Origin of the sequence: Roseibium sp. HPY-6, assembly GCF_040530035.1 — a bacterium.
Lineage (GTDB): Bacteria > Pseudomonadota > Alphaproteobacteria > Rhizobiales > Stappiaceae > Roseibium.
Genome location: NZ_JBEWCD010000001.1, coordinates 2,339,652 through 2,454,994 on the forward strand (window position 1 = coordinate 2,339,652; position 115,343 = coordinate 2,454,994).

The 115,343-nt window shown below is 57.2% G+C and carries 105 protein-coding genes and 1 tRNA gene (2 of these 106 cut by a window edge); 39 read left to right on the plus strand and 67 right to left on the minus strand.

The window, feature by feature from the left end; genetic code table 11:
- Window positions 1–655: the 3' end of a pyruvate kinase gene (gene pyk / locus ABVF61_RS10860; protein ID WP_353993527.1), read on the plus strand. Its footprint begins 782 nt before the window's first position; the window shows 655 of its 1,437 coding nt (coding positions 783–1,437); its start codon lies off the left edge, out of view; the stop codon is at window positions 653–655.
- 48 nt (window positions 656–703) lie between these two features.
- On the opposite strand, the gene ABVF61_RS10865 is transcribed toward pyk, so the two are convergent.
- The 5 genes from ABVF61_RS10865 to cpdR all read right to left on the minus strand — a co-directional run bounded on the left by ABVF61_RS10865 (window position 704) and on the right by cpdR (window position 3,445).
- Window positions 704–1,708 (minus strand): alpha/beta fold hydrolase, encoded by a 1,005-nt coding sequence (locus ABVF61_RS10865; RefSeq protein WP_353993528.1) that lies wholly within the window; start codon window positions 1,706–1,708, stop codon window positions 704–706.
- Window positions 1,709–1,770: 62 nt separating this feature from the next.
- Complete coding sequence (locus ABVF61_RS10870) at window positions 1,771–2,421, minus strand: tetratricopeptide repeat protein (RefSeq protein ID WP_353993529.1); 651 nt, start codon at window positions 2,419–2,421, stop codon at window positions 1,771–1,773.
- 173 nt (window positions 2,422–2,594) lie between these two features.
- Window positions 2,595–2,720: a type B 50S ribosomal protein L36 gene (gene ykgO, locus ABVF61_RS10875; protein WP_006932207.1), complete on the minus strand. Its 126-nt coding sequence runs from the start codon at window positions 2,718–2,720 to the stop codon at window positions 2,595–2,597.
- 154 nt (window positions 2,721–2,874) lie between these two features.
- Window positions 2,875–2,949 (minus strand) — tRNA-Val (locus ABVF61_RS10880).
- Between the two features lie 136 nt (window positions 2,950–3,085).
- Window positions 3,086–3,445, minus strand: a complete 360-nt coding sequence (gene cpdR / locus ABVF61_RS10885) for a cell cycle two-component system response regulator CpdR (protein ID WP_299482788.1) — start codon at window positions 3,443–3,445, stop codon at window positions 3,086–3,088.
- A gap of 294 nt (window positions 3,446–3,739) precedes the next feature.
- Here cpdR and ABVF61_RS10890 point away from each other — a divergent pair, with 294 nt between their 5' ends.
- Together ABVF61_RS10890 and hisN are read left to right on the plus strand one after the other, a co-directional pair.
- Window positions 3,740–4,585, plus strand: coding sequence for an N-formylglutamate amidohydrolase (locus tag ABVF61_RS10890; RefSeq protein ID WP_353993700.1), 846 nt, complete (start codon window positions 3,740–3,742; stop codon window positions 4,583–4,585).
- Window positions 4,586–4,856: 271 nt separating this feature from the next.
- Complete coding sequence (hisN, locus tag ABVF61_RS10895) at window positions 4,857–5,657, plus strand: histidinol-phosphatase (RefSeq protein ID WP_353993530.1); 801 nt, start codon at window positions 4,857–4,859, stop codon at window positions 5,655–5,657.
- Between the two features lie 16 nt (window positions 5,658–5,673).
- On the opposite strand, the gene ABVF61_RS10900 is transcribed toward hisN, so the two are convergent.
- Together ABVF61_RS10900 and ABVF61_RS10905 are read right to left on the minus strand one after the other, a co-directional pair.
- Window positions 5,674–6,783 (minus strand): alpha/beta fold hydrolase, encoded by a 1,110-nt coding sequence (locus ABVF61_RS10900; protein WP_353993531.1) that lies wholly within the window; start codon window positions 6,781–6,783, stop codon window positions 5,674–5,676.
- Between the two features lie 98 nt (window positions 6,784–6,881).
- Window positions 6,882–7,349, minus strand: coding sequence for a hypothetical protein (locus ABVF61_RS10905; protein ID WP_353993532.1), 468 nt, complete (start codon window positions 7,347–7,349; stop codon window positions 6,882–6,884).
- A gap of 271 nt (window positions 7,350–7,620) precedes the next feature.
- Between ABVF61_RS10905 and ABVF61_RS10910 the strand changes: the two genes are divergently transcribed.
- On the plus strand, window positions 7,621–8,067 hold the full coding sequence (locus ABVF61_RS10910; protein WP_353993533.1) for an Hsp20 family protein: 447 nt from the start codon (window positions 7,621–7,623) through the stop codon (window positions 8,065–8,067).
- Between the two features lie 227 nt (window positions 8,068–8,294).
- On the opposite strand, the gene ABVF61_RS10915 is transcribed toward ABVF61_RS10910, so the two are convergent.
- The 6 genes from ABVF61_RS10915 to ABVF61_RS10940 form a co-directional block, all read right to left on the minus strand.
- Complete coding sequence (locus ABVF61_RS10915) at window positions 8,295–8,714, minus strand: RidA family protein (protein WP_353993534.1); 420 nt, start codon at window positions 8,712–8,714, stop codon at window positions 8,295–8,297.
- A gap of 159 nt (window positions 8,715–8,873) precedes the next feature.
- Complete coding sequence (locus tag ABVF61_RS10920; RefSeq protein ID WP_353993535.1) at window positions 8,874–9,932, minus strand: threonine aldolase family protein; 1,059 nt, start codon at window positions 9,930–9,932, stop codon at window positions 8,874–8,876.
- A 45-nt stretch (window positions 9,933–9,977) separates the two neighbouring features.
- The gene (locus tag ABVF61_RS10925) at window positions 9,978–10,571 is read right to left on the minus strand and encodes a DoxX family protein (RefSeq protein ID WP_353993536.1); all 594 of its coding nucleotides are present in this window, start codon (window positions 10,569–10,571) and stop codon (window positions 9,978–9,980) included.
- A 47-nt stretch (window positions 10,572–10,618) separates the two neighbouring features.
- The gene (locus ABVF61_RS10930; protein ID WP_353993537.1) at window positions 10,619–11,395 is read right to left on the minus strand and encodes an HvfC/BufC N-terminal domain-containing protein; all 777 of its coding nucleotides are present in this window, start codon (window positions 11,393–11,395) and stop codon (window positions 10,619–10,621) included.
- A gap of 7 nt (window positions 11,396–11,402) precedes the next feature.
- Window positions 11,403–12,293, minus strand: coding sequence for an MNIO family bufferin maturase (gene bufB / locus ABVF61_RS10935; RefSeq protein WP_353993538.1), 891 nt, complete (start codon window positions 12,291–12,293; stop codon window positions 11,403–11,405).
- Between the two features lie 95 nt (window positions 12,294–12,388).
- Window positions 12,389–12,688, minus strand: a complete 300-nt coding sequence (locus ABVF61_RS10940) for a BufA1 family periplasmic bufferin-type metallophore (RefSeq protein ID WP_353993539.1) — start codon at window positions 12,686–12,688, stop codon at window positions 12,389–12,391.
- A gap of 606 nt (window positions 12,689–13,294) precedes the next feature.
- Between ABVF61_RS10940 and gltB the strand changes: the two genes are divergently transcribed.
- A complete protein-coding gene (gltB, locus tag ABVF61_RS10945) occupies window positions 13,295–18,031 on the plus strand; it encodes a glutamate synthase large subunit (RefSeq protein WP_353993540.1) in 4,737 nt (1,578 codons plus the stop codon).
- A gap of 87 nt (window positions 18,032–18,118) precedes the next feature.
- Window positions 18,119–19,549: a glutamate synthase subunit beta gene (locus tag ABVF61_RS10950; RefSeq protein WP_353993541.1), complete on the plus strand. Its 1,431-nt coding sequence runs from the start codon at window positions 18,119–18,121 to the stop codon at window positions 19,547–19,549.
- Between the two features lie 75 nt (window positions 19,550–19,624).
- On the opposite strand, the gene ABVF61_RS10955 is transcribed toward ABVF61_RS10950, so the two are convergent.
- From ABVF61_RS10955 to ABVF61_RS10965, 3 genes are all read right to left on the minus strand, one after another.
- A complete protein-coding gene (locus tag ABVF61_RS10955; RefSeq protein WP_353993542.1) occupies window positions 19,625–20,812 on the minus strand; it encodes an SGNH/GDSL hydrolase family protein in 1,188 nt (395 codons plus the stop codon).
- Window positions 20,813–20,907: 95 nt separating this feature from the next.
- Window positions 20,908–22,179 (minus strand): lytic murein transglycosylase, encoded by a 1,272-nt coding sequence (locus ABVF61_RS10960; protein WP_353993543.1) that lies wholly within the window; start codon window positions 22,177–22,179, stop codon window positions 20,908–20,910.
- A gap of 77 nt (window positions 22,180–22,256) precedes the next feature.
- Window positions 22,257–23,669, minus strand: a complete 1,413-nt coding sequence (locus ABVF61_RS10965) for an outer membrane beta-barrel protein (RefSeq protein ID WP_353993544.1) — start codon at window positions 23,667–23,669, stop codon at window positions 22,257–22,259.
- A 417-nt stretch (window positions 23,670–24,086) separates the two neighbouring features.
- On the opposite strand from ABVF61_RS10965, the gene ABVF61_RS10970 reads away from it, so the two are divergent.
- The 3 genes from ABVF61_RS10970 to ABVF61_RS10980 all read left to right on the plus strand — a co-directional run bounded on the left by ABVF61_RS10970 (window position 24,087) and on the right by ABVF61_RS10980 (window position 26,917).
- On the plus strand, window positions 24,087–25,100 hold the full coding sequence (locus ABVF61_RS10970; protein WP_353993545.1) for a KpsF/GutQ family sugar-phosphate isomerase: 1,014 nt from the start codon (window positions 24,087–24,089) through the stop codon (window positions 25,098–25,100).
- A gap of 170 nt (window positions 25,101–25,270) precedes the next feature.
- Window positions 25,271–26,038: a motility protein A gene (locus ABVF61_RS10975; protein WP_353993546.1), complete on the plus strand. Its 768-nt coding sequence runs from the start codon at window positions 25,271–25,273 to the stop codon at window positions 26,036–26,038.
- Between the two features lie 24 nt (window positions 26,039–26,062).
- Window positions 26,063–26,917 carry a flagellar motor protein MotB gene (locus ABVF61_RS10980; protein WP_353993547.1) on the plus strand — a complete coding sequence of 285 codons (855 nt, stop codon included), beginning with the start codon at window positions 26,063–26,065 and terminating at the stop codon, window positions 26,915–26,917.
- A gap of 19 nt (window positions 26,918–26,936) precedes the next feature.
- Here ABVF61_RS10980 and ABVF61_RS10985 read toward each other — a convergent pair whose 3' ends face one another.
- The 19 genes from ABVF61_RS10985 to ABVF61_RS11075 all read right to left on the minus strand — a co-directional run bounded on the left by ABVF61_RS10985 (window position 26,937) and on the right by ABVF61_RS11075 (window position 46,124).
- Entirely contained in the window at window positions 26,937–27,392 is a 456-nt protein-coding gene (locus ABVF61_RS10985) for an NfeD family protein (protein ID WP_353993548.1), read from the minus strand.
- Window positions 27,389–28,366: an SPFH domain-containing protein gene (locus tag ABVF61_RS10990; protein WP_353993701.1), complete on the minus strand. Its 978-nt coding sequence runs from the start codon at window positions 28,364–28,366 to the stop codon at window positions 27,389–27,391. The genes ABVF61_RS10985 and ABVF61_RS10990 overlap by 4 nt, the downstream gene beginning before the upstream one ends.
- A 308-nt stretch (window positions 28,367–28,674) precedes the next feature.
- A complete protein-coding gene (gene hemH, locus ABVF61_RS10995) occupies window positions 28,675–29,766 on the minus strand; it encodes a ferrochelatase (RefSeq protein WP_353993549.1) in 1,092 nt (363 codons plus the stop codon).
- 524 nt (window positions 29,767–30,290) lie between these two features.
- Entirely contained in the window at window positions 30,291–31,529 is a 1,239-nt protein-coding gene (locus ABVF61_RS11000) for a phenylacetate--CoA ligase family protein (RefSeq protein ID WP_353993550.1), read from the minus strand.
- 38 nt (window positions 31,530–31,567) lie between these two features.
- A complete protein-coding gene (locus ABVF61_RS11005) occupies window positions 31,568–32,422 on the minus strand; it encodes an ABC transporter ATP-binding protein (protein ID WP_353993551.1) in 855 nt (284 codons plus the stop codon).
- Window positions 32,423–32,480: 58 nt separating this feature from the next.
- Entirely contained in the window at window positions 32,481–33,812 is a 1,332-nt protein-coding gene (locus ABVF61_RS11010; RefSeq protein ID WP_353993552.1) for an ABC transporter substrate-binding protein, read from the minus strand.
- Window positions 33,813–33,918: 106 nt separating this feature from the next.
- Window positions 33,919–34,995 (minus strand): branched-chain amino acid ABC transporter permease, encoded by a 1,077-nt coding sequence (locus tag ABVF61_RS11015; RefSeq protein ID WP_353993553.1) that lies wholly within the window; start codon window positions 34,993–34,995, stop codon window positions 33,919–33,921.
- Window positions 34,996–34,997: 2 nt separating this feature from the next.
- On the minus strand, window positions 34,998–35,951 hold the full coding sequence (locus tag ABVF61_RS11020) for a branched-chain amino acid ABC transporter permease (protein ID WP_353993554.1): 954 nt from the start codon (window positions 35,949–35,951) through the stop codon (window positions 34,998–35,000).
- Between the two features lie 13 nt (window positions 35,952–35,964).
- Complete coding sequence (locus ABVF61_RS11025; RefSeq protein WP_353993702.1) at window positions 35,965–36,771, minus strand: ABC transporter ATP-binding protein; 807 nt, start codon at window positions 36,769–36,771, stop codon at window positions 35,965–35,967.
- 17 nt (window positions 36,772–36,788) lie between these two features.
- On the minus strand, window positions 36,789–38,774 hold the full coding sequence (locus ABVF61_RS11030) for an AMP-dependent synthetase/ligase (protein ID WP_353993555.1): 1,986 nt from the start codon (window positions 38,772–38,774) through the stop codon (window positions 36,789–36,791).
- Window positions 38,775–39,134: 360 nt separating this feature from the next.
- Complete coding sequence (locus tag ABVF61_RS11035) at window positions 39,135–40,163, minus strand: LacI family DNA-binding transcriptional regulator (protein WP_353993556.1); 1,029 nt, start codon at window positions 40,161–40,163, stop codon at window positions 39,135–39,137.
- A gap of 120 nt (window positions 40,164–40,283) precedes the next feature.
- Window positions 40,284–40,973: a GntR family transcriptional regulator gene (locus tag ABVF61_RS11040; RefSeq protein ID WP_353993557.1), complete on the minus strand. Its 690-nt coding sequence runs from the start codon at window positions 40,971–40,973 to the stop codon at window positions 40,284–40,286.
- A gap of 62 nt (window positions 40,974–41,035) precedes the next feature.
- Window positions 41,036–41,944, minus strand: coding sequence for an aminotransferase class IV (locus ABVF61_RS11045; RefSeq protein ID WP_353993558.1), 909 nt, complete (start codon window positions 41,942–41,944; stop codon window positions 41,036–41,038).
- Between the two features lie 23 nt (window positions 41,945–41,967).
- The gene (locus ABVF61_RS11050) at window positions 41,968–42,741 is read right to left on the minus strand and encodes an amino acid ABC transporter ATP-binding protein (RefSeq protein WP_353993559.1); all 774 of its coding nucleotides are present in this window, start codon (window positions 42,739–42,741) and stop codon (window positions 41,968–41,970) included.
- Between the two features lie 2 nt (window positions 42,742–42,743).
- Window positions 42,744–43,409: an amino acid ABC transporter permease gene (locus ABVF61_RS11055; protein WP_353993560.1), complete on the minus strand. Its 666-nt coding sequence runs from the start codon at window positions 43,407–43,409 to the stop codon at window positions 42,744–42,746.
- On the minus strand, window positions 43,406–44,080 hold the full coding sequence (locus tag ABVF61_RS11060) for an amino acid ABC transporter permease (protein WP_353993561.1): 675 nt from the start codon (window positions 44,078–44,080) through the stop codon (window positions 43,406–43,408). Before ABVF61_RS11060 ends, ABVF61_RS11055 begins: the two co-directional genes overlap by 4 nt.
- Window positions 44,081–44,096: 16 nt before the next feature.
- Window positions 44,097–44,927, minus strand: a complete 831-nt coding sequence (locus ABVF61_RS11065) for a transporter substrate-binding domain-containing protein (protein WP_353993562.1) — start codon at window positions 44,925–44,927, stop codon at window positions 44,097–44,099.
- Window positions 44,928–45,222: 295 nt separating this feature from the next.
- Window positions 45,223–45,606 (minus strand): antibiotic biosynthesis monooxygenase family protein, encoded by a 384-nt coding sequence (locus tag ABVF61_RS11070; RefSeq protein ID WP_353993563.1) that lies wholly within the window; start codon window positions 45,604–45,606, stop codon window positions 45,223–45,225.
- A gap of 134 nt (window positions 45,607–45,740) precedes the next feature.
- On the minus strand, window positions 45,741–46,124 hold the full coding sequence (locus ABVF61_RS11075) for an iron chaperone (protein ID WP_353993564.1): 384 nt from the start codon (window positions 46,122–46,124) through the stop codon (window positions 45,741–45,743).
- 154 nt (window positions 46,125–46,278) lie between these two features.
- Here ABVF61_RS11075 and ABVF61_RS11080 point away from each other — a divergent pair, with 154 nt between their 5' ends.
- Together ABVF61_RS11080 and ABVF61_RS11085 are read left to right on the plus strand one after the other, a co-directional pair.
- Window positions 46,279–47,307, plus strand: a complete 1,029-nt coding sequence (locus ABVF61_RS11080) for a hypothetical protein (RefSeq protein WP_353993565.1) — start codon at window positions 46,279–46,281, stop codon at window positions 47,305–47,307.
- Window positions 47,308–47,344: 37 nt separating this feature from the next.
- Complete coding sequence (locus ABVF61_RS11085; protein ID WP_353993566.1) at window positions 47,345–48,061, plus strand: HAD family hydrolase; 717 nt, start codon at window positions 47,345–47,347, stop codon at window positions 48,059–48,061.
- 55 nt (window positions 48,062–48,116) lie between these two features.
- Here ABVF61_RS11085 and ABVF61_RS11090 read toward each other — a convergent pair whose 3' ends face one another.
- Window positions 48,117–51,821 carry an ATP-binding protein gene (locus tag ABVF61_RS11090; protein WP_353993567.1) on the minus strand — a complete coding sequence of 1,235 codons (3,705 nt, stop codon included), beginning with the start codon at window positions 51,819–51,821 and terminating at the stop codon, window positions 48,117–48,119.
- Between the two features lie 23 nt (window positions 51,822–51,844).
- On the minus strand, window positions 51,845–52,240 hold the full coding sequence (locus tag ABVF61_RS11095; RefSeq protein WP_353993568.1) for a hypothetical protein: 396 nt from the start codon (window positions 52,238–52,240) through the stop codon (window positions 51,845–51,847).
- A gap of 283 nt (window positions 52,241–52,523) precedes the next feature.
- Here ABVF61_RS11095 and ABVF61_RS11100 point away from each other — a divergent pair, with 283 nt between their 5' ends.
- From ABVF61_RS11100 to ABVF61_RS11130, 7 genes are all read left to right on the plus strand, one after another.
- Window positions 52,524–52,994 carry a DcrB-related protein gene (locus tag ABVF61_RS11100; RefSeq protein ID WP_353993569.1) on the plus strand — a complete coding sequence of 157 codons (471 nt, stop codon included), beginning with the start codon at window positions 52,524–52,526 and terminating at the stop codon, window positions 52,992–52,994.
- Between the two features lie 4 nt (window positions 52,995–52,998).
- Complete coding sequence (locus tag ABVF61_RS11105) at window positions 52,999–54,258, plus strand: PAAR domain-containing protein (RefSeq protein ID WP_353993570.1); 1,260 nt, start codon at window positions 52,999–53,001, stop codon at window positions 54,256–54,258.
- Window positions 54,255–54,884, plus strand: coding sequence for a hypothetical protein (locus ABVF61_RS11110; RefSeq protein ID WP_353993571.1), 630 nt, complete (start codon window positions 54,255–54,257; stop codon window positions 54,882–54,884). Before ABVF61_RS11105 ends, ABVF61_RS11110 begins: the two co-directional genes overlap by 4 nt.
- Before the next feature lie 40 nt (window positions 54,885–54,924).
- Window positions 54,925–55,944, plus strand: coding sequence for an NlpC/P60 family protein (locus ABVF61_RS11115; protein ID WP_353993572.1), 1,020 nt, complete (start codon window positions 54,925–54,927; stop codon window positions 55,942–55,944).
- Between the two features lie 180 nt (window positions 55,945–56,124).
- Window positions 56,125–56,784, plus strand: coding sequence for a hypothetical protein (locus tag ABVF61_RS11120; RefSeq protein ID WP_353993573.1), 660 nt, complete (start codon window positions 56,125–56,127; stop codon window positions 56,782–56,784).
- Window positions 56,785–56,986: 202 nt separating this feature from the next.
- Window positions 56,987–58,969, plus strand: coding sequence for a PAS-domain containing protein (locus ABVF61_RS11125; RefSeq protein ID WP_353993574.1), 1,983 nt, complete (start codon window positions 56,987–56,989; stop codon window positions 58,967–58,969).
- The gene (locus ABVF61_RS11130) at window positions 58,962–59,696 is read left to right on the plus strand and encodes a response regulator transcription factor (protein WP_353993575.1); all 735 of its coding nucleotides are present in this window, start codon (window positions 58,962–58,964) and stop codon (window positions 59,694–59,696) included. The genes ABVF61_RS11125 and ABVF61_RS11130 overlap by 8 nt, the downstream gene beginning before the upstream one ends.
- A 36-nt stretch (window positions 59,697–59,732) precedes the next feature.
- Here the strand turns inward: ABVF61_RS11130 and ABVF61_RS11135 are convergent, their stop codons facing one another.
- From ABVF61_RS11135 to ABVF61_RS11150, 4 genes are all read right to left on the minus strand, one after another.
- Complete coding sequence (locus ABVF61_RS11135) at window positions 59,733–60,131, minus strand: GFA family protein (protein ID WP_353993576.1); 399 nt, start codon at window positions 60,129–60,131, stop codon at window positions 59,733–59,735.
- Window positions 60,132–60,256: 125 nt separating this feature from the next.
- Window positions 60,257–62,923 carry a TRAP transporter large permease gene (locus tag ABVF61_RS11140; RefSeq protein ID WP_353993577.1) on the minus strand — a complete coding sequence of 889 codons (2,667 nt, stop codon included), beginning with the start codon at window positions 62,921–62,923 and terminating at the stop codon, window positions 60,257–60,259.
- Window positions 62,924–62,944: 21 nt separating this feature from the next.
- Window positions 62,945–63,982 (minus strand): TRAP transporter small permease subunit, encoded by a 1,038-nt coding sequence (locus ABVF61_RS11145; protein ID WP_353993578.1) that lies wholly within the window; start codon window positions 63,980–63,982, stop codon window positions 62,945–62,947.
- Between the two features lie 83 nt (window positions 63,983–64,065).
- The gene (locus ABVF61_RS11150; RefSeq protein WP_353993579.1) at window positions 64,066–65,166 is read right to left on the minus strand and encodes a TRAP transporter substrate-binding protein; all 1,101 of its coding nucleotides are present in this window, start codon (window positions 65,164–65,166) and stop codon (window positions 64,066–64,068) included.
- 191 nt (window positions 65,167–65,357) lie between these two features.
- On the opposite strand from ABVF61_RS11150, the gene ABVF61_RS11155 reads away from it, so the two are divergent.
- From ABVF61_RS11155 to ABVF61_RS11165, 3 genes are all read left to right on the plus strand, one after another.
- Complete coding sequence (locus tag ABVF61_RS11155; protein WP_353993580.1) at window positions 65,358–66,719, plus strand: cache domain-containing protein; 1,362 nt, start codon at window positions 65,358–65,360, stop codon at window positions 66,717–66,719.
- Window positions 66,720–66,726: 7 nt separating this feature from the next.
- Window positions 66,727–67,395: a response regulator gene (locus ABVF61_RS11160; RefSeq protein ID WP_353993581.1), complete on the plus strand. Its 669-nt coding sequence runs from the start codon at window positions 66,727–66,729 to the stop codon at window positions 67,393–67,395.
- A 66-nt stretch (window positions 67,396–67,461) separates the two neighbouring features.
- Window positions 67,462–68,220 (plus strand): gamma-glutamyl-gamma-aminobutyrate hydrolase family protein, encoded by a 759-nt coding sequence (locus ABVF61_RS11165; RefSeq protein WP_353993582.1) that lies wholly within the window; start codon window positions 67,462–67,464, stop codon window positions 68,218–68,220.
- 94 nt (window positions 68,221–68,314) lie between these two features.
- Here the strand turns inward: ABVF61_RS11165 and ABVF61_RS11170 are convergent, their stop codons facing one another.
- Window positions 68,315–70,222 (minus strand): HoxN/HupN/NixA family nickel/cobalt transporter, encoded by a 1,908-nt coding sequence (locus ABVF61_RS11170; RefSeq protein WP_353993583.1) that lies wholly within the window; start codon window positions 70,220–70,222, stop codon window positions 68,315–68,317.
- A gap of 251 nt (window positions 70,223–70,473) precedes the next feature.
- Between ABVF61_RS11170 and ABVF61_RS11175 the strand changes: the two genes are divergently transcribed.
- A complete protein-coding gene (locus ABVF61_RS11175) occupies window positions 70,474–71,550 on the plus strand; it encodes a Glu/Leu/Phe/Val dehydrogenase dimerization domain-containing protein (RefSeq protein WP_353993584.1) in 1,077 nt (358 codons plus the stop codon).
- 73 nt (window positions 71,551–71,623) lie between these two features.
- Here ABVF61_RS11175 and ABVF61_RS11180 read toward each other — a convergent pair whose 3' ends face one another.
- The 5 genes from ABVF61_RS11180 to ABVF61_RS11200 form a co-directional block, all read right to left on the minus strand.
- Window positions 71,624–72,163, minus strand: coding sequence for a TetR/AcrR family transcriptional regulator (locus ABVF61_RS11180; RefSeq protein WP_353993585.1), 540 nt, complete (start codon window positions 72,161–72,163; stop codon window positions 71,624–71,626).
- Between the two features lie 149 nt (window positions 72,164–72,312).
- On the minus strand, window positions 72,313–73,209 hold the full coding sequence (locus ABVF61_RS11185) for a LysR family transcriptional regulator (RefSeq protein WP_353993586.1): 897 nt from the start codon (window positions 73,207–73,209) through the stop codon (window positions 72,313–72,315).
- A gap of 99 nt (window positions 73,210–73,308) precedes the next feature.
- Window positions 73,309–73,809, minus strand: a complete 501-nt coding sequence (locus ABVF61_RS11190) for a DUF2937 family protein (protein WP_353993587.1) — start codon at window positions 73,807–73,809, stop codon at window positions 73,309–73,311.
- A gap of 31 nt (window positions 73,810–73,840) precedes the next feature.
- The gene (locus ABVF61_RS11195) at window positions 73,841–74,818 is read right to left on the minus strand and encodes a WD40 repeat domain-containing protein (protein ID WP_353993588.1); all 978 of its coding nucleotides are present in this window, start codon (window positions 74,816–74,818) and stop codon (window positions 73,841–73,843) included.
- 13 nt (window positions 74,819–74,831) lie between these two features.
- A complete protein-coding gene (locus ABVF61_RS11200) occupies window positions 74,832–75,881 on the minus strand; it encodes a CobW family GTP-binding protein (protein WP_353993589.1) in 1,050 nt (349 codons plus the stop codon).
- Between the two features lie 234 nt (window positions 75,882–76,115).
- Between ABVF61_RS11200 and ABVF61_RS11205 the strand changes: the two genes are divergently transcribed.
- Window positions 76,116–77,285, plus strand: coding sequence for a pyridoxal phosphate-dependent aminotransferase (locus tag ABVF61_RS11205; RefSeq protein ID WP_353993590.1), 1,170 nt, complete (start codon window positions 76,116–76,118; stop codon window positions 77,283–77,285).
- Window positions 77,286–77,452: 167 nt separating this feature from the next.
- On the plus strand, window positions 77,453–79,615 hold the full coding sequence (locus ABVF61_RS11210) for a sensor domain-containing diguanylate cyclase (RefSeq protein WP_353993591.1): 2,163 nt from the start codon (window positions 77,453–77,455) through the stop codon (window positions 79,613–79,615).
- 89 nt (window positions 79,616–79,704) lie between these two features.
- Here the strand turns inward: ABVF61_RS11210 and ABVF61_RS11215 are convergent, their stop codons facing one another.
- The 4 genes from ABVF61_RS11215 to ABVF61_RS11230 form a co-directional block, all read right to left on the minus strand.
- On the minus strand, window positions 79,705–80,796 hold the full coding sequence (locus tag ABVF61_RS11215; RefSeq protein ID WP_353993592.1) for a LacI family DNA-binding transcriptional regulator: 1,092 nt from the start codon (window positions 80,794–80,796) through the stop codon (window positions 79,705–79,707).
- 78 nt (window positions 80,797–80,874) lie between these two features.
- The gene (locus ABVF61_RS11220) at window positions 80,875–81,408 is read right to left on the minus strand and encodes an OmpA family protein (protein WP_353993593.1); all 534 of its coding nucleotides are present in this window, start codon (window positions 81,406–81,408) and stop codon (window positions 80,875–80,877) included.
- A 42-nt stretch (window positions 81,409–81,450) separates the two neighbouring features.
- Window positions 81,451–82,095, minus strand: a complete 645-nt coding sequence (locus tag ABVF61_RS11225; protein ID WP_353993594.1) for a L,D-transpeptidase — start codon at window positions 82,093–82,095, stop codon at window positions 81,451–81,453.
- Window positions 82,096–82,254: 159 nt separating this feature from the next.
- Complete coding sequence (locus ABVF61_RS11230) at window positions 82,255–83,160, minus strand: DMT family transporter (RefSeq protein ID WP_353993595.1); 906 nt, start codon at window positions 83,158–83,160, stop codon at window positions 82,255–82,257.
- 131 nt (window positions 83,161–83,291) lie between these two features.
- Between ABVF61_RS11230 and ABVF61_RS11235 the strand changes: the two genes are divergently transcribed.
- Together ABVF61_RS11235 and ABVF61_RS11240 are read left to right on the plus strand one after the other, a co-directional pair.
- The gene (locus ABVF61_RS11235; protein WP_353993596.1) at window positions 83,292–83,747 is read left to right on the plus strand and encodes a methylated-DNA--[protein]-cysteine S-methyltransferase; all 456 of its coding nucleotides are present in this window, start codon (window positions 83,292–83,294) and stop codon (window positions 83,745–83,747) included.
- A 224-nt stretch (window positions 83,748–83,971) separates the two neighbouring features.
- Window positions 83,972–84,952 carry a DUF808 domain-containing protein gene (locus ABVF61_RS11240; protein WP_353993597.1) on the plus strand — a complete coding sequence of 327 codons (981 nt, stop codon included), beginning with the start codon at window positions 83,972–83,974 and terminating at the stop codon, window positions 84,950–84,952.
- Window positions 84,953–85,005: 53 nt separating this feature from the next.
- Here the strand turns inward: ABVF61_RS11240 and tmpT are convergent, their stop codons facing one another.
- Window positions 85,006–85,674: a thiopurine S-methyltransferase gene (gene tmpT, locus ABVF61_RS11245; RefSeq protein WP_353993598.1), complete on the minus strand. Its 669-nt coding sequence runs from the start codon at window positions 85,672–85,674 to the stop codon at window positions 85,006–85,008.
- A 56-nt stretch (window positions 85,675–85,730) separates the two neighbouring features.
- Window positions 85,731–86,501 (minus strand): sulfite exporter TauE/SafE family protein, encoded by a 771-nt coding sequence (locus ABVF61_RS11250; protein WP_353993599.1) that lies wholly within the window; start codon window positions 86,499–86,501, stop codon window positions 85,731–85,733.
- A 68-nt stretch (window positions 86,502–86,569) separates the two neighbouring features.
- On the opposite strand from ABVF61_RS11250, the gene ABVF61_RS11255 reads away from it, so the two are divergent.
- A complete protein-coding gene (locus tag ABVF61_RS11255) occupies window positions 86,570–87,442 on the plus strand; it encodes a LysR family transcriptional regulator (RefSeq protein WP_353993600.1) in 873 nt (290 codons plus the stop codon).
- Window positions 87,443–87,481: 39 nt separating this feature from the next.
- On the opposite strand, the gene ABVF61_RS11260 is transcribed toward ABVF61_RS11255, so the two are convergent.
- The gene (locus tag ABVF61_RS11260; protein WP_353993601.1) at window positions 87,482–87,715 is read right to left on the minus strand and encodes a hypothetical protein; all 234 of its coding nucleotides are present in this window, start codon (window positions 87,713–87,715) and stop codon (window positions 87,482–87,484) included.
- A gap of 164 nt (window positions 87,716–87,879) precedes the next feature.
- Between ABVF61_RS11260 and chrA the strand changes: the two genes are divergently transcribed.
- Window positions 87,880–89,211 (plus strand): chromate efflux transporter, encoded by a 1,332-nt coding sequence (gene chrA / locus ABVF61_RS11265; RefSeq protein ID WP_353993602.1) that lies wholly within the window; start codon window positions 87,880–87,882, stop codon window positions 89,209–89,211.
- 84 nt (window positions 89,212–89,295) lie between these two features.
- On the opposite strand, the gene ABVF61_RS11270 is transcribed toward chrA, so the two are convergent.
- The 3 genes from ABVF61_RS11270 to ABVF61_RS11280 all read right to left on the minus strand — a co-directional run bounded on the left by ABVF61_RS11270 (window position 89,296) and on the right by ABVF61_RS11280 (window position 92,276).
- Window positions 89,296–89,829, minus strand: coding sequence for a MarR family winged helix-turn-helix transcriptional regulator (locus ABVF61_RS11270; protein ID WP_353993603.1), 534 nt, complete (start codon window positions 89,827–89,829; stop codon window positions 89,296–89,298).
- A gap of 225 nt (window positions 89,830–90,054) precedes the next feature.
- Window positions 90,055–91,242: an MFS transporter gene (locus ABVF61_RS11275; protein WP_353993604.1), complete on the minus strand. Its 1,188-nt coding sequence runs from the start codon at window positions 91,240–91,242 to the stop codon at window positions 90,055–90,057.
- 104 nt (window positions 91,243–91,346) lie between these two features.
- Window positions 91,347–92,276 carry a putative metalloprotease CJM1_0395 family protein gene (locus ABVF61_RS11280; protein ID WP_353993605.1) on the minus strand — a complete coding sequence of 310 codons (930 nt, stop codon included), beginning with the start codon at window positions 92,274–92,276 and terminating at the stop codon, window positions 91,347–91,349.
- A 185-nt stretch (window positions 92,277–92,461) separates the two neighbouring features.
- On the opposite strand from ABVF61_RS11280, the gene ABVF61_RS11285 reads away from it, so the two are divergent.
- The 4 genes from ABVF61_RS11285 (at window position 92,462) to ABVF61_RS11300 (ending at window position 96,530) form a co-directional block, all read left to right on the plus strand.
- Window positions 92,462–93,274 carry a creatininase family protein gene (locus ABVF61_RS11285; RefSeq protein WP_353993606.1) on the plus strand — a complete coding sequence of 271 codons (813 nt, stop codon included), beginning with the start codon at window positions 92,462–92,464 and terminating at the stop codon, window positions 93,272–93,274.
- A gap of 216 nt (window positions 93,275–93,490) precedes the next feature.
- Window positions 93,491–94,441, plus strand: coding sequence for a LysR substrate-binding domain-containing protein (locus ABVF61_RS11290; protein WP_353993607.1), 951 nt, complete (start codon window positions 93,491–93,493; stop codon window positions 94,439–94,441).
- 134 nt (window positions 94,442–94,575) lie between these two features.
- A complete protein-coding gene (locus tag ABVF61_RS11295; protein ID WP_353993608.1) occupies window positions 94,576–95,421 on the plus strand; it encodes a bifunctional allantoicase/(S)-ureidoglycine aminohydrolase in 846 nt (281 codons plus the stop codon).
- A 125-nt stretch (window positions 95,422–95,546) separates the two neighbouring features.
- A complete protein-coding gene (locus ABVF61_RS11300) occupies window positions 95,547–96,530 on the plus strand; it encodes a type I glyceraldehyde-3-phosphate dehydrogenase (RefSeq protein ID WP_353993609.1) in 984 nt (327 codons plus the stop codon).
- An 82-nt stretch (window positions 96,531–96,612) separates the two neighbouring features.
- Here the strand turns inward: ABVF61_RS11300 and ABVF61_RS11305 are convergent, their stop codons facing one another.
- The 3 genes from ABVF61_RS11305 to ABVF61_RS11315 all read right to left on the minus strand — a co-directional run bounded on the left by ABVF61_RS11305 (window position 96,613) and on the right by ABVF61_RS11315 (window position 99,360).
- Window positions 96,613–97,110: an ureidoglycolate lyase gene (locus ABVF61_RS11305; protein ID WP_353993610.1), complete on the minus strand. Its 498-nt coding sequence runs from the start codon at window positions 97,108–97,110 to the stop codon at window positions 96,613–96,615.
- Window positions 97,107–98,522, minus strand: a complete 1,416-nt coding sequence (gene puuE, locus ABVF61_RS11310) for an allantoinase PuuE (protein WP_353993611.1) — start codon at window positions 98,520–98,522, stop codon at window positions 97,107–97,109. The genes ABVF61_RS11305 and puuE overlap by 4 nt, the downstream gene beginning before the upstream one ends.
- 361 nt (window positions 98,523–98,883) lie before the next feature.
- The gene (locus tag ABVF61_RS11315) at window positions 98,884–99,360 is read right to left on the minus strand and encodes a MarR family winged helix-turn-helix transcriptional regulator (protein WP_353993612.1); all 477 of its coding nucleotides are present in this window, start codon (window positions 99,358–99,360) and stop codon (window positions 98,884–98,886) included.
- A 153-nt stretch (window positions 99,361–99,513) separates the two neighbouring features.
- Here ABVF61_RS11315 and ABVF61_RS11320 point away from each other — a divergent pair, with 153 nt between their 5' ends.
- Window positions 99,514–100,092, plus strand: coding sequence for a YceI family protein (locus tag ABVF61_RS11320; protein WP_353993613.1), 579 nt, complete (start codon window positions 99,514–99,516; stop codon window positions 100,090–100,092).
- A gap of 96 nt (window positions 100,093–100,188) precedes the next feature.
- Here ABVF61_RS11320 and ABVF61_RS11325 read toward each other — a convergent pair whose 3' ends face one another.
- Window positions 100,189–101,106, minus strand: a complete 918-nt coding sequence (locus ABVF61_RS11325; protein ID WP_502949941.1) for a LysR family transcriptional regulator — start codon at window positions 101,104–101,106, stop codon at window positions 100,189–100,191.
- Between the two features lie 103 nt (window positions 101,107–101,209).
- On the opposite strand from ABVF61_RS11325, the gene ABVF61_RS11330 reads away from it, so the two are divergent.
- Together ABVF61_RS11330 and ABVF61_RS11335 are read left to right on the plus strand one after the other, a co-directional pair.
- Entirely contained in the window at window positions 101,210–102,472 is a 1,263-nt protein-coding gene (locus tag ABVF61_RS11330) for a urate hydroxylase PuuD (RefSeq protein WP_353993615.1), read from the plus strand.
- Window positions 102,473–102,699: 227 nt separating this feature from the next.
- A complete protein-coding gene (locus ABVF61_RS11335; protein ID WP_353993616.1) occupies window positions 102,700–104,034 on the plus strand; it encodes an MFS transporter in 1,335 nt (444 codons plus the stop codon).
- An 85-nt stretch (window positions 104,035–104,119) separates the two neighbouring features.
- Here ABVF61_RS11335 and ABVF61_RS11340 read toward each other — a convergent pair whose 3' ends face one another.
- The 6 genes from ABVF61_RS11340 to ABVF61_RS11365 all read right to left on the minus strand — a co-directional run bounded on the left by ABVF61_RS11340 (window position 104,120) and on the right by ABVF61_RS11365 (window position 111,518).
- The gene (locus tag ABVF61_RS11340; RefSeq protein WP_353993617.1) at window positions 104,120–104,527 is read right to left on the minus strand and encodes a hypothetical protein; all 408 of its coding nucleotides are present in this window, start codon (window positions 104,525–104,527) and stop codon (window positions 104,120–104,122) included.
- Between the two features lie 21 nt (window positions 104,528–104,548).
- Complete coding sequence (locus ABVF61_RS11345) at window positions 104,549–106,228, minus strand: hypothetical protein (protein ID WP_353993618.1); 1,680 nt, start codon at window positions 106,226–106,228, stop codon at window positions 104,549–104,551.
- 4 nt (window positions 106,229–106,232) lie between these two features.
- On the minus strand, window positions 106,233–106,841 hold the full coding sequence (locus tag ABVF61_RS11350; RefSeq protein ID WP_353993619.1) for a LemA family protein: 609 nt from the start codon (window positions 106,839–106,841) through the stop codon (window positions 106,233–106,235).
- A 7-nt stretch (window positions 106,842–106,848) separates the two neighbouring features.
- Complete coding sequence (locus ABVF61_RS11355; protein ID WP_353993620.1) at window positions 106,849–107,787, minus strand: hypothetical protein; 939 nt, start codon at window positions 107,785–107,787, stop codon at window positions 106,849–106,851.
- Window positions 107,784–109,157 carry a vWA domain-containing protein gene (locus ABVF61_RS11360; protein WP_353993621.1) on the minus strand — a complete coding sequence of 458 codons (1,374 nt, stop codon included), beginning with the start codon at window positions 109,155–109,157 and terminating at the stop codon, window positions 107,784–107,786. The genes ABVF61_RS11355 and ABVF61_RS11360 overlap by 4 nt, the downstream gene beginning before the upstream one ends.
- A gap of 714 nt (window positions 109,158–109,871) precedes the next feature.
- Window positions 109,872–111,518: a bifunctional helix-turn-helix transcriptional regulator/alpha/beta hydrolase gene (locus ABVF61_RS11365; RefSeq protein ID WP_353993622.1), complete on the minus strand. Its 1,647-nt coding sequence runs from the start codon at window positions 111,516–111,518 to the stop codon at window positions 109,872–109,874.
- A gap of 176 nt (window positions 111,519–111,694) precedes the next feature.
- Between ABVF61_RS11365 and ABVF61_RS11370 the strand changes: the two genes are divergently transcribed.
- The 4 genes from ABVF61_RS11370 to ABVF61_RS11385 form a co-directional block, all read left to right on the plus strand.
- Window positions 111,695–111,964: a LuxR C-terminal-related transcriptional regulator gene (locus ABVF61_RS11370; RefSeq protein WP_353993623.1), complete on the plus strand. Its 270-nt coding sequence runs from the start codon at window positions 111,695–111,697 to the stop codon at window positions 111,962–111,964.
- A gap of 196 nt (window positions 111,965–112,160) precedes the next feature.
- On the plus strand, window positions 112,161–113,162 hold the full coding sequence (locus tag ABVF61_RS11375) for a Gfo/Idh/MocA family protein (RefSeq protein WP_353993624.1): 1,002 nt from the start codon (window positions 112,161–112,163) through the stop codon (window positions 113,160–113,162).
- 3 nt (window positions 113,163–113,165) lie between these two features.
- Window positions 113,166–114,740: an acyl CoA:acetate/3-ketoacid CoA transferase gene (locus tag ABVF61_RS11380; protein ID WP_353993625.1), complete on the plus strand. Its 1,575-nt coding sequence runs from the start codon at window positions 113,166–113,168 to the stop codon at window positions 114,738–114,740.
- Window positions 114,737–115,343, plus strand: partial view of an enoyl-CoA hydratase/isomerase family protein gene (locus tag ABVF61_RS11385; RefSeq protein WP_353993626.1) — the 5' portion only. 161 nt of this gene lie beyond the right edge of the window; only the first 607 of its 768 coding nucleotides appear in the window; its start codon is at window positions 114,737–114,739; its stop codon lies off the right edge, out of view. The genes ABVF61_RS11380 and ABVF61_RS11385 overlap by 4 nt, the downstream gene beginning before the upstream one ends.

A 115,343-nucleotide genomic window follows, 5' to 3' on the forward strand; every position in this document is an offset into this window, starting at 1 on the left:
GCGCGCCTGCAGGCGCGCAGGCAAGCCGGTTGTCATTGCGACGCAGATGCTGGAGTCCATGATTTCCGCGCCAGTGCCCACAAGAGCCGAAGTCTCCGACGTCGCAACAGCGGTGTTCGAGGGTGCTGACGCCGTGATGTTGTCAGCTGAATCGGCCGCTGGCGATTTTCCGATCGAGGCCGTCTCGACGATGGACAAGATCGCCCAGCAGGTCGAACAGGACAACAACTACCGCACAATCATCGATGCGCAACGCGCTGAGCCGGAGGCAACCGGAGCGGATGCTATCTCCGCTGCCGCCCGCCAGATTGCCGAAACGCTCAATCTCGCAGCGGTGGTCTGCTATACGACATCGGGCGCGACCGGACTGCGTGCTTCACGCGAACGCCCCTCCTCGCCCGTCATTGTCCTGTCACCGGTCCTCGCAACGGCGCGGCGCCTCTCGCTTGGCTGGGGCTTGCATTGCGTGGTCAGTGAGGATGCCGCGAACGAAGAGGACATGATCGACCGGGCCTGCCGCATTTCCTTTTCCGAAGAATTTGCAAAACCGGGACAGCGCGTCATCGTGACCGCAGGCGTTCCCTTCGGCACCCCGGGATCAACCAACATGCTGCGCATTGCCTTTGTCGGCAATGACGGTCAGGGCGGCATTTGACCCTCTAATCGGTTGAATAAGGTCTGACCGGCGCTGTCCCGCGCACGGTCAAACCTTATTCAACGGTCTCTCAACCGCCCGACTTTCTGTCGCTCCCGCGTTGGGATCCTGTACCCTTTTCACGAGCTTTTCGATTGCTTCCACGACAGTGTCTGTATGCGTGTGCTGTGGCATGTGCCCGGCCAGATCGAGCATCAGAAGTTCCGCGTTAGGCAGATCCCGCAAGAGGCCTTCGCAATGGATGGAAGGCCAGACGACCGTGTCATGCGTGCCCGTCACGATAAGCGTCGGCTGCATGATCTCGGCGTATCGTTTCGATTGGCGGATAACGGCCTGTTTCAGATAAGCAATCTGACGTGCGTTGGCCCGAAAGGATGCCGGTCTGAACAGTAGCAGCACCTTAGTCTCGCGAACATAGTTTTCAGGCGCACCGTCCGGCAGAAAGACATTCGTCAAAGCTTTTTCAATCTGCCCCTGACCGATGGGCAAAGTCAGCGTCCAGCAGAAAATCGCCCCAAGCGCCGGCCAGGATGCAACGTTATAGTACCAATTGACGCCGCCCGGCCATGCGTGGCTTACCGGCGCAAGAAAAACGAGCCCCCGTACCCGCTCTGGTGCGCACAAAGCGAGCGCTGCGGTTACAGACCCGGCAAGTGAGTGACCAACGACGATTGCGTTGTCAATTTCGAGTTCTTCCAAAAGCAGCGACAGGACCTTTGCCTGACCCTCAGGCAAATCGTGCACGCCGCTCTGTCCGGTAGAAAACCCGAGACCGGGGCGATCGACAAACAGCAGGTCATGCTTGTTCTTGAGTGAGTTCAAAAACGCCAGACGAGCGTCATACGCGTTGCCGCTTGCACCGTGGAGAAATACCAGAACGGGTGCATCAGGATCACGACGGTCTGCAGGGTAATAATGATAGTGTAGTCGCGCTCCGCCGACCTCGGCAAAAGATCCGTCCGGCCTGATCTGCCGGTTGATTTCTCGCACCCGGAAGTAGGTGTACAGAGCCGCGACCAGCAAAGATGTGATAAAAACAAGAATGAAAATCATGAACATAGCGCGGAGATAGCACTCGTGCGCCGATTATCAAGACAAGGCGTGGTCACTATTTTTTATGCAGGAGCGCCTTCAGCCTTCTTTTCAAGATCTTCGATCGCCTCCGTGGCGTTTTCCAGACCCGGGTTGACTTCAAGTGCGCGCTTGAAAGTGTGTAACGCTTCGGTATCGAAGCCCAGGCGCCGCTGAATGATTGCAAGTCCGGACAAGGCGCCCCAGTGCCTCGGTTCGATCGCAAGCGTGCGTTCAATGTCGACAAGCGACTTGCCGAAGTCTTCACGCATGTAATGAACCGTTGCTCTGCGGTTCCACCCTTCCGCGTAGGACGGTTTCAGGACGACGACCACATCAAGAAGATCGAGCGCAAGTGCGTGGTCTTCCGCCTGAATCGCCTGGCCTGCGCGCGACATCAGGATATCGACAGTATCGCTGCCGGACTCCATCCAGATCCTCTGAATTTCGCGCGCCGCCCGCTCTGAGGCTTTTGGTTCTTCGGAATCAGCCAGATCGGCAAAGAGCTGATCCAACCGTGACTGTTCTTCTTCCGGATCCGTCTCTTCAACAACAACCTGACCACCCTCTTCCGGCAGGTCTTCAGGTAACGGGCTGAAGTCTTCGGCAGACGGAGGCTCGACTTCCGGCCCGAGGTCCGGAACAGGCTGCGCAGCTGCAAGTACAGGCGCCATGGAAACGAGGAGGGTAAACACAAAAATCCGCATCCAACGATTATGGGCCGTTGAATGCGGTGGTCAATCCGGGAATTTGACACTTCTTCGTGCGCGGTGCCTTTTCGAAACCCTGGTGCGCTACCGTCTGATAACTAAGCGCTTCGCATTGAAAGGGATTTCAGGCCGATAACACGCACCGTCCACCAGTGGCTTCAGCCCTGGCGTGCCTTGAAGCGCGGGTTTTTCTTGTTGATGATGTAGACACGGCCCTTCCGGCGAACCATGCGGTTGTCCCGGTGGCGGGTCATCAACGCTTTGAGCGAGTTCTTGATCTTCATGTCACTGTCCCCCCGTGAGGGTGATCCTGTTACTTTAAACCAAATGAGCGCCTGAGGCGCTCACATTCCCTTTGGATGCTCCAGAAGCAGCGGCGTTTCTGCGCCAGTCTTCAGATCATCCGGCGCATCATGATTGTCTCAATCAGCGCAAAAATGGTGGGCGTGACAGGGATTGAACCTGTGACCCCTTCGATGTCAACGAAGTGCTCTCCCGCTGAGCTACACGCCCGAATTTCTCGGTAGTTCGGCGCCGCCGCGCCGTGGTGGAGTGCGATATAACGGGGATCGTCAGTCAGTGCAACCCCTGTTCTTCACCGAACTGTCAAAATTTCCCGTTCAAAAAGGTCTTGCTGCCTTGCAGTTATTCAGGCCGCCAGCATGCGCTCCACTTCCTGCACAAGGTCTTTCAAATGAAATGGTTTTGACAATACCTTGGCGTCCTTTGGTGCCTCGGATTCAGGGTTGAGCGCGACCGCTGCAAAGCCAGTAATGAACATGACCTTCAGATCGGGATCCAGTTCTGTTGCCCGCCGTGCCAGCTCAATACCATCCATCTCCGGCATGACAATGTCTGTCAAAAGCAGGGAAAACGGTTCTTCACGCAATCGTTCATAGGCGCTTCTGCCATTGTCGAACGAGACGACATCATGCCCGGCATTTTCCAGGGCCTTCGCCAGGAAGCGGCGCATATCGTTATCATCTTCAGCTAGCAGGATACGCGGCATTGTAAACGACCATTCCTCATTTTTCGTTTTGGCGGCATCGGGCTACACCTTTTGCCGGTTATAGCTCGAATTCCACAGAATGATAGGGAGAATTGGTTCTTCAAAGCTTTTGATCGGGTGACTGTGGACTGCGTGTTGATTCCTTGGCACCATAGCCTAAGGTTTCCATAAGCACTTGGAGAGGCCTGAACCAGAAGTGAAACAAACGGGACAGACAATTTGACGGACGAAACGCAGCCCACATTTAATGCGCCTTTCGAAGCCGACTTTAACGGCTCACCGGCATTTGAGGTCCTGTGCCCCGCCGACCAACGTATTCCCTTCGTTTTCAATTCCCCCCATTCAGGCCGGCAATATTCCAGAACCTTTCTGGCATCGTCTCGGTTGGACGAAAGCTCGATAAGGCGATCGGAAGACGCTTTTGTTGACGATTTGTTTTCGCATGTCGTGCCTCTGGGCGCACCGCTTTTACGGGCTCACTTCCCCCGTGCCTATCTGGATGTAAACCGCGAACCGTATGAACTTGATCCAAAGATGTTCGATGGCCGCTTGCCGTCTTACGCCAATATCCGCTCGATCCGCGTTGCGGGTGGATTGGGAACCGTCGCCCGGATCGTCAGCGAAAACCATGAAATCTACCGCCACCGGCTTCCGGTCGAAGAGGCACTCAATCGCATTGAGGAAATCTACAAGCCCTATCACTCGACCCTGCGGCGCTTGCTTGCGCAAACACATGTCACATTCGGACATGCGGTGCTGATCGACTGTCATTCGATGCCTTCCAGCGTCAAATGCCAGACCACGGATGCCCGACCGGACTTTATTCTTGGAGACCGTTACGGAACCAGCTGCAACGGCGAGTTAACCGAATACGCATGCTCCATACTGCGGGACATGGGCTACAGCGTCAGTAGAAACAAACCCTATGCCGGCGGCTTCATCACCGAACACTATGGGCGGCCAGCCAGCGGCCTGCACGCGCTGCAGATCGAAATCAATCGCGGCCTTTACATGAATGAAGCCACACACGAACGTTCTGCGGGATTCGAAGATCTGTTTCAAAATCTTCGCGAGTTCGCACGGGAACTGGTGGCAATGCCGGACTCCGCCCTGCCTGCGGACTCCATCGCAGCCGAATAAAACCATCCGACAAAAAAAGAGGCCGCACTCAAATGAGGCGGCCCGAGTCTAGGGAGGAAACGCCCAAGGAGGGCGATGCGATACGAGTATCGCACTGCAATAAAATCGCATCGCAGTGCACAAAGGTCAAGTCTGAAAGGGCTGGTGTCCTGTACAAACTATAGGCAATTTATGCTGTTTTGCAGATTCAATTTTTGGCAGAACGGGTTATACAAACGGCAAAACGAGATGTTTGCCTCCTCACGAAAATGTGTTTCACAGGGAAAAACCAATGACCTCGCCCGCGAAAAGCTCGAATCCGCTCGCACCTTTTCTCGACGTTCTGGCGGATGCCGCAACACAGGCAATCATGCCGCATTTTCGTCAGGGGTTTGAAGTCGACAACAAGAAACACACCGGTTTCGACCCTGTCACGATCGCGGACAAGAACGGCGAAACCGCCATGCGGACCCTGATAAACAACACCCATCCCGATCACGGAATTCTGGGAGAGGAACATGGCCCGGAAAACCTCGATGCGGAAAATGTCTGGGTGCTCGACCCGATCGACGGAACGAGGGCTTTCATCACCGGATTGCCGACATGGGGCACGCTTATCGGATTGCGAACCCACAGCATCCCCAGCCTTGGCATGATGGTTCAGCCGTATGTTGGCGAACGCTTTGCAGGCGATGGAGCACGCGCCTGGTATCACGGCCCGCTGGGGACCAAGACGCTCGCTACCCGGACTTGCGACACACTTCAAGACGCCACTCTTTTTACCACGACACCGGCCCTGTTCAGCGAAGGGGAACGCCAGGCGTATGACCGCATTGAAGCAACTGCCCGGCTCGCCCGATACGGGACCGACTGTTATGCCTATTGCATGGTCGCAGCAGGACACGGTGATGCCGTCATTGAATCCGGACTGGCCCCGTATGACATTGTCGCTCTTGTGCCGATTGTTGAGGGCGCCGGCGGCGTCGTGACAACGTGGACCGGTGGTTCACCGGCCGAAGGCGGACAGATCGTTGCCAGCGGCAGTCCGCGGCTTCACGACCTTCTTTTGGCGGAACTTTCAAAAGCGGCGTGATCCTGGCGCCCGTCTTTTAGCGTTTGGCCTTGCTTCCGACCGTGGCCGTTGCCTGCAGGCGGCTGTCCGCCAGTTCCTCTTCGGCTTCAAGACCGGGAATAAAGGCGTCAAATGCCGCCCAGAACTGGTCCCGGTAGATGTCTCGCTCCATCATTATTTCGTGGGCCGAACCGGGTATCTCGACATAGGCGGCCGATCTCGTGCGGGCAACAAAGTCCTCGATCGCTGGTGTTGAGACAATTCGGTCCGCTCCGGCGGCAAGCATGAGACATGGCAGTTTGATGCCCGGACCGGCACCGCGTCTCCGAAGCGGCATCATGGTACGGGCGGCCGCATTCAACCAACCGAAAGTCGCCGAACCGACACCGAGCTCAGGCGCATGCTCCAGAACCTTGTTTGAGCGCTCGAAACGGGTTCTGTCAGACGTTTGCCTGTTTTTTTCAAATGAAACGAACAGCTTTCTGTTGCCACCTGGAACAAAAAGCCATCCAAAGCCGAGCAGACAAAACAGGCGTGCGAGCGGAAACCCGATCTTTTCAACAGCCGCCGATGTCTTCGGACCGCCCGCTTTCAACGGAGCCTTGCCAAAAAGGCCAAACGTCAATGTGCGCAGAATGCGGCGGCGTGCGTCGACCAGACCGAGGGCATGAGCCCCGGACGGCAGGCCAAGTAGCGGCGCGGTAATGACGGCCCGATCCAGCATGGTGCGAAGACGTTCCGTATCGGACAAAAGCACCAGGCCGCCTGTGGAATGGGCGAGCGCAAAATGCGGTCCCGGATAATTTGCAAGCGACACTTCTTTCAAGACGGTGCGCAAATCAAGTCTGTATTTCTTGAAATTTGAAATGTAACCGCGCCTTGGGTTTCGGGTAATGCGCTGCGATCCGCCCTGCCCGCGCCAGTCGAACGCCACAACATCAAAACCCCGCCCGCGCAAGTCCTCTACGACTTCGAAGTATTTCTCAATAAACTCCGCCCGGCCTTGCAACACGGTTACCGTTCCAAGCCGCTGTGTTCCGGTTGCAGCCCAGCAGGCGTAACGGATCTTAATGCCGTCAGGTGTTGAAACAAACCCTGATTCCGCCCCTCTGGGCACAGGATTGTCGGGATGATGAATCAGACTCATGGTCTCACGTGATAAAGGGCTTCAGCCCGCCGGACAACAGACTTCGGGCCGGCTCTCGAAGGAGCCGACCTTGAAGGTATGGTGTTGTACGAAGGAAATTACCAGCGGAACTGCCAGTAGACACCGTGACCGCCATGGCCGCCATGGCCGCCATACCCGCCGTGCCTGCCTTGCCCGATCGGACGGCTGCGGACGATCTGCGCATTGCGCGAATCGACGACCAGTCTGACCGGCCAACCCCTCCAGCCGACGGCTTTGACGATATACATCGGTCCGCGGCGATCAATGATCCGGATCCGGTGAAAACCACGATGACGCAAGCTCCGGCGGATCTGGCGCGGTCCAAGGGAATAATGCCCGCCGCCGTGACCGCCCTGCCAGCCATTCCCATGGCGTTTTCCGCCTTTTTTCTTGTGATGGATCTGAATGACCTGGGCATCTGACGATGCGTGAATTTGCTTTGCACCCGAAAGAGACGTCGCGGACGCAGAAGGTGCGAAGCCGACGGTCGCAAGCAAAATGGCGCCGGCGATAGGGGCTGACAGTTTTGAAGTAATTGTAAACATTGCAATTCTCCTGATCCAGTCGCCAGCGTCGTGCTGACGTTGATCCGAAGATGCATCATTCCGGTTGAACCGAACCGGAAGGCTCTATTCATCTTGTATTCATGTCTTTCGCGCGCCCGGCTGCAGCGCACTTGAAATCAAATTGCGCAATGCCCACCTCATGCATGCAGGCGCCAATACGGGCCTGCGATCATCTCCCGTCCCGCCAGTTTGGGGGTCGGGAACAGACGAAAATCAGTGAAGTATCTGTTGCTCAAAGGAGGACACTTAAATGCGTCACTTGGACTTCTCCCCCCTTTACCGCTCCACGGTCGGCTTTGACCGTCTTTTCTCGATGCTGGATACCGCCGGCACCGATACGCCGAGCTATCCGCCATACAACATCGAGCGGACCGGCGAAAACGCCTACAGGATCACAATGGCTGTTGCAGGCTTTACCGACGCAGAACTCTCGGTCGAAGCCAAGGAACACGTTTTGACGATCAAAGGCGAAAAATCGGAAGAAGACTCCGACAAGGAAATTCTGTACCGCGGCATCGCCTCGCGGACTTTCGAGCGCCGTTTCCAGATCGCCGAACACGTACGTGTTGACGGCGCCAGCCTGGAAAACGGTTTGCTGCATGTCGACCTAGTCCGGGAAATTCCCGAAGCCATGAAGCCGCGAAAGATCGAAATCACATCCAGCGCTTCGAAGCAGATCGAAGCCAAAGCGCACTGACCGCAGTGCGCAAATAATGAAACTGCGGATAATCGGGGCGTCTGGGAAACCAGGCGCCCTTTTTGGGTCTTTCCAACTCTCTGTCCGTCAGAGCAGACTGGAAGCCAGTAGCAAGCCTTCGGGCTGAACCAATGTTGATGCGATACCACGCTCACCGGAACGCTTCGCCCACGCAAAGAGCCGCGCATGAGCTTTGAGCATCCGCCGTCGTCCGAAACGAATGAACCCTAGTCTCGAAGGTGAAAGCGCTCCTTTGGGATAACGGCAATTGGCGTCAATTCGACGAGAAAGTCCTCGTGCCCAAGGCCTGCCACCATAACGGATGTCGAGACAGGTGCTGATCCTTCTCTTAAGAATTCTGAACGCACTTTCTGTATTGTCGGCAACTGTGCACGATCCGTGAAGTAGGTTGTTATCGAGACGATGTCATCCAACCTTCCACCGACCTCAGCGAGCAGCTTTTGAATGTTCTCAAAGCAGCACCTTGTTTGCGCTTCGATGTTGGCGACACCCACGATTTGTTCATTCTTGTCCCAGGCCACTTGCCCGGTCAGATGGACGACGACTCCCTCTGGCTGGACTGCACCCATCTGGAACCCTCGCCCGCGCGCCTTCCAAACGTCTTCGGCTTCAAAACCATTCGGCATCGTTTCACCTCCAACACACTCTTCTTGTTGAAATCCCGCGACAGAGGTGCATCAAACCGACTGCGACTGTTGTAGACAGCAATCGGAAGAGTCGGGATCGCTGAGCTTGATACCGGATAGTCAGCGCTCATGAGCACACCAACGCCATGTTAGCTCATCTCAAACCGTCTGCGCGAGCGCTTCCAGAAAAAGCGCGACGTCGCTGTCAGACGTTGCGAAACTTGTCACCATTCGAAAGCAAACCTCGTCATCGGCCGGGGCGAGATTGTCCGACAGATCGTCTACAGGCCACTCATAGATGTGCGCGCCCGCGGCCTTGAGGTCGTCGAATTGGGTGCGTTTCAGGATCGGAAAGAGTTCGTTTGCCTCAACTGGCCAGGCTGTTCGCCCGCCCTTGGATGCAATTCCATCTGCAAGTTTCGCTGCCATGGCATTGGCATGTGCCGCCGTGGAGCGCCAGCTGCCATCCTCGAAATAGCCTTCAAACTGGGCAGCCACAAAACGGCTCTTGGAAAACAGATGACCGGCTCTTTTCCGGAAGTATCCGAATTCCCTGGCTTTTTCGGCATCGAAAAAGACGACGGCCTCCGCACACCAGCACCCGTTTTTCGTGCCTCCGAACGACAGGACGTCGACGCCCGCCTTCCAGGTCATTTCCGCCGGCGTACAATCGAGCGTGACAAGGGCGTTGGTGAACCTTGCGCCATCCATGTGAAGCGGAACCGAGCGTGAATGAGCCACCTCTGCAATCGCCTCGATCTCGCTGATCTGATAGACCGTTCCACTCTCGGTCGCCTGACTGATCGAGACGGACGCGACCTGTCCATGCATCACGACACCGTCGGGAAAACGGGACATGGCGTCACGCAGGGCCTCGGATGTTATTTTGCAGCCGACTCCCGGAATGCCAACGAGCTTGTTGCCGCCGGTCATGAATTCCGGGCAGTTGCATTCATCGATATTGATGTGGCTGTTGCGATGGCAGAAAACGGCCCCGCCGGGCTTGGCATAAGATGCAAGGGCAAGAGCATTCGCGGCCGTGCCGGTCGCGACGAAATAGACCGCGACGTCATGCTCGAAAATATCATTGAATGCTTTGTTGACGTTGGCTGTCAGAGGGTCTGCGCCGTAGCCGGGTGTGAACCCGGTGCTATGGCGGGCCAGCGCCGACATCACCGCCGGAGCCACGCCCGCCCAATTATCACTTGCGAAGTTCATGCACCGGTTTAAGCAGGTCGCTATTCAACCGGCAACCTGTTTCTCTCAGTAATACATTTCCCGTTTGCGGTACATGCGCCCGAACAACCAGTCGAGGGAAACGACGCCCGGACCCTTAAGGGTCGGAACCAGCAACAGGAAGATCCAAAGCAGGCGGTCGTCGGCAATCTTTGAATATGGATCACCATCGAACATTGCACCGATCGTGGCTGCGTCGACGCCATGTCCATTAATGTCAACGTAGGTCATGACGATGATGAAGACGATCATGCCAAGGCTGGCGGCTCTTGTGAAAAGACCGACAACGACCAGCGCAGGCAGAATGAATTCCGCCCATGTGCCCAGGAGAACAATCAGTCCATAAGGAAAGAAGGCGATGCCGCTGGAGTCGTAGCCCGCAGCCTCGAAAACAGTCGGTAGAATCTGGATATAAGCGCCGTCCGTCGGGACAAACAGGTTGGTGAGGCTCCAGTCATCGCCGCCAATCTTTGTCATAGCGGATTTCCAGAAAAACAGCAGAAGCACAGAGGCAAATGTCAGGCGTGCTGCCAGCCCGAGCAGCCAGCCGTTGGTGATCCGCTCAATGGCGCCGAAAACCGCCGTGTACAATCTTACGAAGAAACCGATCAGAGCGCCCATTAATTGCCCCTTCCCTTTCCGACAGAAGACCTTCGGCTGTTATCCTATCAAGCCGTAACAAGGTCCGAGAAAACACCATTTGCAAGACAGTCCGACAGAACGTCGGACAGCGAAAACTCAGGAACCCGGCCACTCGCCGCTGCAGCAGCATCACCCAGTGTCGCGCCATCCAGGAGCGCGTTGACAAAAACGCCTCCACCAGGGCGGAGCAGCAGCAGTTCAACTTCGAACTCGGGTCGTGTGATCAATACAGATTGTGGTTCCTGAAGATCAATCTCGATCTTTGCCGAAGGATCGAACCTGTTGATACGCACAAGATCCCAGACCGGCCAGCGGGACATGAGAACGGCACTTGCTGGATGCTTTTTGAACCGGACCTGTCCAACTTCGTCCGGACTGACGGCTCCAATCGCAGCAGGGTCCAGCGGCGACGCATCCGCTGCGTGATAAGCGCTCACCCAAGCCCATTCGAGCCGAGCCACATCGGACACGTAAGGGTAGGCCTGTAGCGGTGGAAAGGCCTCGATGAACTCCGCGAACTTGTCTCCGTACCACATCAGGACAGGCGTGCGGGGTGGGTGCTCGGAGACGAACGCCCGTGCCAACGCCCGGAAATAATCTTCGCCGAGCAGATTCAGGACTGCCGGGAATGTTTGGGCCAGTGCGTCACAAAGGCTAACGATCACATTGTTGCGGTAAACACTAAAACGTTTCGGCGCTGTGATACCATCCGGCCCGATCAGCCCCTCCGGTGTTTCTGAATCCGGGTTCCAGAGCGCTGCACCGAAGTCTGCGGTGCTTACCTTGGGTGGAAAATCGGCCACAGGCATCTCAGACGGCATGTTTCAGGTGCGGCTCGCGTGCCAGCTCAAGAATTCTGTCGGCCGACTGGGCTTCGGCAAGCAGAACCGGCCACACCGGCACATCGTTGTCCCATTCAACGAGTGTCGGCAGCGCTCCGTGTTGCAGCACAACGCTTTCATAGAGCTTCCAGACAGCGTCGTCGACTTCCCTGTCATGGGCGTCGATAAGCAATGGACGTCCTTCGTCATCCCGGTCCGGCGCATGCCCGCCAAGATGGATTTCGCCGACATCGGCGATCGGAAACTCCGCGAGATAGTCTTCTGGAGAGCGTTCATGGTTGGTGCATGAGACGAACACATTGTTGACGTCGAGCAGCAGACCGCATCCGGTCCGTTTCGTGATCTGCTTCAAAAACTCGATTTCGCTCATGGTGCTTTGCTGGAAGGCAACATACGTCGACGGGTTTTCCAGCAGCATTTTGCGGCCGACCACTTCCTGGACTTCATCGATGTGGTCACAAACGCGGTCAAGCGTTGCCTGGTCGTAAGGAACCGGCAAAAGGTCGTTGTAGTAGGTCGTATCGTGAGACGACCATGCTAGGTGTTCAGAGAAAAGGCCCGGCTCGTACCTTTGATTGAGAACGGCCAGCCGTTTCAGATGCTCAGCATCGAGCGGTTGTTCTCCGCCAATGGACAGTCCCACCCCATGAAGCGAAAGAGGATATCTTTCCCGGATCGCCTCAAGCTGGCGGTGCGGCATACCGCCGGCGCCCATGTAGTTTTCCGCGTGAACTTCGAAAAAACCGATATCAGCATCGGTATCCAGGATCTCGCGGATATGTTCCGCCTTCAATCCCACACCGGCGCGCGCCGGGATGACGGCATCAACTCGCTCAGATCGGGATGGCTGGACTGGCATGACAGTCTCCTGAAAGGGGAAACAAGTTCAGGCAGGCAGCGGTGGGTCTGCCTGCCCGAAGAGCGGCCGCTTATGCGGCCGGCAGAAATCCTGTATCAGGCTTCCGGCAGGTCGCGGTCGAGTTCGCTCAGGGAACCCTTACGATCGCCCGGCAGCTCCATGGAAACGCAGGTGCCTTTCGGGACAAGAGTCCAGGCGTTGCCCTGGTAGTCAACAGTGGACGTTCCGGCGCAAGTTGTTCCGGCGCCTGCTTTACAATCGTTCTGACCCTTCAGGGACACGCCGTAGCACTTTTCTTTTGCTTGTGCGTGTGCAGGGGCAGTTGCGGACAGTCCAGCAACCGCAGTTGCAACGGCACCGGCAACGATAGCTGCAGACATAGCCTTATGTTTCATTTCGAACTCCTCTGGTCGAACCAAGATCCAATCACGGCCAACGCTCTTCGGCTGCAGCGCAGGCGCAGAACGTAAATGAGCATATTGCCGATCAATAGGAAATCAAACGCCTGTGACCAATTTGAGAGCACTCAATGATGAGATTTTCACAATTGAAATTTTCTTGCGGAAAACCGGGCCTAAATGACCTTTCGAGACAATTGGAACTTTTTGAGCGAAACAATTATAATGCGGTCGCCGAGAAACACTCTTGCTCATGGCAGTGAAATCTGTCATGTTCCGCGCGCCTAGAATAGGACAGGTATGCTGTCCCAATTACACAGGCGTTGGCGGCACGTGTTTGCCATCGCTGATAAGAAAGCGACTAGGCTGACTGTCCGACGGATCCAGGGAGGGTTCGCGGCAACACGAGACCAGGTGTTTCGGCAGCGATGAATTCGCTGCGTCAATGCGACGGTTTGTTTTGACAGGCCGGCGCGGTAATACAACGACAGAGCCGGGGCATAAGGCCAGGGTTCGCCGAGCCGCATTCTTGAAGGAATGCGACCCGAACGGAACCGGACGCTTCAAGTCACGGGACCACTGGGGTTAACAGTGAGGGCGCACATGACGATGAAAGAGCTGACGACCAGCACAGCCATGCAAGCGGGCGACATGGAGGCGAACTCCACTGCCGCCGTCAAAACACTTGCCGAACGACTGGGCACGGCCGCCGACAAAGGGCTCTACAATCCGTCGCGCGAACACGATGCCTGTGGTGTCGGATTTATCGCCCACATGAAAGGCGAGAAGTCCCACAAGATCATTGCCGATGGCCTTCAGGTGCTGGAAAACCTGACGCACCGCGGCGCGGTCGGCGCAGATCCGCTGATGGGTGACGGAGCCGGCATGCTGGTTCAAATTCCGCACGCCTTTTTTGCCGATGAATTGCAAAAGGGTGGAACGTCGCTGCCTGAGTTCGGGCACTACGGCGTCGGCTTCCTGTTCATGCCGCAAGACGATGCGCTTCGCGCGACCTGCGAGGAAATCGTTGAGCGCGTGATCAAAGCCGAGGGCGAGGACCTGATCGGCTGGCGCGATGTGCCTGTCGACAATTCATCCCTGTCCAAGGCGCCCGACATTGCAGCAACGGAACCCGTCTCCCGTCAGGTCTTCATCAAGCGCACCGGCAGCGAAGACCAGGACGCGTTCGAGCGCCGTCTCTATGTTTTGCGTAAAGTGATCTCCAATACCGTGCGCGCCGAGACCGATGCGGTCAAAAAGGGCTTCTACATCGTCTCGCTGTCCAGCCGCACGATTGTCTACAAGGGCATGTTCCTGGCTTATCAGCTCGGCGCGTACTACGCCGACCTGAAGGACGAGCGTTTCACCTCTGCCCTGGCGCTCGTTCACCAGCGCTTTTCAACCAACACCTTCCCTTCCTGGGACTTGTCACATCCCTATCGGATGGTCGCACACAACGGCGAGATCAACACGCTGCGCGGCAACGTCAACTGGATGGCCGCGCGCCAGGCGTCCGTCTCATCGGCGCTGCTCGGCGACGACATTTCCAAGCTCTGGCCAATCTCCTACGAAGGACAGTCGGATACCGCCTGTTTCGACAATGCTCTAGAGTTTCTGGTCATGGGCGGCTACTCGCTTGCACACGCGGCGATGATGCTCATTCCGGAAGCCTGGGCGGGAAATCCGCTTATGGACGACAACCGTCGTGCCTTTTACGAATACCACGCTGCGCTGATGGAGCCCTGGGATGGTCCGGCCGCCGTTGCCTTCACCGATGGCCGTCAGATCGGCGCTACGCTGGACCGCAACGGCCTGCGCCCCGCTCGTTACATCGTCACGGACGACGACTACGTTATCATGTCCTCAGAGGTCGGCGTTCTGCCGGTAGAGGAAGAACGCATCGTTCAAAAGTGGCGACTGCAGCCAGGAAAGATGCTGCTGATCGATCTTGACGAAGGCCGGATCGTTTCCGACGACGAAATCAAACGCGAGCTTTCCACCGCCAATCCTTACAAGGACTGGCTGCACCGGTCCCAGATCGTTCTGGAGGACCTGCCGGGCGTGCGCCAGCGTGCGCCGGTTGCCGGAGAAAGCATGCTCGACCGCCAGCAGGCCTTCGGGTACACGCAGGAAGACATCAAGCTGCTGATGACCCCGATGGCAACGGTTGGCCAGGAAGCCATCGGTTCCATGGGAACCGATACGCCGATCTCAGCGCTCTCCGACAAGTCCAAGCTGCTTTACACCTATTTCAAGCAGAACTTCGCACAGGTGACCAACCCGCCGATCGATCCGATCCGCGAAGAGCTGGTGATGAGCCTCGTCTCGTTCATCGGTCCGCGGCCCAACATTTTTGATCTGAAGGGCCTGTCGTCTTCAAAGCGCCTGGAAGTCCGCCAGCCGATCCTCACCAACGAGGATCTTGAAAAAATCAGGGCGATTGGCGACATCGCGGACAATCAGTTCTCGGCGAAAACGCTCGACATCACTTACAATGCCGAAAAAGGCGCGAGCGGCATGGAAGCGGCTCTCGATGAGTTGTGCCAACGTGCCGAAAAGGCGGTGCGTGACGGGTACAACATCATCATCGTCTCTGACCGTCTGATCAGCCGCTCCCGTATCGCCATCCCGGCGCTGCTGGCAACTGCGGCGGTTCACCATCACCTGATCCGCAAGGGCCTGCGTACCTCGGTCGGCCTTGTCGTGGAGACAGGCGAAGCGCGCGAAGTGCATCACTTCTGCGTCCTGGCAGGTTTTGGCGCGGAAGCAATCAATCCCTACCTCGCCTTCGAAACGCTCCTGTCCATGCACATGGAAATGGACTTCCCGGAAGAGGTCGACCAGTACGAGGTCGTCGAACGCTACATCAAGTCGATCGACAAGGGCATCTTAAAGGTCATGTCCAAGATGGGCATCTCGACCTACCAGTCCTATTGCGGTGCTCAGATTTTCGACGCCGTCGGTCTCGGGTCGGAGTTCATTGAAAAATACTTCTTCGGCACCGCAACCATGATCGAAGGCATTGGTCTGTCGGAAGTCGCCGAAGAAACGGTATTGCGCCATTCTGAAGCTTTCGGAGACGTTGCCATCCTGCGCCGCTCCCTGGAAGTCGGCGGTGAATATGCATACCGGACGCGCGGTGAAAACCACATGTGGACGCCTGAATCCATCGCACAGCTGCAACACGCTGTGCGCGCCAAGCTGCCGGACATGTACCGGGCCTTCGCCGAAGAAGTGAACGGCAAGAGTGGCCGCTATGCCATCAGGGGCCTATTCCGCATCAAGGGAGCGGACGAGATCGGCCGTAACGCGATCGAACTCGACCAGGTGGAGCCAGCGGAAGCGATCGTCAAACGCTTCGTGACCGGAGCGATGTCGTTCGGATCGATCTCCCGCGAGGCCCATACGACGCTTGCCATCGCAATGAACCAGATTGGCGGCAAGTCGAACACGGGCGAAGGCGGCGAGGAACCGGAGCGTTTCAACCCGTTGCCGGACGGCTCGACAAACCCGCGCCGCTCTGCAATCAAGCAGGTCGCGTCCGGACGGTTCGGCGTTACGACGGAATATCTCGTCAACTCCGACATGATCCAGATTAAGGTCGCCCAGGGCGCCAAGCCCGGCGAAGGCGGCCAGTTGCCGGGTCACAAGGTGGATGCCGTGATCGCCAAGGTCCGGCACTCGACGCCGGGCGTTGGTCTGATTTCACCGCCTCCGCATCATGATATCTATTCCATCGAAGATCTGGCACAGCTCATCTACGACCTGAAAAACGTGAACCCGGAAGCCGACATATCGGTCAAACTGGTTTCCGAAGTCGGCGTCGGGACGGTTGCCGCAGGTGTTGCCAAGGCACGCGCGGACCACATCACGATTTCCGGTTATGATGGTGGAACAGGCGCTTCCCCGCTGACATCCATCAAGCACGCAGGCAGCCCCTGGGAAATCGGCTTGGCCGAAACCCAGCAGACGCTGGTACTGAACGGACTGCGCTCGCGCGTTGCGCTTCAGGTGGATGGCGGTTTGCGCACGGGCCGTGACGTGATTGTCGGTGCGCTGCTTGGCGCGGATGAGTTCGGCTTTTCGACGGCACCGCTGATCGCCGCAGGCTGCCTGATGATGCGCAAATGTCATCTCAACACCTGCCCCGTGGGCATTGCGACCCAGGATCCTGTCCTGCGCAAACGCTTCAAGGGCACGCCGGAACACGTGATCAACTACTTCTTCTACGTTGCCGAAGAAGTTCGCGAAATCATGGCCGGGCTGGGCATTGAGAAGCTTGACGACCTGATCGGTCGGTCCGATTTCCTCGACAAGAATGCAGCCATCGAGCACTGGAAAGCCAAAGGCCTCGACTTCTCACGGATCTTCTTCCAGCCGGAAGCGGAACCGGAAGAAACCCGCTGGACGCAAACCCAGGACCACCCGATCGTCGATATCCTTGACCGGAAACTGATAGAAGCGGCCCGCCCGGCTCTGGACAGCAAAGAACCGACGATCGTCAACGAGACCATTTCTTCTGTCGACCGTTCTGTTGGTGCCATGCTCTCCGGCGAGATCGCCAAGCGCTATGGCAACAAGGGCCTGAAGAAGCCGGACACCTTGCATATCAATCTCAAGGGCACCGCCGGACAGGCGTTCGGAGCATTCGTCGCACGCGGCGTGACCATCGATCTTGTCGGTGATGCCAACGACTATGTCGGCAAGGGTCTTGCCGGCGGCAAACTGATCGTCCGGCCACCGGAAAACACACGCATCACTGCCGAAAACTCCATCATCGTCGGCAACACGGTTCTTTATGGCGCGACGGAAGGCGAATGCTATTTCCGGGGTGTTGCCGGTGAGCGTTTCGCGGTTCGCAACTCCGGAGCTGTTGCCGTCGTCGAAGGCGTCGGCGATCATGGCTGCGAATACATGACGGGTGGCGTTGTCGTTGTCATCGGCCAGACCGGACGCAACTTTGCCGCGGGCATGTCCGGCGGCATCGCATACGTTCTCGATGAGGACGGAACATTCGGAACCCGCTGCAATCTCGCCATGGTTGATCTGGAGCCGGTCACGGAAGAAGACGACCTGTTGGAGAAACTCCACCACCACGGCGGTGACATCGAGCACAAGGGTCGCGTTGATCTGTCCTCGGACATGACACGCCATGACGACGAACGCCTGCGCCAGATGCTGACAAAGCATGCGGAGCTTACCGGTTCGACAAAGGCACGCGCGATCCTGGAGGACTGGACAAATTACCGGCCCAAGTTCGTCAAGGTCATGCCGGTCGAGTACCGGCGCGCGCTCCGCGAGATGGAAGAACAGCGCCTCGGAATGGTCGCCGCAGAATAACAAACCGACAATACAACAGGGCTCTCGGCCGTTACGGATGGCCGATTGCAGCCATCCTGGGAAAGACGCAAATTTGAGGAGGTCACCTTGGGCAAGGTAACCGGTTTTTTGGAAATCGATCGTCAGGAGCAGAAGTACCAGCCGGCTTCTGACCGGATCCGGCATTTCCGCGAATTCACGATCCCGCTGAACGATCAGGAAGTGGCCAATCAGGCGGCTCGTTGCATGGATTGCGGCATTCCGTTCTGTCACGGTCCCGACGGGTGCCCGGTCAACAACCAGATTCCGGACTGGAACGATCTGGTGTACCAGGGCGACTGGGACATCGCGCTGCGCAACCTTCACTCTACCAATAATTTCCCGGAATTCACCGGCCGGATCTGCCCGGCTCCGTGCGAGGAAGCGTGCACGCTCAATCTGGAAGACATCCCTGTCAACATCAAAACCGTTGAGCAGGCGCTTGCCGACAAGGGATGGGAGCAGGGCTGGATCGTTCCTGAACCGTCTTCAAGCAAGACAGGCAAAGCCGTTGCCATCATCGGGTCTGGTCCTGCCGGCATGGCTGCGGCCCAGCAGCTCGCGCGCGCCGGTCATACGGTCCATGTTTATGAACGTGAACCGAAGGCAGGTGGTCTGCTGCGCTACGGCATCCCTGACTTCAAGATGGAAAAACACTTTATTGACCGCCGCGTCGAGCAGATGGAAGCCGAAGGCGTCACCTTTCACTACGGTGTCGATGTCGGTGTGAACACCACGCTGGAGGAGCTCTCAGAGCGGCACGATGCCGTCATCCTGTGTGCGGGTGCTGAGCGTCCGCGTGATCCTGGCGTCTCCGGAATGGAGCTGGAAGGCTGCCATTGGGCAATGAAGTATCTCGTTCAGCAGAACCGCCGCGTCGGCGGCGAGCCCGAAGGCGATGAGCTTCCGATCTGGGCCGGTGGCAAGCACGTGGTCGTCATCGGCGGCGGCGACACTGCCTCTGACTGTGTCGGCACCGCGTTCCGTCAGGGTGCCCTGTCGGTCACCCAGCTGGACATCCGCCCGATCCCGCCGCTCAAGGAAGACAAGATGACGGTCTGGCCATATTGGCCGACGAAATTCCGCACATCGTCCTCGCAGGCCGAAGGTGCAGAGCGTGAGTTTTCCGCGGCAACACTTGCCCTTGTCGGCGAAGACGGCATCGTCACAGGTGTCAAATGCGCCCGCGTTGACGAAAAACGCAGACCGATCGAAGGCACGGAATTCATTCTGCGCGCCGATCTGGTTTTGGCGGCGATCGGGTTTTCCGGCCCGTTGCTGGACACCTACATTGCTGAAGCCGGAGATCAGCTCGAGCTGGACGGCCGAACCAATGTGAAGGCCAATACCGACGACTACAAAACCAGCATGAACAACGTCTTTGCGGCAGGCGACGTTCGCAAGGGTCAGTCGCTGGTTGTCTGGGCGATACGAGAGGGACGTCAGGCGGCACGGGCTGTCGATGAATTCCTGACCGGATCCTCGGACCTGCCGCGTTGAAAATACCTTAGACGGTGCAATGGGCCCCTGATGCGGATCTTGATCCGTGTCAGGGGCCTGATCGTTCTGTGCAGTCTACGATCCGCTAGGCGAAATGCCCTCAAGCGCCGAAGTGCCTTCAACGGCGATGCGTGGATCATCGACGCGGCCCGGCATTGGTGGAAGCGGCTCTCCCTTCACGAAGAAGCGGTAGGCCGTGCTGTTGCTGTCTGTTTCGTCTTCATCATCCTCGCCACCCAGCAGCAGCGCTTCGGGTGAGGTGGTCCGGCCAGTCAACACGATGAAGTTCGGATCATCTTCGATCCCTTCAAAGGCAAGCCCGCCATATCCTCCAAGAAGCCTCAAAAGCTCGCGATCCACAAAGAAGGCAACCTTCTGATAGCCCGGCCAGGTAAAGCCAATACGGTCCTTTGTGCGCAATCGCGCGTTCTTGCCGTCTACATCGGGACCAAAAGACGAATAGCTGCCATCCTCGGCAAGAAAGATGTCCCAGATATCGACATAGCGCACACGCCGGTCTTCCGTGAGCGACTGGAAGATTGAATTCAGTTGCGTGAAGTCCGCGTTGACGCTTTCCGTGTTGGTCGGCGGCAGTCCGGCCCAGACAATCGGCTTCTTCTCCTGTCGAACGACCCGTACCAGGCCTTCGACCTTGCTGCGATAGGCGTCGAGCCATTCCTGGGTCATGAATTCGACAGGCGTTTCGCCCGGAAACTCTTTCCCCAGGTCCCGGCGACCGATCATGACGACAACTGCCTTGACGTCCTCACCGCGGATTTTCGCGAGCGTCTTTGCGACCCAATCCGGGGAGGTTTCTCCCGCAAAACCCGACTTGTCTTCGGTAACCCGCTCCACCCGGATCTGCGGTTTTTCCGAAAGGATGAAGTCAAGTCCGTCCGCAACTCCGCGCGCCATCCGGTCCCCGACAACGAGGATCACGCCCGCATTGGCATCCTTTTCAACGGTTTTGTATTTGGGTGGCACCCCGGCTGCGCGCGCCGGTGCGCGCCGCTTTTTGAGCTGTTGCGGTGGTTGCTGACTGCGTCGCCTTTCCTTGTTGTTAAAGAGTTTTTGCAAAGGCGAAAACGGATTGAAACCACGCAGAAGGCCGCTTTGGGCGACGACAATCTCTTTGTCGCTGGCTGCCTGAGCCATGGCTGGCGGCAGGGTCTCTTCGGTCAGACAGAACGACACCGCAAGGGCTGCCACTACTGCCAGCCTTGCCACCGCCTTCCCTTTTCCCGTTTCAGCCTTGACCCGCAAAGTCAGCTCCCATTCGGACTAAATCAGGCAGAGATTATACAAACCATCCGGAATGGGAAGACTTCAAATTGCTTCCCTTTCAGCACAGCCTGGCGTCATCCGCGCAATTTGAGATGGGCAAGCAGCACCACCGACGGATACCCGTCCGGCACTAGCCCGCGCGAACTCTGGTAAGCACGTATCCCGCGACGCGTTGCCGGGCCGATCTTGCCGTCTGCTGCACCAACTGAAAATCCCAGCCGGTTCAGATAGTTCTGCAGCTCCACTCTCTCGGAGCGGCTGAGCGGAAGATGATCTCGTGACCAGTCACCCGCCAGCGGACCTCCACCAATCAATCGATCCGACAGGTGCCCGACCGCAAGCGCATAGGCGGTGGCATTATTGTAGCGTTTAATCACATAGAAGTTCCGCAGCATCAGAAACGCGGGACCGTTCGCACCGGCAGGCAGTACCAGGATTGCCTTGTCGGACGGCCTTGGAAAGCCTTTGCCGTTGGAACGCTGGATACCGTATTTCGACCACTGACCGAGCGTGAGCGTCTTGTCGCCATCTGCCAGATGGTAGTCAAATCCGGTGGGCAGCCTGACTTCATAGCCCCACGTCTTTCCGGTCTGCCAGCCATGCTTTTTCAGGTAATTTGCCGTTGAGGCGAGCGCATCCGGGATTGACGTCCAGATATCGCGGCGTCCGTCGCCGTTATAGTCCGCCGCGTAGGCTTTCCAGCTGGAGGGCATGAATTGCGTGTGGCCCATTGCACCGGCCCACGACCCCTCCATATCCTCAAAGCGAACGTGTCCGGCCTGAACGATGGCAAGCGCGGTGACCAGTTCCTTGTTCCAGAACTTCTTGCGGCGCGGTGCGGCATAGGCAAGCGTTGCCAGTGCCTGGATCACATTGTGCCGGCCCATGTAGCCGCCGTAGTTTGTCTCCATGCCCCAGATAGCCAGGACCGCCTCGCGATCGACGCCATATTTAGCCTCAATCTGCCGCAGCACCACGGAATATTCCTGAAGGAGCTCGCGTCCCTTCTCGACACGCGTCTCGGAGACCGCGCTGTCGAGATAGTCCCAGATCGGCTTGACGAACTCTGACTGCTTGCTCATCAGGCGCAGCGTGTCGTCGTCAGGCGTCATGCCCTTGAAAACTGAATTGTAGGTCTGAGAGGTGATACCGGCCGCTTGGGCTTTCGGCCAGAAGTCTCGCACGAACCGGTCAAATCCAGGATCGGCCTGCACGGGTGTCAGCGTTGCCGACAAACCCAGCGCCAATACCAGGCCACCGGTCAGCCGCCGAAACCTCGACTTTACACTTTCATTTCGAGGCAACCAGGCCATCGCGTTCGCAGTTCGCCGCACAAAGCTCCGCATTCGGGCCTCCTTACGCCCATGTTCGTGTTCGCTTCTGCCCCGCCCCAATGAATGATCTTCCAGTGGTTACTGTATCGTTAATGCCGGAATCGAACACCTGCTTCAATCGCGTTTTCCGTGTAATCGCTGCCATCTTCGGAACTGTCGAACCGGCGATGCGTATAATCCGCAATCAAAGCCACATTGTTCGTCAGCGCAAAGGTCAGACCGCCAAACCCGGTCAGAGTGCTCTCTTCGATCGAAACCCCTTCATACGTACGATAGCTGTAGCCAACGCCCGTCTCTGCAACCAGCCTGTCGCTGAACGCATGGGCGAGCCGTAAATCTCCCGAATAAATGATCGACCCGCTCGCCGTGTCAATATCGGTTGCCTCAAAGCTTGTTCCAAGGCCGGCTGTGACTGTCGTCAGGCGTGTGGGTGACCACACCAGCGATCCATCCACGACAAGGCCCGACAAACTGTCCAGGCGATCGTCTTCAATGTCCTCGATGCGCCAGCCAACGCCAATGTTTCCGGACACTTTTGGGCCTGAAGCGACGCTCAACCCGCCCCGAAGCTGGTAACCGTTTGCATCCCGCTTTTCACAGATACTGTCGCTGCATGTTTCGTCGAACCGGCGCAAAAGCAGCGATCCTTCAACAAATGGTGTGAACACACTGCCTGTTTCGAGATCAAACCTCAGGTTTGCGGAATAGAGCGTGTTGTCGCGGCCGCTTTCAATGTCGTCATCTGACGTATAGACGCTTCTGTCCAGGCCAAGGGATGCTGTTGCAGCGACAAGCCCAACCGCACGTGTTGCGCCCAGATCCGCCGCAAATGTCTGGACGTGATCGGCTCCGGAAGCGGTCGATTCCGCACTCCCGTCTTCTTCGCGGGAATAGGAATAGGAGGCACCGCTGTCGATCTGCGTCGCATCACTGATATCAAGCCGCAGATTTGCCGCCGCCGTGACATTGCCGTCGTTGTCATCCGAGTTTTCCGGATATCCGGTATAAGAGCCGCGCAAGGACGCATCGAACTGATGCCGTGACCAGTTCGACACCAAGGACAAGTCCGGAGAGATACGGTAGAGTCCGCCTGCAGTTCCATTGGCCGACTGGGATGTATTGTCGGACCAACCGGTGGCCAGTGTTACTTGAGGCGTGAATGTGAAGGAACCAAGGCGGATGCCACTTGGCGCATCAAACGTCGTGTCTCCGCCAAAGACACCATCATCGATAAAGTCGTCTGACAGCGGAACCGCCCGGTCGACTGCCGCGATACGGTCCGAAAACGGTCGGATAGGTACGACGCGTCCGTTGGTTCCAAGACCGGTTGAACCCGTTTCCGCTTCCGCGCTGTTCAGCGTTCGCCGCAAGGCGTACACATTCGATTGTGTCGGATTGACATCTTCGCTTTCAACCGCTTCATCGGCCGTGCCCGCTGAAGCAAACCGGTCTCCCGACGCGTCGGACCCTCTCAGGTCGGACAGCGCAGTCTGTGCATGCAAAGGCGCTGCCTGGAAGACAGTAAAACAAACAATCAGGTGGCGGATGCGGCGCATGCGGGTTCGGGACCGGTCGAATTCGTGATCCCGACCAAACTGACGAATGTTGGTTAATCCTTCGTTATTTTTTTGCAAATTGACACTGCACGCCTGTGTATTTCGGGTGCGTTCGCAAGAAGGCTTGTTCAACCTCATCTGTCCGCTGGAATTTGAAGCCTGTTTCCGCCTTGCTCACTGTCCTCAAAATGGTCTTGAACAGCAAACGATGTTCGCAGAAAGACCCTGATTCTCCTTAGATTCGGCACAATTTGAAACGAGACAGAAAACATGGGCAAAATTCTTGCGTTTTGCATTCACAGCTTCTTGAACTGTCCGCCCTCGTGTCATAGTTCTGCGCGATGCTGAACAAAGAAAGAAACAATGGCTAATTCCACTCTCGATTCCCTTCAAGAAGATGGCATGGACGACATGACCCAGAGCCTGGTTTCGGCGGAACGGACCCTCGAGACGGAAATTGCCGGATTGAGTGCCGTCAGAGCGGCATTGAAGAACGGACTGGCCGCCCCCTTCAAACAAACGTTTGAACTGATCCGCAACAGCTCGGGCCGCGTGATTGTGACAGGCGTTGGAAAGAGCGGGCACATCGGCACAAAAATCGCCGCAAGCCTCGCCTCGACCGGTACTCCATCCTTTTTTGTTCATGCAAGCGAGGCCTCGCACGGCGATCTGGGAATGATCACGGCGGACGATGTGGTTCTCGCCCTGTCCTGGTCAGGCGAAACCCAGGAACTTGCAAGTATCGTCACGTACACTCGACGTTTCAAGGTGCCGCTAGTGGCGGTAACGTCGCGCGAGGACAGCGCGCTCGGCAGGGCATCGGACATCGTTCTGAAACTTCCAAGCGTTGCCGAAGCTTGTCCGCATGGTCTTGCACCGACAACATCAGCGCTCATCCAGCTGGCGATCGGTGATGCGCTGGCGGTCGCTCTTCTGGAAGGCCGCGGATTTACGGCTCAGGATTTTCGCGTGCTTCATCCGGGCGGTCGTCTGGGCGCTAGCTTGAAGAGCGCCAAGGACATCATGCATTCCGGCGAAAGGCTGCCACTCGTATCAGTCTCCACGGCAATGAGCGAAGGCATCGTCCTGATGACCCAACGCGGATTTGGCGTGTTAGGGGTCACGGATGAACTGAACCGGCTGATCGGCATCATCACTGATGGTGACCTGAGACGTCATGTTTCCGCAAACCTCCTGGAAAAGACCGCCGGCGACATCATGACGAGATCACCAAAGACCGTACCACCGGATGCCCTGTCCGCGTCGATCCTGGAACTGGTCAACAGCCTCTCGATTACGTCGGTTTTTGTAATTGAAGACGGCCGTCCGGTTGGCATCGTGCATCTTCATGATCTGCTGCGGATCGGAGCCGCCTGAACACCTCGCAGTCCGCCCCGGGCAACGGATCACAAAAGCGTTTGGTGCGGAAAAAAGTTCGCATATTCCGCTTCTTGTCGATCCGCATTAGGATTTGATTAGCCATAATCCACTTAGACTGCACCCAAGTTTCACTGGCTTGATGCCACAGACATTGGTGTGTGAACAGAATGGATCTGGCGACCCTCATCGGTATTCTTGGTGCGTTTGGCATCGTTTTGACCGCTATTTTCCTGGGCGGCAGCTTCACGCAATTTGTCGATGTACCCTCGATGCTGATCGTTATCGGCGGCGGCCTCGCGGCCACACTGGTCAGGTTCCAGCTCGCCGACATTGCAAGCGCATTTGTGACCGGCTTCAAGGTCGCTCTTTCAGGTAAGGGCAACAGCCCCCGCGATCTCATCTCCGAAATCACCAATCTCGGCGAGACCGTGCGTAAATCCGGCCCGCTCGGCCTGGAGAATGTCGACGTCTCGGATCCGGTGCTCGCCAAGGGTGTTCAGTACATTGCCGACGGCTACGAGCTTGAGTTCATCAAGGAGGCGATGGAGCGCGAAAGGGATTTGCAGCTCTCCCGCCTCTCCGAAGGCCGCCGTGTGATGAAAGCTCTCGGCGACTCAGCTCCGGCCTTTGGCATGATCGGGACGCTTGTCGGTCTCGTCCAGATGCTGGCCAACATGGACGATCCGGCAGCAATCGGTCCGTCCATGGCTGTCGCGCTTCTCACCACGCTTTACGGCGCTCTTATCTCGAACATCATCTGTCTTCCCCTTGTGGACAAGCTCGATGCGAAATTCGACGTGGACGAGCTCAACCAGACATTGATCATCGACGGTGTTTGCCAGATCCGCGAATCCAAGAGCCCGGCGCTCATCAAGGAAATGCTGGTGGCGTATCTCCCGGAAAAGGCACGCGCCGACCTGGCCGAAGCAGCCTAGAATAGATCCGAACGGACCAGAGCCATGGCGAGAAAAAAACAGCAAAGCGGCGGAGGGGCACCGGATTGGCTCGTGACCTTTGCCGACCTCATGTCGCTGCTCGTCTGTTTCTTCGTCTTGATTATCTCCTTTTCCATTCAGGACAAGGAGAAACTGCAGGTGGTTGCCGGTTCCATGCGCGAAGCATTTGGCGTGAAGGATACCGCCCGCAAGACCGGCATCATCGAGGTCGAAGGCATTCCGATCCGTGACTATATGAAGGATATCAGCCAGGCCGAGCAGGAAATGGATTCCGACTTTGCCACGGAGCCCCATGAAAAGCGGCGCAAACAGGGACCGGAAGCAAACACGCACGACACGCTGGAGGCCGAGATCGAAAAGCCGCGCCAGTTTGCGACTGCAGCGGCTTCGCTGCGCCAGGCCTGGCAGGAGATGCCGGAGATTACCGAAATCTCCAGCAACATCATTCTTGAAGAGACCGAGGATGGCCTGAACATCATGCTGGTCGACCAGGACGGCCGTTCCATGTTCCGCGAAGGATCCAAATACCCTTATGAGACCACGCGGCGGTTGATTGCGAAGATGGCGCCGGTCCTGGCAAAGATGCCCAACCGCGTCGAAATCACGGGGCATACGACAGCCGGAAGACCAACCGATGATCCAAGTTTTACCGGCTGGGATCTGTCAAGCGAGCGCGCCAATGTTGCCCGTCAGATACTTGCCGAATATGGCGTTCCGGAAGATCAGTTTTTTGCCGTCGTCGGAAAGTCGGACACAGAACCTCTCTTTCCAAACGACCCATATCTCGCTGCCAACAGGCGTATCGGCATTCTGCTGAAGGCAGAGGAACCGCCTATACCGCCCGGGCACTCGCCCTGATCCCGGACGCTTCAGGCAATCAATCAGCCGGACTGACGACCAATCTTACACCGTCGATCGAATCGACCCGCACTTTTGTGCCGGCGGGAAGATCGGGGCCCGTTATGCGCCAGATCGTATCGTCGATGGAAAGGTTTCCGGCGCCCTCGCGCAGGGGTTTTTGCAGGGTGAATTCCCGTCCGATGTAGCGGCTGCCGCGCTGGTTCAGGCCGGGGTCTCCCGTTTCGGAGGCCAGCTTCAGCATCATGCGCCGACCGATCAGGAGACTTACGATCGACAGCACCAGGAACAGACTGACGAGAACCTGCCAGCCAGGGTCAAAAACGAGCGCGATCACACCCACGACAAGCGCGGACAGGCCGAACCACAGCAGTATGCTGCCCGGTGCGACAACTTCCAGACCCAGAAGCAGGAGCCCCATGACAAACCAGGTCCAGGGTCCGAGCGCTCCGATGACGTTTTCTATGAGCGTCACGAGGATTCTCCGCCTGGTCCGGTGTTGGGAATGCGGGACCCCGTGCGGTTGTTCTTTGCCTCATCACCGAAGGCTTCCTTGGCGATTTCCCCGATCCCGCTCAGCGAGCCAAGCAGCGATGTCGCTTCCATCGGCAGGATCAGCGTCTTCTGATTGCGCGAGGTGGCCAGAGCCTGGAAGGCTTCAACATATTTGTTGGCAACGAAATAGTTGATTGCCTGAACGTCGCCCGAAGCAATCGCCGCGCTGACCATCTGCGTTGCCTTGGCCTCGGCTTCTGCTTCGCGCTCACGGGCCTCTGCATCGCGGAACGCGGATTCACGCCGGCCTTCCGCCTCAAGGATCAGCGACTGTTTTTCGCCTTCCGCCTGAAGGATCTCCGATTGCCGCTTGCCCTCCGCTTCCAGAATGGACGCGCGCTTGTCACGCTCGGCCTTCATCTGTCGCGCCATGGCGTCAACCAGATCCCGCGGCGGATTGATATCCTTGATCTCGATACGGGTGATTTTCACACCCCAGGGCTCAGCCGCGGCATCAACGACCCGCAGAACCTTCGCATTGATCTCGTCACGGTTGGACAAAAGGCTGTCGAGATCCATCGAGCCCATGACAGAACGAATGTTTGTCATCGTCAGGTTCAAAATAGCATTCTGGAGACCCAGCACTTCATAAGCAGCGCGGGCTGCATCGAGAACCTGATAAAACGTGACCCCGTCAGCCGTTACGGTAGCATTGTCCCGTGTAATTACTTCCTGTGAAGGAACATCGAGAACCTGCTCCATCATGTTCAGTTTGTGGCCGACCGTGTCGATGAACGGGATAATGAAATTCAGGCCGGGAGACAGTGTCTTCCTGTATTTTCCGAACCGTTCGATCGTGTAGTTGTATCCTTGAGGAACGGTCTTGACCCCGGCGAAAAACACCAGGATGACCAGAACCAAGAGGCCAATCAGAAAAATGCTGAATCCATCAATATCGATCGGCATGAATTTCTCCCGTAAACGTCTGCAATTGCGCGGGCACTATGCTCTCTTTCACTGAGTCGTTCCAGCGCAATTGCCCGAGAAAACGGGGCACTTTCGAATACCGTTAGATTTCTCTTTATATTGCGGTGATGACCGGACGGACGACGTTTATTGACCGACGTTTTCCGGCGCTCGTCATTGGGTCCTAATATGGCTCCAACGACTTTCGCTTTGGAGTACCGCTGATCAAACAGCGAATGATGCCGTCAGTCGAACAAGATCAAATAGGCAAGCCGCCATTGAGCGGCTTATGCCATTCAGAGCCAGCCGCCGAGTTCCCGACGGACAATGTGCTCAATCACGTTCATGCCGAGATCCGTGTCGTTGAGACAGGGGATATGCGTGAAGTGTTCGCCGCCGCCCTCTTCAAAGATTTCGCCTGCCTCGCCCGCGATTTCCTCCAGCGTTTCCAGGCAATCGGAGACGAAGCCGGGATTCATCACGGCAATGTTCTGAACACCGTCATGAGCGAGCTGTTCAACGGTCTTGTCCGTGTACGGCTGCAGCCATTCTTCGGGCCCGAAGCGCGACTGAAACGTTACGCGCAGTTTTTGATCATCCCAGCCGAGCACCTCGCGCATCAGACGCGTGGTTTTCATGCAGTGGCAGTGATAGGGATCGCCGCGTTTGAAATAGGATTGCGGAATGCCGTGATAGGACGTCAATACCACATCCGGCTCGAAGTCCAGCGTCTCCAGATGGTCCTTGACCGACTGCGCCAGCGCGTTCACGTAGACCGGATCGTCATGGTAAGGCGGCACGGTCCTGATGGCCGGTTGCCAGCGCATCTCGAGCAACGTCTTGCAAACGACGTCGTTCACTGTTGCTGTTGTGGTCGCCGAATATTGCGGATAAAGCGGAAATACGAGTATGCGGTCGCAGCCCTCGTCCTTCAGCGCCTTCAGCTTGTCGGGTATCGACGGCTGTCCATAGCGCATCGCCCAATCCACCTTGACGCGCTCGCCTTCTCCGCCAAGCATATCCGTCAGCTTGTCAGACTGGCTGCGAGTGATGGTACGCAGCGGCGACTCGTCTTTCTCGTGGTTCCAGATCTCGTCATACGCCTTGCCGGACTTTCCGGGGCGAGTCATCAGGACGATGCCATAAAGGATCGGATACCAGATCGCACGAGGCCACTCGATGACCCTTTTGTCGGACAAAAACTCACGAAGGTAACGGCGCATCGGCCAATAGTCCGTCGCATCCGGCGTACCCAGATTGACCAGAAGCACACCAACCGTTCCGCTTTTTACCGGCGGGTGGTCCTTCGGCAAATGCAGCTTCTGAAAATCGGCGGTCTTGTCCGCCACCTTGTCAGCGGTCAGCGGGTTGGTTGGTTGAACGTTCATCGGCTCGACATATCCCTCAGCGGCGTGTCCTCTCATGCCATACATAGGCCAACCTTCAGTCAAGGCCAATGCGGCATAGCGCTTACGCTGAACAAAGGCACCGGATCACAGGGCAATGATACTTTGCGTTGGCATGAACCGAAAGCCTGCACCCCACGCGCCAAATCCTTTGAGCCTGAGAACCGGTCAAGGCCCGCCGGACCTTGTGCAGGTGCCTGTCGTATCGTCCTTGACGTGCCTGATCCGGCACGCCATTCGGTGACCTGTCGACTTTGCATGGCTCTTCAAACGGACGATATGGTGGATACCTCAGCCTGGTCGAAACGCTGTTTTCCCGGATTTGTCATCCCGGTTTGCCGTGCAAGCGGCAAGACCGGGACCCAGTAGACTGTGGCAGAGTTGCTTTCGCCGGCGCTGGCATCTGCCGAAGCCCTGACTGCGCAGGGATGACAACGGGAAGTCAGCAAGAAACAGGCATACGACGGAAGCCATCTGACAGAGCGGTTTCCGGGCTGCTGTTGCCCTCAGCCATATTCCCTTTCATCGGCGATGACCTTGCCGTCATTCGGCAGCGCACCTGGCGAGACAATCTGAACGTCGCCTTTCAGACGAGTGATATCTGTCAGGGTCATGGACACACGTTCCGACAGTCCGTCTTCAAGCGCGTCGGTCTCAACGGCAAGCGTCATTGCGTCGGCTTCACCTGCGCGGGTCACGGCTAGGCGTGCCTTGCTGACTTCCGGATGTGCCGCAACGATCTGGGCGATCTGCGATGGATCGACGAACATGCCTTTGACCTTGGTTCTCTGGTCTGCCCGCCCCATCCAGCCGGCAAGGCGCATGTTGGTGCGCCCGCAGGCGGATTGCCCTGGAATGATCTTGGAAAGGTCGCCGGTCGCAAAGCGGATGAGGGGATAAAGGTCGTTGAAGTTGGTCACGACAAGCTCACCGACTTCACCATCAGCGACTGGTTCACCTGTCCCGGGCCGCACGATTTCAACGATATAGTCTTCGTTGACAACCATCCCTTGGCGGGCCGCAGTCTCATAGGCGATCACGCCGAGATCGGCCGTCGCGTAGCATTGTCCGACCGTTATCCCCTGAGCCTCGTATTCCTCCCTGAGCGTTGGAAACAGCGCCCCGCCGGAAACAAGTGCCTTCTTGATGGAGGAGACATCGCGGCCTTGTTCCCGGCCCCGGTCGAGGAGGACCTTGAGATAGTCCGGTGTGCCGACGAAGCCGGCTGGCTTGAGGACTTCGACGGCTTCGACCTGCATATCCGTATTGCCGACGCCAGCGGGGAAAACCGTGCAGCCAAGCGCAACCGCGCCCTGATCCAGGATGAAGCCACCGGGGGTCAGGTGATATGAAAACGCATTCAGGACAATGTCGCCTTTACGGAAGCCCGCGGCAAACAGGCTGCGTGCCCCGTTCCAGGGATCGAGCCCCGGAGCTTGCGGTTCCCAGATCGGACCGGGAGACATGAAGACGCGCGCCGCTTCGGAGAGGTCTCCCGCCAGGTACCCGCCGAAAGGAGGATTGGCGCGTTGCTGTTCCATGAGATCGGATTTACGCAGCACCGGCAGTCCGGACAGCGCCTTCCTGTCGCGAACGCCTTCAAGATCATGGCCCGCAAGCTGTTTTTCCCAGCCGGCTGCGTGATCGCGCGCATGTGCCAGAAGATCCGGCAACCTGGCAAAGAGATCCCGTTCACGCTGAGCGGGATCCTGCCGCTCGCGCGCATCAAACTGTTGATCGCTCATGGTCGTCTCCGCTTGTTCGGCCCTGCGTTGAGAACGCGTCAGGCCAGCCAGCGCTTCCTTCGCTTGTAGTGTTTGACATTCCGGAACGAGCGGCGGCCTTCGCCTCCGACGCCCAGGTAGAATTCCTTGACATCTTCGTTCTCGCGAAGCGCCTTGGCGTCGCCGTCCAGAACGATACGGCCCGATTCCAGGATATAGCCGTAGGTCGCGTATTTCAGCGCAACGTTGGTGTTCTGTTCCGCCAGCAGGAAGGAGACACCCTCCTTTTCATTGAGCTGACGGACAATTTCGAAAATCTCTTCGACCAGCTGCGGTGCGAGACCCATGCTGGGTTCATCAAGCAGGATCATTTTCGGCCGGCTCATCAGCGCACGCCCGATGGCGCACATCTGTTGTTCGCCGCCCGATGTATATCCCGCCTGGCTCTGCCGCCGCTCGCGCAGGCGCGGGAAATAGTTATAGACCATCTCCAGATCGGCTTTCACAGCCGCATGCCCGTCCTTGCGCGTATAGGCGCCGGTGAGCAGATTTTCCTCGATGGACAGGTGGCCGAAACAGTGGCGCCCCTCCATCACCTGAATGCATCCCCGCCGGACCAGCTCGTTGGGCGACAGTGCCTGAACCTCATCGCTGTCGAAAAGGATCGTTCCTTTGGTGACCTCGCCGCGCTCGGCACTCAAGAGGTTCGAAATCGCTTTCAGTGTCGTCGTCTTGCCCGCGCCGTTCGCACCGAGAAGCGCCACGATGCCGCCCTTGGGAACCGTCAGCGACACGCCCTTCAGCACCAGAATAACGTGGTCGTAGATGACCTCGATATTGTTCACCGACAGGATCGTCTCGGCTGCGTCCGTAACACTGTCCGAAGACGATTGATCTACATCCTGCAATGCCATTCCATTTTCTCCCGGAGAGCTCCGCCGCATACAATATGCGGCGGAGCGGACTGCCTGATCAGTTCGGGCAGGGTTCGGTGCGCGCGGGCCACGGCGCATTCTTTTCCGCGTAGTCGGCGGCAGCCGCCTCCAAGAGCGGACGCACGACGTCTGTCATCGGCTCGATCCAGCCTGAGACCTGGCGCCACTGGCTGCCGTCCCACTCCTGGATAAAGACCGGATGGCTTCCCGCATGGTCTTCACAGGTCACCTTCATCGGATGCGCGAAACCGGAAAGCCCCAGTTCTTTCAAGCGGGCTTCGTCCAGATCGAGAGCTTCCAGGCCCATCCGCATGTCTTCACCGGTGATGACCTTCTTGCCGGTCAGCTCCTGTGCAGTGCGGATGCCTTCGGCGATGATGACCGAGTTCAGAACGCCGCGGTTATAGAGTGTTCCGCCAATCGTTTCGGCATCGGTCGAGCTTAGACCGGCATCGACGACGTGTTTCTTGATGTCGTCAAGTGCAGGAAAATCGCTACCGACACCGGAGAAGTTCATGGCCTTGTAGCCCTTCGCTCCGTCTCCACCGGCGGCTGCGTCGTCATCGCCTGCGGACCACCAGACGCCGATGAACTTGTCCATCGGGAAGCGGATTTTCACAGCTTCCTTGATCGCGGTCGGGTTCATTGCTCCCCAGCCCCACATGACCATGTAGTCCGGACGATCACGGCGCACGTTCAGCCATTGCGATGACTGGTTCTGCATTTCCTTCACGCCAACCGGGTATTGCAGCAGCTCAAAGCCGTATTTTTCGGCTAGCTGCTCCAGAAGCGGGATCGGCTCGCGGCCATACCCGGCATCCAGGAAGATGTAGCCGATCTTCTTGCCCTTGAGGTTGTCGAGACCGCCTTCCTGCTCGCCGATATATTTGATCACGACGGACGCGCCATCCCAGTAGGTGTCCGGCACATTGAACACCCACGGGAACACGGACCCGACGGCAGCTGCCGACAGGCCATAGCCCATGGAGAGAACCGGAATCTTGTCAACACTGGCCTTCGGGATCAGCTGCAGGGTAATGCCCGTTGAATACGGATTGTACACCAGTGCGCCCTTGCCCTTGGTTGCCTCGTAGCACTCGACACCCTTTTGAGCGTTATAGCCGGTCTCGCATTCTTCGAGTTCCAGCTTGACGCCACCGATTCCACCGTCGCGCTCGTTCAGCATTTTGAGATAGTCATGCATGCCATTGGCGATATGAATGCCGGAAGCGGCAAACGGACCTGTGCGATAGGTCAGCAGCGGCACATAGTTGCTGTCCTCAGCCTGGGCGGCTGTCGTAGCAAGGCCGGAAAAGGCGACCCCGACGGCAACAGCAGTTCCAAGCGCAAGTTGCTTAATGCTTTTCATGTTTCTCCTCCCATGCGGCTCCGGACCATCCGGCGCCGCCAGACCAGTTGCGCCATTCCTCCCCGGATCGGTCCAAATCCGGATGACGTCGAAATGGTTGGCCATCCTAGTAGGGGAATGGCCAAACCCGGAGTTTCTGTTTCGCGATCTGCCAGAGCCGCGCGAACCCGTGCGGTTCAACGATCAGGAAGAATATGATCAAGGCTCCGACAATCATGAATGTGACGTGCTCGACCGTTTCCGCGGCGAGATCGATACCGATCGTGCCCGGAATGAATTTCAGAAAGACCGGCAGGATCCAGATAAACGCGGCCCCCATGAAAGCGCCTCCCAGACTGCCAAGACCACCCAGGATCACCATGAAGAGGATCTGGAAGGACAGCGCGATCGAGTAGGAGGACGGTTCGGCTGCGTTCAGCCAGAAGAACACCATCATCGCACCGGCAACGCCGCAGATATATGAGGACACCGCGAAGGCCAGAAGCTTGGTTTGAAGCGGGCGGATGCCCATCAGTTCGGCGGCAATGTCCATGTCGCGGATCATCATCCACGAGCGCCCGATCCGGCCACGCAGCACATTCGCCATCAGGAAGGCGATCCCGGCCGTGATGCACAGGACGATGAAGTAGCGTACGATCGGAGTTGCCTCCGCGCCGGATACCACCAGGCCGAATGCCTCGCGATGCGGAATCTCGATCGCGCCGGACGCATTGTAGTTGTAGAGCCAGCCGATACGAATGAAGCACCACTCCAGAAAGAACTGTGCGGCGAGGGTTGTCACGGCCAGGTAGAGCCCCTTGATGCGCAGGCTCGGCAGGCCGAATATGGCGCCGATTGCAGCCGAGAACACGCCGGACAGAAGCACCATCACGATGACATTTGCATCCGGGAAGATCGTGGTCAGCTTATAAGCCGTATACGCCCCGACGCCCATGAACGCGCCGGTACCCAACGAGAGCTGCCCGCAAAAACCGGTGAGCACGTTGAGTCCGATCGCCGCCAGCGAAAACACCAGGAACGGGATCATGATCGACGTCAGGAAAAAGTCGTTGGCAAAGACGGGAATGACCACAAAGGCAATGGCCAGGATGACCAGCAGTCCCACCCGGTCCTGCAGGATCGGCATAAGCGCCTGATCCGCCTTGTAACTCGTCTTGAATTGGCCAGCTTCGCGATAAAACATTCTTATACCCGCTCGATGATGCGTTCGCCGAAGAGGCCCTGGGGCCGGAACAGAAGGAAGATCAGGGCGATGATATAGGCGAGCCAGGATTCGATGCCGCCGCCGACAAGGCCGCCCCAGTAGAGTTCGCCGATCTTCTCGCCGAACCCTATGATAAGCCCGCCGACGATGGCGCCCGGAATGGATGTGAACCCGCCCAGAATAAGCACCGGCAGCGCCTTGAAGGCCACGATTTCCAGCGCGAACGAGACATCCGAACGAGCGCCCCACATGATGCCGGTGGCAAGCGCGACGAGACCGGCCGCGAACCAGACGATCGCCCAGATCTGGTTCAGCGAAATGCCGACGGAAAGAGCTGCCTGGTGATCATCGGCCACCGCCCTCAGCGCCCGGCCGATCCGGGTCTTGTTGAAGAAGATGCCGAGCGCTGCAACCATCAGCACCGCAATCACCGCAGCGGCGATATCGATATGCTGCAGGATAACAAGACCACGCTCGCCAAATTCGATTGCTGTCGACCCGGTCGGCAATCCGAGTTCCTCGGTAATCATCTGTTTCGGCTCGCCGCCGAAGACGAATTCCCCGAACCCGATCAGGAAGTAGGTCAGGCCGATTGTCGCCATCAGCAGAATAATGTCGGGCTGGTTGACGAGCGGCCGCATGACGACCCGCTCCACGCCATAGGCGAGGATGCCCATCGCTCCGATCGTCAGGGCAAGGGCAAGATAGGCGGGGACGCCGTTCTCATTGAGGCCGACAAGTGTCAGCCCGGCGAACACCACCATAATGCCCTGCGCGAAGTTGAAAACGCCCGATGCCTTGAAGATCAGAACGAATCCAAGCGCGATCAGCGCGTAGAGAATACCGGCGACAAAGCCTTCCCACAGCACCTGAAGAAAGAAATCCGGCATATCGTACATCTGCACGAAGGGATCGATGAATATGTCGTAAAGCATGGTTCTTCTCCCCCTAGTGGCTCACGCCGAGATACGCATCGATCACATTCTGGTCTGCCTGCACGTCTTCGGGCGGACCGTCTGCGATTTTCTTGCCGTAGTCCAGAACGACCACCCGGTCGGAGAGGTCCATGACAACGCCCATGTCGTGTTCGATCAGCGCGATTGTCGTACCGAATTCCTGGTTCACATCGATGATGAACCGGCTCATGTCTTCTTTTTCTTCCAGGTTCATGCCGGCCATCGGTTCATCGAGCAAAAGAAGATCCGGTTCCATGGCGAGCGCACGGCCAAGCTCGACGCGCTTTTGCAGACCATAGGGAAGACGCCCGACCGGTGTTTTGCGGATCGCCTGGATTTCGAGGAAATCGATGATCTCCTCCACCTTCTTGCGGTGTTCAATTTCCTCACGCTCCGCCGGACCGCGCCAGATCAGCTGCCAGAAGAAATTGCGGTGCATTTTCAGGGAACGGCCGGACATGATGTTGTCGAGCGTCGTCATGCCTTTGAAAAGTGCAACATTCTGGAACGTGCGCGCGATGCCCTGGCTGGCTGCCTCATAGGGCTTCATCTTGCGCCGCTCCTTGCCTTGCCAGGTGATCGTGCCCTGCTGGGGATGGTAAAACCCGTTGATGACATTCAGCATCGAGGTCTTGCCGGCACCGTTGGGGCCAATGATCGCGCGGATCTCCCCCTTCAGGATGTCGAAGGAAATGTCGGTAATCGCCTTCACGCCGCCGAAGGACAGCGACACGTTGTCGACCCGGAGCAACTCCTCGCGCGGGGCCGCTTCGGCAACGCTGGCGGGTCCAGCACTCATATCCGCTGCAAAGGCATTCATTCGGCGGCCTCCTGAAGTCCCTTGCCGGCGTCGTGGGCTTCCATATCCCGGATCTCGACAGTCGCCTCGATCGCCCCTTTACGGCCGTCTTCGAACGTCACTTCGGTGCGCACATGTTTCGACGTCGATCCGTCGTAAAGTGCCTCGATCAGGGGCGCGTAGCGATCCGCAATGAAGGAACGCCGCACTTTTTGCGTACGCGTCAGTTCGCCGTCGTCGGCATCCAGTTCCTTATGCAGGATCAGGAAACGCTTGATCTGGGCACCGGCCATCATCGGTTCGCTCGAAAGATCCCGGTTGACCTGGTCGACATGGCTTTCGACCATCGCATAGACGTCAGGATGCGCCGCCAGTTCCTGGTAGGACGCGTAATTGACGTTGTTTCGCTCCGCCCAGGAACCGACTGCTGTCAGATCGATATTGAGAAAGACCGCGACCATGTCACGCTCGTGACCGAAAGCGACCGCTTCCTTGATGTTGGGGAAGAACTTCAGCTTGTTTTCGATATATTTCGGCGCAAACAAGGACCCGTCATTCAGTTTGCCGACGTCCTTGGCGCGGTCGATGATCTTCAGGTGGCCGTTGTCGGCGATGATCCCGGCATCGCCCGTATGCACCCAACCGTCGCTGGTCTTGGTCTTTTCCGTTGCTTCGTCGTTCTTGAAGTAACCGACAAAGACGCCCGGCGAGCGATACATGACCTCGCCGCTGTCGGCGATCTTGAGTTCAACATCAGGTGCCGGCTTGCCGACCGTGTCGCCGAAGATCTCGCCGTCCGGCTGAAGCGTGATATAAACGCTGGCTTCGGTCTGACCGTAAAGCTGTTTCAGGTTGAGACCGAGCGCGCGATAGAATCGGAATATTTCCGGGCCGATTGCTTCCCCGGCGGTGTAGCCGACCTTCATGCGGGTCAGGCCCATCCGATTCTTGAGCGGTCCGTAGACCAGGAATTCGCCAAGCCTGTAGAGAACGCGATCCCCGAACGCGACCTCTTCTCCGTTCAGGATCTTTTCACCCACCTTGCGGGCGATATTCATGAAAAAATCGAACATCGCGCGCTTGGTTTTGCCCGCGTCCTCCATGCGCACCATGATCTGGGTGAGCATGTTTTCAAAGACGCGCGGCGGTGCGAAGAAATAGGTCGGTGCGATTTCCCGGCGGTCGACGTCGATCGTGTCCATGCCTTCCGGGCAATTGACGCAGTATCCCGCCGTGAAGGCCTGCGCGAGCGAGAACACATGATCGCCGATCCACGCCATCGGCAGATAGGCAAGCACTTCTTCGGTTTCGTCCAGATGATCGAAAACGTTGGCATTGCGCGCGGAAACAGCAAGATTATCGAAAGACAACATCACGCCTTTCGGACGGCCTGTTGTCCCCGACGTGTAGAGCATCACGGCAATGTCCGAACCCTTGCCACCGGAGAACCCGTCCGACCATTGTGCGGCAAGAGCAGCGTCATTTGCCTGGAGCTGCCGCCCCTTCTCCTGGACCGTTTCATAGCCGTGAAGATGCGTATGATCGTAGTCACGAAGCCCGCGCACCTCGTCGTATATGATGTTGGTAAGGGTCGGCACTTCGTCGGACATCGACAGCAGCTTGTCGACCTGTTCCTGATCCTCAACAACCGCGAACTTCACTTCCGCATGGCCGAGGACATAGGCCATCTCTTCGGCCACGGAGTCCGAATAAACCGGGACCGGCACCGCACCGAGTGCCTGTGCGGCAACCATCGCCCAGTACAGGCGGGGACGGTTCGCCCCAACGATGGCAACCTTGTCACCAGCACCAAGTCCGAGAGATTTCAGTCCGATTGAAAAAGCACGGATTTCCTCACACACCTCGGACCAGGTCCAGCTTTGCCAGATCCCGAAATCCTTTTCCCGGAAGGCTGTCCGGGCCCCGAAAACCTTTGCATTGTGCAAAAGGATCTTCGGAAAGGTGTCTTCACCGTGCGACGAAGCGCTGGCCGACCCTACCATTACTCGTTTCTTCCCCTTGGATCGTCCGCAGCAGCCTTCAGGCTTATCTGGAACGGTCCTTTTTCTGTTTAGCCGAAGCACTCGTAAAAGTAGCACATCGGTCCGGAAGGCGCCCCTTTGCGGGGTCGTTCATTCTCAGGATATGAAACAAGCTGCCGGGCAAAGCTTCAACAGGTAATTTGTCGAACGATGGCCCAAGACTCATTTCAAAATCCGTTGTTTGGGACGTTAGCCACGCCGATTTGCAGCAATATGATCCAATTATTTCGAAATGTTGCATTCGCGCTGCACATGCGAAACGACCGGGAAAGAGGCGCAGAAACCGGGGAGTTTTTCCTCAAAGACGCAACAAAATCATCATCAGAGTTTTGCTGCCGTGCTCTTGCGCACCACCAGCCAGGGCTCCAGTTGCACGCTTTCCTGATCCGGATGGCCGCCTTCAAGAAGTTTGACCAGAAGTTTCGCGGCCTGTTCGCCCACAGCCCTGCGTGGCTGATGAACCGAAGTCAGAGGCGGCACGAAATGTCCGGAAATGTCGATGTCATCGAAGCCGACCAGGGACACTTCATCGGGAACACGAACGCCTGCTTCGTTCAAGGTGGAGATAAAACCGAAAGCGCTTCGATCGCTTGCGCAGAAGACGGCCGTCGGCCGGTCCGCGAGATCGAGCCAGGCCCTGGCGGCCCTTTCGCCTGCATTCAGCGTGTAATCCCCCTGAAAAACCCACGCACTGTCCGGATCAAGTCCGCCTTCAGCCAAAGCCGCCTGAAAGCCCTCAAGCCGGTCTCTCCCCGGTTTGTGGGTCAAGAGCCCGGTGACGTGGCCGATATTGGTGTGCCCGTGCTCCAGGAGATGCGTCACGGCCAGCCGAGCACCCATGAGATTGTCGACTACGGCAATCGGAACAGCGGGATCGTCGCTCCATTCACCACAGGTCACGATCGGGGGCATCTTCGGGTTTATTGATCTGATCTCGGAGATTGAGAGATGCCCATCGAGAATGACGATCCCGTCGCAATTGTTCTTGCTTAGGACATCGCTGATTCTGGGACGCGACATCGACGGCTTACGCGTATCGGCAATAAGAACCTTCAGGTTCTTGCCGGCACAGACGGTTTCAATACCTTGGAGAATATTGGAAAAGTGAGAGTTTCCGATGTCGGGGACCAATGCGACGATCGTGCCCGTGTCCCGGCGCCTCAGATTCCGAGCCGCGTGGTTGAGCACATAGCCGGTTTCTTCAACAGCCCTGCTGACTTTGTCGCGCGTCTTTTTCGAAACCCGCTCAGGTGATGACAACGCCCGGCTGACAGTTGCCGTGGAAACTTTCGCCGCACGCGCGACGTCCTGTACAGTTGGGTTTGTCTTTTTGGGTTCCGATTTGGTCATTATCGGTATTTAGCCGATTACGAACTGAAATCGCTACGTAATCTTCAATTTCGCCTCAGAAATGCACAACCCGCTGATCAGCCACCGGGATCGGCCTTTGGGAAACAATTGCGAACGGTCTCAGTCAATAAAGCCAAGATATTGTTCCATCTGCGTGCAGCCGCGCTGCATATGGGCCTCAATTTCTGTCAGCATCAGATCGAGATCGTCGCCGAGTGCGAGTTGAAGGTAGCGCTGATGAGCGTCCTCGATCGGTGCTTTTCTACCATGCGCGCGCTGATGCTCGGCCAGATAAAGCTGCATGCGGCCAGCGATGCGATGCCAGCTTTCCAGGAGAAGCTTGTGCCCGCACGCCTCATAGACAAGTGAATGAAACCGGACTTCCGCCCCGCTTGATGCCACGTGATCATCAAGGCCCAATGTCTCCATAAGAGCCTTGTGCCTTGCCTCAAGCTCCTTGGTGAACGCCTCGTCCCGGCGCGCCCAGACTTCACGAAATGCAAGTGTTTCGAGCGCCGTTCTCAAGGAATAGATCTCCCGGACATCCTCCGGCGACAGCTTCAGAACGCGAGTGCCGGTGTAGGGTATGGTTTCGATCAGGCCTTCCGCAGCGATCTGTCCCATGGCTTCCCTCAAGGGGCCCCTGCTCACACCGAAGCGGGCCGCAAGGTCGGATTCGGTAATCTGGCTGCCCGATTCGATTTCACCGCTGATGATCGCGCGCCGCAGATTGGCGGCAATCTGGTTGCTGAATGTCTCGCGCTTGATGGGCTTGACCCGGTTTTGCGACATCAGTTGCGGTTCGTTCATGGTCATGTGCACTTGTTCGTTCTGCTAACGCATCTCGTTCAGGAAGAAACTTATAGCCGGTTCTACCGCAAGACCCAGTCCTTGTACGCTTTTTCGGCTTCCAGCGTGACGGCCCCTGGCGCGCCGCTTCCTATGATGCGCCCATCGATGCGCACCACCGGCGTTACTCCGCCAAGTGTTCCTGTAATGAAGGCTTCATCCGCCGAATAGGCCTCCGCGAGGGTGAAATCCTTTTCGTGCACGACGTTGCCGGTGTTGCGCCAGCTGTCAATCACTGCTTTTTGGGTCAAGCCCTTGAAAGAAAAGGATCCAGTCGAGGTCCAAAGCTCACGGCCTTTCACGACAAAGAAATTTGTCGAATTGCAGCTCGCAACAAACCCGCGCGGATCAAGCATCAGCGCTTCGTCTGCGCCGGCATTGATCGCCTGGATCAGCGCCTGGATCAGATTCAGCCGGCTGTGAGAATTCAGCCGAAGATCAAACACGTCCGGTCCGCTTGTCCGGAAGGTTGACGTGAAAAGTGAGAGACCCTTTGACTTGGTATCAGGACGGGGTGCCTTGTATTCGGCAACAATTACAACGGTCGCCTTTCCGATGACAAACCGCGGATCCTGGTTCGGTGTGCTTTTCAGGCCGCGCGAGACCATCAGCCGGATATGCACGCCGTCGTCCATGCCGTTCACTTCCAGCGTTTGGCGGATGGCGTCCTTCAGATCCTCACGGCTCTGGCCGATATCGAGTGCAATGGAATTTGCCCCCTCAAACATGCGATCCAGATGCGCATCCAGTTGCAGAATGCGCCCGTTGACAACGCGCAGGCCCTCCCAAACGCCATCGCCCAGGACAAACCCGCTGTCGAACACCGAAACACTGGCCTCTTGACGCGGCACAAGCCGGCCGTTGACATAGACCAGAACCTGTTCATTCCGCGGATCTGCGACATAGCTTTGCGCACTTGCAGAGTTGTTCATTGTTTTTGATCTCCAAAGGGCCGCTAGAACTGAAAGCGCCGGTGTTCCGCGAGAAACTGTTGAGTGATGGGGCGCTGCGGATTTTTCAGAACTTCATCCGGTGTGCCGCTTTCGTAAATGCCGCCTTCGGCAAGGAAGAGTATCCGCGTCGCGAAATGGTAGGCAAAGCCGATTTCGTGGGTCACGAGCAGCATCGTGCGGCCTTCGTTTGCGAGTTGCTCGATCACCCCGAGCACTTCACCAACCAGCGCCGGATCGAGCGCGGATGTCGGCTCGTCGAACAAGAGGATTTCAGGGTCCATGGCCAGCGCCCGCGCGATAGCGACCCGCTGCTTCTGCCCACCGGATAGGCGCGAGGGAAAGGAATCGGCCTTGTCCGCGAGCCCGACGCGCCTGAGTTCCGCGACGGCCCGTTCATGCGCTTTTTGCGACGGGACGCCGCGAACGGTCTTCAAACCCTCGGCAACATTGCCCGCCACCGTCATGTGCGGAAACAGATTGAATTGCTGAAACACCATGCCGACGCGCTGGCGAAGGGTGCACAGTTCGCGTTCCGAAAACCGCATGTCGCCCGAACGCGACAGCTCGCCGACAGGATCGCCGTCGATCTCGAGCCGTCCCTCGCTCGGCGTTTCAAGCACGTTGATACAGCGCAGCAGCGTGCTCTTGCCGGATCCGGAAGCACCTAAAATGGCAATGCGGTCGCCCGCCATGACGTCAAGATCAACATCCGAAAACACGTTAAGGGAACCGAAATGTTTGCCGAAACCGGACAGTCTGAGAACAGGTGCGTTCACGTTCAGTCACTCCGTGCAAGGTGACGCTCGAGCGCGTAGGTCAGACGCACGATCGGATAAAGGATGATGAGGAAGATCGCCGCGATGACGGTGTAAACCTCGAGCGGATTGAAACTGAGCGACGCAATCAGCTTGCCCTGCTGCAAAAGCTCGACATAGGCGACGACGGACGCCAGGGTTGTCATCTTGAAAATCTCGACGCCTCTGTTCGTCAAAGCCGGGATGATGCGTCTGATGGCTTGCGGCAGGATCACCCGGCGCAGGGTCTGAAGCCCGTTCATGCCGATCGCCTTCGCAGCTTCCCACTGGCCGGGCTCGATGGATTGGATGCCGCCGCGATAGATTTCCGCCGAGTAGGCAGCAGAGTTCAGCGAAATCCCGAGAATAGCAGCGAGAAAGGGCCCGATCTCGATCGGCACGATGATCGGCAGCGCGTAATAGAACCAGAGTATTTGCACCAGAACCGGCGTATTCCGGAAAAACTCCACGAAAGCGGTCGACAGCCAGCGAATGAGCCGGTTTTGCGAGCGTCTCCCAAGAGCGATGATGAGCCCAAGCCCCATGCCGAGCACGAGACAGACAACGAACAGCCTCAGTGTCCCGGCTGCGCCGATGGCAAGCGCCCACCAGTTGTCGAAGACGTCCTGGAAGTTCCAGATGTAGTTCATGGGGTGAATTCACCGCTTTTTGCAAAGCGGCGCTCCATGCGCGATGCGAGGAAACTGATGAAGGAAATCGATACGAAGTAAATCAGCGCAACGACGGTGAACACTTCGAGTGGCCTGAACGTCTTCTGGGCAAGCTCATTTGCCTGGAACAGCAGATCGGCATAGGAAACCGTTGCCACCAGCGTCGTCGTTTTCATCAGTTCGATGGAACGCTCCATCATGGACGGGAACATGCGCTTCACCGCCTGGGGCAGGATGACCCTGCGCATACACTGATTGTAAGTCATGCCGATGGCTTTGGCCGCTTCCCACTGGCCTCTTTCAATCGAGACGATGCCGGCACGGAAGATCTCGGCAAAGAAGGCCCCGCTCTGGATCATGAAAGTCAGCGAGGCGGCCAGGAATGGCGTCATCTCGATCGAAAGAACGATCGGCAGGCCGAAATAGAACCAGAACAACTGCACGAGGGGTGGCGTCGTGCGGAACACTTCAATGACAATCCCCGCAGGCACCGTCAGCCAGCGCCTGTGCGACAGCCGCGCAAACGCGAGCAGCAATCCAACAACCAACCCGCCTGAAAGTGCCGTTGCTGTCAGAATGAGCGTGTTACGGAAGCCGACCAGCAGAAAGCCGCCTTCCGCAAGCACCGGTGAAAAGTCCCACTCGTACATGACCTGACCAGGTGCCTCAGAGGAGTTCCTTGATGATTGGCGGCGCGGATTTCGGATCGAGACCGAAACCGGTCAGAAAGTCCTCATACCAGGTCTGGATCTTGCCGGACTGGTAATAGTCCGTGAGCTGGGCATCAACGAATTCGACAAACTCGGTGTCGTCTTTGCGGACAGCTGCGCTGGTCGGGTTGGATTTGACGGGAGACGGCACCACGATCTTGCCTCTTCCGAGTTTCTGGCGCGCAGCGATCAAGGGGGGATGGAACAGGCACACGGCATCAACGCGCCCGGACTGGAACGCGGCAATCGCCTCCGTATTGCCTGGGAACCGCTGGATGTCCGCATTGCCGACGTTTTCGGTCAGGAACTTGTCCATGCTCGTTGCCTGAGGGACGGCGATCCTGATCTCCGGCTTGTTGAGGTCTTCCCATGAAGTGACCGGCACATCGTCCTTTGCAAGGACGGCGAGCGAATAATAGAGCAGCGGAGAAGCCGGGAAACTCGCAGCCTTCTTACGCTCGTCCGTTGCGTCCAGCACGAACATGACGTCGATCTTGTTGCTTTGAAGCGCTGCGACCGCGGTTCCCCATGTGACTTCGACAGGTTCGAATTCGACACCAAGAGCTTCTGCCATGGCCTTGCCGGCGGATACGCCTACGCCGGATGCCCATTGGCCTGTCGCGGGATCTTTTGAATACCACGGTGGTGCCTGCGTTACCCCTACGCGAAGCTTTCCACGCGCCTTGATGTCTTCCAGCGATCCCGCGGCGAGAACAGGTGTCACACTTGCGATCAATGTCGAAGCGACTGTGGCTCCGGTTAATGTCAGAACTGTACGACGGTTCACTTTCATATCCTGGTTCCCCTCTTTCTGAAGCCGCGCCGCGTTTGGTGCGCTCGTGTCAGGATATAAAAATCGCCTTATTGTAGATTGTCAACAATTTACAAAAATACATCTCAGCGCTTTGGATCACTGAAGCGGTCCATCGTCCTTGCGGGCTCGTGACGTATGAATGCTAGAGAGTTCAAATGAATGGGAAAACAGCTGTGTGCTGCCGGAGTTGAAAAAACACCCACCTCGGGTACGCATGGTCGCTCGAAGATCCCATGCGCTCGCGCAAATCACCCGATTGCAAAAACCGTTACTTGCGATCCGTCGCGATCGCTTGCAGCACGTCTTGTTCGCTCATTTGAAACCGGTCGGTCTGATCGCGATCAATATGCTGCCCGTCGACCCACACATAGTCATCGAAGGTCTCGCAGTTCTGCACCCAGAATTCATGGTAGAGCTTCGGCGCATGTCCCCAGGCGCCACGGTGAGCTATGTGGTCGCGCCAGCTTTTGAGATCTTCACGTGTCTTGAAGCGGATGATCCCGATCCGGTCACCATCGTCAGCTTTATAGTATTTGAGCGAGATGAAGCCGGGCATGGCCGCAACGGCTTTGGCCATATCGTCACTCAGACGCTGGTGAAGATCCCGGTCGATGTCGTCCCTGTACGTCACGCCGAAAATGCAGATGACCATATCGCCTCCCTCGCCGTCCCTTTGAAAAGACAGCCCTCACAACGGTTGGGATAGTATTGCAGAACAGGGACTGAACCTTCTCTCAGACCGACCGCAAGCGTCACGCAAACGTCTGTCTTCGGCGCACGCAAACGTCAGCAGCCCAAATCTGTACCCGCCCGTTTCATCTCAACGGCGCGCTTCAAAAACGCTTCGATCCCGCCTTCGGAGATATGCTTGGCCTTCGATTTGGAAAAACGGATGCAACCCTTGCCGACACTCAACCCATTGAGCAGAGCGCCGTCCGGGTCGATCTTTGCCGCATCGCCGACATAAAGGCTCACATACTGCTTCTGCGCATTAAGGTGACAAATGAAATCGTCATCAAGCGTATAGCCCAGCATCTTGTAATGGACGCATTCCTTGATCTCGGGGTCGCTGGCGAGGATGAGTTCACGCAGCGCCAGAAGACCTTGCCGACGCCAGTCGTCGTCGAGCTGTCTCAGGTAGTCTTGTGGATCGCTTGCTTCGTACTGCATTGTCCTCCTCCTCATTCGAACCGGATACCGTTCAAATAAGCCATTCTGAGGACACCAAATACAATCGGCCTGCAATTTCTGATAGCTGGTCCGGCAGAACAGTCTCCGTGGTATGTTTTTTAAGTAACTTTATTTTTTGCCAGGAGAGTGCGCGATGACCGGCGCCAGAACTGTGCGAAACAGGATTTCAAAATCGAAGCGCAAGAAAAACAAGCCCGAAGGGGCGCAAAAGAAGTCCGGCACACCTTACAAGAACCTGATCATTACCTCCGTGATTACCATTCTGATCGGCGCCGTCTTCGGTGATCTGATCGTTAAGAAGAACATTCAGACCTACAACGCGGAACACGCGGCATTTGTTTCCAGTCCGATGAACGGCGACGAGGCCTTTTCAGCTGCCCGGGCCGTCTATGACACGAGGCTTCGCGAGCGGCGGCGGCAAACCCAGCGCATCATCAAATATATTGCCGATGACAGTGTGTCCGCTTTCAATGAGTTCTATACCGTCTACGGTGCAGCGCTTACCGACTGGAACAACAACCACGATGCCATGGCCCGTGAGATCCTTGATGCCACAAGGTGTGAGGCAAGATTTCCACGCAGCGCCGAAGCCGCACGCAAAGAGGCCATCGCTCCGCATTTCGATCTGTTTGTCGGCCTTGCCGGCTTCCAACCGTATCTGGATGCACAGCCCGGCAAAGCGGAAAGAGCCCGCGCAAACTTCCTGAAGGAAGCAAGGTTCTGTCCGACCTATTTCCTGACCAAGTCGTCCGGCCATTCGGTGCACAGCGTGTTCGCGTCCATGCACAAGAGGATCTATAACTACAGGGAACACGACTATACGGAATGCCGCATGCGGCACCGGCGCAATATCCAGATCTACTATCAGTCCTGTTTGCGTGAGGAAACACCAACGCTTCAAACCGAATGCATGCGCCGGTTTGACCGGAACATCGAGGCCGGCTCGTTCTGCGAGAAGGGAAACTTCGACATCGACGACTTCAAGGTCCGGGATGTCGAATTCAACGAACTCGATTTTTATTGGGGGATAGGCGACCGGTTCTTCAAAACATTCCGCAAGGATTTTATCCTGGACTACTGCGAGGCTCAGATCGGTTTTTGGGGCAACGCTCTTGGCTGGAACTGTGATGTGATCGTCGATGCTTATTTGAAGAAGGTCTGATGAGCTGACTGCAGATCTGCTTATCGGGTCGGAAAAAATGAAGCACGTGCAATATGATTTGGGTTTTCTGGAGCAGCGGAACCGGATATCCAGCTCGAAATCGACTTTCAAAGGAACCAGCTCAAATATGCTGCGCCTGGGCCGCGTCTACTCAGCCGTCTTGTTCGATATGGATGGAACCCTTCTGGACTCCAGGACCGTCGTCGAACGCGTTTTGACAAACTGGGCCGCTGCCAATGACGTTGACCCGGTTGCCTTGCTTGTTGTTTCACATGGGCGAAGAACGATCGATACGCTGCGCGACTTTGCAAAAGCCGGGAGCGATTGCGAAGCCGAGGCCGCCAAAATCGAAAAGGCGGAAACTGACGATGTCGAGGGTATCGTCGCAATCCCAGGGGCGGTTGACCTGGTGAACCGGTTGCCATCCGGACGTTGGGCTATCGTGACCTCCGCAGGCCGCAACCTGGCCATCCGCCGCCTGACGGCTGCCGGCTTGCCTATCCCGGAAGTGCTGGTAACCGCCGAAGATATCGAAAGCGGAAAACCGGATCCCGAAGGTTATCGTCTAGCTGCTGAAAGGCTCGGAACGGACCCGGAAAATTGCCTCGTCTTCGAAGATGCAGCTGCAGGTATTCAGGCGGGCCTTAACGCAGGAAGCGACGTCGTTGCAATAGGCTTTGCCAGTCCGGATGACGCACAACCTGATTGTCCGGTGGTTGCGGATTTTCACGCAATTGAATTCAGATTGAGCTGACTTCGCAACCGAATTTGGGTTTTTCTGACGCTGGTTTTGTGACGCTTCGCTGCTCTCATGGAGACAGGTGAAGCGCCGCTTGAATACGATCCTTCCAAAGGACCGATCCTTGTGTCCCGGCGATCGAAAAGGCCTTTTCAAGCAACGTTTGGGCCTGCGGCGGATCGAGGAAATTGCAAATCGCGCCGGCATCCGCAGCAAGGCGAATGACTTCCGGATGACACCAGGGCTCGATCTCACGCTCGATCTGGGCAAACAGGTCGGACAAACTCTGCTGCGCACGCTCTGCTTGATTTGACCGGGCAAGGATCCAGGCAAAATGGGCATCGTAGAGCAGCACCGAAAACTGCGCTGACGATGATTTCAGTTTGCTCCGCGCGTTCAGATAGTCATCCGCCAGCTCAGTTGAGAATGCCTCGTGCATCTTGGGAGTTGTCAGCATAAGTTCAGAGTATGCTTCCCACATCGACAATCTGAACTTCTTGGCGAGAACCCGCGCGACTTCAGCCGCATCGGCTGCGGACCGGTATTTTTCAAGCATGAGGTAGATGTAGGACGCGGACGCAAACGTCGTAATCTGATTTTGAGGATGCCCTGTTTTCCGGCTGATTTCTTCGATCTCGTGCAACTCTTTGAGCGCCAAATCGGCATGGCCCCTGATTGCCAGAATACGTATCCTGATCAACCTCATTGAAATGAGCTGATCCACGTCTGTCGCCCCGCCGATGCTCGGGGCGTTGGGCGTTTGTTTGATCAACTCCATCGAACGTTCGAAGCTTTTGTCGGCAATATCGAAATGCCCTGCCAGGAACTCCCCTACCGCAATCGCCCGCTTGCCAACGACTTCCTGGATGCCGACTGAATTGTCCCACGCCTTCAGCGTGAGCATCTCCTTGCCAATGCGTTCTATTTCATGATGGTTTGCCCGAATGTGATGAACGCAGTAGGACTGCCATAACACCCGTGCCGCGACTGGATTGCCCGGCAAATCAGCCGAGAGCCTGGCCGCTTCTTCAACGATTGCTGCGGTCCGTTCATGACCGAAACCGTCGGAATGAGCATGACATCGGGCGAGTTCACTGAGCAGAGCAAGACGGGTTTCGGGATAGGTCTCGCCAAAGTCGCCGGCATCAATCAGATCGAGAGCCTGTTCGAGATGCGCCCTCGCTTCGCCATGCGCAAACTTTCGCAATGTGTCGGAAGCTGCCAAACGCAAATGACGGACGGCATCCTGACGCAAACCGGCGCGCGCGGCATGCCACGCAAGCAGATCGTGCCTGGCATCATTTCTGTCTTTTAAGCTGTCATAAATCGACTTGTGAATGGCTTCACGAGTCGTTACCGGGACGCTTTCGTAGGCGGCATCTCGCAAAAGGGCATGTTTGAAACAAAACGCATCCGGTCCGAATTTGGGAAACGGAAATATCAGCCGTGCCTCAAGCATTTTCTCAAGGGCTTCATCGACTGAACCCGGCAGATCCGCGCACAGGAATTCAAGGAGTTCCTTGGTAAAGCGCCGGCCGAGACACGCGGCCCTGAAAGCGAAATGCCGGGATTCTCCCAGTCTGTTGAGCCTTGCAACAAGTATGTCCTTGAGGCTGTTGGGTACCGTCTCGCCTCCTGGACCGGACTGAACAATGCTGTTGACCAGTTCTTCGGCGAAGAGAGGCACACCGTCCGACCTGTCGCAGATCGCCTCGACTGCGGCATTGGACATGCTTTTGCCCTTCGCGAGTTTTTCCACAAGGTCGGCGACATGATTGCGCGAGAGCCGAGACAGGGAAAACACGGTCGGATCAAAGGCCTCAAAAGATTTGTGCTGGAACCAGGGCCGCGCGGTCAGAACCATCATAAGCGGGTTGTGCGGCAACGTCGCCGATACGTGCTGCAGCAGGTCAAGCGTTGTCGGGTCTGCCCATTGGGCGTCCTCAAGGAGAACAACGATCGGACCGGCTTCAGTCTGCCCCTGAAGATAGTTCCCCAACGCCTGTAGAACTGCGTTTCTAAGACTGAGACCGTCCAACGGCTTCTCAAGCGGGGTGATTCCGGCGCAATAACCGATGACATTACGGTCGTCTTCGGAAACAACGCCTGAGTCCTGCAGAAACCTGTCAAGAATCGACCAGTTTCTCTCGGGGTCTTGCGACAGGTCCAGATTTGCCGAAAGGACAATGTGTTCGCCGATTGGGTAAAGCGGTCGCTCTTTTGTCTGTCTTGAACACTGAAGGACAATATGATTTGCGGATTCTCGTCGCATTTCCTCCAGAAACGCCTGGGTCAGCCTGGACTTTCCAATGCCGGGCTCTCCTTTGACGATGACAAGCTGACCTTCGCCGCTAGAGGATGTGTGCCATCGGTCAAGCAGCAGTTCAAATTCGCGATTTCTGCCGACAAGCTCCAGGAACTCCGGCGAGGGGTTCTCGTTTCTCTTCAGATGGCGGTCGTATCGGTACGCGGCTGCGCCCCCTGGAAGCTTCTGTTCTTCAAACGCAAAGCGCTCACCAAGCAATGAGCGCGTGCCATCGGCCACGAGAATGTCACCCGGGGCCGCATGCCGCATCAGGTGAAGCGCTTGGTTTGGAGGACCGCCAACAATTGTCCGGTCAGCTGCGGCAATCAGTACGTCGCCCGTTGCAATTCCGATCCGGCATCTTGTACCGATCTCTTCATCCACCTCGTTGCGCAGATCGATGGCCGCATTGATGGCGCTTTCGACGGTGTCTTCGTGCATTTCGGGCCATCCGAAATAGACCAAAAACGCCATGCCCGAATTCTGCTCCCAACTCCCACCATAGCGTTTCGCAACGAATTCTATCCTGCGTTTCAGCGAGTCCATGCGCTTTGCAATAAACTCCGGCGCGATGCCCGTTTGGGCAGGTTCCGCGGCCTCGGTGGTGATACCAAGTACTGTCAGCTGCCGGCATTCGTCCGGGAGCCGGGACGGCTGCGATCGGTGCAACGGTGGAATATTCTCATTGGCCGTTCCCGACAAGGCAGTTTCCGGCTCCGGCGCGGAAACTGCCACGGCTGTCTTGGCATGAGACTGATTTTCGATTGCTGTAAGCAGAGAGCGTGTTTCAGTTGATGGCGCGACCTGGAGTTCAGAGCGCAGACGCTCTTCCAGCCTGCGGTAGGCCTCCACGGCCGCGGCGACTTCGCCTTTGCGCGCGAACAATGTCATCAGCCGGCGAACATGTTCTTCACTGAACGGATCAAGCGTCGCCAGCCTTTGCGCATGACGTGTGAGCGCGGCAAAGTCGCCCGCGCGGTCCGCGTCCTCGATGGCTGAAGCCGACAGATTGGAAACCATCGTCCGCAGATCCGCCCGTTTTTCGGCCAGCCAGTCACCAAACTCGGGCGCGGAAATTTCCCAACCAAGCAGAAAGTCCCCCCGGAAGCCGGCGAGGGAGCCGGCACGGCCGTTTTGCAGATCATGCACATCGCACCAGATCTGTTCGCGGTTGATCCAGACGGACTTCGCGGTGGAGGTGATCGGCGCCAGCCCGAACGGTTCGAAAGCCTTGCGAAGCTGGTAGAGCGCTTGCCTCAAGGATCCTCGCGCCTGGTCTTCACCCCGATCGCTCCAGAACAGGTTTGCGATACGCGCTCTGCTGTGCTCAATCTCGTGTTCTGCGACAAGGAAGGCCAGGATCAGCGCACAATGGCGGGTCGGAAGCGTCAATGGCTGACTGTCGATGCGCAGATCGCATCCACCAAGCAGCCTAATCGTCAGGCGTGCCGTGTCGCACGTCTCAGACATCGTCAACAGTCCTTCGTTTCGCTTCACGCCAGATTGCATGCTCTTACCTTCAGGTTTTCGAAAGTAAGTGTTAAGCGCGGAACCGACCTCCATATCGAGCCTGTATCATCCCAGTTTGCACGTTTTGACGGATTTTTCACGATGAAATCCATCATTGAGCGGGATCGCCACTCTTCGAGTTGACGCGTTTTTGACACTTCATTTGAGATGGTGCGCCCCGAAGAAGCGGGTACGCCCATTGATGGCCGGGACTGATCGGGCAAGGACCAGCCTGAGCCCGGTCTGAGAACGAAATTGAATACTCTGATTTTCAGAAAGGCTTTGATTAAAAAAGAGAGTGGTTTGATCGGCTGCATAACCTCAGCGTTTTTAGAACGCTCATGCAGATTGCGATCCAGCCGAGTTTCCCAAAGCGACACCGGTTTGTTTCGCCGGCTTTGGAAAACGAATTTGTCCTGGCAAAGCAACGGTTGACGACATGCATTGCAGCTTTAAGGCGGCAGTCATTGTTCAAAAGGACAGCTTGTAGGCTCTGAAAGCCAGCTGTCTCCGCTCACTTCAGACCGCGCTAGCTTCGACAGTTGTCTGAACTGTTTTTGCAAAAATCAAGCTGCGTGCCAGGCAGCGACGGCAGTTCGTCGCCCGAATACGCGCACGAAGCATCGTTCCCGATGCCCCCGGAAATCCAGGGATGTCCACCGGATGGTCCAGCTTGGCCATTCGATGCATCGGCGTCTCATCGATAGGAGTTTGGAAGTGATCGACTACAAGGTCAATGAATTGAGTTTCCTGTTCCCCCAAGGCTATCAGGATGACAGCGTAAACGTGTTCACAGGTGTCGATGGCGACCTCAAGAATACGAGTTTTGTAATCACGCGGGCAAATCTGGAAGACGGCGGCATTGAAGCCTATGCGCTGTCGCAGTTGCGACAATATGAAAAGACATTCCCGAAATACGAATTTCTGGCCGGCAACAGGTACCAGATCGAGCAGTGCGAAGCCCGGGAGATCGAGTACAGGTGGGAAGCCGACCAGGGCAGGTTGCATCAATTGCAGCTGTTTCTGGAGACGAACAGCAGGGCGATCATTTTCACGCTGACCGCTCCTGGAACCCTGAGCAATGAGCATCGCCGGATTTTCAAGTCGGCGATAGGTTCGATCAGGGAAAGCTGAAACAATGCCTCCCGCAGCCCGAATTCTTGACAAGGTGGCCCATACACCAGCCCTCGCCGCTCTGATCGGTGGTGCAATTTTGGGCGCCTTGGCAGGTGCCGCCATTGTCGCCACCGGAGGTGCCGCTGCGCTCGCGATAGCGGCAGCCGCCGCGAGCGGAGCATCACTCGGTGGCGGGCTGGGTCAATTCATCGGTTCGTTCTTTTCCATTACGACCGGAACAATCACAGGTGCCTGCTCACCGAATGTTATTGTGGGGAAGAGACCCGCAGCACGTGCCACGGTTGACTTCTCGATGTGCAGCGGACTGCCCTTTTCGCCATTCGCACATCCCAACGCCCTGATTGCACAAGGCTCGATTTCCGTTTTCGTCAACAAATTCAACGCGGCGCGGGAGCAGGACAAGCTGATTTGCGGTGCCGTCATCTCATCCGGATGCAAGAGCGTGATCATCGGAGATCGGGCGGCAACAACCCTCCCCATCCAGTCCGAAGTACCAGCATGGCTTGAATGGGGTTTGTTGGCGCTTGGGGTAGTTGGGGGCGCCGGTCTTTTAAGAATGAGCGCCAAACTGACCTGGGTCGGGGTCGGAAGAGTTCTCGGGGCCGGGTTTCTGGGAAGTTACGTGTCCGGCCAGGTCGGCGGATGGCTGGGTGGCAAGATCTTTGGTGAAGGCTCTGACGGGCAGAAAATCATGGGGTTCGCTGCCGGAGTGATCGGCGGAATGGTGGTCGGAGCCTGGGCCTTCAAAGGCGCGCCAAGGCTTCAGATTGTGCCCTCAACGGCACCCAAGACCGGCGGCAAATACGCCACCAAGCAAATCAAGATGACGGAGAGATACCTGAAATACGACAGGCAGCACGGCGTCAAATATTTCAATGAGGCCGAGTTGGCCGCCCACAGGGTTGTCGCCGACAGGGACGGCAATCTGATCTATGCCGAGAGCGGGCGGCCCGTGAACACCGACAAGGGCATCTATGTCATGGACGAGCACGGCAACGTGTTCGTTCACGAAAACCCCCGCAGTGAAATGGTCCATCACTCAAGCTTCAATTCCGGTCAACCAATCGCTGCGGGTGGGAACATAAAGGTCAGGAACGGCAAACTTGCCGAAATCGATGAAGGTACCGGCCACTACGGCGACAGCCAGCCGGTCGGCCGGGTTGATCTGGTGACGGAGGAACTGGGGTCCCAGGGCGTGAATGTGAAGGGCGCGGAGGTCAATGACTACAACCGGATGATGGAGAAGGCCCGAAAGCAATGATGCAAAAGCAAACGGCCATCTTTCAAAACACATTGGTGAAGTGCTGGCCATGGTCGGTGAACGGTGCAACGGGCGCGTATGAGCAGCGTTTTCTGGATACAGAAGCTGCCGGGTGCGCCCTTAATGAACTCGGCTCGCTCTACACCATGGATGAGCTGAGCACGGTGGTTTGCGCCTATCTGATGAACGTCTGCATTGAGCAGGCTGCAGGCAGACGATTGTCGGAACGGGACAGCGAGACCACCACGGCTTGCCTGACACTTTTGGCCGCGTCCGGAGCAATGGCGATCTCCGGCGCTCAGCTGGAAAGGATCATCGCCACCTTCAACCCGGGCTACTGGTATCAGGCGGTGGCTCCGCTGATCGCGCAACGACTGACAAAGGCCTCACTCTGCGCCGCGCTTCTCAAATCCCTGTCCCACCAACGAGAACCCGACAACTTGTATTTCGCGCTCCAGGGCGTGCGGATTTACAGCTTAGCGGCAAACCAATTGGAGGCAGGTTCCGGACACAAACCGCTTTTTTTCGCGCTGGTCCAACGCGTCGGCGAACTTGCAGGCAACCGCGACGGCGAGATCGCAACAGCTGCCCGAAACGCCTCATCGTTCCTGAAAAACTACGAATAAACGTGAGTAAAAATCCAATCGTTACAGTGGAAAGATAGATATGACATTTTCAAATATAGCTATACAGCAAGTCTATGATGTGATGAAGACGTCCGCGCCGAGTATTCTCGATCCTGCAAAGGTCCGCGCGGCGGGGCGCTACAATGCAAAGCACGCGCGCAGGATCGGTTGGTCGCATCATTGGTCCGGTGTATGCCGCGTTCTCGGCATTACCGTCGGATACCTTTCGGCCGAAGACTTCAGTCAATATGTTGCACAGTTTCAGACAGCTAAAAGTCTCAAACCAGACGGCATGCTGGGCCCCAACACCTGGCGGCGTATGCGGGCGGACGCCATGCTTGTCTTGCAGACCGTTGCGATGCCGGATTGGCTGCCCAGAAAAGCACCTCAAAAGTCGGCGATAAAGGGCATCTCCGTTGAAGCGATCAATCTTGACGCCCCCTGGATGGCCATCGCCCTGGATGAGCAAGAGACGCATTGGCGAAATCATGACGGGACCAACATCGCCGAAGGCGACTCCCGTGTCGACGAAGGTTATTTCGAAGCTTGTCCCTATATGGGCGGCAACGCCTGGGAACTGGCGGAGCAGCACAAACGCAAGATCGACAACCGTCACTGGTGCGCGGCATTTGTGAACTACTGCCTTCACACGGCCGGTTACAGCCACACAGGCAGTGCGGGAGCCTTTTCATTCAAGCAAACCAAACGCTGGAGATTCAGAGCCCTGAGCGAACCCACGCGAGGCTGCGTCATTGTCATGGAGCACAATACCAAGGGATGGGACCATGTTGCTTTTCTTGATGACGTGGGCGACCTGCCGTCGGACCCGAAAGGAGACATTGATGCCAGCAAATACAAGGGCTTCACACTTCTCGGCGGCAATCAGGGTGGAGATACTGTGATCTCGAAAGGGTTCGGCAACTGGACACTTTTCGCGGCAAAGGATTTACAGGGCAACAAGTCCCCTTACCTTTTTCCCATCACGGGTGCAGATGAGGCGAACTGCAACGTCGAGCTCCCGACGGCAGGACCTCATTATTGCGGCGAACAGTGGCAATGACCTGCAGGGCCGACCCGCACAACCTGTCCGGCAGCTTTGCTGGAAACAGGCTCATGGCGCATGACGCTTGCTTGACGCGCCGTATGAACACTTCCCTTCGATCGAGCCGCAACCAAGCCTATCGATCGACATTGGAAGCCGAAATTTTCATCAAGTCTTTTTGGAAACAGGAGAAATTACATGCCACCGAAGAAAAGAGAACCGCTCGGAGTAAGCAGCTACCTCGGAAGCGAAGTTTATAAACAGATCTGCAACCGGTTTTACAAACAACACAGCATCAAGCTACCGGACCATATTGCCGAGGTATACAAAGTTGGGGTGAGCAACGGCCAGGGAATGGAGTTTCTCGCACGTGATCCCGAAAAGTTTGAAGCACTTTTGAAGATGCCGAAGTTCGCGCCCGACAATCAGGAGCATTTCTGTGACAGGATCGCGTCGATGGCGACCAAAGGCCAAGGATACCGCGAAACGGGCGTTCCAAGCCTGCACATTGCTGTCGCGCCTGAGGAATGCAGCGTCCATATCGATACGTTCGGGTTTGTCGCTATCGGGCCCGACGGTCAGAAATACTATAATCCGGACGCGATCCAGCACATACTCGATGAGTTGCTTTGGCAGGACAAGTTCGTCGGCTGGGTGACAAAGCACAGCAGACCCTTGGGAATGCTGTTGTCACACGTTCATTTTCGCGGTCCCAGTTCACGAAACAGATATCGCCTGTCCGCTGGCGCACGCGTCAATCTCGCGCAAGGTGACGGCTGGAACATCGGGATCGAAGCAACCCAGGCGCTCTCAGGCGAACAGACCGTCGCCGGAAGCATCGAAGTCTACAACTGGTAGCGCTGAAAATCGTGTTCGACGCACGCAACTCCGTGCGTTGAACGACAGGAGGCCGGACGCAATCTGAATGCGGCGAAGGGGTGAATGCAGGTCATAATGCCCCTGCAGGAACAGGTTCTCTGGCACTGCCAATTACCCCTCCCCATTCGGACTACGTTGTTCCGGTTCAGTCTCTTGGCGTTTTGATCTAATCTCGCTTTCCATGGAGGAAACCGAACATCTGAAAATTCAGCTCGATCTGATGCAGGCCGCGCTCGACCACATCAACCAGGGCTTCACTGTCTTTGACAGCGACCTACGCCTTGTCGCGTGGAATCGCGGTCTTTCGGACATGCTTGATATGCCTCCGGATATCATCAAACGGGGCTCTCATCTGGAAGCGTTCATCCGGGTGAATGCGGAACGCGGCGAATATGGCCCCGGAGACATCGAGGGCAAGATTGCCCGCCGGATCGAACGGGCGAAATTGTTCGAGCCGCATTTCTTTGAAAGGGTCCGGCCGAACGGCCAAATCATTGCCGTTTCCGGAACGCCGCTTCCGCAAGGCGGCTTCGTCACGATCTACTCCGACGTCACCGAAGAGCGCCGCCGCCAGGAAAAGCTGGAACGCACCGTGGAAGAACGCACGCGCGCTCTTCAACAGAGTGAAGACTGGCTGCGCCTTGTCACCGACAACATCCCGGCGCTCATCGCCTATGTATCCCCCGGTCCGGTCTTCCGCTTCGCCAACAGGCGCTATGCCGACTGGTTCGGTCATTCCGTTGCCTCCATTGCGGGCCGGCCCGCCGCAGACGTGGTCGGCGAAGACCTGTTCGCCGAGCTTGAGCCGCACATCAACCACGCCTTCGAAGGCAACGCCGTCAGTTACGAATATCAGCGGCAACGACCGGATGGCACCAGGGCCTATATGCGCTCGACGCTGATCCCCGACATGACCTCCGACGGACGCACGCTCGGTATCTTTGTTCTTTCGCTTGATGCAACGGAGCAAAAACAAGCCGAGGCAACGCTGGTCCAGTCCCAGCGCATGGATGCGGTAGGCAAACTGACCGGTGGTCTCGCGCATGATTTCAACAATCTTCTGGCGATCCTTATGGGCAACCTCTTGAGCATTGGCCGGATGGAAACACCGCTGGACAAGAGTGACCTCGACAAAAAACTCACTCCCATGCTTGAAGCAACGAAGCGCGGATCTGATCTGATCCAGCGGCTGCTTGCCTTCAGCCGGGGCAAGGCGATTGACCCCCAGACGGTTTCCCTCGGCAAGGTTCTGATCAGTGCCGGCAGCCTCCTTGAGGGGTCCCTGCCGTCGGCGATCACACTGGAAACGACTGTCGAGGACTGCAGCATCGGGGCGCGTATTGATCCGACGCAGATGGAAACAGCGCTTATCAATCTGGCGTTCAATGCACGAGATGCCATGCCGGAGGGCGGGATCCTGCAGATGTCCCTGGAAGACTGTCACATCGCCAAACGGGAAGCCGATGATCTCGGCATTCCGGCAGGCCGCTATGCCCGGGTCGCTGTAACCGATACCGGAACCGGCATGGATGAGGAAACCCGGCTCAAGATTTTTGAGCCGTTCTTCACGACGAAAAACTTTGGAACAGGCAGCGGTCTCGGGCTCTCCATGGTGTATGGATTCGTCCGGCAATCGGGGGGCGCCATCACGGTCGACAGCGAACCGGGCAAGGGAACCTGTTTGACATTCTTCTTGCCCTTTCATCGGGTTGCCGTATCCGGTTCACGCGAGGCAGGAGCTGGACGCGATGCCGAGCCGCAACCGGGCTCTGGTGAACTGCTGCTGCTTGTCGAGGACGACCCGGATGTTGCCACTGCAGTGACCGATCAGCTCAAGAACCTGGGATACGCTGTCTTGCGTGCGGCCAGCGTGGACGATGCAAGACATCTCGCCCTGGACCTGCCCGAGCTGAAAGGTGTTCTCAGTGACATTATCATGCCAGGACAAACCAACGGGCTTGCCCTCGCAAGGGAAATCCGCCGCGAAAGAGAGGATCTCGGGATTGCGCTCATGTCCGGCTTTGCGGACTGGTCGGATCTGGCGGGGCATGACAGGGAGTGTGAATTTCCGGTCTTGGCGAAGCCATTCGCAGATGATCAACTGGCAGACACCATCCGGAAAATCCTGTCTCGGGCGAACAGTTTGGAACACGTAAGTGATTGACTTGCAGACACGCACCACACCGCCTGCGAAACTGTCTGTCTTCATTGTCGACGACGAGCCGGAAATTGGCCAGTTGTTGCAAGAGGCAATGTCCCAGTTCGACATGACCGGCGAAATTTTTTCGACCGCCCAATCGATGCTGACCGCGCTGGAAAACACAATACCTGACGCGTGCATTGTCGATCTCGGGCTTCCTGACATGGAAGGGATGGCACTGATCAACGAAATCCGCAGAAAATCCTCGGTGCCGATCATCGTGCTTTCTGCCCGCGGCCATTCAACGGACAGGGTGATGGGGCTGGAGCTGGGTGCTGACGACTATGTGGTCAAGCCATTCGACCCGCGCGAGGTCGTTGCCAGGATACGCTCCATCCTGCGCCGGTCCTCCGATCGAACAGCCGGCCCGGCTGCGACGGACCAGGCCAGTTTCGAAGGCTGGTGCTATCGTCCCTCTTCACATTGCCTGATTTCGCCCGAAGGGGAGGAGACATTCCTGTCCACCGGCGAAGCCACTTTACTTGAGGCTCTGCTGCGCGCTCCCAAACGCGTTCTGACCCGGGATTATCTGCTGGAACACGGCGGCAGGGACGAGAGCCTCGACAGGTCCATAGATGTGCGCATTTCCCGGTTGCGCAAAAAGCTCAACCGCAAGAATGAAGCGGCACATATCCGAACCATCTACGGGTCGGGCTACATGTTCGCGACGGGCGTGACGTGGTCGACGTGACGGGAGCCGGGATTTGGCGCAGCCCGGCTGATCGGTTCAGCCGTTTCGGAATTTGTGCGCGAACTCTTCGCCGGTCATTTTCCGCGTCACATCTGAGAAAGAATAGTTCTCCGGCTTCTGGTCGATAAAGAATTCCGCCTTGAACGGAAGCTCCGTCTGATCGTCGAACAGACCGATCGGAATACCGTGAATGCCGCTGCCAATCGGGTGAAAGAACAGGTTCGACCCACAAACAGAACAAAACCCGCGCTCGAAACCGTCGGACGACGCATACCGTTGAACAGGTCCTTCGAACTCGGCGTCCTTGCAGGGAACGGCCATGAACGGCCCACCGACCCACTTCCGGCACATGGAACAATGGCACGCCTGCAGGCGCGGTATCGCGTCCGCTGAGAAAGTCACTTGCCCGCAAAGACAGCTACCGCTTCGGCGCATCTCTACCTCCCGTCATCCGGCCAACTGAATACTCACGCTCGGCAGCTTATTCGGTGAGGATTGCGAAATCAAAAGAGGCGGGAAGTTGTCACTTCCCGCCTCCAATCCTGAATGTGCTTGGCGAATTAGAAGCTCAGGGAAACGTCCCTGTGGCCCGACAGGCAGGCAGCGACATCCAGCGCCATATCGTTCGGCAGCCTGTCCTGCTGCCTCAGGCCGATATTGTTGACGATGGCCGCATCGTATTCCTGCAGCACCGGCAGCAGCTCATCTGCCGCCTTCTGGCGCCATGCCAGATCGGCTTGAAGCGCTGCAATGGATTTGTCGATTTCTGCCAGGGCCTCTTCCGCATTCGGTTGGCGGCTGCGCATGATCTTGCGGGCTTCGGTCAGGCCCTTGCGGATATCGCTGGTGCCCTCGGCCTCGCCCACTTTCGAGCGCATCGCTGCAATGGCCTCGACGGCCGCTTCCGGCTCAAGCTGCGGAACCTGTGCCTTCAGCTCTTCCAGTTCAGGCCCAAAGGCGGCAACGGTTTCCGCATCTGCGAGAATGGCCTTCAGCTCAAGGATCGGCTCGTAGGCCTGATCGACTGTCCGGCGGTAGGTCTGCCGTGCGGTTGTTTCGGCTTTCTGGATCTTTGAAAACTCTCCGTAGACCTCTTCCCAGTTTTCCGGGATTTCGGCCAGGATCGCATCGTGCTCCAGTTGCAGCGTGTCGATCTGTGTCTGCGCACGTTCACCTTGCGCGACGGTGTAGACCGCGCCTTCACCGGACCGGTTGACGATCACCTGAAGTTCTTTGATGCGCTCGTCGATCCGGCGTGCATCACGCTCCAGAGCCCTGACATTGGTGTGGATGGGCTTGAAGTCGCCGGAGGCCGCGGCAACGGCGTTTTCCGCTTCGCGGATCGCCAGCATCAAAGGCAGCGCTTCTTTTGCCTTCTCGAAACCTTCGGCCAGATCGTCCTGCAGGTCCTCCGGGAGGTAGCTCATGTCAACGCCTTCCGCCTTTTCGATGGCGGCCAGTACGCCGTCACCATTTTGACTGAAGTCCTCGTACACCAGCGTTTCCATGCAATATTGCAAGCGCGGGTTCTTCGGCGGCGGAGCTGTCTCGGACAAAAGCGACGAGCGGTTCGGAAGGTAGTTCACCAGCTGCGGGTAGAACCCGACGATCCCGAGCGCCACAAGCTGCAACGCAATGAACGCGATCACACCCTTGTACATATCGATGGTCTTCACCACCGCGGGCGCAACGCCTCGAAGGTAGAAGAGCGCGAAGCCGAACGGGGGGGTCAGGAACGATGTCTGAATGTTGAGGCCGATCATCACGCCGAGCCAGACGGCAGTCACGTTGGCGCCGGGATCAGAAAGGAGGATCGGTGCCACGATCGGGACGACAACCACGGCGATCTCGATGAAGTCGAGGAAGAAGCCGAGGATAAAGATCACCAGCATGACGATCAGGAACTGTGCCCAGAACCCACCGGGCAAGCCCTGCAGGAATTCCTTGACGAGATGTTCCCCGCCGAATGCACGGAAGGCTGATGTCAGCATCGCTGCACCGAGCAGGATGATGAAAACAAGGGACGTGGTTTTGGCCGTCTCGACCATCACGCCGCGCAGCGTGTCTTCCAGTTTCAGTGTGCGCCAGCCGGACCAGAAGATCGCCAGCAGAATCAGTGAGACCGCAATCAGGGCCAGGATCAGGCTCAGAACATCCTGGGACGACTCGATGCGCTTGATGTTGACTTCACCGAAGAAGCCAATGACGACCGCCAGACCGAGAAGGGCAAGGATGGCAAGAATAGCAGGCGAATAGGCGCCCTTTTCGCCCTCCTTGAGGCGATATCCGGCCATGACCATGGCACCGACAGCGCCAATTGCACCGGCCTGGTTGACCGTTGCGATGCCGCCGATGATCGATCCGAGAACCAGGAAAATCAGGGCCAGCGGCGGCACGAGTGTGATGACGACCTTGCCTGCGAACTCACGCGTAAAGGTGCCTTCCTCATGCACGGCGGGGGCGGCCTTCGGCTTCATGAGCGCGAAGCCGAGAATGAAAAGCATGTAGAGGCCAACCAGAACCAGGCCAGGCAGGAATGCACCGAGGAACATTTCGCCGGCGCTCGTCGACACGACCGAGAAGTCCGACGGCATGGAAAGCTCGCCGGTACTGTCCTTGTAAAGCGTCTGACGAAGTGAACCGGCCTGGTCAACCGCACTGGCCAATTGGTCGGCAAGAATGATGAGAACGATCGATGGCGGAATGATCTGACCGAGCGTTCCGGAGGCGGCGATCGTTCCGGTCGCAAGCGGAACCGAATAGTTGTTCCGAAGCATGGCGGGTAGCGAAATCAGGCCCATCGCCACAACAGTCGCACCGACAATGCCCGTTGTCGCAGCCAGAAGGGCGCCCACGAAGACGACAGAGATGCCGAGGCCACCTGGAACAGGTCCGAACAGGCGCGCCATTGTCACAAGTAGGTCTTCGGCAATCTTCGACCGCTGCAGCATGATCCCCATGAAGACAAACAGCGGGATCGCAATCAGCGTGTCTCGTTCGGCCTCCCAGTAAATTCCCCTGAAATTGGTCACCCCGGCGCTGAGCCACTGTGCTGGACCGCCAGAATCAAAGAAGGCGTCCGTCCCGGTTGAAAACAGGTAGCCTGTACCGGCGGCAAGACCGATGGTCAGGATCGCTGCGCCTGGCAGGGCGAACGCGACTGGGAAACCGGAACCCAGTGCAAACGCCATGAGAACAACGAGAAGAGCAAGAAAGAAGAGTTCCATGTCAGAAGGTCTCGCCGGGCGTTAATTGACTGGATGGTTTTCGTGGTCCCGGCCGCCCGGTTCACCTCGAATGTCCGCGATCGCGTCCAGGAAGTAGGACACGAACTGGATCATCATGGTGACCGCGAACACGCCCAGGAATCCTGCCATGAGATACTTGACGTAGAGCCCGAACCCGGCCTGCGTGGTTTCGTAGGACAGGATCGGTGCGTTGATCACGTTCTGCTTTCCGGCCATACCGATCAGGATGATGACCGCACACAAGGACATGCCCAGGACGATCGACCCGATGGCGTTCACGTAACCTTTGGTCTTGGACGCCATCCCCGCGTAGAAAACGTCCACACGGACATGCCCTTCTTCAAGCAGAGTGTAGGCGCTGGCGAACAGGAAGAGGGCCGCGTACCAGAACCGGACAAGGTCGGCCATGAACGCCTGTTCGTAGGACAGGATGAAGCGGCCGACAACGATCAGCAGTTCAGCGACAACCACGAGAAGCGCCAGCCAGATAAATCCGAGAGTCCGTGTGAAGGCTGCAATAACGAAAGACAGTCCGATCAACGGCATATGCACGTAGCCACCGCGAAACTGGGATCGGCCAAGACTAGCGGCCATATCGGCGCCGACCACGGCTGCCAGAAGGCCTTCTACGCGCAAGAAAGAAATTACAGCATCTACGAGGCCGACGATGAGAACGGCAAAAAACATCGCCCGGATCAGATAGGCGTTAATGTCGCTTATCCGTTTGCTGTCTTCGCGTAGCGACCGGTCCTTGGTCCGTTGGACCAGCAGCACCGCCCACACGATCGCCCCGGCATAAAGCGCGAGTTGAACCCAGGACCAGACAATTGGCATCGACCCGTTTGCCTGCCCGCCGAATACGGGAGCAATCCCTGGAAGATCCTGCCAGTATGTCAGGTAATTGTTGAGCAGAAATGCTGCCATGATCAGAAGGACCAGCCAGCCGAAGGTCCTGAATGATACCGCGCTCGCGGTCGTCCCTTCTGGAATGTTTCCACCCGCCGACACGTCGTTCCCTACCCCGCCTGCAGCCGCCATGGCGATTGTGCCCTATTTTTTTGTCACACAAGAAAACGGGGGCGGGACTTCTCCCGCCCCCACCTTAACTTTGCCGGAAGGGCTTAGACTTCGATACCGAGCACGCGGTTGCGCTGCTGGGTATAGCCGGTGTCGGCGAGAAGCATCCAGCGGCCGATTTCGGAGCGGGCCTTCGCGAAGCTTTCGTGTGTCCGTGCAGCAAGGTCGGAGTGCGAAATGGTTTCTTCGAACACTTCCTCGGCTGCCTCGCCGAATGCATCGTAGACTTCGTCATTGAACTGTTTCAGTTCAACGCCGTGCTCGTTGATGAGGCGGTCAAGATAGACACCGTTATTGGCATTGGTTTCAGCCATCTGGCGCGCGTTTTCTTCGTTACATGCCGCTTGGATGATGGCCTGATCTGTCGCCGACAACTGGCTCCACCAGGATTTGTTCATGCCGAATGCGAGCTGGGAACCCGGCTCGTGCATGCCCGGATAGTAGTAGTACTTGGCCGCTTCGTAGAACTTCATGAAGTAGTCGTTGTACGGGCCAACCCATTCTGTTGCATCGACTGCGCCGGAAACGAGGTTTTCGTAAATCTGGCCGCCCGGCAGGGATACCGGAGATGCGCCGAGTTTCGCCATGACGTCACCGCCGAGGCCCGGAATACGCATCTTCAGACCTTTGAGGTCGTCAGCGGTCTCGATTTCCTTGTTGAACCAGCCGCCCATCTGCACGCCGGTGTTGCCGCATGCGAAGTTCTTAAGGCCGAATTCGTCTGCAACTTCGTCCCAGAGTTCCTGACCGCCGCCATACTTGATCCAGGCGTCGATTTCAGCATACGTCAGGCCGAACGGAACAGCTGTGAAGTAGGCCCAAGCCGGATGCTTGCCCTTCCAGTAATAGTCGGCAGCAATGTAAGCCTGAGCGTTACCGGAGGCGACTTCATCAAAGGAGTCAAACGCACCGACACGTTCGCCGGCCGCGAAGTACTGCACATTGATGCGGCCATCGGTCAATTCGCCGATGCGGGCTGCCAGACGCTGAGCCGAAATCCCGAGACCCGGGAAGTCACGTGGCCAGGTGGACACGATCACCAGGTCTGTTGTGCTCTGCGCGACCGCCGGTGCGGCAAGTGCCGAACCTGCGGCAACACCACCGACGCCAAGACCAGCTTTTTTGATAAACGAACGACGATCCATTAGTTTCCTCCCTAATTGGACCAAATATTTCCGGATCGGTCTGCAACCTTGCACCGATCTCGCTGTATGTCTAGTTGACGTGGCAGACGGAAAGCTATTCGTGGTTCTGCGCATATTCTCAGTAGTACTACCGAGAATTTCGCAATAGATAATCGCTTAACGGACGCCTGCGCAACAGGAAAGCAACTTTCGTGACCTTTAAGACAAAATTGCTACTCATCACGATCCTGCCTCTCATCGCGGTATCAGTTCTGATTGGCGGCACGACGTATTACCAGTCGCGAAAGCTGATCGACGCCGAGACGCAATCCGTCGAACAAAGAATCCTTGCAGCGAAGCGGCAGGAAATCCGCAATTACGTGAGCCTCGCCCTGACATCCATCGAGCAGATCTACCAGACGGAACCGGGCGGCCGTGAAGCCGCTCAGGAAGAAGTGAAGGAGATCCTTACCAACCTCACCTTCGATCATGACGGCTACTTCTTCGTCTACACACTCGACGGCACCAACGTCGTTCACCCCAAACTGCCCCACCTGGTCGGTGAAAACTGGTGGGACCTGCAGGACAATAATGGCGACTATGTCATTCGAAACCTGATCACCCAGGCCAGGTCCGGCGGTGGCTTTCATCAATATGTTTGGCACAAGCCCTCCACCGGATCGGTGGAGGAAAAACTTGGCTATGCCATTCTTCTCAACAAATGGGGTTGGATGCTGGGTACCGGTCTTTACACCGACGATATCCAAAAGGAAGTGGCCACGATCCGGGCGGAATTTGCCCAGAACATCCGCCAGACACTTCTAGTGACATTCGTGATCACGCTTGCAGGGATCGTGATTGCCGGCAGCCTGATAGCGGGCGTGCGTTTTTCAGAGCAGCGGTTTGCCGACAGCAAGCTCAAGGAACTGACCAACCGGATCTTTCAGGTTCAGGAACAGGAACGAAAACGGGTCTCTACTGAACTCCACGACAGTATTTCACAGCTGCTGGTTTCCGTCAGATACGGGGTGGAGATGATCCACAGCGAAGCGACGCGCGAACCGGATCTGCAGATGCAGGCGGCCAAATGCCTGAAAACCCTGGACGGAACGATCGCCGAGGTAAGACGCATATCGCGGGACCTCAGGCCGAGCGTTCTGGACGACATGGGGCTGGCAGCCGCGCTTGGCAGTCTCGGGAAGGAAATTCAGAACCAATCCGGGATCAAAGTGAGCGTTGACGCCGAACAGTGTCACAGCCGCCTGTCCGACGGAGCCAAGACTGCACTTTACCGGGTTGTTCAGGAGTGCATGACAAATGTCGCCCGGCACTCACAGGCGAACAAGGTCAACATAGATCTGAAAGTCGGAGCACAAAGCCTCACACTTTGCGTTGAGGACAATGGCATTGGCTTGCCGCGTCCCCTTCCCAAAACAGGAGGACTCGGGTTCAGAAACATGCGCGAGCGAATTGAAACATATGGCGGCAAATTGATTTTGAGCCGACGGTCATCCGGAGGTACGAGAATTAAAGTCCAGATGCCGCTAGACAACACGGCCGCAAAAGCAGCGTAGCACCGAGATGACCCAGAACGTACCACCATCTCCATCAACCGAACGCCCGATCCGCGTTCTGCTCGCCGACGACCATGAACTAGTGCGAGACGGCATCAGGGCGCGGCTCCAAAAAGTGCCTGAACTGGAAGTGGTCGGTGAAGCGACGAACGGACGTGAAGCGGTTCTCATGACAAGGACCCTGAACCCGGATGTGCTTTTGATGGACGTTTCCATGCCGGTCATGAACGGTCTGGAAGCGGCAATGGAAATTCGCAAGACCCAGCCTGACGTCGCGGTTCTGATCCTGTCCGTTTATGACACTCCGGAATATGTACGCGGTGTGGTGCAGGCGGGCGCCAGAGGGTACATTTTGAAAGATATCTCGGCGCAGGAGATGATCAACGCGATTTCGAGCGTGGCCTCTGGCGGCTATTTCTTTTCCGCAGCCATTGGACCGACGCTTGTCGGCGCAAGCGCTTCAGCGCCGGTTGAAGACCCCTACGGCCTGACGGAACGCGAACGCCAGGTCCTGCGCGAGATAGCAAAGGGGCAGCCGAACAAGGATGTTGCAAAGACCCTTGGGATCAGCGTGCGCACAGTGGAATCGCATCGCCTCAATCTTCGAGAAAAAGTCGGCACCAAAAACGCCGCGCAACTCTACAAGATCGCGCAGGAACTGGGATTGCTCGACTAGGGCGATTTCCGTTACACAGGCTGCTGAACTTGTCTCTCATCTCTTTGCATCGCCTCAAGGACCCCAATGACGAAACCGCTTGTCCTGGTTACCGCTGACGTAAAACCCATCGACGGCTTTAACTGGCACGCCGTGAACGCGACGTATCTTCATGCTGTCTTGCAGGGATCCGATTCAGTTCCCTTGATCCTACCCTCCCTTGGCCCGGAGCTGGATGTGGATGCGGCGCTCGATCAGGTCGACGGTGTTTTGGCAACGGGATCACGGTCGAACGTCAATCCCGCAATTTATGGCCAGGAGCCGACGGAAGAAAACGGGCCTTACGATCCGGATCGCGATGCAACGACGTTACCCCTGCTCAAACGTGCCATCGAACGCGGCATTCCCGTTTTTGCGATCTGCCGGGGCATGCAGGAGCTGAACGTCGCTCTTGGCGGCACGCTGCTTACTGAAATCCAGACAATCAGCGGACGTGAGGATCACAGGGCGCCGGTCTCCGATCAACAGGACGAGCGGTTTCGCATTGCGCATCCGGTCGATGTCACTGATGGCGGATGCCTGGAACAGGTACTCGGCTCTGACCCTTTTGAGGTCAACTCGCTGCATCGTCAGGCGGTCGGCGACCTCGGTGCGGGCCTTGTGATGGAGGCCCAGGCTGAAGATGGAACGATCGAGGCCATGTCCGTTCAGGACAGCTGCGGATATGTTTTGGCGACCCAGTGGCATCCGGAATATTGGGTCTCGACGGATGGCCCGTCACAAAAGCTCTTCAGCGCATTTGGCGACGCTGTGCGCGCCTACCGGGAAAAACGGCTCGGTCGTTAAATGAATAGGCAGTTGCGCAAGCCTTCTGCCGGAGCAGCAAGGTAAAATTCGGCAGATCCCTGAGCATGCCCGGGACCATCCGGCACCCGCAGCGCTATCCCCAGCCGAGTGTGGCAATCAGCAAGGTGACACCGAGCAGGAACACGATCGCCGCACCAAGGATCTCGATAGAGCGGTGAATGCGCACGGACATGGGACTACCGTCGCCAAACAGCCTCACGGCAAGATCCTTTGCGCCAACCGCAAGTCCGGCAAGAAGGGAAACAGTGATGCCGGTGCCAACTGCCATTGCCAGTGTGGAAGCGATCCCTGCCGCAATCATCCCCTGTGACAACGCAAAGACCAACACCACCAGCGCGCCGGTGCACGGGCGCAGGCCAACCGCAAAAATGATCGATGCTGCGCGCGCCATGGTGATCTCCCCCTGGATCATGTCAGGGGTTGGTGCATGTGCGTGCCCGCAGGACGTACAAATGCCATCCGGTCCAAAATGATGATGGTGTCCGTGGTGGTGATGTCCGTGGTGATTATGACTGCGCGCGTCTGCGCCAGCTAACGCGAGACGATCGCCCGCCAAGCGATCTGCGATGTTCACAACAAGCGGCCGCACCGCTTTTTGCCAAAGCAGCCACCCACCGAGGCCGGTTATCAGCACATAGGACCCGATCTCAAACCAGCGGGCTGTATCCTGAATGGCAATGCTGGTCAGGTTGAAGACCACAGCAAGCCCACCAACCAGAACGATGGCGGTCAGGGCTTGCGCAAAAGCCGAAGCGAACGACAGTATGATGCCCTTCTTCAGTGTTTCATCATTGGCAACGACGTAAGACGTGATGATCGCCTTTCCGTGGCCCGGCCCGGCGGCGTGAAACACCCCATAGGCGAAAGACAATCCGATCAAAAGCCAACCCGCATTCGGATTGCTGCGAAATGCACGAAGGCTGGCGACGAGCTTCTGGTAAAATTCCTTCTGCTTCAACGCGATCGTACCGAACACCTGATCCAGAATTCCCGCCTGGACGGTCGATGCCGCAGGCGCTTCGATGACGGCAACCTGTGTCGACGCGGCGACCTCCTGTGCACGCTCTGTGCCACCCGACGCTGCATCGCCTGGCAACTCCACCGCACTCGCCGTCTCGACAGGAGCCCCGCCGGATCCATCCTGATTGTCAGCCTGCTCGACGACCGGCGGCACGGCAAGGGAGCTTTCTGCGCTCGCGCAATTGATGATCATCTGGTTGACTTGGGTCGCAGCGGCTGACTGCAGCTCCGGTGGCAAATCCCGTTGCTCTGGCCCGATCTGCGCAAGCGCATAAGCCGTCGCCGCGTCCAGAGGTGGCGGTTCCTTGCGCGTGACCTGGCATGTACCCGGCGCATTGACGGTCCCGACTGCGTCGTCTTCCCGGCCGAACCTGAAATCGACATAATAGGTCGGATCATAGATATCGAGCGTTATGGGCGCACTTGCATCGGTACTGTCTTTTAGCGGCAGCACAAAATGCAGCTCCAACAGATCGACGTTTTCAATCATCGACCCACCATTGACCTTGATGTCTTCCTCAATGGCCTCGAAGTCTTCCGGCTTCATGACCCAGTAGTCTTCAATCTGGACGTTGGTTACTTCCAGCCAGAATTCGGTCGGAGCCGTAAAATCGAGTTCGACACGCGTGTTGTCGCCAAAGGTGAAATAGCCGTAATCGGCCATGCTCTCGACATTGACCTTGGCGAGCTCGGCAAGCTCTTCCCGGGAATAGATGCCGTCCTGGTTTGTATCGAATCCCTGGATCGCAAACGCCGTGAAGGCGTCATCGAAGCGGAAGACATGCTTGACGGCGACAGCCTGTCCCTGATCGTCGAATATCAGCTTCGAGCGCGCTTCCACAAACACGTGTGGATGCGCCAGCGCAGCGGCAATCATTGCGACAAGCAGGATTAATGCACCTGTCGCGCGCGTTACGAAAGAATATGCGGCCTCCGGCAGAATGGAGGAAAAACAACGCAACGGAATCACCTGCTTCTAGGGCTGTTCCAAGGCTAAATGACACTCATCGCCCTCTGTGACCAGAGAAGACGGCAGCATCATGGCTGAATAACATCCCGCGCCGCAAAAGACGCAGCGGTCATTTTCACCACTTTTCCCAAGAATTTGAAACACACGTTCTCAATTTAGGATCAAGTTTGGGAAAAAAGAGACGTTATTCTCGAAAACGAGCCTAAATTATTTGTACTGACAATAATCAGACAGAGCCAACCATGAATGCCTTGCACACATCTGTTCACCACAGTGCCGTTTTCGACCACCCGGAGATGGGCGAACATGAGAATGTCGTTTTCGCCAAAGACAAGGAAAGTGGCCTGAACGCCATCATCGCCGTCCATGACACAACCTTGGGACCGGCCCTTGGGGGTTGCCGCGTATGGCCCTACGAAAATCCGGCAGACGCGCTGACAGATGCCTTACGTCTCTCCAGGGGAATGACCTACAAAAACGCTTTGGCGGGTCTTGATCTTGGCGGCGGCAAGGCGGTCATCATGGCATGTCCTCGCAAGGACAAGTCCAACCAGATGATGGAGGCCTTTGGCCGACACGTCGAAAGGCTTTCGGGCACATACATCACTGCGGAAGATGTCGGCGTTTCACCGGATGATATGGAAGCGGTCGCCCGGCATACGGATCACGTGCGCGGAACAAGTGCCACTGGGCTTGGCGACCCGTCTCCCTACACCGCGCTTGGCGTTTTTGAAGGCATCAAGGCGTCAGCGCATCATGTCTTCGGCACCAGCGATCTGGAAGGCAAAACCGTATCCGTACAGGGTCTGGGTCATGTGGGTTTCGATGTTGCCCGGCAATTGCATGAGGCCGGGGCAAAGCTCATCGTTTCCGACATACACAGTCCGGCGGTCGTCCGCGCTCTCGATGAGTTCGGCGCGACTGCAGTCGACGCCTCGGAAGCGCATCTCGCCGCGGCAGATATTTTCGTACCCTGTGCGCTCGGAGCCGGATTGAACGCGCGTACGATCCCGCAAATCCAGGCCCGTGTCGTTGCCGGCGCTGCAAACAACCAGCTGCAGACGCCTGCAGACGGCGTCGCCCTCAAGCAACGGGGAATTCTTTACGCCCCCGACTACGCGATCAATGCCGGTGGCGTGATCTCCATCGCTTTGGCGCAACCGGGTGGCAGCGACACCCGCGTCCGGGAAAAGACGCTGGCAATCGGCGATACGCTGACGCTTATCTTTGAAAGGGCCTCCAGAGAAGGAACCACCCCGGAAGCGATTGCCGACAAAATGGCCGAAGAACGCCTCGCAAAATCGGGCCAATCCAGCTGAACGACCACGTTCCTAAAGAGCGGCAACGCTTCAAACCAGCGTTGCCGTTTTAAGCCTTGGATGGATTATGATTTCAGGAGTAGCGGCTTTCGCTCGCCGCCTTGAACATCAACCGCACCTGCTTCTTGGCATCGTCCACTGCCGTCTCGCCCATTTCGGCGTAGCAGGCGGTGACGCCCTCATGAAGCAGATAGAGTGTTGAGCCGAACTGTTCCTGTCCGCTCAAGACGCCGAAAAACTCAAGCAGCTCACCTTTGTGGCGGTTTACTGTCGCCTTGATCTCGGTGCTGTCCGGGTTTGCAGCAAGCGCCTGGCGGAAGAAACACTCTTTGCCCTGCGTCACTCTCATCCAGCCGCCGAGCTTGTCGAAGAGCTGCTCCGCGGCAGCCAAACCCGGTTCTGAAACGCCTTCGCGCACATATTTCTGATATCTTTGATGCCTGTATTCCAGGGCACCGAGGATCATCGCCTCACGAGACGGGAAATGGCGGTAGAGCGTGCGCATGCTGACGCCGACGCCTGCACGGAGTTCGGGAACGCTAGGCTCTGCAAATCCGCGGCTCCAGAACACCTGCTCCAGCCCGGCAGCTATTTGTTTCTGTGCGTCATTCATCACTTCACACTGGTGCGTATACATTAAATTTGCAACAAAAATTTCAGTGCCGTTTTCCCGCATCTGCGGAAAATATAAGCATTGGCGGACGCGATATAAGAGAGAAGCGTCCTAAAGCTCGATTACCGCGACTGGTATCGTGCAAATTGCTAGCCGGCCGGGTTCTTGGCGGTCCATTCAACAAGAAAATCCACAAGCGCGCGAACCTTCGCGCTCAGGTGACGGCGGTGCGGATAAACCGCATAAATACCGCGCATCGGCTCTTCGAATGTCTCCAATAGCGGCACCAGATCACCGGTCTTTACGTCGTCGGCAACGAAAAAAAGCGGTGTTCGCAGGAAGCCCAGATGTGCCAGAGCTGCCTCACGCGCGGCCGCAGCGCTGTTGACTTCCAGCGGTCCTTTGACCGCCACCGAAAGCCGCTCACCTTCTGACTGGAATGCCCAGTTCTGTTTGTAGCGATAGTTTGTATCGATAATGCACGGCCGCGTCGAAAGATCTGCTGGCACGTTCGGCGCTCCGTAGCGCTCGACCACTTCGGGCGACGCGCAGACGATCGTACGAAATGGTGCAATCTTGCGCGCGATCAGGCTGGAGTCTTCCAGCTGTGTGACCCGGACCGCAAGATCGAAGCCTTCCTCGACAAGGTCGACGAAGCGATCTTCCAAGCGCAAGTCCAGGTTCACATCCGGATACCGCGTCAGGAAATGCATCATTGCCTTGTTCAGCATATCGTCTCCCATCGACCGCGGCGCGGAGACACGCAAGCGGCCTCGCACTTCTTGATGAGACGACTGGACCGACGCCTGAAGATCATCGATCCGCTGCAGGATTTCTGCAGCCTCTTTGTAATACGCCTCGCCAACTTCGGTCAGGGAGACTTGACGTGTCGTGCGGTTGAGGAGACGCACCCCGAGTTCGTCCTCCAGTTCACCGACATATTTTGAAACCAGCGCTTTGGACCGGCCCATTTCCCGTGCAGCAGCAGAAAATCCGTTGGAATCGACCACTTGAATAAAACAGCGCATGCGCGTGATTGCGTCCATCCGGCTCCCCTTCCGCGTTGCACATCATTCAACCTGATTACATGATTTGATGTGAGGCGGTCAAAGAAGACGGCGGAATGCAAATACCGGCGCGCCGCATTAGGTCTTAGCCCGCAAAGGCCGCAGGAGTAGACGCAGGAAACCAAGCAACCCACCGAAAAGAATGAACCCCGCCAAGGCACCGGCCCCTGCACTGGCAAAGCCCGCGATAGTGACCGGAATGGCCGGCTCGTAGTCTTCGGCGGTGGCTTGCGCCAGTTGCCGGTCGAAACCGCGCGCAAACACAAACAGACGCTCCAGCGAGCCCGCCTGCTCAAGCTCTTCCTGCTGCTGCTTCAAACGAACAAGGCGCGTATCGGCAACGGCCATGCTATCACCACGCGCCTGGATGAAAGGATCGTCCGAGGCTTTCTGTCGGGCAATCGCCTCCGTGACAGACATACCGTAGGCCGCCGCATCCCGCCGGAAATCGGCGAGAATTTCTTCGAGCGCGTCGATCGCTCCGCCCATGCGCTGACGATATTGCTGAGAAAATTCCGGTAGTTGAGACGTTGCCGTACCGCTCGTCAGCATGACTATGAACATCAGGATCCGAACCATGAACATCTCCCGGACGCGGCGCGTTCTGCCGTCATTCCTGCAGGCTGATAATCCCGGCTTCTCCCACCTCCGAACCGAAGGCCAGGCGTATGCCTTCGCTGTCCCAGCCCATTGAAGAAACAGGATCTTTTCCCGGACGCCGAAGCTGGACCTCGGCCTTGTCTTCGAAGCGGCACATCACGATCGACCCATCCTGATATCCAACGGCAGTGACCTCTTCCTTCGGATGACAGGCGACGGCCGTCACAAGCATGTCAGCGCGGCTTCCGAGCTGAAGCGGTGACTGCCCCATCGGACCGGTCTTGCCATAATAAGGCCAGAGAATGGCAGCGTTCGCTCCTGACGTTGCAAGATAACGGCCCTTGGCGGACCAGCTGAAGGATTTGACCTTCGCCGGATAACCGCTCATGCGCATGTCCTGGCTGTCCGAAAGTCGCCAGCCGTGAAGAGCATTCTCCTGCATGGCTGTCACAAGATATTTGCCATCGGGAGAAAAACTGACGCCAAGATGTGCACCGGCCCAGTTCAATTCGAAGGGCTCCCCATCTGTTCCGGCCCACCACAAGCTGGCTCCGTTGTAGCGGGAGACGGCGAGGCGAAGCCCCTTGGGTGCGAAGGTCAGCCCACCAACTGCACGCTCGTGCTGAAATTCATTTGTGCGACCATCGTCCAGATGAACCCACGCCGTTCGGCCGCTCGCAAAGGCAACCGCTCCTGAGGGGCCGGCTGCAATCAGGTCGATCCACTTGCGAGGACGCTCGGCGACCAATTCGAAAGACCCGTCGGGGGCGCAACGGTAGATGCAACCATCGTCGCCGGACGTAATCAGACCGGCGCCATCTTTCATCGGCTCGGCTGCCAGAAGACCGTCTTTGTGTGGTCGCAGTGTCCGGACACCTTCGCCGGAGAGCGTGATCTCGCCTTCGCCTGTCGCGAAATAGGCGCAGGTTTTCAAAAAACCTGCGCGAACGACAAATCCATTCACATCCACGGGAGCTATCGTCGGCACTGTGTCGTCCCTGTTAGGCGGCGCAGGCCTGGAAACTTTGCTTCAGAACGTCCCAGTTGAGGTCCCGCCCAATGAACACAAGCCGGCTCTCGCGCGGTTCGTCGCCTTTCCAGTCGCGCTGATGGTCGCCCTCGACGATCATGTGAACGCCCTGAATCACATAGCGCTGGGGATCGTCCTTGAACGCGAGAATGCCCTTCAGTCGCAGAATGTTCGGACCCTGCACCTGCGTGACCTGATTGATCCATTTGAAGAACATGTCCGGATTCAGGTCTCCTGCCGTCAGCGAGATGCTTTTGACCGAGTGCGGAGCGTCATCGTGATGATGGTGATCATGATGATGATGCCCATGATCGTGGTCGTGATCGCAATCCGGACCGCATTCATGTGCATGATGGCCATGCTCCAGAAAATGCGGATCAAGCGAAAGGATCCGGTCCAGATCAAACGCGCCACGATCCAGGACTTTCGCGATCTCCACTCCGCAACGCTCGCTCCGGTGCATGACTGCATAAGGATTTATCGACCGGATCCTCGCTTCGACCCCTGCCAACTCGTCGGGCGTGACCAGATCGGTCTTGTTGATCAGGATGACGTCGGCAAAGGCGACCTGATCTTCAGCTTCTTCAGTGTCTTCAAGACGCTGAAGAACATGGCGCGCGTCGACAACGGCAACAACCGCATCAAGACGCGCGGCGGCTCTGACATCGTCATCCATGAAAAAGGTCTGCGCCACGGGGGCCGGGTCGGCAACGCCGGTCGTCTCGACCACAATGGCGTCAAAAGCGCCTCTGCGTTTCATCAGGTTCTGGACGGTTCGGATAAGGTCGCCGCGCACCGTGCAACAGATGCAGCCGTTGTTCATTTCAAAGATTTCTTCGTCCGACTCGACGAGGAGATCGTTGTCGATGCCCACTTCGCCGAATTCGTTGACGATGACGGCGTACCGTTGTCCGTGGTTTTCCGTCAGGATACGATTGAGCAAAGTGGTTTTGCCGGCGCCGAGATATCCGGTCAGGACCGTAACCGGAATCTGTGCCTGGGCGTCCTGGGTCGCAGACATTGCGAAACTTCCTGGCTTTGTTGATGTGTCGATCACCTGCGTGCCTGCAGGCTGCGTTGCCGCGTATATAATCATAAACAGGACGGTTTGGGAGAGTGACGGAAAATTTTCCTGTGACGTCCCAAATTCTATCAGGACAACAGCGAACTGCTTCAATGCTATCCGGTCTTTTCAGGCCGCGCATTCGCACGGTAACGTGTCGCAAATTTGCCGACACAAGAAAGAGAGCAACCGATGTTGAAAACGATAAGCGGCTTCGACCGCATTGGCGAGGAAAACGCCTTCGCCGTTCTTGCTCGAGCCACCGAACTTGCCGGCCAGGGACACGACATCATCAACCTCGGTATTGGCCAACCTGATTTCCGCACTCCGGACCATATTGTCGAAGCCGCAGTCAAGGCGCTTCGCGACGGCCATCACGGATACACGCCTGCGACCGGGATCGCGCCGCTCAGGGAAGCCGTTTCAGCCGATCTTGCCCAACGGCATGGCGTCGAAATGAACCCGGGCAACATTCTGATCGTTCCAGGTGGCAAGGTGACCATGTTCATGGCCATCTTGATGTTTGGCGAGCCCGGAACCGAAATCCTCTATCCCGACCCGGGGTTTCCGATCTATCGCTCCATGATCGAGTTCACCGGGGCCAGGCCCGTTCCCGTTCCGATACGCGAGGAAAACGACTTCGCCTTTTCCGCCGAGGAAACCCTCTCGCTCCTGAACGACAGGACGCGGTTGTTGATCCTCAATTCTCCTGCGAATCCGACCGGTGGTGTGACGCCGCGTTCGGAAATCGAGGCACTCGTGAGAGGTCTGGAGGAGCACCCGAACGTCGCAATCCTGTCTGACGAAATCTATTCCCAGATGACCTATGACGGCATGGAGCATGTTTCGCTGCTGAAGTATGAATCGATCCGCGACAGGCTGATCCTTCTGGACGGGTGGTCCAAAACCTATGCGATGACCGGTTGGCGCATGGGCTTCTCCCTTTGGCCGGATGCTCTTGCCGACAAGGCGCGCAAACTTGCAGTCAATGCCTGGTCATGCGTGAATGCACCGGCACAATTCGCAGGCCTTGCAGCACTGACCGGGCCGCAAACTGCGGTCCGTGACATGGTGGCGGAATTCGACGGCAGACGTAAAGTGATCGTCGAGGGATTGAACAGGCTGCCCGGCGTTACCTGCAGGACACCGTTGGGTGCTTTCTACGCCTTTCCAAACATTACCGGCACGGGCTGGAAAGCCAAAAAACTCGCGTCGGCCCTGCTCGAGGAGGCAGGCGTCGCAACCATAGGCGGGCCGGATTTCGGAATACTCGGCGAGGGATACATACGTCTTTCTTATGCGAACTCCACAGAAAACATCAAAGCCGCACTTGCCCGCATAGAAAAATTCCTCGAACAGTGAGTCGTATATTTGAATTTACTGGTCAAGTTAAGTGAGCAGCCTTGAGATCAGCTTGTGAAAATAGCAAAGACTATCATGAGGTTACCTTACGTATCTGTTTTTTAATCATTTCTTGTCTTCATTTGCATTCGAGCGAAAACCGTTGAAGCAATGACGGGAGGAATTTGGTGGAGTTGATTACGCTCGATCTGGAGCAGTCTTTCGGGGACTTGAACGAAGCCGTTCTTGTCACGAACCCCGAAAGAACGATTGTTTTCGCCAACAAGGCTTTTGAACGGCTTCTACGGGTCGGACAGGATGACCTTATCGGCAACACGACAAGGCGGTTTTTTGCCGATCCTGCTCAATTCGACCGTATGGCGGAACTTTATCATCGTCCGGAAGACCAGCGACATCGCAAGCTCTATCCTATCGAAGCTGTTCTGGGCGACGGCACTCACAAACAGCTTGAAGTTGTCAGCGCTCCGTTGTTCGACAGATCCCGGCGGATGTGCGGTCTTCTGTTTCTGGCACATGATGTCAGCGACCGGACCAAGCTTGAAAACCAGTTGAGCGAAATTGTCGTGACGTTCGAGGACGCCCTGGATGCCATCCTCGAAGGCTTTGCGATCTATGATAGCGAGGACCGACTGGTTCTGTGCAACGACACTTACCGCGAAATCTATGAAGCCTCCGCACCAGCGATGTTTCCGGGCAACCGGTTTGAAGACATCTTGCGTTTCGGCCTGAGCCACGATCAGTATGATACGGGGCTTATGGACAATGAAGCGTGGTTGGCGGAAAGGCTCAAACAACACCAGGCTGCAGATGGCCAGATACTGGAACAGCAGCTGGACAATGGCCGCTGGCTGAGAATATCCGAGACCCGCACAAGCACGGGCGGGATTGTCGGCATTCGTGCGGATATCACCGAACTGAAACAAGCCAAGGCACTTGCTGAAAAGGCCTATCAGAACCTCCACCTCATGGCAGACAGCATCTCTGCCTGTGTCGGTGAAGTTAACCTGGAGGGCAAATGCCTGTTCCTGAACAAAACCGGATGCGAGTGGTTCAACGGGAGGTCTGAAGACCTGCTGGGTACACGTTTGCGGGAAAAGCTGCCGTGGAAAGAACGCGATGCCATCAGCTCTCTCTTTAAGCAGGCGATCAATGGACAAAAAGCGTCGGAGGAAGTCGGCCTGAACTTTCCGGACGGTGTTTTTCGCGAGTGCCAGGTGGATTGCAATCCGCGCTTTAACGATGAAGGCAATGTCGACGGCCTCGTTGTCCTTATTTCGGACATCACGAACCGCAAGAAAACCGAGCGCACGCTCGCCGAGCTTTATGCGATCACGTCCACGAGGGAACTTGGCCACGAGGACAAGATCGCCGAGATCCTGCGCCTCGGATGCGAACACTTTGATCTTCCGGTCGGCATCATTAGCAGGGTTTTTAACGAGACCTACACGATCACGCACGCGCAAAGTCCCGGCAACGTCGTAACTCCGGGACAGTCGTTCGAACTCAAGGATACCTATTGCACTCTGACGCTTCAGGCGGATGAGCCGATCGCGACGGCCCATGCGGCCGAATCCGAATTTGCCGGACATCCTTGTTACGAACTCTTCGGCGTCGAGACTTATATCGGAGCTCCATTGCTCGTCGACGGCGTTGTGCATGGCACGATCAATTTCACCGCCCAGGAGATCCGGAAACGTCCGTTTACATCGGCTGACGTGCAGATCATCCGGCAGTTTGCCGATTGGATTGGCCATGAAATCGCGCGTCAACGCGATCACCAGGCGCTGATGGATGCCAAAATCCGCATGGAGCGCATCGCGAGTATTGATGACCTGACCCAGATCTTCAACCGGCGGGCCTTTCTTGAACACGCAGAAAGGGAAATTCAGCGTTTCCGCAGATCGAAGACGGCCTTTGTTGCCGTCATGATGGATATCGACAGGTTCAAGAACATCAACGATCTGCACGGCCATGCTGCCGGAGACGAAGTCCTGCAGCTGTTTGCACGCACGATCTCCAACGAACTCCGTTCGACCGACGTCTTCGGTCGTGTCGGCGGAGAAGAGTTTTGCCTGATCCTGAGCGACACGGATCTCCAGGAGGCACTGCACGTTTGTGAAAGGCTCCGCAAGCGCATTGTCTACGGGTGCCAACTGGAGCAGGTCGAGCAGACCGTAACCTGCAGTATGGGACTGGCGCTCTCAACCCGTGAAGACGTTGCTTTTTCATCGCTCATGCAAAAAGCCGATACGGCCCTTTACGAAGCGAAGACGACAGGGCGCAACAAATGCGTTGTCTATGCGCCGGCCCCCGACGCCGTCTCCGCATAAGATCCATATGAGAGCATGTTCCTGCGCGGTGGTTCGTCGCGCCTGACGGCGTTGCGCGCCAAGCGCACGCTTAACCGCTCGAGCAGCCGTTAGTCCGCGAGCCTTTGCGCAAGACGCACACCCGGCGGCGGCGAGCTCTCTCTGATCCGCAGTTCCGGTTCAATGACGATCGGCTTGTTCGGTACCCGGTCACCGGCCACTTGCCGTAGAAGGGTCAGCGCGGCAAGGCGCCCGATCTTGTCCGGCTGGTTGGCAACTGTCGTGAGCGCAGGGGTGCGCGCGTCGGCGCCGTCGATATCATCATATCCCGTAATCGCCATGTCCGGCCCGGGTTCGATTCCGGCACGCCGAAGCGTTGTCATCATGCCGAAGGCGACCAGATCGTTGAAGCCGACAATCGCGGTCGGCCGTTCCTCCGCCTCCATGATGGCGGGAACCGCCGCGCGCCCGTCGGCCTGGGTCATGAGCTCCGGCAGGTCGACTTGCGTGTCGGGGTCTATGCCGGCCTCTTTCAAGGCCTTCCGCCATCCTTCATTCCGGTGGCGGCCGGTCGAACTGTCCCGGCGCCCGCCTGCCATGCCGATCTTTTTGTGCCCCTGGGCCAGCAGGTGCTTGGTAATCATATAGGTTCCGGCAAGGTCGTCACCGCGCACGCAAGGGGCCCAGACGCCCGGAACTTCGCGCGCAACGAGCGTCACGGGGATGCCCTGATCCACGAGCCGGTTGATCTCTTCAGCCGTTGTGCCGACAGACGGGCATAGGATCAGTCCATCTGCCCTGTGCTGGAGCAACGTGTTCACAAAGCCCCGCTGACGCTTCACGTCGTCCCTGTGGTTGCAGATGAAGATCATCTGCCCCTGCTCTTCAAGCACGTCTTCCAGCGCTGAAAAGACTTCAGCAAAGTAAGGATTGAGAATGTCGTGAACGGCAACCCCGACGATTTGGCTCCGCGACGTGCGCAGCGACGCGGCAGAGCGGTTATAGATGTAACCTATCTCTTCAGCTGTCTGCTTGACCTTCTCCCGTGTTTCTTCAGCCACGAGCGGGCTGTCGCGCAGCGCAAGCGAGACCGTTGCCGTCGATATGCCCAGCTGGTCGGCAATGTGGCCCAGTGTCAGCCTTTTACCCGGTTTCGGGGGCAAGTCCGATTGCGATGTCGTGGAGTCTTTGTCTTCTGACATTCAACAGTCTCTATTTCCGCGGCGACTGAGTGGACCGATATATCCCTCAGCCGCTGCGGTAAACAGACAATTCGTCGACTATCGAGCCTGGGGCGCGGATTCGTCGAATTCTTCCCGCAAATTGACGACCACACGGCGGTTCTGCGACTGGCACTCGATCGAAGCGCAATCGGTTACCGGACGTTCCACACCATAGCCCTTGGACCACAAGCGCTTCGGACTGACGCCCAGCGACACCAACTCGGCCATGACCGCGTCGGCTCTTTGCGCAGAAAGCGTTTTCTGGGCAGCTTCGCTGCCCGGGTCATCGGCATGGCCCTGTACCTTGACCAGCCATTTCCGGTTCTGCTTGAGCCAGTCGGCCTGGCTCTTGATTGTCATCTTGGCTTCTTCGGTGACAACCGCCGATCCGCGGTCAAAATAGACCCGACGGCCAACATTGATGATGAACTCTTCCTCCGAGCCGGAAGAAATCTCACCAAACCCGGCGGCCGGTGCGTTCGTGACATCCGGCGACGACAGCCCGCCAGCCGTGTTACAGGCAGCCAGCCCCAACACACATATTGCGGCGATCAATGCACTCTGGCCCCATCGGCCAATCCAATTTCCCAAGAACGCCCCCCAGACTTTCCTTATGTCAAATACGTGCCGGCCTTAGCCGGCACTCGCACCCAAATGCTCAAGAACGAGCACAGCAGTACCTTTCGGACAACGCTGATAAAGATCGATAATGTCTTCCGGCAGCATGCGGATACACCCACTGGACACATCGTGACCGATGCTCCAAGGCTCGAGCGTCCCATGCAGCCGATAGCCCGTATCGCTGCCGTTGTTGTAGAGGTATAGCGCACGCGGGCCCAAGGGGTTGTTGGCCGCGCCGCCTTCAACCCGGCGCGGCAGCTCCGGTTGACGCTTCAGCATTTCGGGCGGCGGCACCCAGCGCGGCCAGAGCGCTTTCCGGTCGATCCGGGCGCGGCCATACCACTTGAAGCCCTCACGGCCAACACCGACGCCGTATCTCAACGCGGTGTTGTTTTCCCAGATCCAGTAAAGGAAGTGATTCCGGGTGTCCACGACCACGGTTCCGGGAGGCTCCGGGCTGAAATACTTGACCATTTGGCGACGCCAGACAGGATCAATGCGGTTTAAGTTCGTCCGCCGGTACTGGTAGCCGTTGTCCTGCTCGTAGCCGTTGAAATACGCGTTTGCGGCAGCATTGGCATGCGCCAGTTTCGGTAGTGCGAAGGTCCCCGCAACTGCTGCGGCTCCTCCTAAAAATGTGCGGCGATCAATTGCCATCCCATTCCTCCTAGACAGGTTGGTGAGGAAAATTCACCTAGGGTCTACGCCAGCCGCCATTAAGAGGGAAACTCACGCGAGCCGTCAACCGCCAAGCTGTGAATGTGTCGGTCTGCTGACTGGAGAACAAATGAATATCGTTAAAAATACTGATGGTTTTTAGATCCCGCGAACACGTTCCCGGTAGAGAATGTAAAGACCCGACCCGACAACAATGCCGGCTCCAACCAGCGTGAGCCCGCCCGGCACGTCGCCGAACACCAGATAGCCGAGGCCTACCATCCATACGATCTGGGTGTAGATAAAGGGTGCCAGAACAGGCGCAGGCGCCATGCGATGGGCAATGATAAAGAGAAAATGCCCCCCACCGCCGAAGATACCCGTCGCGAACAAAAGGACCCAGGTCCAGATATCGGGCGGCGTTACCCAAACGGACAGACCGGCTGGTGTCATGGCAACGGCCGCCACAATCCCGGAGAGGATAAGCATCCCGGCAGAGCTGTCCGTTGCCGTCAACTGGCGCGTGAGAATTGCATAAATTGCGTAAAAAACCATGGAAGCGACAGAATAGATGGCTGCCCAGTGCATGCCGCCAAGTCCTGGTTGTGTCACAACAAGAACACCGGAGAACCCGACGACAATTGCCGCCCATCGCCGTGGCCCCGCCCACTCACCGAGGAGAGGCCCGGCAAGCGCTGTGATAACGAACGGCGCCGCGAACATGATTGCCGTGGTTTCGGCGAGTTGCAGATACCGGACCGCAAGAAAATTGAAAATGGTGATACCCAGCAGACAAAACGCTCTGACGATTTGGAGCACGGGTCTTCTGGTTCTCAAGAGCGAAGTGTTGCTCCAAACGCGAAACAAAACGAAAGACAGGATCACGTGACTGACGAAGCGCAGCCAGACGATCTGAAGCGTTGGCACCGTTTCGATGAGATACTTTGCCGTCGCGTCCAGCAGAGAGAAGCAAAGACAGGCAAGGACGATCAGACCAATGCCCGCCAGAGGCGCCGCCTGCGGCACCGGTGCCTTATCCTGAACGCCCTGGGACTCGTCCCTCATCAGCAGTTGATCCTGTCCAAATCATCCGCAGATGAAAACAAGAGGAAGGCAGGACACCGGCAAATGGGAGTGTCTGCTTGAGATCGGACCGGCAACCCACTAGAGATTTAACTAGAGAAGCGGGAGCCGGAATGCCTGTCACGGATATCGAAACATGGCTGGGACGCCTTTCCATTCATGAAACTGAAGGCGCAATAACTCAATTACAATGGGACAGCGCGAAACACCAAGACGAAACGCCCCTGCTCCGCGAAGCAGCATCGCAGGTTGTCGCCTACCTGGAAGGAAAGCTCAAGGATTTCGATCTGCCGCTGGCACCGAAGGGTGGTGATCTGCACCAGGCCGTCTTCAAGGCAATGCTTGAAATACCTTATGGAAGCACGCGTACATACGGAGACGTTGCGAAAGAACTGAATACCTACGGTCAGCCCGTTGGTCAGGCCTGCGGTGCCAATCCGATCCCCATTATCATTCCCTGCCACCGTATCCTGTCAGCCAACGGTCTTGGCGGCTACTCAGGCTCGGGCGGTCTGGATACAAAAATAGCATTGCTCAAACTGGAAGGCGGGTACCCGTTTCTTGTCTGAACGCGGCAGGTATCGAATCGACTCCCCCCGGTTTCGATATCCTGGATCTGATTGCTTGGCGGCAGTCGTGGCAAACGGTTCTTCGGCGATAGTTTCCCCGCAAATGCGCTGCAAAAAGTTCTTTTTTCATCCGAATACGGGCAGACACTTGCAAGTGCAGTCGGCCTGTCGCAAACACATCATACGTTTTCGTCCGGCAATCTATCACCTGCTAAGGAGCGGCCATGAGCGGACTACTCGCCCTTCTCGATGACATCGCGGCTATTGCCAAGGTGGCCGCCGCATCCGTCGACGACGTATTGGGTCAAGCTGCCAAGGCAGGATCCAAGGCAGCAGGAGCCGTCATCGACGATGCAGCCGTGACACCAAAATATGTCACGGGCTTCAGTCCGGCACGTGAACTCCCGATCGTCTGGCGCATCGCGCGGGGTTCGCTCAAGAACAAGTTGCTGTTCCTGCTCCCGGTCGGGTTGGCCCTGAACGAATTCGCGCCATGGACAATCACACCGCTTCTGATGCTTGGCGGCGCTTATCTGTGCTTCGAAGGTGCCGAAAAAGTGCATCACCTTTTTGCGCACAAGCAGAATCATGTCGCGGATCTGCCCCTGGAAGAAGCGGTCGACGCGGTTCACCTGGAAGAACAAAAGGTATCGGGGGCGATCAAGACCGATTTCATTCTGTCGGCCGAGATCATGACGATCGCTCTTTCCGAAATCCCGGAAAGCAATATCTGGATGGAAGCGGCGACACTCGCGGTGGTCGCAATCGGCATCACCGTCATGGTCTACGGGTCTGTCGCCCTGATCGTGAAGGCCGACGATGTCGGGTTGATGATGTCGTCGAAAGGCCGCCTGTCGGTTGTGCGCGCATTTGGACGCGGCATCGTCAAGGCGATGCCGGGCTTTTTGAAACTCCTCATGGTCGTCGGCACGGCGGCGATGCTCTGGGTTGGCGGCTCCATCGTCATCCACGGCCTCAAGGAACTCGGAGTGAAGTGGCTCTACGGCACAATTCACGATATCGCACACGCCGTGGCTCACTCTGTCGGCCAGATTGAAGGCTTCATAGCCTGGGCGACGACCGCCTCACTCGACGGCGTTTTCGGCCTGATCCTGGGGCTGATCCTGATACTGGTGGTCAGCAAGGTGATTCTCCCGATCTGGAATTCGTTCCGCAAGGATTCCGACAAGGTCAGCAAACACTGAACGCTACCAATGGTTTGTATCCGGGCCCGGCAGTGACAAACGGCTGACTGCGCCTACCCTTGCTTGAGTGGCCGGCCTCTGGATCCAAGCGGCTGCAAAAGCCAGGCTTGCTCTTCACCGGAACAACGCTCTGCGAGGGGTCCGGTTATTGGCACACTCGCAAGGCGTTCGATGACAAATTGATCGTCAAAGAGATCGTGAATTCTATCCTCCGGTACGGAAAAGGGAGGGCCGTCCATCTGCGACTGATCATAGTCGTAGGTCACCAGCAAGCGTGGCACGTCACGGCACAAAACACGCATCTGGCTGGTGTAGGCGGCCCGCATATGCGGTGGGAGCGCAACTAGTGCTCCCCGGTCATAGACCGCATCAATGAACCCGACATCCTCTGCTTTCAGCTTAAAAAAATCACCGGCCCAGATCGTGAGGTTGTCTCTCGAATATCTTGTGAGCGCGCCGCTCTGCGTGGTCTCCGGGGTCACGCCAAGGCGATCAAAGACCGCTTCAACCGCATCGAAATTCAGCTCCGCACCGCTTACACGCAGGCCTTTTGTAAGAAGCCAGTCAATGTCGACGGCCTTGCCGCACAACGGAACAAATATGTGCCTCCCTTGCGCCAGCCCCAATGCGTCGAGATGATCGCTGAGGTGCCGGTTCGGCACCCCTTCGTGAAAGCCGATCTTTCCTTCCTGCCAACGATGCTGCCAGAACGCTTTTTCCATGACTTTGAAAGCTCCGTGATGAAAGTCGGCTGCGAGACGTGCTGCCAGACCTCGTACTAAGGACCGGCCACAACGAATGTGCGCCAGAAATAAACCACTGACAGTAGCGTTCCAAATGCGACAACCAGAATCCGCAAGTGGTTTTGATTGACCTTTTTCGCCCAGCGCCCGCCAAGGTATCCACCGGCAGAGCTTCCGATCATCATGACAAGCGCTGCCGGCCAGTCAATCAGTCCGCCCGCGCCGAATATCGCGATACTGATGATCGTGAAATTGGTCGCGAGCAGGTTTTTTATGCTGTTTGCCTCATGAAAATCCGTATGCCCGATTACTTGCGCGATCGCGAGCAAAATGATGCCGAGGCCTGCACCGAAATAACCGCCATAGATCGAGACGAGAAAGAGGACTGCGTAGACCGCCGTCGAGGTTCTCGACGGTCCGGAAAGCCTGACAAAGGCACGGCGCATCTGTTCACCGAAGGCGAACAATGCCGTTGCGGCCGCCAGCAGAAACGGCACAAGCGCGAGAAAGGTCTGCGGATCTGAAACCAGCAACAGCAAAGAGCCCGTAGCGGCTCCTGCTCCGGACACAAGACTTAGGATGAACAGATCCGAACCGGCCTTGCGAAGTTCATCCTTGTATGCAGCCAGCGCGGCGGCATTGGAGGGCAGAAGACCGAGAAAGTTGGTCGCATTGGCAACGACAGGCGGCAAGCCGGCCGCCATGAGCGCTGGAAACGTAAACAGTGTCGCTCCACCCGCAATAGCGTTCCAAACACCACCGATCAGACCAACGAAAATAAGAAGGATCACGTCCGGAAAAGTCATGCACCAGCCTCCAGCCATTGACCGGGACGCTAGGACGGTTAGTATTATTTATAAAATGAATAGTGTTTATGATTAGCATGAAAAAAATCGAACGACTTACACTGAACAGTGACCTGTTGCGTGCTTTTGTCGTCATTGCCGAGCAAGGGCATCTGACATTTGCAGCCGAACGACTAAACCGCACCCAGTCCGCTTTGAGCGTTCAGCTTCGGAAGCTTGAGACAGGTTTGGACACAAAGCTGTTTTACCGGCACGCAAAAGGAATGAAGCTGACACCTGATGGAGAAAAGCTTCTTCCGGTCGCACAGGGTATTCTGAGCGACATGTTGCATGCACAGAAACTCTTCGACAAACCGCTTCGCGGGAAAGTGCATGTCGGAATTCCCGACCACTATGACGACACAGTATTCGAAACTGTGCTTACCGATTTCGGCAAGACCTATCCGCTCTTGGATATTTATGTGAAATCAGGCTGTTCAGCGGGATTTGCGACTGCGATCAGGGAAGGGCGTCTTGATGTTGCTGTCGTGTCCGGACAGCTGGCCGAGCATGGGGAGGTGCTTGAAACCGAACCAAACTATTGGGTAGAGAGCGAGGAATTCGAAGCTGATGCAGACGAACCCGTTCCGCTGGGAATTCTTGATCGCGGATGCTGGTGGAGCAACCTGCCTTTGAACCTGCTTACGAAACACCAACGTGCATTCAACATCAAATTCAGAAGCGAAAGCTTCTCCAATCTACGCTGCGCAATCAGGTCCGGACTGGCAATTGGGGTTTTGCCTGAACGGGCGATTCAAAAGGGAATGCGCATTGCTGGTCCACGGCGCAGGCTTCCCGACCTCCCGGCAATGGTCCAGTCTCTCCTGGTTTCGGAAACGGCCGCACCCGACATTACAGGCGCAATTGCCGGAGCGCTCAAAGAAGGCCTCGCAAGCGAATGAGTTGGCACAACATACTGTCACGCCTACCAATTTTCGGGCTTAGAAAAGCACAAACCCGAAGAAGGCGATCACGGCAGCCATGGTGACCCAGATCAGAAATGCGTTGAAATAGGCCCAGCGGGAACCGAAGCCACTGCGCAGCGCATCTATCTTGTCTGCTCCGAACCCAGGCGCAATGCCTGACGTTCTGGAAGCGTTCCGAAACCGTTTGCGCAGCTCGGCCGCTTTGCGGGCACCCCGCTCCTCGTTGATTGTCTGATAAGATGTCGTCATTCCGATCTCCATTCAGATTACCTCTGCTGAAAAGAAAGGTGGGATTCGTTCCAGACCATTACAAATGAGCTTTTTGTAATCTTCCCGTGCGCAGGCCGCGTCTTGCAGCCGTTACAAAGAGCACGTAGGAAACCGCATCACTGGCAAACACGGTCAATTTCTGCGTGGATCAATTCTCGGAAGAAACAGGCTTTTCGGAAAAGCACATATCTCCGTCTATTGCGGAAATCACCCGTGTGTCGCTGAAAGTCGGGCTGCTGAGCTTTGGAGGGCCGGCTGCGCAGATTTCCGTCATGCATCAGGAATTCGTCGAAAACCGCAAGTGGCTTTCCGAGGACCGGTTCCTGCATGCCCTCAACTACTGCATGCTGCTGCCGGGGCCGGAGGCGCAACAGCTCGCTACGTACTGCGGGTGGCTCAGTGGCAGAACGCTGGGCGGACTGATCGCCGGCCTTTTGTTTATTCTGCCAGGCGCATTTGCAATGGCCTTCGTCAGCTATGTCTATGCCGCCTACGGCGACACGACAGTGATTGCGGCGGTATTTTATGGCGTGAAAGCCGGGGTCCTCGCGATTGTGCTTCAGGCCCTTATGAAGATTGGTCAAAAAGCACTGAAATCGAGACTGGCCTGGATGATCTGCGCGGCAAGTTTCTGTGCGTTGTTTTTTCTGTCGATCCCGTTTCCCTTGGTCATTCTCGGAGCTGCTGTGACCGGGTTGCTGTTCGGGACCGCTCCGGCGCAGCCAATCGAAGACGGCACGGTGACCGCGTCTCCGGCAACAGCTGCAAAAACACTGGGAACATTGCTGATCGGCTGCCTGTTGTGGATTGCCCCGCCGGTCACCGCCGCCCTCCTTCTGGCTCCTGGCAATGTCTACACGGAAATTGCCGAGTTTTTCTCGCTTCTGGCGGTTGTCAGTTTTGGAGGGGCCTATGCGCTTTTGAGTTACATGGCCCAAGTGGCGGTGGAGACGAAATCCTGGCTTTCCGCCGGTGAAATGCTGGACGGTCTCGGGCTTGCCGAAACAACACCCGGGCCTCTCATTCTGGTCACACAATTTGTTGGTTTCCTGGGCGGTTGGCGGGAACCGGCTCCCTTTTCGCCGGGAACAGGCGCGCTCCTTGCGGCTGCGATGACGACGTGGGTCACGTTCGCACCGAGTTTCTTGTTCGTCCTTGCGGGTGCTCCTTGGATGGAAAGACTCCGAGGCAACAGATTGCTCGCCAGGGCGCTCTCGGCGATCACAGCGGCAGTGGCCGGGACAATTTTGAATCTGGCCGTCTGGTTTGCGTTAAACGTTCTTTTCACTCAAACAAGGTCACTGGAGATTGGAGTTCTGAGTGTTCTTTCGCCAGTGCCGGAAAGCCTTGATCCAGTCCTTGCCGGGATTGCTTTGCTGGCTGCGTTTCTCGTGTTCGTCGCAAGGCGGGGCATCACGGTCGTTCTCGCGGTCACGGCGGCTCTCGGCTTGATTGCGAAAACCTTGCTTGTCTAATTGCGGCACTGGCCAAAGAGCCAAACGTGGCCGGGCAAAGCCGGAAAGCGATGCCTTGTCATGTGCAAGCAGCGATCATCACCATCAGGCCGCCGACAGTTCCTTGTTTTTACCGACTTTTTTCTCTGCCTCTGCGACCTCTTCAGTGTCAGGCTCAAGATCGCTTTCATGCTCCGGATCGTCATCAATTGAGATCGATAGATTTTTTTCGACCTGCCGCAAAAGCTTTCGCAATTTCTTCCGGTCCTTATCGTCGAGGCCGGACATGGCCTCCCGCTCCAGGCGTTTCCAGGCCTTGTCTACCGAAAGAACAAGCTCGCGGCCCTCGTCTGTCAGATAGACGCGCGCCAAGCGCCCATCCGTGTCGGACACTTGCCGGCGCACATATCCCTGACCGGAAAGGCGGGTCACCATTTTTGTAACTGTCGGAGGCTGCACACCAAGCGCAAGCGCCAGCTGGCTCATGGTGCGCCCGTCAGAGTCTGCAAGAACCTTCAGCACAAGTTCCTGGCCCGGATGCAGACCAATCCGCATAAGATGCGCACCGGACCTGGCTCTTTGCGCTTTCGCCGCCTGGACAAGCCGAAAAGTTATGCTCTTTTTGTAGTTAAAAGCCATCGCTTGCTACCTATTCCTGGATCAACCCGAATCAACAAAGACTGTGGCGCGGCGAAAACGTAGCCGGAGTATTTAACCGTCAAATGACACTAATAGGATTGATCGTCTTTTTTCAGACGCCCGAGGGCAATAACCTGGTTTGCCAACTAACTAATTTTCAGAACCGGACTTGCCCAAGTCCATATCGGTGATTGGTCCTCCGGTCTAAACCTTTGCCTGTGAACTTTAGGACTTGACCTTAAGGGCGCCGGCCAGAAACGGAATAATCAGGGTGAGGAGCGCGACCACCGCAAAGGAAGCTCCCAGTGAAAACAGCTGACCGATGAAACCCAAGACGGGTGGCCCAAACAAAAAAGCGCCGTAGCCGAGCGTCGCTACGGACGCCAGCGCGCGTCCCTTGGACATATGCGGATCTGCCGCAGCGCGAGACATCGCAAGCGGAAAAAGCACGGCATATCCGAGCCCCATGACGAAACACCCGATCCAGACTACAAAAATGTTCCAACCGGAGACCAGCAGGACGCAGCCGACAAAGGCAACAAACCCGCTCACTCTTGCCACGGGCACAGGCCCGAACCTGGCGATAATCCTGTCACCGGCCAAACGCATGATGACCATTGCGACGGAGAAAACGGTGAACGCTATTGGCGCCATCGCCTCCGAGTAGCCGAGATCCAGTATCTGGTAGAGTGCTGCCCAGTCAGTTACGGCTGCCTCCCCCAACGCCGCTATCAGCGCTATGAGCCCTGCAAACCGAAGCGCACCTTCGGGAAACGCAAAAAGCGGTGCCTTGTCCTGCGTCTCGGCCCCACCGACCGACTGGGGCCAATGCTGCCTCAAGCACACAACAAGAATGGGAACGGACAAAAGTCCCCAGAGACAGAAATGCAGGGCAACACTGAAACCGAGCGTGATTGCAAGCCCACCCGCCGCGGCCGCCACACCGGCGCCCAGACTGAAAAGTCCATGGAAGGACGACATCACCGGGCGCTCGAGCGCGGTTTCGACTTCCGCTCCCCATCCATTCATTGAAACGTCCAGCGATCCGAAGGCGAACCCGGCAAAAAACAACGCGGCCACCAAAGTCACAACCGATGGCGAAAGCCCGAGAAGGGTAAAAGCGACTGCGGTTCCCAGTGCCGCCCCTTTGGTGACACGTGCCGGACCGTGCCGGTCCATCAGGGCACCGGCGGTGGGAAACGCCGTGAATGCACCTAGCGCCATGACCAGAAGCAGCACGCCGAACCATCCCTCACTCAATCCTGTCGCAGCCTTGATGTCCGGGATTCTCGAGGCCCAAAGACCGAAGAAACCCCCGCACATGAGAAAAACTGCCGAAACAACGCGACGCGCGGCAATAGCCTGCATGAGATGACCTGAAGCTTGAGATCCTGAAGGATCTCCGGAAGACATGTCTCCCATCGCCTGTATCGCTTTACCGTCCGGCGTTCAATGCTGGAATGAAGTCTTAAGGCCGGTATTCTCTCCGGACGGGGCAGCCAACACCGTCAAACGGCCTAGGCGAGAACGGAGGCCAGCAGAGCTTCGGCTTCGCTTGCCTGTTGAACTGCGGAACGATAAGCAGATGCTGCCTCGGCGGACTGTGCCTGTGCCGCAGATTCATCCTTGCGTGTGCCGTCACCGTTCTGCTCATTATTGCTGGCACCGCCCTCGGAGGTGTCCGCCACCGCACCGGGCGGCGCTTCATCTCCGCCTTGCAATTCGTCAGCTTTCTCCTGACGCGCTTCGGCCTGGGCCTCGGAAAGTTGCGAACGGGCGAGCTGGGCGACTTTCAGGTCCTGAGACGATGGTTCAGCCGGTGCGAGCGCAGCCCGGATGACAATCTGCATTTTCCGGATTGTTTCCTGAGGCGTTTTTTCCTTGCTGGTGTCGATCTGGACTTCGCCACCAATAGCATACCGCTTGCCGTCTGGCCCTTGCTGGAACGTATAGCTGGGCGCGCCGGCGTAAGCACCTCCGACGCGCGCGTGAGCCTGTTCATGTGCACGAACCTCCCGATCCCGCTTGGCAAGTTCCTGAACCTGTTTTTCTTCTGCCTCGTTCAGGCCGTCGCCGTCGGGATCTTCTTTTTCACTGCTCCCGGATTGGGCCTGCGCGGGGTTACCGGATGCCTGTCCCGCAGATGCCACGTTTGCGGCGATTGCCGAACCTTGTCCTTGAGCGGGCGCGTCCGCGCCATCGCTGCCATCTCCCGAGGAACCGGCATTGGCATTCTTTTGTTCGACCTGCTGAGTGCTTTGAAGCGCCAAGACAGCTTGCGACGTCAGGATCGGACCATTGCTTCTTTGTGCCGATTGAACCTGCGCGCTTGCCAGACTGCTGCGCGCACTTTCCCGATCCCGGCCGGCAGGATTCCCTCCTGCGTCCGGTTCCAGTTCGCCCGCGACACCACTGCTTCTCAAAAGGTTCGCCGGCGTATTGGACATTAAGGCGCCGATCATGGGCAAAAGCTTCGCAGAAAGGCGTCATTAAAATCTAAACAGGCGTTAAGAGCGGCCGATCATTTGTTCGTGAGCTGTTTACACCGCATTATCGGAAGAGCGTCTTCACTTGCCTGACCGGTCGTGCTGTGCAAAGCAAACGGGCAACAGGACCTTCACAGGAAAGACAAATGCTTCCAAGGCGCCAATGGCATGAAATGACGACGGAGGACTTCAAGGACCCCTCGCGTAAAAACTGGATTGCCGTTCTTCCCGTTGCCGCGATAGAGCAACACGGTCCTCATTTACCGGTCTGGACCGACACAGCCATAGCAAACGGGCAGGTCAGCCGCGTTCTGGAACTTTTGCCCGAGAGCCTGCCTGCCTGCTTTCTTCCCGCGCAAGCGGTTGGCAAATCAGATGAGCATATTTCCTCGCCGGGCACATTGACGCTGTCCTGGGAAACGGCAGCACGCTGCTGGATCGAAATCGGAGAGAGCATAGCCCGCGCAGGCATTCGTAAGCTGGTGCTGATCAATTCGCATGGCGGCAACGTCCCCATACTGGATATCGTTGCACGGGAGCTGCGCATCAAACACGAAATGTTTGTTCTGGCCACCAACTGGCTGCGTTTCGGTCAACCGGATGGCCTCTTTCCAGAAGACGAATTCACCTACGGCATTCATGGCGGTGATATCGAAACATCACTGATGCTGCATCTTCATCCTGAACTCGTAAGAATGGATCTTGCCCGGGATTTCACGTCTGAGCAGCAAAGCTATCTGAAAGAGTTCAAGCATCTGCGCGGCCACGGCAAGGCACAGTACGGCTGGAAGGCCCAGGATCTCAACGAACTTGGTGCACTTGGCAACGCGGGGCGCGCAACGGCGGAAAAGGGGTGCCAATCACTCGACCACGCTGCCAGAGAATTCGTTGAGCTGTTGAAAGACGTCGACGCATTTGACCTCGAACGCCTCTGGAAAGAAGGAACGGACAGCAACTAGGAACACCGAAACCAGGAGAAACTTTGCAAAAGCCGACAGCAACCCGGCAACAATCCAGGATTGAAGTCTTGGATCCATCCGAAAATCCATGAAATTCTGGCCATTTTTTTCGCTAAATCTGTGAATCTGAATGGCTTTTATTTCCAGCAGTTGACCTTACCCCCTTAGACGACACATTATTTGGAGTGAGATCATGGGGGCGTTTTTCGAGTATCAATGAACCTGTCGATACGGCAATTGGCGACCTTTCGCGAGGTCATGCGGAGCGGTTCCATTTCGGAAGCAGCCCGCACGCTTGGCCGGACGCAACCCGCCGTCAGTTCGACGATCGCCGGCCTGGAAGCCGAGCTGGAGCTCAAGCTTTTCATGCGTGAGCAGGGGCGCCTCGTCCCGACGCCGGAGGCCGAGTTTTTTCTCGAAGAAGCCGAAGCCATCCTGAAACGGCTTGAAATCTCCAAACGCACGCTACGTGGCCTCGCCAACCGCGAGCACGGCCAGCTGCGCATTGCCGGTATCCCTGAAGCTGTTGCGGATTTCCTTCCCAACAGCCTGTCCAAATTTGTTGCCGACAAGCCGAGCGTCAAAATTGCCCTGGCAAGCAGAACGTCCGCGGAGATCGAAGAGCTCATTGCAGCCCAGCAGTTCGACATCGGTTTTACCGAAACACCCCGGGTGCGCAACTCATTCGACCAGATCGATTTCGATCTGGAGTGCATGTGCGCGGTGCCTGCCACCGATCCGCTGGCCGCCAAGGAAATCATCACGCCAGAAGAGCTCGATGGCTATCCGCTGGCGCTGCTGCATTCCGAGCACCGCAGTCACAAGCAGACGCTGTCGCGCTTCCGGGATGCAGGCGTGCGGTTCAATCAGCGTTTTGAACTGCAGACTGCCCTGGCCGGTTTGAGGTTCGTCGAGGCGGGGCTGTGCGCGCTCATCTGCGACATGCTTACTGCCTACAAGGCCCAGGAAGACGGCCGAAGCGGCATGGGACCGCCCATGATCGTGTTCAGGCCATTCCGCCCGCGCATTCAGAACGGACTGTCCATCCTCACGCCGACCCATCGCCCGATTTCCATCGTCGCCAAGGATTTCTGCGAATTTCTGAGTTTGGAACTGGCGACTATGCGCACGGCTATGATCAAGAAATCCGCCCGACCAGGCCTCTGACTTACCCGTCCACTTAAAAACAACCTCATTTTCTTGGAAACCAAGGAGGTTTTCAGCCTCATGCGCGCTGGTGCAAACCGAACGCGAAGCGCATAGTCGCAAGTGCATTTTGAACGCAGCGAGAAAGGCAAACCGTGTCAGAAAGCTATTTTGCTCCCAAAGGCGGCCATCCCGGTCAGGAAACACTCCTGACGGATCGCGCGGTTTTCACCGAGGCCTACGCGGTCATTCCGCGCGGAACGATGCGCGACATCGTTACCAGCTTTCTGCCTTTTTGGACCGGGACGCGGCTCTGGGTGCTGTCTCGGCCCCTGTCGGGATTTGCCGAAACGTTTTCGCAGTACATCATGGAAGTCGCTCCGGATGGCGGATCCGAGCGCCCGGAAACCGACAGCTCGGCGGAGAGCGTGTTGTTTGTCGTGGAAGGTGAGGCCTCTTTGTCCGTGGCGGGCCAAAACCATGCCCTGAGAGCCGGAAGCTATGCCTACCTCCCCCCGGAGACCGACTGGACCTTCAAGAACGATAGTAAGGACCATGTCCGGTTTCACTGGATCCGAAAGGCTTATGAACCGGTCAAAGGCATTGACCATCCAGGTGTCTTCGTGACGCACGAAAGCGAGCACGCGCCAGTGCCAATGCCGGGAACGGACGGCAAATGGGCAACCACGCGCTTTGTCGAGCCGGAAGATCTGCGGCATGACATGCATGTCAACATCGTCACCTTTCAACCGGGCGCGGTCATTCCCTTCGCCGAAACCCATGTGATGGAGCACGGCCTCTATGTGCTTCAGGGCAAAGCCGTTTACCGGCTCAATCAGGATTGGGTCGAGGTCGAGGCAGGTGATTTCATGTGGCTGCGCGCCTTTTGTCCGCAGGCTTGCTACGCCGGCGGTCCGGGCCCATTCCGCTATCTGCTTTACAAGGACGTCAACCGCCATATGCCGCTCAGGCCAGCCGGTCGCTTTGATCCGGGCAGCTAGGGGCAAGGATTGTCCCTAGGGACAATATAAATGAGATCAATGCCTTAAAGCATGATACCCAGTCTTTCAGTACGCCTTTTTTGCACGAAGGCCAAGATCCAAACACTGAGAGACAGGTCGTCACCATGCGGATTGTCATCAACGGGTTCGGCCGGATCGGCCGCACCGTCCTGCGTCAGATCCTGACGTGTCCAAAAGAGCAGAATGTGGATGTTGTTCTGATCAATGACATCGCACCGCTGGACACTTGCGCTTACCTTTTCAAATACGACAGCGTTTACGGTCCATATCCCGGCAACGTCTCGACGGAAGACCGAACGCTAAACATAGACGGCCGGGCGATTCAGTTCACCGGTGAACCCGACCTATCCGTTTTGGATCTTGCCGGGATCGACGTGGTCCTTGAATGCACCGGCAAGGCCGACACGACGGAAGTCGCTTCGCGCGGACTTCGGGCCGGCGCAAAGAACGTGCTGATATCCGGCCCGTCCGACGCGGCGGAAATCACGCTTGTGCTCGGTGCCAATGAAGAAAAGCTCAACGGGCACCGGGTTGTCTCCAATGGGTCCTGCACAACGAACGCCCTCGCCCCCCTGCTGCGGGGTCTTGAGGACCGTGTCGGTGTGGAGGCAGGCCACATGACCACAATCCATTGCTACACCGGCAGCCAGCCGATGGTGGACGCGCCGCGCGGCCCGCTGGAACGCAGCCGCGCAGGTGGCATTTCGATGGTGCCCACCACGACAAGCGCAACCAAGCTTGTCGGCAAGGTTCTGCCGCAGATCGACGGCCGGATAACGGGCGCTGCCGTGCGCGTTCCGACAATCAGCGTGTCCGCGGTCGACCTCACCGTAACTTGGGCTGAGCCTGTTAAAAGGCCCGTCAACGATCTCCTGCAGGAAATATTTTCCAACAACCCTGTGATCGGCTTTACCGATGACCGCGTCGTCTCCACGGATATGCGGGCGCGGCCGGAATCCCTGGTGATCGCGCTTCCCGAGACCCTGTCGAGCGGTGACAGACAAGCCCGCATATTCGGCTGGTATGACAATGAGTGGGGGTTTTCACGGCGGATGCTTGATATGGCTGGCCTGATGACGGCGCGATAACGCTATCGTAGCAACCGCGCACTTTTGCCGCTCATGATCACCATGAGATGGCTCAGGCAGAAGACGACCGTTTATCCAGATTTCAGCTTTCCGGAGCCTCGACAACGTAGGGCGCCGGAAACCAGTGCTCTTCCAGATTGGCGCCATTGCCAATGCGGTCGACGACCATGTATCTGCCTGGGCTGCCAAGCGGTGCCAGAACGCCGTGCCAGGTACCCCGGTGGAGATTGATGGACTGGCCGGGCTGGCTGACAAAAGCTTTGAGATTGACCGGCTCGCCATCGCGATCATCGGCGACAACGACCAGCATCGGTACGCCGTTGACGGGAATAAACGCCTGGCTGCCAGCCGGATGCCGCTCAACCATGTCCACGGTATGCGGCAGCGTTCGCGCTTTGGCATCAAAGAGGCTGAGACCGGCCCGGCCTTCGGAGAAGTCGAGCGTGGCGAGGTCGTGATGGCGCCCGCACATGCCCTGATTGATGATCTTGTCCGGAGGCCCGCTGACCTCCAGAACGTCGCCGTAAGGCGCAAAACCTTCAGCCGTCAGAGGCTTTGCTGTGATCGCGAGATTGCTCACTTGAACAAATCTCCGAGGCGATGGCGCGCGATCCGTTCCACCTGGTGGCAGGCTTCCTGGAATTCCGTTTGCCGATCGTTTTCGATCCTGCGGTGGAACGCGGCCAAAATGGAAGCTTTGTCATGGTCTCGAACAGCAATAATGAACGGAAAGCCGTGTTTGGCGACATAAGCCGAATTGAGGTCGTTGAAGGTTTGTCTTTCGTCGTCGGTTAGAAGATCAAGCCCGGCCCCTGCCTGTTCAGACGTACTGTCCGCGGTAAGCCGGCCTGCTTGCGCAAGTTTGCCGGCCAGATCCGGATGCGCCTTCAAAACGCCAAGACGCTCGTCTTCGCTCGCAGACCGGAACACTCGGCAAAGCGCGTTGTGGATGCCTACGGCGCAGTCATGAGCGGGGCCGAGTTCAAGCTCGAAGGCACGTTCCGCAATCCAGGCGGAATGCTCAAAAATCCCGCCAAAATGTTCAACAAATGCGTCTCTGCCCATGCGGCTGGGTTTCAAGCCTTTCTGCGGCGGATGATGGCAGGTCCAGTGCTCTGCGATCTCGATCCGGCGCGGACACCAGACATCATCATGCGACTTGATGTGTTCGATGAATTTCCGGAGCGCAGCAATCTTGCCGGGTCGCCCAACCAGGCGGCAGTGTAGGCCAACCGACATCATTTTCGGCGTGTCGCTTTCACCTTCGGCATAAAGCGTATCGAATGCGTTCTTCAGATAATTGAAGAAATCGTCGGCGTCGCTCCATCCGGGAGATACCGAAAAGCGCATGTCATTGGCTTCAAGCGTATAGGGAATGATCAGCTGGTCCCGCCCGCCGATCTCAAGCCAGTAAGGCAGATCGTCGTCATAGGTATCGGAAACATAAACGAACCCGCCTTCTTCCGCGACGAGCCGGACCGTGTTTTCAGAGCAGCGGCCGGTATACCAGCCACGCGGGCGCTCGCCGACGACTTCGGTATGCAACCGGATCGCTTCGGCAATGGCGGCGCGTTCCTCGTCAACCGGCATGTCCTTGTGTTCAATCCACTTGAGCCCGTGGCTTGCGATCTCCCACCCGGCGTCTTTCATCGCCTCCACCTGCTCAGGATTTCGGGCAAGTGCTGAGGCAACGCCATAAATCGTCAAGGGAATGCCGGCGCGCGTGAAAAGACGATGGATCCGCCAGAAGCCGGCGCGCGCGCCGTATTCGTACATCGATTCCATATTCCAATGGCGCTGGCTTGGCCATTGCGCCGCACCTGGAATATCCGACAGAAACGCTTCGGACGCAGCGTCGCCATGCAGGATATTATTCTCGCCGCCTTCCTCGTAGTTCAGGACGAACTGAACGGCAACGCGGGCATTTCCGGGCCACTTCGGGTCGGGCGGACTCGATCCGTAGCCCCTGAGATTGCGCACATAGCGATTCAAGTCAAACCTCCGATCTTCTTCTGCTTTTTACAAAAAACGACATTGTCGACTTCCAGGTTTTTTGAGCAGGGGCATTAGGGGGGCGGGCCCTGTGCACCCATTTTTTGATGCGATTGTCCGGTAACAGATTAGAGGACCGTCGCTGACCCATCGCATATCCAAACACCGGTTCGCGTCGCGAGTAAACCTTGTGGCAGGATGTTTGACGAGCCAGGTATTGGACACGGCAAGAGGATGTCCGGGTTCAGACAGCAGGATCGATCCTGGCGAAAATTCTGGGGAACTGGTGCACTTTAAGGGAAATTCTGCGCTGACGCTTTTCACAGCCGGATTTAGCGACGCTCAAGCAACTGTCTATCCATCATGTTTCATCAGCCGATTGCTGACGACCCTGCTGCCTGATCGGGCCCCCGCCGATATCGCCTAACTGTTCCAGAAAGGTCTCCAGATCCGATGCAGTTGCCAGAGCCTTCATGTGTCGATGGATGCCACGGCCATAGACTTCCCACATCTGCTTTCGCAGGGCAGCACCGTCGGGTGTGATGTGCAGGATCTTGCCGCGACGGTCTTTGACAAGAACCGTTTCCCGGATCAGTCCTTTCGAGACCAGTTGAGCCAGCAGACGCGACAGGTTGGATTGCTCGAACAGCAGCCAATCCGTCAATTCAAATGCCCTTACGCCGTCTTCGCCGGACATTTCAACGCCCCAGAGCAGGTCGTAAACGCGCAACGAAGGCAGACCCTTCTCGCGCAATGCCGCTTCCATGTTGCGGTGTGCCTGGCGGTGTGCACGGTTAAGAAGGATCCAGATGTCGGTTTCGTGGTGACTCGGATGCATTGTCTTCAAGTTTCGGTGAGCGGCGATCGGAGTTGTTTTTTCCGGCTCGTCAGTCTGATAGATGTCATAGCATCTATTTTGAGACTTGTGAAAATCACGATGTCGTATGCCCACAGGCAATCCTGCCTGACCACGAAAAGGAGAGATTTTCCGATGATCAGACTTGCCCCGATTTGCATTGCTGCAACGCTGCTGACCGTTCCAGCCGCTTTGGCAACGACCTACAAGACGGACCAGGGACACACAGAAGTTCAGTTCAGCTGGTCGCACGCAGGCGTTTCCACGCAGAGCGGCGAATTCACCGTGGTTGACGGAACCCTCGATATCGATCCGGAAAACGTTGAAAGCGCAAAGCTGAACGTGACGGTCAAGACCGATAGTATCGCAACGGGTTTCAAGCCTCTCGACGATCATCTGTCCAGCTCGGATTTCCTGGAAGTGGAAACCTATCCGGAAATAACCTTCGTCAGCACTGGTGTTGAGAAAACGGGAGACGACACTGCCAATGTAACCGGTGACCTGACCATCCAAGGAACCACCAAACCCGTCACGCTGGACACCAAGCTCACCCATATCGGCCCGCACCCGCTCGGGAGCAATATTGATTACTACAAGGGTGACTGGATTGCCTTTGAAGCTTCAACCACGATCGACCATATGGAATTCGGCGTTGGTCCCTTCTCGACCGGCCCGATCGCGATCCGCATTGTTACTGAAATGAAGGCTGAATAGTCCGCCAGGCGGCGATGACTGCCTTCCAAGACGCAAAAAGCCGCCGCATGGCGGCTTTTTTCATGGTGACCTCAGCAGCCTCGGCTAAAGCCTGCCCTACCGCATCGGCATTTCGGCCAACGCGCGTTGAATATGCCCGACCATGAAATCAAGAAACAGCCGCACTTTGGGATCCTGCCGTTTTCTGTGCGTGAAAAGACAGGCCATCTGCGCGGGTACCGGCGGCTCATCCACCAAAACGGCAACAAGCTGGCCGGAAGCCAGATAGCGTGCGATCTCGAAAACCGGCTTCAAAATGATCCCGTGGCCATCCAGAGCCCAGCTGGTCAGCACATCACCATGATCGGATTCAAACGGCCCGGTCACCGCCACCTTCTTCACCCCGTTCTTCGTAACAAGCGGCCACTGGAATTCCGGTGCGCCGGGGTAACGCATGTTGAGGCAGTCATGGCGGCTTGAGGACAGGTCTTCATAGCTCTTCGGCTCCCCCTTGCGGGTGATATAGTCAGGCGCTGCGCACAGAACCCGTTCACAGTCGGCGATTTTCCTGATTTTCAGGGTCGAATCCTCCGGCACACCGAGGAAAAACGCAGCGTCCAGCCCTTCACCGGCCAGATCCACCTTCCTGTCCGACAACCGGAGGCGAATGTCGATCAGCGGATTGGCCTCCTTGAACAGCGGGATCGCAGGCGCGATCAGCCGCTGCCCCATACCGATCGGGGCGGCGATGAACAGCGTACCGCGCGGCGAGCGCGTGATCGAGCTGATGTCGGCTTCGGCTTCCTCGACAGCCTCGACGATCTTTGTCGCCCCGCGGTAAAAGAGGTTCCCGTGCTTGGTTGGGCTGAGCGCTCTGGTCGTGCGTTGAAACAGGCGCACATTCAGGTGTTCTTCAAGCTGCGATACGCGAGCAGATGCAACGGCGGAAGAAATGCGCAGATCGCGTGCGGCGGCGGACATGTTTCCCAACTCATAAACGCGCAGGAACGTCCGAATATTCTCCAGATACGCCAAAAACCCATTATTCCGTTTTTTTTGAAACTGCTCGGAATTATGTCGAGATACCAGAAAATTTCAAGGTAGATTAGGGTGGCGGACAGACAACCGGAGGGACACTATGTTGGACATTGCCATTATCTGGGACTGGCTGGCATTTGCCGTCAGGTGGCTGCACGTCGTGACAGCCATTGCCTGGATCGGCTCATCCTTCTACTTCATCGCCCTGGATCTGGGATTGCGCAAGTCGCCCCACCTGCCGGCGGGCGCTTTTGGCGAGGAATGGCAGGTTCACGGCGGCGGGTTCTATCACATCCAGAAATACCTGGTCGCGCCCGAAAACATGCCAGAGCACCTGACCTGGTTCAAATGGGAAAGCTACGCCACCTGGCTCTCCGGAGCAGCGCTGATGATGATCGTCTACTGGGTCGGCGGCGAGCTTTATCTCATAGACCCCGAAAAGGCGGATCTGTCTCTTTGGCAGGGCATCCTGATATCCGGCGGATCCCTGGCCATCGGCTGGCTGATCTACGACTACCTTTGCAAATCGAAGCTAGGCGACAGTCCGACGCTGCTGATGATCCTGCTGTTTTTCATGCTGGTCGCCATGGGATGGGGCTATGACCAGATTTTCACCGGCCGCGCGACCATGCTGCATCTGGGGGCTTTCACGGCCACGATCATGACGGCGAATGTCTTCATGATCATCATTCCGAACCAGAAGATCGTGGTCGCGGATCTCAAGGCCGGACGCACGCCCGATGCCAAATACGGCAAGATCGCCAAGCTGCGCTCAATGCACAACAATTACCTGACGCTTCCGGTCGTGTTTCTGATGCTGAGCAACCACTATCCGCTCGCATTTGCGTCCGAATACAATTGGGTGATTGCCGCCCTGGTTTTCCTTATGGGCGTCTCCATCCGCCACTATTTCAACACCAAGCATGCCGGAGGCACTGCGCCCATGTGGACCTGGCTGGTGACCTCGATTCTCTTCGTGGCCATCATCCATCTGAGCATGGCGCCGATGTGGTCTGAAGACAGCTATGAGGCGTCCGAAACCCGTCCCTTGAACGCTACGGAACAGGTTTTTGCAAGTGCCGCCGGATTTGAGGACGTGAAGGCCATCGTTCCAGGACGGTGTGCCATGTGCCATGCCCGCGAACCCTTTTACGAGGGGATATACTGGGCGCCGAAGGGCGTGGTTCTGGAAACAGAAGCCGATATCGTTCGCGCTGCGCGGGAGATCTACCTGCAGTCCGGCGTGACCAATGCAATGCCACCCGCCAATGTCTCGCACATGGAACCCGGGGAACGGCGGAAAATCGTGGAATGGTACCGAAACGCTCGCGAACAAATGCCGTTCGGCGTCGCCACGAGGTAATCCTATTCAGCGAAACTGATTGACCCGCTTGTTGTTCGCTGCAAGCCGCGCCTTCTCGGAGAAACGCATCGCGCGCGTCTCAGGCCGCATTGCCTGTTTGATCCGTTCAAGAATCCAGCGTTTAACGGATTGCTGACGAGATTGACCTTCAACCTCCTTGGAGATGCCGTTCGAAGCGTGATATTTCTAATTGAAGAATTCGCTCCAGTCAGCTTTGCACCCGTCACATGTACTCAGTTCTCGCCAACAGGACCTACCGGCATCTCTTTGCAGCCCAGTTCATTGCCCTTTTCGGCACAGGGCTCATGACGGTTGCGCTGGCTTTGCTTGCCTACGACCTTGCAGGCGCAAATGCCGGGGCAGTGCTCGGAACAGCTCTTGCCATCAAGATGGTTGTTTATGTCATCTTGTCGCCGCTCGCCGGCGGCTTTGCAGCGCGACTTCCGCGCAGGTCATTTCTTGTCATTCTCGATCTGATACGGGCAGGAACCGCGATCGCACTGCCTTTCGTCGATGCAGTCTGGCAGATCTATCTTCTGATTGCGCTTCTGCAGTCTGCATCGGCCGCCTTCACTCCAACCTTCCAGGCAACAATCCCCGAAATTCTTCCTGACGAGGAGGATTACACCAACGCGTTGTCACTCTCGCGAATGGCATACGATCTTGAAAACCTGCTAAGCCCGGTCATTGCGGCGGTTTTGATCGGCCTGATCGGATTTCATTGGCTTTTTGCGGGCACGGTCGCAGGTTTTTTGCTTTCGGCAGCACTGATTGTCTCCGTTGCGCTTCCAACGGTCCGCAATCTCACACAGCTCTCGCCATTCAAACGCATTTCACAGGGCATGCGGATCTATCTGGGCACACCGCGCCTGAAGGGCCTCATGGCGCTCAATCTGACCGTGGCCGCCGCGGGAGCGATTGTGATTGTAAATACTGTCGTGATCGTCAAGACACTGCTTGGCGGAAGCGATGCCGACCTTGCCCTCACGATGGCCGCCTATGGCGGTGGCTCAATGGCGATGGCGCTCGCAATTCCACGCCTTCTGTCCTCGGTCAAAGACCGGAGCCTCATGCTTGGGGGTGCGATTCTCATGCCGCTGCTGCTGGTTTTGCTGTCCGCCCTGATCCAGGGGCTCAAGCCGACAGATCTCTGGTCCTATCTGTTGATGATCTGGTTCCTGATGGGCGTCGCCAACTCGGCGGTTCTTGTCCCGTCCGGACGTCTTTTGCGCAACTCGGCTCACTCTGAAGACCGTCCGATGGTTTTCGCGGCGCAATTTGCGCTCTCCCACGGCTGCTGGCTGATCACCTACCCGCTTGCGGGTTGGCTCGGGAGCGCGGCCGGTCTATCAGCAGCCGTCACTACGCTGGCGGTGCTTGCGGTCATTGGAGCGTTGGCCGCGTCGCGTCTTTGGCCATCGTCGGACACAAGCGTCCTCGTTCACGAACATCCTGAACTTCCGGCCGACCATCCGCATCTGAGAAACGCCCACGGCAAACGCCATGCCCATGCCTATGTGATCGACAATCTCCACACCAGTTGGCCGGACGGGCGGTTCTGATGGACCTGCTCGTTTCCTTGCAAAGATGGACCAATCATAAGGTCACCGCGCATTTCTGGTGAATGCCTTAGACAGAAATAGGCGGCTAGCGATTCAGGATTGGATCGAGATAGATACCGGGAACAAAACCGGTCATGCCATAGTGATCGATCTGGCACCAGACACCGCCGAGCAATTCACGCTTAGCCTCCGCGCTCGCATCCTCGAATGTGAGCGGCACTATTTCGGGGGCGCAATTCAGAACTAGGATTTCGCTGGCGGACCTGGTCAGGCTGCCGACGGTCGCAGCGCTCCGGTCACCCGCAGCACGCACCACAAGCCGCATGCCCTCTGGCACGTTTCGCAGCCTGTAGGCCGGGCCCCAGATGCCGAAACCCGGCAAATCATTGACTTCCGCAGGATCATCGCTGCTGGCGCGAACTGTCTGCGAGCCTGCTCCCATCAGGAACATGCAAAGGATCACGCAGAGTGATTTCGAGGCTGGCATGGTCATCGGTCTTCTCCCAGGCAACAGTCAGCGGGCTAGCCCGGCCTGCCGGGCATCATTCAGCGCACCTGCGCAGATCTGGGCCGAAGACGGTGCCAGGGTTTCCACGCGGTGCTTTTTCAAAATCGCGGAAAAAGCGTCGAGATCCCCCGCGAAGCCAAGACGAATTGTGACGATCATTGCATTGCCAAGTTCAAGACAAGGATCCCCGAGCTGAAGGGCCGAACCACCCGGTGTGGCCACACCACCGCCGGGTGCTGCCGTTCCCGCAGATGAAGCCTGCTGACCTGCCGGATCAAATTCCGGAATGAAATCGGAAGGATGAATTCCGATCTCGGCCCCTCCGGCGATCATTGTCGCCGGATCTTCACCGCCGTCGCCCGGAGCGAGCGGGATCCCTTGGGCGATCGTGATCCAGGGACGATTGTCGTTGGCAATCAGCCCGATCGCAATCAGCTCGGCCATGATGACCGCGCATTGCCGCGGCTGCGCTGACGCAACGCTGACAACGCCCTGCGCGGCCAGAATGCGCAGCACCGCGTCGCGGTCTGTTCGCGACTGCCCTCTCAAAAGGGGGCTGATTTGGGGCTGCAGTATGATGCAGGCTTCGGCAAGCAGCCGCTCGTTCGCCGGCTGTCCGCCCGAAGCCGCGTTTGGCGTCCCGCCGGCTTGGGCAGCAGGTGCTTGCGGCGCCGGCTGCGCAGCTTGCGATGGGCCTGGATTGGGAGCCGGTACAGGAACCGCAGCGGCTTGGGAACCGGCCGCGCCTGCTCCCAGCCCGTTCTCGGCAAGCTTCCATAGTCCTTCATCCTGGGCGATCAGGTCGAGAGCTTTCCGGCAGGCAGCCTGATCCGCTGTCGCCTCTGTGCTTTTAACACCCGAAAGAACGTAAATGCTGCGCATGTCCTGGATTTGTCTGGTGCTGGCCTGAGCATTGATGATCTTCGTGATCCGATCCAGCTCGGTGCAGGCGTTAAACCCTGGATCTGCGGGTGCCGCAGCTTGCCCCTGACTGGCGGGAGACCCGGCTCCACTTGCACCGGAGGATTGAGCCGAAGGCAAAGTTTGCGCACGCAGCGACAAGGAGATTTTCATGGAGGCAATCTGGTTCGTACCTTGAAGGACCAGTTGGGCTCTCTGCTCTCCAAGACCGGTAAACGTCACGCCGACATTCATCGGCATGCCGCCCCAGCTGCCGAAGCCACCGGACCATGGTCCGGCATCTTGGCCTGTCAATGCAATCGGCGCATCCGTCACTTCTCTGGGCAGAGTAAGCGTCGCCGCTGTCGGTGACGATTTCCGGAGACTGACCGTGCCCGTTGCATCGACCGGCGTCGGCTGCGTGATGCCCGCCGCGGTTACGGTGCCGCTGCCGCCGGTGACTGCGTAAACGTAAGTTCCCAAATCGGCCTGCCCTGCACCGAGACCTGGTGCCTGAACCGGGCTGTTCGAAATATGGCGCATGTCGACCCAGCCATTGAGGCCAGGCAAGGCCACAACGCACATCGTGCCTTCGCATTGATTGGTCACGTTGATCCCACATGTACCAACGCCAATGCTGCCGATCACCGGACCGTTCGTCGTCGGCGCATCATAAACGCGCAGCGAATTCCCGTTAGGCGACGACGCAACACAGGTGTCGGCAGCCGCATACCCGTGAGAAAGGCCCAAACTCATAAGGACCACAAAGACCAAGAACAACTTCATGAGGTCAGCCTTTCTCGTTGCGTCCTGGAACTGCCATTTCCAGACCGTCAAGCGTGGGATCTTTTGAAATCGCCTTCATTTCGGCTTCGTCCAGCGTAAACATTTCCGAAGGCCTGAGCCCATTGATGCCGGCAACAATGTTCCAGGGTATCGAGGCTGCACGCGTATTGTAAGCCTGAACATTGCCATTATAGATGCGTCGTGCCGCCGCCACCTGATCTTCAGTTTCCTCAAGCTGCTTTTGCAGAACGACGAGGTTTTCGGTTGCCGTGATTTCGGGGTTGTCTTCGGTATAGGCAATGAGCTGACCAAGGGCCTGAGTCAGGCCGGCCTCGGCCTTTGCGATATCAGCATGACGCTCGCTTGCCAGCGCTTCGAGCGCGGCCGCGCGCGCGGAGACGATTTTGTCGACGATCGCCTGTTCGTGCCCGAGTGCAGTGCGGGCGGCCTGAACGAGATTGGGCACCAGAGCATGTCGGCGCTTGAGCTGAACCGTTATGCCGGACCAGGCTTCGTCAACGCGAAACTTGGCGGCCATGAGCGAGTTGTAGCAAACGACATAGGTGCCGACGACAACTGCGACCAGGAGTATCAAAGTCAAAACAACCGACATATCCGGCTCACTCCGCGTAGTGTTTGAATGAAACGGCAGCCTCAGAAAATCCGGCCACCGCATCCTTGACGAAGGACTGCAATATCGTGTCGTCCAGGCCCTGCAGATTTCGAAATCCGGCGAAGAAAACCGTGTCGCGGTCGATAATCACGCGCGCTGCGAACCTGTCCGCAAGATCGAGCAGAGTTGTCTGAAGCGCTGGTGTGAGTACCTGGAGCACTTCGACAGAGACCTTGTCGAGTTGCCCCTCATCGTCTCGTGCGGTGACACGGATATTAAAGGCATCGTTGAACGCGATGCTCTCGGTCTTGAGATCGCGGTCGAGAGGTCCGACCGAACTCAAGTTTTCAGGCATCAGTACAAGCCGGATGCGGGCGTCGCGATCAAGTTTGTAGGCCGCAACCATCATGACGACATTGCCTTGCGGGCCACTTCCCGCGGATTTTGTATTCTGCTTGGGACCACCGAAAAGGGCCGTCGAAGAATGAGCGCCCAGTCCAACCCAGAGCGGGCTGCCGTTTTCCGCGGTGCCCCACATTTCACTTTCGATGACCAGCGGGATGGAGCCTCCGACCCGCAGCTTGAAAATTTCCGGAATTTGCTGCCGGATCTTTTGCATGCGCACGTCCGGAATTTTGGACCGGAACCGGAAGCCGAGATGCTGGGCAGCGCTGCGCAACCGGTTCAACCGGTCCTTCGACGCGCCTGTGAAATGATCGATGGCAAATCCACCGCCCATGCCGATGGTCACAAGGACAAATCCAAGCGGCCGAAGGCTCTCGCTGAAGATAGCGAGCAAAAACCCCGGCAGCGACAGCAGGAAAAACGGGACCTCAAGCTTTTTGAACGACGCCGGTAACAGGGGTTTGGTGCGTTCGAGTTGTGTTTCCGTCGCGGGCTGAATACGCGCTTCGAACGGGTCCCAGAACGTGGTCTGTGCGCTCACGGGAACACCAGTTCAATCGTCTGGTCCGACGCAGGGGCAACTTCAACCACTTCGACGAATGGATCCCGTTTGCTTTTGTCCCACGCTTCAACACGCACGGCATATTGACCCGGCAACAGCATGATCGCGTCGCCACCCAGGCGCATCGCGACGAAATCATCGTTGTTCTCGGTCGAAGTCCCTTTGTATATGTTGATCCTGACATCGAATTTTTTGAGCTCGCTGCCGTCGCGATTGAGGGCACGGAAAAGGACTTTCGAGGTGGGCGCGATGATTTCGGCTTGTGCGGTTTGTCCAGTCTCCACGTCGATGTCGACACTGCCGGGCGACATCTTGTCGAGGCGCGTGATGACCAGTCTTGCGCGGTATTTTCCGCTCGGGACGACCGCGACAACATTCTGCGTGTACGCCGAGAATGTCTCGCCTGTAACAGTGTTTTCAATATCCCAGCGATAGTCGACATCGGAAAGTTGAATGTCCTGATTAGCCATGATCGCGGCAAGATCGAGTTGCCCTGCTCCCAGTACAAGGTTGACTTCAGTCATCTCCGTGTCAGTGACTGTGATCTCAGCGGATGCGGAACTGCCACGATCCGTTCGCGCGACGAGCCGGTACGCACCGGGATCGAGCCGCCCGATCAGTTGCGTGACGGCGACCAGATTGATCTCCTCACCGTTTTCCTTCACCGCGCTCCAATACACCCGGACACCATCAGCATCCGTTAGCGATGGTGCCCCCTCTTCGAGACTGACCGTTGCGGTGAGGTTCTTGGAAAGAGATATGGCGGGAGGCGCCGGCGCGGCCGTGGGAGCCGGTGCCGGCGCCAGGGCAACCGTCTGTTGAAGCGCCTTGCTGAGATCGGATGCACTCGACGCATTCAGGAACAGACCGCCCGTATTTTCCGCCAGGCAGGCAACCTGCCGGCTTTCATCCGCGCTCAGACCGAAACCGATCACATGCGCGGTGAAATCGATGCCAAACGACTCCAGTTCCGATGCCACGGCACAAGGATCGGCTTCGCAGGTTTCGATACCATCCGTGATCAGGATGACCGTCGCCTTGTCTTCCTGATACCGAAGCTCTCCGGCCGCCCGCCGTACCGCTTCCGTCAATGGTGTCTTGCCCTTCGGATTCAGTCCTTGAACCGACGAAATCAGCGCACCCGACCGGGTCGCAGCAGGGCCGATCGGCACGAGTGTCTCGATATCATTGCAATCGCCTTTCCGGTTGTGGCCATAGGCGATCAGGCCGACATCCAGGTCCGGTGGCAATTGCCTGGCGACACCGGCAAGCGTTTCGCGTGCCGTGACGATCTTTGCGGTCCCGTCGATCTGCCCCCACATCGAGCCCGAGCCGTCGAAAACGATCATCGCGCGCCCTGGCGCGGCGTCCTGTGCTTTTGAGATCGTGGCGGTGCAAGTAACTGTAAAAACGAAAATAAAAAATCTGATCCAACAAACGCGCATTATCAAACATCCTTGTGTCGTCTGCCGACCCAAGAAGAGCACGCAAGCTTATCGAAAGACAGCTGTGGATTTCATTAGGTCATACCCTCATAAGATAGACTGCGACGGCGCGGCAAACGGCGATGAGCTGCAAGGAAAGGCGCGAAAAGCGGGCTTTTCGCCCGGTTGAGCGTTTTGACGCAGCAGATCGAAGCCGTTTTTGCGTCCCTTCAGGATAATACCAAGCTCAAGAAATAAGAACCGATCTGACCGTGTTTGAAGGCTGTTCGGCAAGGAGCAGGTTGCAGGGCGATATGGTTTATCGTCCAAAACCTGCGACGCGGCAGAACAGCCTTCAAACGTGGCCTTCGGTGGCCTGTTCCGGCTCTCCGGACGGCGTTGCCTTGTTTGAACGGCCAACCAGGCCGTCCTGCACAAAGCGCCTTGCCGGCAAACCGGAACAGCGCCATCAGATAGGTCCTTATTTCTTGAGCTTGGTATTAGGTGATTTTGCACGGCTACTTCCTTGCGAAACTTTGAAAACCGGGCGGTAACCCGCAGTTTCGCGCCTCGTATCCGACCAAAATCATCCATACCATCGCAGTCTATTTTATGAGGGTATGACCTAGGTTGCCACGTTCATTCGAATGAAAGAAAGCGGACCCAGTCCTTCCAGTGACTGAACGGAAGACTGTGCCCCGCATTCTCCACAAGGGTCACGCGGGCATTCAACCGTTCTGCAAACGCCAGGATCCTTTCAGGCCGGATCGACCGGTTCTGCGTCCCATGAACAAAGTGGATCGGTACTTCGGTCGGCGTTAGCTGGCGTTCCCAATCCGACGCAACGAAACGGCAGTCATTGATGAAACTCTCTGAACCCTCTTCCACATGGAACAAGTGACCCTGCCAGAAGAGATCGAGCAGATGCGGATCCCGGCACGCGTCCAGATCCGCTGGTGCTCCGCCGAACACCGTTTGCGCGAAACCGCCCGGGCCGTCGCGCTTCAGACGTTTGTCCCCCAGCTTTGCCATGTAGCTCAACAGCGAAACGGAAACGCGCGGCAGGATAGCAAACAGCTTCTGCTGCGGCGGTGCGCTGGCAAAATCCTGCAATGTCCGCATGGGCGGCTGCGCTGAAACGCACAGGACCTCAGAGATACGTTTTTGCAATTCCGGCAGGCAGAGAAGCGCAAAGATGCTACCGACATCAAAGGCGACAAGCGAGACCTTTTGAATGTCGAGCTGATCGAGCATGTCATTGAGATCATGCGCATAACGCTTGGGATCCAGGAGCAGGATATCGTGCCCGTCGCTTCGGCCATGCCAGGGCCGTGCAGGTGAAAGAAGACGTATTCCTTCGGCGGCGAAGTGGCGTGCCGCCGTGTTGGGCATGCGATTTCCGCAAAGGCAACCATGCAGGAAAACAACGGGCTTGCCATCCGGAGCCCCCTGTTGGAGATAGTCGAGTTGCCTCCCGTCTCGCAGCTGCAACTGCAGGCGGGCGTAGTTCTCGGTGCTATGCCGATCTGAAGGACGTCTGCTTGCCGACGCGGCGACGGCTCTCGCCAGATCAATCAATTCGCTGGTACCGCGTGACCGTGTCTTGGTGATCATCGACTTGATCTGCTGGCGAACAGTGTCCACGGACCTCTTGCGGGTGTCGGCCACTTCCGAGGGCGAGTAACCGCTCACGAGCAGCGACAGAACATCGGTTTCGCTCGGTGTCAGTCCGTAAAGGCTCTGCATCGCGAGGCTGGCTCCGTTTCGCCAGATCCGGTCCACACCCGACAAGGTCCAGGTCCCGCTGTTCAGTTCTGTCTCGTCCCTGGAAAGGGCCAGAAGCACCTGCTTTCCCGTGTCCGTGTTCGGGATCCGGATGACGGGCCAATCGGACAGCCGGCCTGTAATGGCATCGCGGAGCAATGTGAGCGCATCGTCATCGATCGGAAGGTCTTCAAGCGAAACACCGGGGCTCAATCCCAGAAGGGTCTGTGCGATGTCGTTCACGCTTTTGACTGACAGATCCGAACCGATGGTTACCTCGGGCCGATCGGGCTCTGCCGCGGGGTTCTTGAGGCTTGAAAGGAGTTTTTCGGCCGTTTCGAAATGGCTTTCGATGTCCCGCTTGCGCCGGAGCAATTCCCGGTGTGCCCTCGGATCCGAAATGCTTCCCTCTGCAAGGAAAATCAGTTCGTCAAACCGGTCCTGATCCAATATGGCGCTATAGGCATGCGCGATCATGTCGTCCAGTTTGGAAGGGTCTTGCCCCTTTTTCGTCTCGCTCAAAAGTCCAGTCGCCCCGCAAATGCCCAACAGCGTAATGAATTCGCGCCTTCGCCCCATGAAAAACTAGCACTCTTGTGCGCGCATTCAACGTCATACCCAAATTTGGTCATGTCCTGAAGGAATCGCTCTGTTAGCGAAGAGGAGGTGCGTCGGCGAACGGGAATGGGAGGCGGAAATTGCAAGTCATTGCTCCTGCTGGAATGGAACTTGAACCGCTTACGGTGCGCGAGTGCGAATGTCTCCGGGAGCTGGCGCAGGGAGAGCGCCCTCAAAGGATCGCAGCAACCCTCGGTATCGCGCCGATCACCGTCGACTTTCATATCCGAAATGCCCGGCGCAAACTCGGAGCCAGAACCCGTGAACACGCCATAGCAATTGCCCTGTCGCACGGGTTGCTCAGTAAAGTGTCCTTGAACACCTGTCTGAAACTCAAGACAGCCGTGTGAACGCAGCCCCACCAACTCGCGAAGAGTAACACTACCTACTACCCTCCACCGCCAGGCATTGCCTTGGCAGTTCCAGAAATCCGTTTCAAAGCCTCCTGCGATTTAATGAAATGACAGCTTGACAAATTGGAACGTTCCAAGTTTTATACTTCGAGAAATTGGAACGTTCCAAACAAAACCCAAATGGGAGGTATGAATGCGTTGGGCCCTGATCGGTGCGAGCAGAATTGCGTCGGGTTATGTGATTGATGCGATCCGTGCACAGGAAGGTGCCGACATTCAGTCCGTCCTGAGTACGGATCTTGGCCGGGGCACCTCCTTTGCAAAAAACAACGGCATTCCCGAAGCCTTGACGGATCTCGACATGCTGCTCGCGGACGACACGGTCGACGCGGTCTACATCTCGACGACAAACGAAAAACACCATCCGCAAGCGATGGCCGCCATCGCCGCCGGCAAACATGTCCTGTGCGAAAAACCGCTGGCCATGACACTTGAAGATGCAGTCGAGATGGTTCGGGCAGCACGTGAAAAGGGCGTTGTTTTCGCGACCAACCATCATCTGCGCAATGCCGGCTCACATCTTGCGATACGGGAACTCATCGCATCCGGACGGATCGGCAAGGTCCTGAGTGCACGCGTTTTTCATGCGGTCAATCTTCCAGAACACCTTCGCGGCTGGCGCATCAATGATGCGGCTGCCGGTGGCGGTGTCATCCCCGACATCGTCGTGCATGACGCCGACTCGATCCGCTTCCACCTCTCCGAGGATCCTGTGGATGTGGTGGCGAAAGCCGGAACATCGGGGATGGGTGAAGGTGTTGAAGACAGCGTCATGTCTGTCTGGTCGATGCCGTCCGGCGCAATGGTCCAGACCCATGAGAGCTTCACGCACGGTTTTGCCGGTACCGGGATCGAATTTCACGGCACTGAAGGTTCGATCTTCGCACGGAACGTCATGACGCAGGAGCCGGTCGGCGAAATCAGGCTCGTCGACCAAAGCGGCGAAAGCCCGGTGACCTTCCAGGCTCACAACCTCTACCACCGTGCTCTTGGCCTTTTCACGAATGCCGTTCGCGGGAACGGTTCACCGTCAGCTGACGGCGTAGACGGCATCAAGTCGCTCGCAGTCGCACATGCCGTGCGCCAGGCGGCGCAGTCCGGTTCGGCGGTTCGTGTCGACTACGGAGGGTTTTGAGCGATGTCTTCCAAGATTGTTTCGGCCCAGGACGCCGTCTCGCGGATCAACGACGGTGATGTTGTCACCGTTTCGTCTTCCTCCGGCCTCGGGTGCCCCGACAAGGTCCTTGAAGCCATCGGCTCAAGGTTCGACACGGAAGGGCACCCGAGGAACCTTACGACGCTGCATCCGATTGCTGCCGGCGACATGTACGGCATCAAGGGCATTGACCACATCGCCAAGGACGGGCTCCTGTCCACGATCATTGCCGGTTCTTATCCCTCCGGCCCGTCTTCGCTGCCGATGCCTGAGATCTGGAAGATGCTCGTCGAGAACCGCGTCGCAGCCTACAACGTGCCGTCCGGAATCCTCTTCGACATGCACCGGGACGTTGCCGCACGTCGGCCTGGTGTCATGACGAAAGTCGGATTGGACACGTTCGTCGACCCGGTGCGCGAAGGCTGCGCCATGAATGACGTGGCAGCAGGCAAACCGATCGTTTCAAGGCTCGACCTTGGTGGCGAAACCTGGTTGCATTTTCCGAATATCGTGCCGAATGTCGCCATCATCCGGGCAACGACGGCGGACGAGCGCGGCAACCTGACCTACGAACACGAAGGGGCGTATCTCGGAGGTCTGGAACAGGCAATCGCGGTGCGCAACCACGGCGGTCTTGTAATCGCGCAGGTCAAGCGCGTGACTGCCTCCGGGTCCTTGCGCCCGCATAATGTCCGGGTCCCCGGGCACCTGGTTGATTTGGTCGTTGTTGACCCGGACCAGCGCCAAACCACGGAAACGAACTACGATCCCGCGATCTCAGGCCAGATCATGCGCCCGTGGTCCAGCTTTACGTTGTCTGAACATGGCGTGGAGAAGGTGGTTGCGCGTAGGGCAGCGATGGAATTGAAATCGGGTCAGACCGCAAATCTTGGCTTCGGCATTTCGGCAATGGTCCCGCGTGTCCTTCTGGAGGCCGGACAGGAACAGGCTGTGACCTGGGCCATCGAGCAGGGCGCCACAGGCGGCATGCCGCTCACCGGATTTGCCTTCGGCTGTGCGTCCAATGCCGATGCCTACATGCCCTCGCCTCAGCAGTTCACCTACTTTCAGGGCGGTGGCTTCGACGTTTCGTTCCTCTCCTTCCTGGAAATCGACCTTGAAGGCAATGTCAACGTCTCCAAACTCGGCAAGAAACCCTATTTGACGGCCGGTTGCGGCGGCTTCGTCGACATCACGGCAAATGCCGGAAAGATCGTCTTCTCCGGCCTGTTCGAGGCTGGTGCAGACCTCTCCCTGACCGATGACAGGCTGACCGTGAAGTCGCCCGGCAAGTTCACCAAAATGGTGGATGAGGTCGAACATGTCACCTTCTCCGGACGCCGCGCACGCGAGCTCGGCCAGGAGGTGCTCTACGTTACCGAACGCTGTGTCATCCAGCTGACCGACAGCGGCCTGCTGGCAACCGAAGTCATGCCCGGCATCGATCCGCAAAGAGACATTGTCGATGCCTCTCATGGACGCGTGAGATTGGCCAACGACCTGGCCGAGATGCCGGCGGCTCTGCTGCGCGATGCTCCGATGGAGTTGCGCCTGTGAGTGCACTCCACCTCATACGCCACGGCCCGATCGCCGAAATTCGCCTCGACAACCCGGCGAAGCTCAACGCCTTTACAAGCGAGATGTTGAGCGCCCTCGAGCAGCATTGCGCGGAGGTCGAAAAGGACCCAGCCATCAACGCTGTCGTGATCAGTGCGGAAGACAGCAAGGCCTTTTGTGCCGGTGCGGATATTCTCGCCTGGTCGGAACTCGAGCCGTTTGAGTTTGCCAGGCACTGGGTGCGCGAAGGCCACCGCATTTTCGATCGTGTTGCGCGTCTGGCGAAGCCGACTGTTGCCGCCATCGGCGCACATGCATTTGGCGGCGGGCTTGAGTTTGCCGCAACCGCCGACATCCGCGTCATGGCGCCTCAAGCTACTTTGGCGTTGCCGGAAGCCTCTGTCGGCATTGTGCCCGGCTGGTCGGGTACGCAGCGCCTGATCCGGCTCCTCGGCGAACCGATCGTGAAGGAAATAGCCCTGTTCGGCCGCCGGATTTCAGCGGAACGCGCATTTGCCGCAGGTTTCGCCGCTGAGATTTCCGATGATCCCAGGGCCAAGGCGTTCGAACTCGCCGAAGGTCTCGCGGGAAAGTCGCCGCGCG

Coding starts and splice junctions, on each gene's coding strand:
- ABVF61_RS10865 (WP_353993528.1), bottom strand. CDS start 1,708: ATGATTTTCATTCTTGTTTTTATCACATCTTTGCTGGTCGCGGCTCTG.
- ykgO (WP_006932207.1), bottom strand. CDS start 2,720: ATGAAGATCAAGAACTCGCTCAAAGCGTTGATGACCCGCCACCGGGAC.
- cpdR (WP_299482788.1), bottom strand. CDS start 3,445: ATGCCGCGTATCCTGCTAGCTGAAGATGATAACGATATGCGCCGCTTC.
- hisN (WP_353993530.1), top strand. CDS start 4,857: ATGACCTCGCCCGCGAAAAGCTCGAATCCGCTCGCACCTTTTCTCGAC.
- ABVF61_RS10900 (WP_353993531.1), bottom strand. CDS start 6,783: ATGAGTCTGATTCATCATCCCGACAATCCTGTGCCCAGAGGGGCGGAA.
- ABVF61_RS10905 (WP_353993532.1), bottom strand. CDS start 7,349: ATGTTTACAATTACTTCAAAACTGTCAGCCCCTATCGCCGGCGCCATT.
- ABVF61_RS10910 (WP_353993533.1), top strand. CDS start 7,621: ATGCGTCACTTGGACTTCTCCCCCCTTTACCGCTCCACGGTCGGCTTT.
- ABVF61_RS10915 (WP_353993534.1), bottom strand. CDS start 8,714: ATGCCGAATGGTTTTGAAGCCGAAGACGTTTGGAAGGCGCGCGGGCGA.
- ABVF61_RS10920 (WP_353993535.1), bottom strand. CDS start 9,932: ATGAACTTCGCAAGTGATAATTGGGCGGGCGTGGCTCCGGCGGTGATG.
- ABVF61_RS10925 (WP_353993536.1), bottom strand. CDS start 10,571: ATGGGCGCTCTGATCGGTTTCTTCGTAAGATTGTACACGGCGGTTTTC.
- bufB (WP_353993538.1), bottom strand. CDS start 12,293: ATGCCAGTCCAGCCATCCCGATCTGAGCGAGTTGATGCCGTCATCCCG.
- ABVF61_RS10940 (WP_353993539.1), bottom strand. CDS start 12,688: ATGAAACATAAGGCTATGTCTGCAGCTATCGTTGCCGGTGCCGTTGCA.
- gltB (WP_353993540.1), top strand. CDS start 13,295: ATGACGATGAAAGAGCTGACGACCAGCACAGCCATGCAAGCGGGCGAC.
- ABVF61_RS10960 (WP_353993543.1), bottom strand. CDS start 22,179: ATGCGGAGCTTTGTGCGGCGAACTGCGAACGCGATGGCCTGGTTGCCT.
- ABVF61_RS10970 (WP_353993545.1), top strand. CDS start 24,087: ATGGCTAATTCCACTCTCGATTCCCTTCAAGAAGATGGCATGGACGAC.
- ABVF61_RS10975 (WP_353993546.1), top strand. CDS start 25,271: ATGGATCTGGCGACCCTCATCGGTATTCTTGGTGCGTTTGGCATCGTT.
- ABVF61_RS10980 (WP_353993547.1), top strand. CDS start 26,063: ATGGCGAGAAAAAAACAGCAAAGCGGCGGAGGGGCACCGGATTGGCTC.
- hemH (WP_353993549.1), bottom strand. CDS start 29,766: ATGAACGTTCAACCAACCAACCCGCTGACCGCTGACAAGGTGGCGGAC.
- ABVF61_RS11000 (WP_353993550.1), bottom strand. CDS start 31,529: ATGAGCGATCAACAGTTTGATGCGCGCGAGCGGCAGGATCCCGCTCAG.
- ABVF61_RS11005 (WP_353993551.1), bottom strand. CDS start 32,422: ATGGCATTGCAGGATGTAGATCAATCGTCTTCGGACAGTGTTACGGAC.
- ABVF61_RS11010 (WP_353993552.1), bottom strand. CDS start 33,812: ATGAAAAGCATTAAGCAACTTGCGCTTGGAACTGCTGTTGCCGTCGGG.
- ABVF61_RS11015 (WP_353993553.1), bottom strand. CDS start 34,995: ATGTTTTATCGCGAAGCTGGCCAATTCAAGACGAGTTACAAGGCGGAT.
- ABVF61_RS11020 (WP_353993554.1), bottom strand. CDS start 35,951: ATGCTTTACGACATATTCATCGATCCCTTCGTGCAGATGTACGATATG.
- ABVF61_RS11025 (WP_353993702.1), bottom strand. CDS start 36,771: ATGAGTGCTGGACCCGCCAGCGTTGCCGAAGCGGCCCCGCGCGAGGAG.
- ABVF61_RS11030 (WP_353993555.1), bottom strand. CDS start 38,774: ATGGTAGGGTCGGCCAGCGCTTCGTCGCACGGTGAAGACACCTTTCCG.
- ABVF61_RS11035 (WP_353993556.1), bottom strand. CDS start 40,163: ATGACCAAATCGGAACCCAAAAAGACAAACCCAACTGTACAGGACGTC.
- ABVF61_RS11040 (WP_353993557.1), bottom strand. CDS start 40,973: ATGAACGAACCGCAACTGATGTCGCAAAACCGGGTCAAGCCCATCAAG.
- ABVF61_RS11045 (WP_353993558.1), bottom strand. CDS start 41,944: ATGAACAACTCTGCAAGTGCGCAAAGCTATGTCGCAGATCCGCGGAAT.
- ABVF61_RS11055 (WP_353993560.1), bottom strand. CDS start 43,409: ATGAACTACATCTGGAACTTCCAGGACGTCTTCGACAACTGGTGGGCG.
- ABVF61_RS11060 (WP_353993561.1), bottom strand. CDS start 44,080: ATGTACGAGTGGGACTTTTCACCGGTGCTTGCGGAAGGCGGCTTTCTG.
- ABVF61_RS11070 (WP_353993563.1), bottom strand. CDS start 45,606: ATGGTCATCTGCATTTTCGGCGTGACGTACAGGGACGACATCGACCGG.
- ABVF61_RS11075 (WP_353993564.1), bottom strand. CDS start 46,124: ATGCAGTACGAAGCAAGCGATCCACAAGACTACCTGAGACAGCTCGAC.
- ABVF61_RS11080 (WP_353993565.1), top strand. CDS start 46,279: ATGACCGGCGCCAGAACTGTGCGAAACAGGATTTCAAAATCGAAGCGC.
- ABVF61_RS11085 (WP_353993566.1), top strand. CDS start 47,345: ATGAAGCACGTGCAATATGATTTGGGTTTTCTGGAGCAGCGGAACCGG.
- ABVF61_RS11090 (WP_353993567.1), bottom strand. CDS start 51,821: ATGTCTGAGACGTGCGACACGGCACGCCTGACGATTAGGCTGCTTGGT.
- ABVF61_RS11100 (WP_353993569.1), top strand. CDS start 52,524: ATGGTCCAGCTTGGCCATTCGATGCATCGGCGTCTCATCGATAGGAGT.
- ABVF61_RS11105 (WP_353993570.1), top strand. CDS start 52,999: ATGCCTCCCGCAGCCCGAATTCTTGACAAGGTGGCCCATACACCAGCC.
- ABVF61_RS11110 (WP_353993571.1), top strand. CDS start 54,255: ATGATGCAAAAGCAAACGGCCATCTTTCAAAACACATTGGTGAAGTGC.
- ABVF61_RS11115 (WP_353993572.1), top strand. CDS start 54,925: ATGACATTTTCAAATATAGCTATACAGCAAGTCTATGATGTGATGAAG.
- ABVF61_RS11120 (WP_353993573.1), top strand. CDS start 56,125: ATGCCACCGAAGAAAAGAGAACCGCTCGGAGTAAGCAGCTACCTCGGA.
- ABVF61_RS11125 (WP_353993574.1), top strand. CDS start 56,987: ATGGAGGAAACCGAACATCTGAAAATTCAGCTCGATCTGATGCAGGCC.
- ABVF61_RS11135 (WP_353993576.1), bottom strand. CDS start 60,131: ATGCGCCGAAGCGGTAGCTGTCTTTGCGGGCAAGTGACTTTCTCAGCG.
- ABVF61_RS11140 (WP_353993577.1), bottom strand. CDS start 62,923: ATGGAACTCTTCTTTCTTGCTCTTCTCGTTGTTCTCATGGCGTTTGCA.
- ABVF61_RS11145 (WP_353993578.1), bottom strand. CDS start 63,982: ATGGCGGCTGCAGGCGGGGTAGGGAACGACGTGTCGGCGGGTGGAAAC.
- ABVF61_RS11150 (WP_353993579.1), bottom strand. CDS start 65,166: ATGGATCGTCGTTCGTTTATCAAAAAAGCTGGTCTTGGCGTCGGTGGT.
- ABVF61_RS11160 (WP_353993581.1), top strand. CDS start 66,727: ATGACCCAGAACGTACCACCATCTCCATCAACCGAACGCCCGATCCGC.
- ABVF61_RS11165 (WP_353993582.1), top strand. CDS start 67,462: ATGACGAAACCGCTTGTCCTGGTTACCGCTGACGTAAAACCCATCGAC.
- ABVF61_RS11175 (WP_353993584.1), top strand. CDS start 70,474: ATGAATGCCTTGCACACATCTGTTCACCACAGTGCCGTTTTCGACCAC.
- ABVF61_RS11180 (WP_353993585.1), bottom strand. CDS start 72,163: ATGAATGACGCACAGAAACAAATAGCTGCCGGGCTGGAGCAGGTGTTC.
- ABVF61_RS11185 (WP_353993586.1), bottom strand. CDS start 73,209: ATGGACGCAATCACGCGCATGCGCTGTTTTATTCAAGTGGTCGATTCC.
- ABVF61_RS11190 (WP_353993587.1), bottom strand. CDS start 73,809: ATGGTTCGGATCCTGATGTTCATAGTCATGCTGACGAGCGGTACGGCA.
- ABVF61_RS11200 (WP_353993589.1), bottom strand. CDS start 75,881: ATGTCTGCGACCCAGGACGCCCAGGCACAGATTCCGGTTACGGTCCTG.
- ABVF61_RS11205 (WP_353993590.1), top strand. CDS start 76,116: ATGTTGAAAACGATAAGCGGCTTCGACCGCATTGGCGAGGAAAACGCC.
- ABVF61_RS11215 (WP_353993592.1), bottom strand. CDS start 80,796: ATGTCAGAAGACAAAGACTCCACGACATCGCAATCGGACTTGCCCCCG.
- ABVF61_RS11225 (WP_353993594.1), bottom strand. CDS start 82,095: ATGGCAATTGATCGCCGCACATTTTTAGGAGGAGCCGCAGCAGTTGCG.
- ABVF61_RS11230 (WP_353993595.1), bottom strand. CDS start 83,160: ATGAGGGACGAGTCCCAGGGCGTTCAGGATAAGGCACCGGTGCCGCAG.
- ABVF61_RS11235 (WP_353993596.1), top strand. CDS start 83,292: ATGCCTGTCACGGATATCGAAACATGGCTGGGACGCCTTTCCATTCAT.
- ABVF61_RS11240 (WP_353993597.1), top strand. CDS start 83,972: ATGAGCGGACTACTCGCCCTTCTCGATGACATCGCGGCTATTGCCAAG.
- tmpT (WP_353993598.1), bottom strand. CDS start 85,674: ATGGAAAAAGCGTTCTGGCAGCATCGTTGGCAGGAAGGAAAGATCGGC.
- ABVF61_RS11250 (WP_353993599.1), bottom strand. CDS start 86,501: ATGACTTTTCCGGACGTGATCCTTCTTATTTTCGTTGGTCTGATCGGT.
- ABVF61_RS11255 (WP_353993600.1), top strand. CDS start 86,570: ATGATTAGCATGAAAAAAATCGAACGACTTACACTGAACAGTGACCTG.
- ABVF61_RS11260 (WP_353993601.1), bottom strand. CDS start 87,715: ATGACGACATCTTATCAGACAATCAACGAGGAGCGGGGTGCCCGCAAA.
- ABVF61_RS11270 (WP_353993603.1), bottom strand. CDS start 89,829: ATGGCTTTTAACTACAAAAAGAGCATAACTTTTCGGCTTGTCCAGGCG.
- ABVF61_RS11275 (WP_353993604.1), bottom strand. CDS start 91,242: ATGTCTTCCGGAGATCCTTCAGGATCTCAAGCTTCAGGTCATCTCATG.
- ABVF61_RS11280 (WP_353993605.1), bottom strand. CDS start 92,276: ATGTCCAATACGCCGGCGAACCTTTTGAGAAGCAGTGGTGTCGCGGGC.
- ABVF61_RS11285 (WP_353993606.1), top strand. CDS start 92,462: ATGCTTCCAAGGCGCCAATGGCATGAAATGACGACGGAGGACTTCAAG.
- ABVF61_RS11290 (WP_353993607.1), top strand. CDS start 93,491: ATGAACCTGTCGATACGGCAATTGGCGACCTTTCGCGAGGTCATGCGG.
- ABVF61_RS11300 (WP_353993609.1), top strand. CDS start 95,547: ATGCGGATTGTCATCAACGGGTTCGGCCGGATCGGCCGCACCGTCCTG.
- ABVF61_RS11315 (WP_353993612.1), bottom strand. CDS start 99,360: ATGCATCCGAGTCACCACGAAACCGACATCTGGATCCTTCTTAACCGT.
- ABVF61_RS11320 (WP_353993613.1), top strand. CDS start 99,514: ATGATCAGACTTGCCCCGATTTGCATTGCTGCAACGCTGCTGACCGTT.
- ABVF61_RS11330 (WP_353993615.1), top strand. CDS start 101,210: ATGTTGGACATTGCCATTATCTGGGACTGGCTGGCATTTGCCGTCAGG.
- ABVF61_RS11335 (WP_353993616.1), top strand. CDS start 102,700: ATGTACTCAGTTCTCGCCAACAGGACCTACCGGCATCTCTTTGCAGCC.
- ABVF61_RS11340 (WP_353993617.1), bottom strand. CDS start 104,527: ATGACCATGCCAGCCTCGAAATCACTCTGCGTGATCCTTTGCATGTTC.
- ABVF61_RS11345 (WP_353993618.1), bottom strand. CDS start 106,228: ATGAAGTTGTTCTTGGTCTTTGTGGTCCTTATGAGTTTGGGCCTTTCT.
- ABVF61_RS11350 (WP_353993619.1), bottom strand. CDS start 106,841: ATGTCGGTTGTTTTGACTTTGATACTCCTGGTCGCAGTTGTCGTCGGC.
- ABVF61_RS11360 (WP_353993621.1), bottom strand. CDS start 109,157: ATGATCGTTTTCGACGGCTCGGGCTCGATGTGGGGGCAGATCGACGGG.
- ABVF61_RS11375 (WP_353993624.1), top strand. CDS start 112,161: ATGCGTTGGGCCCTGATCGGTGCGAGCAGAATTGCGTCGGGTTATGTG.
- ABVF61_RS11380 (WP_353993625.1), top strand. CDS start 113,166: ATGTCTTCCAAGATTGTTTCGGCCCAGGACGCCGTCTCGCGGATCAAC.